Raw genomic sequence first — 113,062 nt, forward strand, 5'->3', positions numbered from 1 at the left:
TCGCGAAGGCGCCGTGTCAGTCAATAAATTTCTGACAGGTATACCGCCTTCGCGAGCAGGCTCGCTCCCACAGGGGATATTGGTGCGTCAGGGCCGACGGATGAATGACCGGATTTTTAGGAAAAGTCCTACAGAGCTATCCCCGACGCTTGCGTAGTCTTGCCCTCCCCAAACCTCACCGGAAGAATGACCATGAGCAACAAAGCGTTGCGCATCCTGATCGCCGACCCGCAGCATTTTCATCGCATGAAAATCGAGCGCCTGTTCAATGCGCTCGGCTACTACCGCGTCGCCCCGGTGCAGACTCTCGGCGAATTGTTGACCTTGGTCGACTATGGCTGCGAGCCGTTCGATGTGCTGGTGATCAATGCCGAACTGGCGGCAGGCTCTCTCGATCTGCTGGGCTTTCTGCTCGATAACCCACAGGTTCGCCATGCTCTGATCTACAACGAACCGTCGGCACCGTTGCAGGCGGCTGCCGGATTTGCTCAGGAAAACGCGCAGATCAGCCCGACGCCATTGCCCAATTCACAGCTCATCGGGCAGGTAATGGCAAGAGCCGAAACTTGCGACGAACCCCAGGCAGCGCCTGACGCCCACGCATCGTTGCGCCATGCCAATGCATAAAAAGACACTCTGCACAACTGTCAGACCTGACAGGTGATTCTCTTGCCCATCCATGTAACAGTGCCGGCGCAGCCACCGACTCCGGGACAGACTGTTGCGGTGTCTTCGATTTTGCAGGAGTCCCAATGAAGTCAGCGCTGATCGTCGATGACCATCCAGTCGTGCGCGCGGCCATTCGGATCGTTCTGCAGGCTCAAGGCTTCACACGGATTCATGAAGCGTCCAATGGCAATGAAGTCGTGCCGTTGATCTGCGCGCATGATCCGCACCTGGTTGTGCTCGATCTGGGGCTGGGATCGATGGACGGTCTGGAAGTGCTGACGCGAATCCAGATCAAGGCGCCAACGGCGCGTTGCCGGGTGCTGGTGTTCAGCATGCATGAGCCCACGCATTACCAGGAGCGCTGTCTGCGCGCCGGCGCACGGGGCTACGTGACCAAGAGCAATCAACTGACTCTGCTGCACGAAGCCATCAAGGCATTGATGTCCGGCCACACTTATTTCTCCGCATTGCCCAATACCAGCGGTCTGTACAACGCCGTGCAACGCACGGAAAAGGAGCTGATCGCGCAGCTGTCCGATCGAGAGTTATGCATTTTCGTGAATCTGGCGCTGGGCAAACCGAACAAGGCCATCGCTTTGGAAATGCACCTGAGTCACAAAACCGTCAGCACCTACAAGACCCGCATGATGGCGAAACTTGGCCTGGGTTCGCTGGTGCTTCTGCGTGAGTTCGCCAAGCGCAATCACTTGATCTGAGTACCCCGACATGATGCAGGGACTGCGGGTTTTATTGCTGTGGCTGGGGCTTGTTGCCTCGGTCGGGGCGAATGACCAGCCGCAGACGCTGGAGGTGCTGGCGCGCCTCGAACCGGGAAGTATCCAGGTGCGCCTCGATGATCGGGAGCGCCAGTGGCTGCGTGAGCATCCAGTCTTGCGCATGGGCATCTCCGGCCCGGATTACCCGCCCTTCGAAATCACCCGCAATCAGCATGAGCTGGAAGGGCTGACGGCGGATTACGCCGATCTGCTGGCGCAACTGCTCGGCATCAGGATCGAAGTGCGGCGTTTCGCCGATCGTCCCGCACTGATGGCCGCACTCAAGCGCGCTGACGTCGAACTCCTGGGCACCTCGAACAGTTTCGAAGCGGCGGATCCGGCCTTTGTTCTGTCGCGGCCGTATGCTGAAGATCAGCCGATGCTGGTCACGCGTCACGACGAGAAACTGCCTGCTGACCTTGCAGGCAAACGCATCGCCATGGTCGAGGATTACCTGCCGCTGACCCATGTTCAGGCGTTCTACCCCGGCGCCCACGTACAGCTTTATGCTTCGGCCATGGATGCACTCGGCGCGGTCGCCTTCGGTGCCGACGATGTGTACCTGGGCGACTTCATCAGCGCCAACTATCTGATCAACACCAATTATCGCAACGACCTGCAATTGGCCGGGCCGTCGGGCCTTGATGCCAATCCGTTCGCCTTTGCGTTGTTGCGCAGCGATGTGGTGCTCAAACGCATCGTCGACAAGGCCTTGCTGGCCGTGCCCATGGAGCGTCGCCATCTGATCGAACAGCGCTGGAGCGTCGGCCTCGCCGAGATGGCCGAACAGTCGCGGGTACAGCTCAGCGCCGCCGAGCAGCAGTGGCTGGATCAGCACCCGGTGGTGCGGGTCGGCGCTGTCGAAGACTTCGCGCCGTTGGCGTTTTTCGATGCTGACGGACGCTTCAACGGCCTGGCAGCGCAGTTGCTGAGCCTGATTGCACAGCGCAGCGGGCTGAATTTCGAGATCGTGCGTGGCACCTCGCTGAACGACCAGTTCGAACAACTTCAGGCCGGCGCACTCGATATTTTGCCCGTGGTGACGCCGAGCACCGAGCGGGAAGCGCAGCTGCAATTCACCCGCGCCTATCTGAACAATCCGTTCGTGCTAGTCAGCGCAGCGAACGGACCACATCCATTGCCGCTCGACGAACTGGCGGGCAAACGCCTGGCGATCTATCGCGGCCACCCGTTGCGCGAATACCTCTTGCAACGGGTTCCCGGCCTGCGTCTGGTCGAAGTCAAAAGCCCCGCCGAAGGCATGGCGCTGATTGCCCGTGGACAGGTCGACGTGACGGTAAGCTCGTTGCTGGTGGCGCGTTTTCTGATTGCCCGCCAATACCGCGACCGCCTGCGTATTACCGGCACCGTAGGCGATCAGCCGGCGCGCATCGCTTTGGCCACGGCGCCGCAGTCGGCGCTGCTGCACTCGATCCTGAACAAGGCGTTGCTGAGCATCGCGCCGCAGCAAATGGATGAACTGGTCGAGCGCTGGAGCCACGATGTGGTGGTGGAGGACAGCTATTGGTCGCGCCATCGCCGCGAGATTCTGCTTGGTTTTGCCGGCGCCGCAGGCTTGCTGCTGCTGGCCCTGATCTGGATCGGCTGGCAGCGTCGGCAGATCCATCAGCGCCAGCAATGGTTGTTGCAACTGCAACAGGCCAAGGACGCAGCGGATGAGGCCAATCGGGCCAAAAGCACTTTCCTGGCGACCATGAGCCACGAGATTCGCACACCGATGAACGCCTTGATCGGCATGCTCGAACTGGCGCTCAAGCGCGCAGAGGAGGGCGTGACTGATCGACTGGCAATTCAGGTGGCGTCGAATGCCGGCCAGCAATTATTGGCGTTGATTGGCGACATTCTCGACATCGCCCGTATCGAGTCGGGGCATTTGTCCCTCTCGCCCGAGCGGGCCAACCTGCGCGAGACGGTGTTATCGGTGTGTCGGGTTTTCGAAGGGCTGGCGCGGCAGAAACGGCTCTTGTGGCGCATCGAACTTGATCCGCGCGCCGACGTGGATGTGCTGATTGATCCGACGCGCTTCAAACAGGTGCTGTCGAACCTGTTGAGCAATGCGATCAAATTCACACAGTCAGGTGACGTCTGCCTGCGACTGCAGATCGTTGCGATATCGCACGAGCAAGTGAGTGTGCAAGTGCTGATCGAAGACAGCGGCATCGGTATAAGTGCTGAAGATCAAAAGCGCCTGTTCAGCCCGTTCGTTCAAGCGAGCAATAGCCTTCAAGCGGCGCGCAGCGGTTCCGGCCTGGGGCTGGTGATCAGCCGTAACCTCTGCGAAATGATGGGCGGCACGCTGGGTCTCGATAGTGATCTCGGGCAAGGCACGCGAGTGGAAATGAATCTGTCCTTGCCGCTGTTGACAGCTGTGACGACCACACTGGCAACGCCCGAGGCGGCAGCCGCTACCTGTGTATTAAGCGTGTTGGTGGTGGACGATCACCCGGTCAACCGCTTGCTGATGTGCTGGCAATTGAGCGAACTGGGGCATCGCACGGTAGATGTGGGCGATGGCGAACAGGGGCTGGACCGCTGGCGAACCCAGGCCTTCGATGTGGTGATTACCGACTGCAACATGCCGCGACGCAATGGCTATGAGCTGGCGCGCACCATTCGCGATGAAGAGGCCGCCAGCAGCCGCAGGCCCTGTCTTATCCTCGGTTTTACGGCCAATGCGCAGGTCGAAGAGCGCCTGCGTTGTCTGGACGCTGGCATGGACGGCTGCCTGTTCAAACCGATTCGCTTGCATGATCTGGCTGAAGCCCTGAAAGGCGCTCATCGTTGCGAGCGCCACGAAGATGAACCGCCAAGTGCCGAGCCCGTCGAGATTGATCTGAGTGCCCTGGAGCAGATGGCCGGTGCCGATCACTCGTTGATCGAGCGTTTGCGCAAGGAAGTCGGTAATAGCTTGCGCGACGATCTGCAGGCTTTGAATCAGACCCACGTCGGCGACCGCAACGGCCTGCGTGAGCTGGCCCATCGCATCAGGGGCGGTGCGCAAATGGTTGGGGCAGCGCGGGTTGTTGCGGCGTGTGCAGATCTGGACACGGCGTGCCGAGACGGTGAAAACGCGTTTATCGAGCGTGCCATCGACAGGTTGCGCGAAGCCATGCACGGCCTCGCACGGTGCCTCTGAACCATTGCAGACTCCTGTGGAAGCGAGCCTGCTCGCGAAATGCGCGCCGCTGACTCAATTGTTCTGCATATGGAACACTCAAGCCGATTTCTACCCTCTAGTCGAATATTCGATATGCCCTTACGCTTAATCCAATGCATTTACCCATTGGAGACCCCATGAAAAACATCATCGGCATTTACACCAGCCCGCGCGGCCATTGGGTCGGCGATGGTTTCCCGGTGCGCACGCTGTTTTCCTACGACCACCTGGGCAAGCACATCAGCCCGTTTCTGCTGCTCGATCACGCCGGTCCCGCCGAATTCACCCCGACCACTGAACAGCGTGGCGTCGGCCAGCACCCGCACCGTGGTTTCGAAACCGTGACCATCGTTTACGACGGCGAAGTGCAACACCGCGATTCCACCGGCAGCGGCGGCACCATCGGCCCGGGCGACGTGCAGTGGATGACCGCAGCGTCCGGCATCCTCCATGAAGAGTTTCATTCGGAGAATTTCGCCAGAACCGGCGGCAAGCTGGAAATGGTCCAGCTGTGGGTCAACCTGCCGGCCAAGGACAAAATGGCCGCGCCGGGTTACCAGACCATTCTCGACCGCGACATTCCGAGCATCGCGCTCAAGGACCACGCCGGCAGACTGCGTCTGATCGCCGGCGAATTCGATGGGCACACCGGACCGTCACGGACTTTCACGCCAATCGACGTGTGGGATCTGCGCCTCAATGCCGGCAAGCTGCTCACCCTTGATCTGCACGAAGGACGTAATACCGCGCTGGTGGTGTTGAAGGGTTCGGTGCAGGTCAACGGCGCGGAATCGGTTGGGGTAGGGCAGTTGGCGCTGTTCGAACGCGACGGTGATCGACTCACCCTCCAGGCCAGCGAAGACGCGGTGGTATTGCTGCTCAGCGGCGAGCCGATCGACGAACCGATCGTTGGCCACGGCCCGTTCGTGATGAACACCGAGCAGGAAATCCACCAGGCCTTTGCCGACTTCCAGTCCGGGCGCTTTGGCCAGATGCACGCCTGACACCGGGCTTTACGGCTAACCGAAACTACCTGTGGGAGCGAGCCTGTTCGCGAATGCTCTGTTTCAGTCCAAGAGGTAGTGACTGACATGACGCCTTCGCGAGGAGGTTGTTCAGCGTCTGATCGTTCCCACGCTCTGCGTGGGAATGCAGCCGGGGACGCTCCGCGTCCCACAGCCTCAAGATCGCAGCCTTCGTCAGCTCCTTCAGGGTTTTGCAGTGTTTGTAAGCCGGTGCTCCTCCACCGAAATCAATTGCTCCTACACTGTGCCAATCTGTGCGATCTTCTCGCGATTGGCATTTGTCGGAGTTGTTTGATGCTGTCTCTGCTGACCGAACACCCGTTGTTTAGCGCGTTGATCCTGATCCTGCTCGATCTTGGCCTGTGGCGGCTGATCAGCTCTCGCGGCAGTGAATGGAAGCTGCTGGTGCGGGTGCTGATTTTCGCCCTGTTCAGCATTGTGCTGTTCAACGAAGGCCTCAACCCGATGGAGCCGGCGCCGTGGGCCGACAACGTGCCGCTGCATCTGGCGGCGACCGGGTTGCAGATCGGTTGGTGGCTGTTTGGTGCGCGGACCCTGACGGTGCTGATCGGCGCGGTGATGATGCAGCGGGTCGGCCATACCGGCCGGCTGTTGCAGGACTTGCTCGGCGCGGTGATTTTCCTCATCGCCATCATTGCGGCGCTGGCGTACGTGCTCGATCTGCCAGTCAAAGGCGTGCTGGCGACGTCCGGCGCGTTGGCGATCATTGTCGGCCTGGCCTTGCAGAGCACCTTGAGCGACGTGTTCTCCGGCATCGTCCTCAATACCACCAAGCCCTATCAACTCGATGACTGGATCTCCATCGACGGCACCGAGGGCCGCGTCACCGACATCGACTGGCGCGCCACGCGTCTGCAAACCAGTCAGGGCAGCATGGCCGTGATTCCCAACTCGCTGGCGGCGAAAGCCAAAATCATCAACTTCAGCCGACCGAGCAATATGTTCGGCGTTTCCGTCAGCGTGCCCGTCAGCCCCCATGCCCGACCCAGTTCGGTAATCGAGGCGTTGGAGCGGGCAATGCAAGGCTGCCGGCAATTGCTCGACATACCGGCGCCGAGCGTGTCGTTGAAGAGTTCTGCCAGCGGCGGCGCGGAATACGAAATCAGCGGGTTTGTCGCCTCGATGGGCGAGAAGCGCGTGGTGCGCAATCAGTTGTTCGATCTCGCGTACCGGCATTTGCAGGCCTCCGGGGTCAACCTGCTGTCGAGCAACGAGACCAGCGCCGCACCGCAGTTGTCGCGGCCACGGGCGCTGCTGGAAAGCTCACCGATCTTCTCGACTCTGCGTGAAGAAGAAAAAGACACCTTCAGCCAGAACATGACTCTGCAAACTTTCCGCGTCGGCGAAACGATTCTCGCGGGCGGGGAGGTCAGCGATCATTTGTTCATCATTGAATCCGGCGTGGTATCGGTGACGCTCAAGCGCCATGGTGCGCCACTGGAATCCGGGCGCATGGGGCCGGGCGAGGTGATCGGCGAGGCCGGGATTCTTTCCGACACCGCGCTGCCGGCGGATTTTTCCGCGAAGACTTTCTGCGCCCTGTATCGCATCGAGAAGTCCTACCTGAAACCGTGCCTGGACGCGCGCCATGACATCCACGATGCCATGCAGGCATTGCTCGATTTCCGTCTGCACAAGGCGCAGTCGCTGACCGAGGAAACGCCTGTGGTCGCGCCGAAAAGAGGCTTTCTGCAATGGCTGCGTAAACGAGTCTGAGCTGTCGCTTTGTGATTCGATGCAACCTGCGCGGCGTTCTCAGGGTCACAATTTGCAATCCCACCGGGCAGGAGTTGCAGACGATGAAAAACCTGCGAATCGCCACCTTCAACGTCAACGGCATGCGCGCGCGGCTGCCGAATCTGCTGGAATGGCTCAAGCGCGAGCAACCGGACATCGTCTGCCTGCAAGAGCTCAAATCAGTGGACAGCGCATTTCCCGCCGCCGAACTGGAGGCCGCCGGTTACGGCGCGATCTGGCAGGGCCAGGCGTCATGGAATGGCGTGGCGATTCTGGCGCGTGATGCGCAGCCGTTGGAGAGTCGACGCGGTTTGCCCGGCGATCCCGATGACACCCACAGCCGTTATATCGAAGCGGCGGTGCACGGTGTGCTGGTCGGTTGCCTGTATCTGCCCAACGGCAACCCGCAGCCGGGGCCGAAATTCGATTACAAACTGGCCTGGTTCGAGCGTCTGATCAATTACGCCAAAGACCTGCAAAGCAGCGATCACCCGGTGGTCCTGGCCGGTGACTTCAATGTCGTGCCCACTGACATGGACATCTACAACACCCGTTCCTGGCTCAAGGACGCCTTGTTGCAACCTGAAAGCCGCGAGTGCTACCAGCGGCTGCTGGACCAGGGCTGGACCGATTCTCTGCGCCACGTGTATCCCGAAGAGCGCCTCTACACCTTCTGGGATTACTTCCGTAACCATTGGCAAACCAATTCCGGCCTGCGCATCGACCACCTGTTGCTCAACCCGGCATTGAGCCCGTATCTGCACGACGCCGGTGTTGACGCCTGGGTGCGCAACGAACCGCACGCCAGCGACCATGCGCCGACATGGATTCGCATCGCTTCGCGGAAAAAGCGCTGAGCGGGCGATTGGCGAAATCAATTGTCGGAAGCCGTGCTTGATCCCGTATACAGGGCAATAACCACGCAGTGTTCTGCGGCCCATGCATAAGGATCGAGCAATGAGTGCGCCACGGCTGACCAATACCAATCTGTACCTGCAACGTCTGGGTTTCGATGCGCCGCCGCCACCGATGCTGGATACGTTGCGCCAGTTGCAGTCGCGCCACACCGCTCAGTTTGTTTTCGAAAATCTGGCGACGATCAGTGCAGAGCCGGTGTTGATCGACTTGGTCTCCATCGAAGACAAGGTGTTGCAGCAGGGGCGGGGCGGCTACTGCTATGAGCTCAATCATTTGTTTTATGCGCTGCTGCTTGAATTGGGCTTCGACGCGCGGGCGATCAGCGGGCGCGTGGTGATGAATCAACCGGAAGGCAGCTGGACGGCGCGAACCCATCGTTTGAGTCTGGTGACCATCGACGGAGTGCGTTACATCACCGATGTCGGCTTCGGCGGCATGGTGCCCACCGCGCCGCTGTTGCTCGACAGCAAAGATGAGCAACCCACCCCGCACGAACCTTACCGCATCGACAAGCAAGCAGATGGCTACCTGCTGCGCGCCAAAGTCGCAGGCGAATGGCGGCCGATGTACCTGTTCGATTTGCAACGCCAGGAAGACATCGATTACACCGTCGGCAACTGGTACGTCTCCACCCATCCCGAGTCACCCTTTTCGCAGCGCCTAATGGTCGCGCGCAGCGGCGCTGGCTGGCGCAAAACCCTGAACAACGGCAGTTTTGCCATTCATTACATGGGTGCGGACAGTGAGCGGCGCGAAGTCGCGGATGTCGACGAGCTGATGGAGTTGCTGCGGCGCGAGTTCGATCTTCAGGTGCCTGATTCACCGCGTGTGCGACAAGCGCTGGCTCGGGTCATCGCGCCAGCCTCCATCTAAGGCTTTACATCAGGCTCCAATACGCGACGGATTTCGCCGATGGCCGCTGAAAGAGCGCGACTGCACCGTCGGTCGCCGTGAACACTTCAGCCTGGTGGGCACTGGCGCGGACGCAGCGGGGATGTGTTGCCGGATTTGTTAGGGCAAGAAGCGCAGGCTAGAAGGTTGGATGGCTACCTAACCATTATGTGACTGACAAGTTGTATACAACTCTATGGACATTTGTCCTGAGTATTGAATACAGTGTGCGCATAACAAAAACCAGGGAACCCCCCACCATGAAAACGCCCCATGTTTCACACCAACGGCCCGAGGACGAAAACCTCGGGGTCGGCGCGAATATGGCTTACGGCCTGCAACATGTTCTGACCATGTACGGCGGTATCGTTGCGGTGCCACTGATCATTGGCCAGGCGGCCGGTCTGTCGCCGGCGGACATTGGTCTGTTGATTGCTGCTTCATTGTTTGCGGGGGGGCTGGCGACGTTGCTGCAAACCCTGGGTCTGCCGTTTTTTGGCTGTCAGCTGCCGCTGGTCCAGGGCGTATCGTTCTCCGGCGTGGCGACCATGGTTGCGATCGTCAGCAGCGGCGGGGAGGGCGGTTTCCAATCGGTGCTGGGTGCGGTGATTGCCGCCTCGTTGATCGGCTTGCTGATCACGCCGGTGTTTTCACGCATCACCAAGTTCTTTCCGCCGCTGGTCACCGGCATTGTGATCACCACCATCGGCCTGACGCTGATGCCGGTGGCCGCACGCTGGGCGATGGGCGGCAACAGCCACGCGCCGGACTTCGGCAGCATGCAGAACATCGGTCTGGCGGCGGTCACGCTGGTGCTGGTGTTGCTGCTGAGCAAGGTTGGCAGCGCGACCATTTCTCGGCTGTCGATTCTGCTGGCCATGGTCATCGGCACGGTGCTGGCGGTGTTCCTTGGCATGGCGGATTTCTCCAGTGTGACCACCGGCCCCATGTTCGGCTTCCCGACACCGTTCCACTTCGGCATGCCGACCTTCCATTTCGCTGCGATCCTGTCGATGTGCATTGTGGTCATGGTGACGCTGGTGGAAACCTCGGCGGACATCCTCGCCGTGGGCGAGATCATTGACACCAAGGTAGATTCCAAACGCTTGGGCAACGGCCTGCGCGCCGACATGCTGTCGAGCATGTTTGCGCCGATCTTCGGATCGTTCACGCAAAGTGCTTTCGCGCAAAACGTCGGTCTGGTGGCGGTGACCGGGATCAAGAGCCGATTCGTGGTGGCCACCGGCGGTCTGTTTCTCGTCGTCCTCGGGCTGCTGCCGTTCATGGGCCGGGTGATTGCTGCCGTGCCGACTTCTGTCCTCGGCGGCGCCGGGATCGTGCTGTTCGGCACCGTGGCGGCGAGTGGCATCCGCACGTTGTCGAAGGTGGACTACCGCAACAACGTCAACCTGATCATCGTTGCCACCTCGATCGGTTTCGGCATGATCCCGATCGCCGCGCCGAACTTCTACGATCATTTCCCGAGCTGGTTCGCGACGATTTTCCATTCGGGCATCAGTTCATCGGCAATCATGGCGATCCTGCTCAACCTGGCGTTCAACCACTTCACGACCGGCAACTCGGATCAACAGTCGGTGTTCGCCGCAGCGGAAGAGCGCACCCTGCGTTATCGCGATCTCGCCGCGCTGCGTGAAGGCGATTACTTCAGCGACGGCAAGCTGCATGACTGCGATGGCAAGGAAGTGCCGGTGATCGAGCCGGATGACCACGACCATGGCCACGGCGCGCCTAAGGTTCAGGTGAAAAGCAGCGAACATGTCTGACCGCTGCGTCTGAAACAGAAAAGGCCGATCTGCCCAAACAGATCGGCCTTTTGGTATTTTTCGTGCGCCCACAAAAAAGCCCCTGAACCTTGCGATTCAGGGGCTTTGCTATTTGGCTCCACAACCTGGACTCGAACCAGGGACCCAGTGATTAACAGTCACTTGCTCTACCAACTGAGCTATTGCGGAATTGGTGCGTATGTTACTGATTCAAAAAGAGAAGTCAAGCATCGCCGGGCAACTTTTGCGATTCGTCGGGACGGACGGCATTTTGTCAGCGATTGGCGGTTACCAGAAAGGCCTCAGAGGTCTACCATGGCAGCCCGGAAGTGGTCACACGCGCTGCCGGCCATTCGCCGCAAAGGTACGCGCCATGATTCAAATCACTCGCAACACCGAGGTGCCTGCATGAGCACTGCACAGATCAGCCTGCCCAAAGGGATCGGCCCGCACGCCGAAAAACTTTTCGATGCAATCACCGGGGCAAGCACCGCCGAAGAATTGAACCGCGCTGGCGGCAAGGCTGAAGGTTTCGTCCTTGGTCTAGAAAGCAGCAAGGCCATCAAGAGCCAGGTCGCCGAATCGCTGTATGTGATTTACGACGATGCCGCCACCCAGCGCTCGGCCGAGCTGGCTTAACTGCCGAAGGTAATCGTGCCGAGCATCAGCTTGGCATAGGCCGCCGTCGCCGCCAGTTGCACCAGCCACAGGGCCAGGCCACCGAGGAATACCCCGGTGGCGACTTGCAGCACCAGGCTCTTTTCACGCTTGGCCGGAGCGCGCGGGATGAAATCATCCAGGTCGTCACGGTCAGCGCGCAGGTTGTCGTTTTTCATGTGGGTTCTCTTCAAAAAATCTCGGGTGTACACAAAACCGGTAGGAGCTGCGGAACGCTGCGATCTTTTGATCTTGATCTTAGAAACAAGATCAAAAGATCGCAGCCTTGTTGCACTCGTCAGCTCCTGCACTTTGAATTGTGTGCAGTCTAGAGGTTGCGAGGCGTTTCCAGAGACAAATAAAAAACGGGAAGCCCAAAAGGCTTCCCGTTTTTCATCACTGGCCGAAATCAGATGACCTGAACGATCGCGTCCGTCACAGCCTTGATGTTGCTCTGGTTCAGCGCGGCCACGCAGATGCGGCCGGTGTCCAGGGCGTAGATGCCGAACTCGTTACGCAGGCGATGCACTTGTTCAGTGGTCAGGCCGGAGTAGGAGAACATGCCGCGCTGACGACCGACGAAGCTGAAATCGCGGCCCGGCGCTTTTTCCGCCAGCAGGGCAACCATCTGCTCGCGCATGCCGCGGATGCGCAGGCGCATCTCGGCCAGCTCGGCTTCCCACTGCGCGCGCAGTTCCGGGCTGTTCAGCACCGCAGCAACGATGCTGGCGCCGTGGGTCGGCGGGTTGGAGTAGTTGGTGCGGATCACGCGCTTGACCTGCGACAGCACGCGCGCGCTTTCTTCTTTTGATTCGCTGATGATCGACAGTGCGCCGACGCGTTCGCCGTATAGCGAGAACGATTTGGAGAACGAGCTCGAGACGAAGAAGGTCAGGCCGGATTCGGCGAACAGGCGCACAGCGGCGGCGTCTTCATCGATCCCGTCGCCAAAGCCTTGGTAAGCCATATCAAGGAACGGCACGTGACCTTTGGCCTTGACCACTTCCAGCACGTTGTTCCAGTCCGCCGGGGTCAGGTCGACGCCGGTCGGGTTGTGGCAGCAAGCATGCAGGACAACGATCGAGCCGTTCGGCAGGGCGTTGAGGTCGTCGAGCATGCCGGCACGGTTCACGTCATGGGTGGCAGCGTCGTAGTAACGGTAGTTCTGCACCGGGAAACCAGCGGTTTCGAACAGCGCGCGGTGGTTTTCCCAGCTCGGGTCGCTGATCGCCACGACGGCGTTCGGCAGCAGTTGCTTGAGGAAGTCGGCACCGATTTTCAGTGCGCCGGTTCCGCCGACGGCCTGAGTGGTGATGACGCGACCGGCGCTGATCAGCGGCGAGTCGTTGCCGAACAGCAGTTTCTGCACGGCCTGGTCGTAGGCAGCGATGCCATCGATCGGCAGGTAACCGCGCGAAGCGTGTTGCGCGACGCGAATCGTCTCGGCTTCGATCACCGCGCGCAGCAGTGGAATTCGCCCCTCTTCGTTGCAGTACACGCCCACGCCCAGGTTGACCTTGGTGGTCCGGGTATCGGCGTTGAATGCTTCGTTGAGGCCCAGGATTGGATCGCGGGGTGCCATTTCGACAGCGGAGAACAGGCTCATTATTACGGCGGCTCTGAATGGAGAGTGGAGGGACGTGTCGCGCTCCAGCCGAATGCACTAGAGCGGTGCACAAACGGGGAGCTAGTATAGAGGCCATCACCGCGCAATGGCGACAGGCGAATCGGCTTTTAGGGTAAGTTTTTCCGATTATTTCTTGACCGTTAGTCGATTGACTTTGTCAGACTCTTTACCGGATGTAGGACGTTTGCCTTGAAAGGTCAGGCAATCGCCACCACATTCAGCACAATCCAGGTTTTTTCTTGCGCGACATCGGTCGTTTGCGGTCGTCCTCGTGGTGCTCCGTCTGACGCGGAACGCCGCGATTCCAGAGGTGTGTATGTCGGAATTCCAGCTAGTCACCCGCTTCGAGCCTGCCGGCGATCAGCCGGAAGCCATTCGCCAGTTGGTTGAGGGCATTGACGCCGGGCTGGCGCACCAGACACTGCTCGGTGTGACCGGTTCGGGCAAGACCTTCAGCATCGCCAACGTCATCTCCCAGGTCCAGCGGCCGACGCTCGTACTGGCGCCGAACAAGACCCTGGCCGCGCAGTTGTACGGAGAGTTCAAGGCGTTCTTTCCGAACAACGCCGTGGAATATTTCGTTTCCTACTACGACTACTACCAGCCCGAAGCGTATGTGCCGTCGTCCGACACGTTCATCGAGAAGGACGCCTCGATCAACGACCACATCGAACAGATGCGCCTGTCCGCAACCAAAGCGTTGCTCGAGCGCAAGGACGCGATCATCGTCACCACGGTGTCGTGCATCTATGGTCTGGGCAGTCCGGAAACCTATCTGAAAATGGTCTTGCACGTTGATCGCGGCGACAAGCTTGATCAGCGTGCGCTGCTGCGGCGCCTGGCCGACCTGCAATACACCCGCAACGACATGGATTTCGCTCGGGCGACGTTCCGAGTCCGCGGTGACGTGATCGATATCTTCCCGGCGGAATCCGACCTCGAAGCGATCCGCATCGAGCTGTTCGATGACGAGGTCGAGAGCATTTCTGCCTTCGACCCACTGACCGGCGAAGTCATCCGCAAGATGCCGCGCTTCACTTTCTACCCGAAAAGTCACTACGTGACGCCTCGGGAAACCCTGCTCGACGCCATCGAAGGCATCAAGGTCGAATTGCAGGAGCGCCTCGAATACCTGCGCAGCAACAACAAACTGGTGGAAGCCCAGCGTCTGGAACAGCGCACCCGTTTCGACCTGGAGATGATCCTCGAACTGGGCTATTGCAACGGCATCGAAAACTACTCGCGCTACCTGTCCGGGCGTCCGGCCGGCGCGGCGCCACCCACCCTTTACGACTATCTGCCGGCCGACGCCTTGCTGGTGATCGACGAATCCCACGTCAGCGTGCCGCAGGTCGGCGCGATGTATAAGGGCGACCGCTCGCGCAAGGAAACCCTCGTTGAGTACGGCTTCCGCTTGCCTTCGGCGCTGGACAACCGGCCCATGCGTTTCGACGAGTGGGAAGGGGTCAGCCCGCAGACCATTTTCGTCTCGGCAACGCCCGGCAACTACGAAGCCGAGCACGCCGGGCGCGTGGTTGAGCAGGTGGTGCGGCCGACTGGCCTGGTCGACCCGCAGGTTGAGGTGCGGCCGGCGCTGACCCAGGTCGATGACTTGCTCTCGGAAATCACCAAGCGTGTGGCGATCGAAGAACGTGTGCTGGTCACCACGCTGACCAAGCGCATGGCCGAAGACCTGACCGATTACCTCGCCGACCACGGCGTGCGCGTGCGCTATCTGCACTCGGACATCGACACCGTCGAGCGCGTCGAGATCATCCGCGATTTGCGCCTCGGCGTGTTCGATGTGCTGGTCGGGATCAACCTGCTGCGTGAAGGCCTCGACATGCCGGAAGTGTCGCTGGTGGCGATTCTCGATGCCGACAAGGAAGGCTTCCTGCGTTCCGAGCGCTCGCTGATCCAGACCATCGGTCGCGCGGCGCGTAACCTCAATGGCCGGGCGATTCTCTACGCTGATCGCATGACCGGTTCGATGGAGCGCGCGATTGGTGAGACCGAGCGCCGTCGCGAGAAGCAGATTGCTTTCAACCTTGAGAACGGCATCACCCCGAAAGGTGTGATCAAGGACGTCGCCGACATCATGGAAGGCGCCACCGTGCCGGGTTCGCGCAGCAAGAAGCGCAAAGGCATGGCCAAGGCCGCCGAAGAGAACGCCAAGTACGAAGCCGAGTTGCGCTCGCCAAGCGAAATCACCAAACGCATCCGCGCGCTGGAAGAGAAGATGTACCAACTGGCGCGGGATCTGGAGTTTGAAGCGGCGGCGCAGATGCGTGACGAGATTGCCAAACTGCGCGAACGATTGCTTACGGTATAAGGGATCGTTCCCACGCAGAGCGTGGGAACGATCATTGGGTATCCCTGTGGGAGCGAGCCTGCTCGCGAATGGCCTTCACACCATCTGAAGGGCTTAGGGCATCTGGCTTAAATACCCTGCCCGCTGGAGCGGGGCGGGTGTCGCCTGTTACCATTCGCCGCTTGATTGTTCTGCTCTTCATTTTTTCGAGACAAGCCATGACCACCGTCCGCACTCGCATCGCGCCATCGCCTACCGGGGACCCCCACGTAGGTACCGCTTACATCGCATTGTTCAACTACTGCTTTGCCAAGCAGCACGGCGGTGAGTTCATCCTGCGCATTGAAGACACCGATCAGTTGCGTTCGACCCGCGAGTCCGAACAGCAGATCTTCGACGCCCTACGCTGGCTCGGTATCGACTGGAGCGAAGGCCCGGATGTCGGCGGCCCGCACGGCCCTTATCGGCAGAGCGAGCGCGGCGATATCTACCAGAAGTACTGCCAGCAACTGGTCGACATGGGCCATGCGTTCCCGTGCTTCTGCACCGCTGAAGAACTCGATCAGATGCGCGCCGAGCAAATGGCTCGCGGCGAAACTCCGCGCTACGACGGCCGCGCACTGCTGCTGTCGAAGGAAGAAGTCGCGGCGCGCCTGGCCGCTGGCGAACCGCACGTGATCCGCATGAAAGTGCCGAGCGAAGGCGTCTGCGTGGTGCCGGACATGCTGCGTGGCGACGTCGAGATCCCGTGGGATCGCATGGACATGCAAGTGCTGATGAAGACCGACGGCCTGCCGACGTACTTCCTCGCCAACGTCGTCGACGATCACCTGATGGGCATCACCCACGTGCTGCGTGGCGAAGAGTGGCTGCCATCGGCACCGAAACTGATTTTGCTGTACGAATACTTCGGCTGGGAACAACCAGAGCTGTGCTACATGCCGCTGCTGCGCAACCCGGACAAGAGCAAGCTGTCCAAGCGCAAGAACCCGACCTCGGTGACGTTCTACGAGCGCATGGGCTTCATGCCGGAAGCGATGCTCAACTACCTCGGGCGCATGGGCTGGTCGATGCCGGACGAGCGCGAGAAGTTCTCGCTGCAGGAAATGGTCGACAACTTCGACCTCAAGCGAGTGTCCCTCGGCGGGCCGATCTTCGACATCGAGAAGCTGTCGTGGCTCAACGGCCAGTGGCTACGCGATCTGCCGGTGGAAGAGTTTGCCGCCCGCGTGCAGAAGTGGGCGTTCAATTCCGAATACATGATGAAGATCGCGCCGCACGTGCAGGGCCGGGTTGAAACGTTCAGCCAGGTTGCACCGCTGGCGGGGTTCTTCTTTGCCGGCGGCGTGAATCCGGATGCCAAGCTGTTCGAGTCGAAAAAGCTCTCCGGCGATCAGGTTCGCCAGTTGATGCAGTTGATCCTGTGGAAACTGGAAAGTCTGCGGCAGTGGGAGAAGGACAGCATCACCGCGACGATTCAGGCGGTGGTCGAATCCCTCGAGCTGAAACTGCGCGATGCGATGCCGCTGATGTTTGCTGCGATCACCGGGCAGGCGAGTTCGGTGTCGGTGCTCGATGCGATGGAAATCCTCGGCCCGGATCTCACCCGTTTCCGCTTGCGCCAGGCGATTGACCTGCTGGGCGGCGTGTCGAAGAAAGAAAACAAGGAGTGGGAAAAGCTCTTGGGCGCGATTGCCTGATTGCTTTTGCTTCTCTGCAGGACTGCCGAAGGCTGCGATCTTTTGATCCTGCCTTCGGCGTTTCTCCCGAATTTACGGGGGAGGGCGGTAAGTGATTGTTATCCCGGCAAAAAATTTTGAAATTTTTCAAAAATAAGTTTGACAGGCTTTCGATACGCCCTTAAGATTCGCCCCGTCCTCAGCGATGAGGGGCTATAGCTCAGCTGGGAGAGCGCTTGCATGGCATGCAAGAGGTCGACGGTTCGATCCCGTCTAGCTCCACCAATTTACACTTCGAGGTCTGGCCACGCCGGCCTTGAAGCGATCAACACTCAGCGTTGATCCGTTGTATAGAAGGGTTTGCGTCCCCTTCGTCTAGTGGCCTAGGACACCGCCCTTTCACGGCGGTAACAGGGGTTCGAGTCCCCTAGGGGACGCCAGTTTTACAGAAGTGATGTTGCAAGAGATCACTCCGCCGCGAGGCGAAAAATCCGGGGCTATAGCTCAGCTGGGAGAGCGCCTGCATGGCATGCAGGAGGTCAGCGGTTCGATCCCGCTTAGCTCCACCAATTTTACAGTTCAAGGTCTGGCCACACCGGCCTTGAATCGATCAGCTCTCAGCACTGATCAGTTGTATAGAAGGGTTTGTGTCCCCTTCGTCTAGTGGCCTAGGACACCGCCCTTTCACGGCGGTAACAGGGGTTCGAGTCCCCTAGGGGACGCCACGATTACCCGCTCTGCGGGATTTTATAAGGGTCATTCAATTATTGAATGGCCCTTTTGTTTGTCCGGCGTTTGGCCAACTCTCCTTTTCCTTACACTGTGCTTCAGACCAGCGGTCATATTCATGACTTGCGGAATATTATTATGCGAATAATATTCTAGTCGTAATATTCGGAGGCAACGATGAACGATAAAAAAGCTCAAACCCGCGAACGCATCCTTAAGGCTGCCAGCGCCGCACTGATTCAGCGCGGCCCGGCTGACCCGAGCGTGGGCGAAGTGATGGGCGCAGCCGGCCTGACCGTCGGCGGCTTCTACGCACACTTCGAAAGCAAGGACGCGATGATGCTCGAAGCGTTCAAGCAACTGCTGGGCCGGCGTCGCGACCTGATTGCCGACATGGACGCCGATCTGACCGGCGAAGAGCGTCGCGCTTTGGTGGCTGCGTTCTACCTGTCACGCAAACACCGGGATTCCAGCGAAGCCGCATGCCCGATTCCGGCCTCGATTGGCGAGCTGGGGCGTTTGCCGGAGTCGTTCCGCATAGCGCTGAACGAGCATTTGGAATTGATGGTCGCGCAGCTGGCGGCCAGCCCTGAAGACACCGACAAGGCTTTGGCCGATGTCGCGTTGATGGTTGGTGGTCTGGCCTTGGCCAGAGCGCTGGGTCCGGGAGAGTTATCCGATCGATTGCTGCGCGCCGCCAAGTCGGCGGTGCGTTGACCTGAAGGCAACAAGCCTGAGGAGAGTGCGATGAACGCGTTGAAGTGGGTTCGTGGCGTTAACGGTACCTTGGGCTGGTTTGCACCGAAACTGGTGGCAAGCAAAATGCGTCTGGCGTTCATGACTCCCCGCGCGCTACCGCTGCGCGATTGGGAGCTGCCGCTGTTGGCCAGCTCCGAACGCATCACGTTGCGCTTCGGCCTGTCGGCGCTGCGCTGGGGCCAAGGCCCTACGGTGCTGCTGATGCATGGTTGGGAAGGGCGGCCAACCCAATTCGCCTCGCTGATCAATGCTCTGGTCGATGCCGGCTATACCGTCGTCGCGCTCGACGGTCCGGCTCACGGTCGCTCCCCTGGGCGAGAAGCCAATGTAGTGCTGTTCGCCCGTGCCATGCTCGAAGCGGCTGCCGAATTGCCGCCGCTGCAAGCGGTTATCGGCCATTCCATGGGCGGCGCCAGCGCGATGCTCGCTGTGCAATTGGGCCTGCGCACGGAAACTCTGGTCAGCATCGCCGCACCGTCGCGGATTCTCGGCGTGCTGCGCGGTTTCGCGCGAATGGTGGGCATGCCGCCGCGCGCGCGTTCGGCGTTTATTCGTCAGGTCGAGCAGGACGTCGGCATGCGCGCCGCAACGCTGGACGTGGCCCACTATCAACTGGATATGCCCGGTTTGATCGTGCATGCCGAGGACGACAACTTCGTCTCGGTCAAAGAATCGCAATTGATTCACGAAGCCTGGTTCGACAGCCGCCTGCTGCGCCTGGAAAGCGGCGGCCATCAACGCGTGCTGGCCGACCCTCGAGTGATTGATGGTGTGTTATCACTGCTTGCCGGTCGCAGCCTTCAGGCGCGCCAATCGGCCTGAGCTCCGTTACACTGCCCCGGTTCAATACTTTGACCGGGAGTGGGGCATGGGCTGGGATCGGGCAACGCCGTTTACCATTGATCTGCAAGTAGGCGCCGAAGACATCGACGGGCTCGGGCACGCCAATAACGCCGTTTACGTGACCTGGCTCGAGCGCTGCGCCTGGCGCCATTCGCAGCGCCTCGGCCTGGACCTGGTCGAATACCGGCGGCTGGATCGGGCGATGGCCGTTGTCCGTCACGAAATCGATTACCTGGCCGCGGCCTACGAAGGCGATGAACTGCAACTGGCGACCTGGATCGTCGACTGGGATCAGCGCCTGAAAATGACCCGGCATTTCCAGCTCAAACGCCCCAGTGACAACGCCACCCTGCTGCGCGCGCAGACCACATTTGTCTGCATCGAGCTGTCGACCGGCAAGCCCAAGCGCATGCCGGCAGAATTTATCGAAGGCTATGGCCCGGCGATCCAGATCGCAGAGGCAATGTAAATCTCACCCTGTGGGAGCGAGCCTGCTCGCGAAAGCGTCAGGTCAGTCACGCATGCATGAGCTGACAGACCGTCTTCGCGAGCAGGCTCGCTCCCACAGAGAGATGTGTTGTCCTGCGGTCTTGCACGATATCCAGTAAACTGCCGCACGTTTTTCTTCAAGTAGTGTTTTCCCATGCAAATTGCTCTGGCGCCCATGGAAGGGTTGGTCGACGACATCCTGCGCGACGTGCTGACCCGCGTTGGCGGCATCGACTGGTGCGTGACCGAATTCATTCGGGTCAATGACCAGTTGCTCACTCCGGCGTACTTTCACAAGTTCGGCCCCGAGCTGCTCAACGGTGCTCGCACCGCGTCCGGTGTGCCGCTGCGCGTGCAATTGCTCGGTTCCGATCCGGTATGCCTGGCGGAAAACGCCGCGCTGGCCTGCGAGCTTGGCTCGGAAGTGATCGACCTCAACTTCGGCTGCCCGGCCAAGACCGTCAACAAATCCCGCGGCGGCGCCGTGCTGCTCAAGGAGCCGGAACTGCTCAACCAGATCGTCGAACATGTCCGTCGCGCCGTACCGGCGCACATCCCGGTCACCGCGAAAATGCGCCTGGGTTTCGACAGTCCTGACGGCTCGCTGGTCTGCGCCACGGCGCTGGCCGAAGGCGGGGCAGAGCACATCGTCGTACATGCGCGGACGAAAATGGACGGCTACAAACCGCCGGCACATTGGGAGTGGATCCCGCGCGTGCAGGACGTGGTCAAGGTGCCGGTGTTCGCCAACGGCGACATCTGGAGCGTCGAAGACTGGCGCCGTTGCCGCGAAATCAGTGGCGTGGAAGACATCATGCTCGGTCGGGGTCTGGTCTCCCGCCCGGATCTCGCTCGGCAGATCGCTGCGGCGCGCGCTGGCGAAGAGGTCGTCGAGATGACCTGGGCCGAGCTGATGCCGCTGATTCAGGACTTCTGGCTGCAGGCCAAAGCGCAGATGACCGCCCGGCAATCGCCCGGTCGCCTCAAGCAATGGCTGGCCATGCTGACACGGAACTACCCGGAAGCCGCCGAGCTTTTCACCGTTCTGCGCCGTGAAACCGAGCCGGATCAAGTCTCGCGTCTGCTCGGATTGCCGCTCGTCGAAGCCGCATAAAAATCTCAAAATAATCTCTTGAAATCAAAACAGTGGTCCCTATCTAAGGGTTACGCGATGCCGAATTCGGGTCGCGGAGACACAAAACCTTGCTGATTTTTTTCAGGAGATTTGAACCATGAGTACTGCATTTTCTCTCGCGCCACTGTTCCGTTCCTCGGTAGGTTTCGACCGTTTCAACGACCTGTTCGAAACCGCCCTGCGCAACGAGCCAGGCAGCAGCTACCCACCTTACAACGTCGAAAAACACGGTGATGACCAATACCGTATCGTCGTTGCGGCCGCCGGTTTCCAGGAAGAAGACCTGGACCTGCAAGTCGAGAAGGGTGTGCTGACCATCAGTGGCGGCAAGCGTGACACTGACGAAAGCGTCACGTTCTTGCATCAAGGCATCGCCCAGCGAGCCTTCAAGCTGTCGTTCCGTCTGGCCGATCACATCGAGATCAAGGACGCTGCGCTGCGCAACGGCCTGCTGAGCATCGACCTGCTCCGTGTGATCCCGGAAGAAGCGAAAGCCAAGCGCATCCCGATCAATGGAGCGCAGCAGCCGGCGTTGCAGCATTGATTCATGTGCTGACACACAATCGCCCGAACCGGCGATAAGCCGCTGAACGAAAGGCCCCGATACGTCGGGGCCTTTTTTGTGCGCGCAGTCAAAGCGATGCAGGGTTTGCCGCTGTCGGCGGGGCTCTTTACAATCTGCGCAGTTTTGCCGGCCCCCATTTCCCTGCGGTCGGCCTGGAGCCTTTTTTCATGGACGAGATTCAACAGCGCTGGCTGTGCGCGTTGTCCGCACCAATGGCCGCGCTCAACACCGGCGCCGGGTATGACGACCCGGCGTTCTGCAACGATCGTTACATCAACCTCAAGGAAAGTTGGGGTATCGATGATCGGCAACAGTTGTTCGACATGCTCGGATGGATGACCGACGACGGCCATGCCAAACACCTCAGCGGGGCCTATCTGGCGTGGCAGCGATGCCTGCCGAGCGAATGGCAGTCGTTGCTCAATGAGCTGAGCCCGCGCGAGCGCGTCCTGCATGAATTTGCCAGCCGTACCTTCGGCAGCTGTGGTCCCGGCGGCATTCTGTCCTGGGATTACGGCCGGATGGGCTTTCTGTTGCGCTGCGCCGTGCGTAATCAATGGATCGATCTGGCCGAGAGCAACTGGTTGCACAGTCGTCTGGCGTTGAGGGCGCAGTTTCATTACGGCAGCTGGATGGCTTATTTCAACGGCTTTCTGGTGGGACGAACTTTTTGGTGCTGCATGAGCAAAAGCGATGATGAACTGGCGGTCGAGATGAGTCGTGAGGGCACCAGCGCTTTCAACACCAGGATTGCCCGAGGCCTTGCGCAAAACATTCCACACTTTCTCGCCGATCTGCCATGGCACATGGATATTGATCCGCCCTCTCGTCCGGCATCGCTTGGGGAGTTCGACTGGTCATGAGTTGCTGGATTCGACTGGGCATTGAACCGACTACTGACGAAACCCTGATTCGCAGCGCCTATCGCGCCCGTTTGCCGGCGCACCATCCGGAAACCGATCCGGAAGGTTTTCAAGCGCTACGCATGGCCTACGAGAGTGCCCTGCGTCTGGCCCGTGAAGAGGAGGAAGAGGCTGAAGACGAGATTGACGCTGCACAAGCCGATGTCGTTCGGGCGCCTCAAGCTTTCCTGGATTTCTGTGCGCTGCTGGATGATCCCGCGCGACGCTTCAACTACGCGGCATGGCAGGCATTTGTCCGGACGCTGGATTCCTTGTCACTGGAGGTTTTCGATGACCTCAACTGGGGCTTGTACCACCGACTGTCCGGCGCCGGTCCGTTGTCCTACCGTTGTGCGAATCTGTTGGCGCAACGCATGGCCTGGGACCAGCAATTGCTCGATCTGGCATTCGACGATGCGCAAGCGGTAGAAAGCTTTTTGCAGCGCATCAAGACGCCCGACCCGTTCGACACGGATCTGATGAGCGCCTGGTCAGAGCCGGCACAGACCGAGTCGCTGTGGTATGCCCGTAGCCTCGATTGCATCTTTACTCAGCGTCCGCTGCACGAGTTCGCCGAGTTCGCCAGTCGGCATACGTGCTTGCCGTTGCCCAACGATGCCGCGTACCTCAAGCGGTTGCTGGTGCAGTTCACCCAAGCGGGGATGGGCGCGCCGACGTTCCTGCAGTGCTGTGCCGAACAGCACGATGCCGCGCCGGATAACGTCGACTGGCTGTACCTGCTGGCGTGTCAGTACAGTCTGTTGGGGCACGACGATCAAGCGTTTCCATGCTGGATTCGGCTCTGGAGCGAACATCGCCATCCCGCGGCAGAGAGTCGCTTGCTGGAGCTGTGTGCCAAGCGTCAGCCGACCTTTCTGCCGTTGCTGATTCAGGCGTTCGATCGTCTGGAGGACTGCGCCGTTTGGCCGGACGAACTGGGTGCTGAGTGCCAAGTGTATGGCAGTCCGTCACAACGGCCCGAGACCTTGACCCGTTGGTTGGGTGTCGGACGGCTCAAGCTTGATGCACTGGCGCAAAGCTTTGTTGATTGGCGCATGACGGGCGACGAGTTGCCATTGCTCGCGCAGTTGATCGGCGAAAACCACGACAGCCGTTTGCTGCGTCTGTACCGGCACGCCTGGGCGCTGCATCGTGGTGATTCGGCCTTGTTGCAGCAGATTGTCGACGAACCGCTGCCGGTGGACGCGCTGGAATGCCTGGTTTTGAGCGGCCTGAAGTATCAGGCCAGGCAACATCTGCATTGGCTGGCCAAGGCGCCTGTTGCGCAGGCCATGAGCGCTTTCACTGACTCGCAAACACTTTCACCGCAATTGCCGCTCGCGTTGTCCGAAGGTGCGCTGCACAAGGTTTGTCGTCTGTGGTTGCAGCGCTTGCGGCCCTATAGCGACACGGCGCTTGCACGCATCGCCGACGCGTTCGAGCTGAGTGCGGTCAAAGACGGCAATGACCTCTCGGAGCTTGATCTCATGCTCCAGTTGAGTCGGCGCGCGACAGGTTTGCCGCCGATCGGGTTGGGAGCGGCCATCTGGGATTGGCACGCTCAAACCGTGTTTTTGCTGGCATTGCTGGAACAACCCGAGCGCTGGTTGCAATTGATTGATGCGCAGTGTCTGGAGCGTTTGCCGTTCAATCCTGCGCATCCTTTGAGCCGACTGCAGCCGCTATTGCGGCGCTTGCTGCGTGAGCAGGGCAATTGCGCCGGTTTGCTCGGCTGGCTGCAGGGTGACGATCCTGTGCACGGTTTGCTGGTGCAACAGTTGTTCAGTGTCGAGCAGGCTCTCGACAGCGCCAGGCTGCCCGCCAATACCCTGCTTTACACCTGCGTCGAAAGTGACCGTGCGGCGTGCGGCGATGATCTGCTGGGCTTGTTGATGTTCTGGGGCGTGCTCTACCACGATCCAGGCCTGAGCGCCGAGCAGCACCGGGCGTTGTTGCAGTCGATTGAAGCGGTCAGTTGCGGGGATGACTGGTTCGAAGGCTTTCGCGACGGTCTGATCAAGGGCGAACCGGTGTGGCCACCGCGCAAGGTGTTGACGGATTTCGGTGTCGACAAACTATTGGCCTATGAGGCGCTGGATGCGCTCAAAAGCTTGATTCGCTACGGCGCTGCCGGTGTGCCGAAAACGCGAGTATTGCGACAACTGCAGCAGGGTAAGGATGACGTGCAGAACAGCGTCGGTTTGCGCTTGGCACTGTGCGCGTTGCTGTCGTGGTCGGAGCGGTTGCTGTTAGCCAACAGTGATGTCCAGCCAGTACCAGCGAAAGCGTTCTGGCGCCCCGGATCACGGCTGGGGCGCAAGGCTTTTATCGCTCAGGTCCTGGGATGCGTAGTGATAACCCCAATAGCCGGGCTGATAACTGGCACGACGATTGGCGGGATGCTCATCTTTTTGCTTGGCGTGCTGCTGTTGTTCGCGGCAGTTGTACGGCGGTTGCACGATATGGGCCGGGGCATACCGACACTGCTGATATTTCTTGGATTGTCGCCGTTTCTGCCATTCCTGCCGCTGGTGTTGTTCGGCTTTCCGGGAGACAAACTGCCTAACCGCTATGGCGTGCCGCCGGACAGTGGGGCAGATATGTTGTCCGGCGGGTTGCAGGCTGCTTTACGGCAACTGAACGGTTAAAGACGCATCTGGTCCAGCGCATCATTCAGCGCTGAGCGGTGGCTGGCGATTTCGCTGGCTTGCTGGCCGGCAAGCACGGTGTTGAAGGTGTCCATCCACTCGGCAATGCGCGCACGCTCGTCGCCCAGAGTTTGCATCCATGCTCGCTCCAGTCGTGCGAGCAGGGTGCGGTTGGGCAGGGCGTCGCGAGGGTGGACTTTGAACGTCGCGAGCCGGGCATGGCTGTCTCTGCGCGCCTGTTCATCCAGTCCGGTCGGGCTGCGGTCGATGCTGTGGCCGTAACGTTCGCCGGTTTCCAGAAGCGTGACGTCGACTTCCAGCAGGCCGTTGATGTCATAACTGAAACGCACATCGAGGCTCTGCAGCTGCTCACTAGGGGTGAACTGGATGTCGAAAGAATCGATGAAAATATTGTCGCGTACCCACGGGCGTTCCCCTTGGTAAACCGCGATACGGATTTCAGTCTGTTGCGCAAACGTCGTCGAGTAACGCTGCACCCGTGACGTTGGAATCACCGTGTTACGTTCGATGATCGGCGAGAACGCGCCACTGACGTCTTCGCCACGATTGGTCGAAATCCCCAGCGTATACGGACAGACATCGGTCAGAATCAATTCCTCGACCGCGCCGTCCCGCGCCTTGCATGCCGCCTGCGTCGCTGCGCCCAGAGCCACGATGGTGTCCGGATCAAGATGCCGATAAGGCAGGCGTCCAAACAACGTGGCGACCATTTGCTGTACCGCCGGCATGCGCGTGGCGCCGCCGACCAGCACCAGGCTGTCGAGGTCACGCGGTTTCAGTCGGGCATCGCGCAGAGCCTGTTCGATTGGTGCGCGCAAGCGGGCCAGCAACGGCTCCCAGATTTTCACCGCAGCGGCCTCATCCAGTTCCCATTCGAATGTCTGCTCGGCATACCGCCAGCTCAAGTGCTGCGCGCCTTCGCCGAGTTTGCATTTCAGCGGTTCGAGCGCATCACCGAGGCTGGCCATGGCTTGTGCATCGATCGTTGAGGGGGTGAGTTGCCAGTGTTTCAGGCAGGCCTGCAACAGGGCGGCGGTGAAGTCTTCGCCGCCAAGAAAGTTGTCACCAGTGGAGGCGTGCACTTCGATCAGCGGCAATGCGTATTCGAGCACGGTGACGTCGAACGTGCCGCCGCCGAGATCGAATATCAGCGTGCGTTCGAACTTCTGTTCGTGCAGGCCGTACGCCATGGCGGCAGCGGTCGGTTCATTGATCAGGCGCGTCACGGACAGCCCGGCCAGTTCGGCGGCGAACAAGGTGCGCTTGCGCTGCTCGTCACTGAAATATGCCGGTACGGAAATGACCGCTTCTGTGACCGCCTGGCCGAGAAAGGCTTCCGCGTCCTGCTTGAGTGAGCCAAGTACCAGCGCCGACAACTCTTCCGGGCTGAACTGGCGAGAGCCGAGCTGGATTTGCCTGTCGCTGCCCATGAAGCGCTTGAACGCGGCGGCAGTGCGTTCCGGGTGCGTGGTCAGGCGGGCGCGGGCGGCTTTGCCGACCAGAATCGTGTCGTCTTCATCAAGGCTGACCACCGACGGTGTCAGCACATCGCCGAGGGCGTTGCGGATCAGTTCGGCGCGGCCTTCACGCCAGACGGCGATCAGGCTGTTGGTGGTGCCAAGGTCGATGCCCAGCAGGGCCGGGCGGGGAAGGGATGCATCCTGCATGGTTGATCTCGAAGCGGCGCAAAAAACGCGACCCTACAGGCTGACGCAAACCGTGGCAATTGTTGCTCTGTTGCCAGTCTGTGCGACCGCCGATTCAGGGCAGCAGTTTTTTCAGATCCTCCAACCCCACCGGCCGGCTGTGCAGATAACCCTGATACAAATGGCATTCCAGGCCCTGCAAAAACGCCAGTTGCGCTGGCGTCTCCACGCCCTCGGCAATGACCTCCAGCTCAAGGCTGCGGGCCATCGCGACAATTGCGCGAATGATCTCCGCGACATTGGAGTCAGTGGTCGCATCGCGGATGAACGACTGGTCGATCTTAAGGGTGTCTACCGGAAGGCGCTTCAAATAAGTCAGCGACGAATAACCGGTGCCGAAGTCGTCCATGGCGAAGCTCACGCCGAGCTTTTTCAGGCGGCGCATTTTGCTGATGGTGTCTTCCAGATTCTGAATGACGATGCCTTCGGTGATTTCCAGTTTCAGCAGCGAGCAGGGCAGGCCGTGGCTGGTCATGCTGTGTTCGATGCGTTCGACGAAATCGTTCTGGCGGAACTGCCGGGGGCTGATGTTCACGCACAGGCTGAAGTTGAGCGGGTCGACCAGTTTCAACGCGATCAGTTGTTTGAAAGCGTTGCAGGCTTCATCGAGGATCCACGTGCCGACTTCGAGAATCAGGCCGCTGTCTTCCAGTACCTTGATGAACTCGGTGGGCGATTGCGCGCCGAGTTCGGGATGGTTCCAGCGCACCAGGGCTTCGGCGCCAATGATGCGGTTGTCGCGGGCATCGACCTGTGGCTGAAAGTGCACGTTGAACTCGCCGCGCGACAGCGCCAGGCGCAGGTCGGTCTCCATGCGCAGGCGCTCGCTGGCCGCTTTCTGCATGGTGTTGTGATACATCTGCGTGGTGTTGCGCCCGGAATCCTTGGCCCGGTACAGGGCGATGTCGGCGCGTTTGAGCAGGTCGGTCGGGGTCGAGCCGTGATCGGGGATCAGCGCGACGCCAATGCTCGGCGTCACTTGCAGGCGCTGGCCATCAAGGAACATCGGCTCCGAAAGCAATTCGCGAATGGTGTCGGCCAGCGCGCGCACTTGCTCGCTGACTTCACTGCGCGAACCTTCGAGGCCGCTGAGCAACACCACAAACTCATCGCCACCGAGGCGCGCCACCGTGTCTTCCATGCGCACGCTGGCTTCGAGCCGCGCGGTGATGATTTTCAGCACGGTGTCGCCGACCGGGTGACCGAGGGAATCGTTGATGTGCTTGAAGTGATCGAGGTCGAGAAACAGCAAGGCGCCGCGCAGATTGTGGCGCTTGAGCAGGGCGATCTGCTGACTCAGGCGATCCATCAGCAGGGCGCGGTTGGGCAGGTTGGTCAGCGGGTCGTGATAGGCCAGGTGACGAATCTGCGCTTCGGCGTTCTTCAACAGGCTGACGTCGCGCGCGGTCAGCAGCAGGCACGCGGTTTCATTGAGCGTGATCGGCTCGACCGAGACTTCCACCGTGAGCAATTCGCCGCGCTTGTTGCGCCCGAGCATTTCCTGATGATGCACGCGGCCCTTGATCTGTAACTCGGCGAGTAAGGTCGAGCGTTGTTTCTCTTCGGCCCAGATCCCCACCTGATAAACGGTTTTGCCCAACACTTCGTCGGCGCGGTAGCCGGTGAGGCGACAGAAGCCATCGTTGACCTCCAGATATCGCCCGGTGTCGCGCTCGGTGATGGTGATGGCGTCGGGACTGGAGTGAAACGCCTTGGCGAATTTTTCTTCGCTGGCCTTCAGCGCTGCTTCCGAGCGTTGTTGCTGGGTGATGTCGCGCAGGGTGGTGACGATGCACGGCTGGTCGCCGACGCTGATCTGCCGGCTGGAAATCACGCAGGTCAGCGACTGGCCGTCCTTGTGCTGGACGAGAATGGCCACGTTGCTCAGGCCTTGTTCGCGAATCACCCGTTCGATGCGTTGCAGACTTTTCGCCGAGGCGTCCCACAGGCCGATTTCCTCGGCGGTGTGGCCAATCACATCGGCGGCGCTCCAGCCAAAGGTCTGGCTGAAGCTGGAATTGATCTCGATGAACTCCCCGGTTTCCTGGCGCGTGACGCAGATCGGATCGGGGCTGACCTGAAACAGCGTGGCGAATTTCTCTTCCGAGGCGACCAGACGCTGTTCGCGCTCGACCTGATCGGTAATGTCCAGCAGCGTGCCGGCCATTCGCAGCGGTGCGCCGTTGTCGTCGCGATAGAGACGCGCGCGGCTTTCCAGATAGCGCGAGCTGCCGTCGGGCAATTGCACCCGATAGGTCAGTTGATAATTGCCGGCGGGGCCTTCGCGCAGGCTGCGGTACGCGTCGCGCATGCTGTCGCGTTCCTCGCCCGGCACGCCTTCGAAAAACTCCTCGAATGATTCGTGGAATGGAATCGGCTCCAGCCCGTGCAATTGCGCAGCGCGCGCCGAGCCGTAAAGCATGCCGCTGGGGATGTGCCAGTCCCAGGTGCCGAGTTGCGCCGAATCCAGCGCCAGGTCGAGGCGCTCCTGGCTGTCCTTCAAGGCCAGTTCGGCGGCTTTGCGTTCAGTGGTGTCGAGGAACGTGCTGAGCAGATAGGGCTGACCTTCGAGCTCGACCTTCTGCGCGCTGAGGATGCCGTCGTGCACCTGGCCATTGCTGGCGCGGAACTGCACTTCCATGCTGATCAGCTCGCCCTTGGCTTTGGTTTTTTTCACCAGTTCGGCGCGTTGCTCGGGGTGCACCCACAAGCCCAGTTCCAGGGTGGTGCGGCCGATTGCGCTTTGCACCGGCCAGCCGAACAGGCTTTCGAAATACTGGTTGGCCTCGCTGATCAGACCGTCATCCTGACGGGTCAGCAGAACCATGTTCGGGCACAGGTGGAATAGTGTAGCGAAACGTTTCTCCGAGCTGCTCAAGGCCTGCTCGCGCTGGCGCTGGTGGGTGATTTCGCGAATCACCCCGATCATTCGGGGCCGGCCGTTCTTGTCTGGCAGCAGGCTGCCGCTGATCTCCAGCCAGTGCAGGCTGCCGTCGGGCCAGCGGATGCGGTGATGCATCGCCTGCTCCAGCGGCGCGCCGGCGATCACCGCGTGGAAGGCGCGCACGGTTTTCGCGCGGTCCTCCGGCGGCAACAGGTCGAGATATTCCAAATCGGCGGGCAACGGCTGCCGTGGATCGAAACCGAACAACGCCTGGGTGCCCCGCGACCAGCTGATCTGCCCACGCTCGATGTCCCAATACCAGGCACCGAGCCGCGCGCCGTTGAGCGCGGCGAGCAATTGCGGCGCGCTTTCCCAGCTCTGCTCGGAATGGCGCGGATCGACGGCCTGGATTCGCGGCATCGGCGGAGTTCGGTCAACAGATTTCGGCATTGTCAGCGGGCCTTGAGCTGAGTGGCGTTAGGCACAGGAGCGGCTCTATAGGAGTAGCACAAGTCAGGCCGGGATCCCTGGCCGATCGATTTGTGCATCCAGCAGGGCCATGAAGGCGCGTGCTGCATTCGATAGCGTCCGTTCGGTGTGCAAGATATAGCCTAGCTGGCGAGTGAGCTGTATGCCCGGCAATGCGATGCTTGCCACTTGTTCGTCGAGCATGGTGCGCGGTAGCACGCTCCAGGCCAGGCCAATGGAGACCATCATCTTGATGGTTTCCAGGTAGTTGGTGCTCATGGCGATGTTCGGCGTCAGGCCCTGGGCTTCGAACAAACGCTGGACGATGTGGTGGGTAAAGGTGTTGCCGCCGGGGAAAACCGCCGGATGGCCGGCGATGTCCGCCAGACTGACGGCACCGTTGTTGATCAGCGAATGCTCCGGGGCGACGACGAAATCCAGCGGGTCGTCCCACACCGGCGTGGCTTTGACCAAGGTATGCGGCTCTGGCGCGAGGGTGATGACCGCCAATTCTGCGCGGCCGTGGAGAATTTCCTCGTAGGCCACTTCCGAATCAAGAAACTGAATATCCAGCGCAACCTGTGGGTAGCGGCGGGTGAACTCCCTTAATAGAGGCGGCAAGCGGTGCAGGCCGATGTGGTGACTGGTGGCCAGCGTCAGGCGACCGCTGACCTCGCCGGTCAGGTTGGTCAGGGCGCGGCGGGTGTCGTCGAGCACGTTGAGAATCTGATAAGCCCGTGGCAGCAGGGCGCGACCGGCCTCGGTCAGGCCGACTTCGCGGCCCAAGCGGTCGAACAGGCGCACCTTCAATTGCTGCTCAAGACCGGCGATGCGCTTGCTGATCGCCGGTTGGGTCAGATGAAGGCGTTCGCCGGCGCCGGAGAAGCTGCCGGTCTCGGCGATGGCAATAAAAGCGTTGAGGTTAGCCAAGTCCATGTCGCATTCCAGTTGGTTATCCAAAGCATAAAAAATATGAATTTGAGTTATTTAATCTAACCCCATAGGATCGGCCTCACAAGCCAAAGGGTTATTGATAAGCCCAGGGCATAGAAACAAGCTGATGAGGAACCGTCTGATGGCCGGCAAAACGCTCTACGACAAGCTCTGGGATTCGCATTTGGTCAAGCAGCGCGACGATGGCTCGGCGCTGATCTACATCGATCGTCACATCATTCACGAAGTGACTTCGCCGCAAGCCTTCGAAGGCCTGCGTCTGGCCGGACGCAAGCCTTGGCGCATCGATGCCAACATTGCGACCCCGGACCACAACGTACCGACCACCCCGGAGCGCAAGGGCGGCATCGAAGCCATTGCCGATCAGGTTTCGCGTTTGCAGGTGCAGACCCTCGACGACAACTGCGATGAATACGGCATCGTCGAATTCAAGATGAACGACGTGCGTCAGGGCATCGTTCACGTGATCAGTCCGGAGCAGGGCGCGACCTTGCCGGGCATGACCGTGGTCTGCGGTGACTCGCACACCTCGACCCACGGCGCATTCGGTGCGTTGGCCCACGGCATCGGCACCTCCGAGGTCGAGCACGTGCTCGCCACACAGTGCCTGGTGGCCAAGAAAATGAAAAACATGCTGGTGCGCGTCGAAGGTCAATTGCCGTTCGGCGTGACCGCCAAGGACATCGTCCTTGCGGTGATCGGCAAGATCGGCACCGCCGGCGGTAACGGCCACGCCATCGAATTTGCCGGCAGCGCGATCCGCGATCTGTCCGTTGAAGGCCGCATGACCATCTGCAACATGTCCATCGAAGCCGGCGCCCGCGTCGGCCTGGTGGCGGCGGATCAGAAGACCATCGACTACGTCAAAGGTCGTCCATTCGCGCCGAAAGGCGAGCAGTGGGACATGGCCGTCGAAGCCTGGAAAGACCTGGTCTCCGACGCCGATGCCAAGTTCGATACCGTGGTCGAGCTCGACGCCGCGCAGATCAAGCCGCAAGTCAGCTGGGGCACTTCGCCTGAGATGGTTTTGGCTGTTGATCAGAACGTGCCGGACCCGGCCAAGGAAATGGATCTGGTCAAGCGCGACTCGATCGTCCGCGCCTTGAAATACATGGGTTTGACCGCCAATCAGGCGATCACCGACATTCAGCTTGATCGCGTATTCATCGGTTCCTGCACCAACTCGCGCATCGAAGACTTGCGCGCCGCTGCGGTAATCGCCAAGGGCCGCAAGGTGGCCTCGACCATCAAGCAGGCGATCGTCGTGCCGGGCTCGGGTCTGGTCAAGGCGCAGGCCGAAGCCGAAGGCCTTGACAAGATTTTCCTCGAGGCCGGTTTCGAATGGCGTGAACCGGGTTGCTCGATGTGCCTGGCGATGAACCCGGACCGTTTGGAGTCCGGCGAGCATTGCGCCTCGACGTCCAACCGTAATTTCGAAGGCCGTCAGGGCGCCGGTGGCCGTACCCACCTGGTCAGCCCGGCGATGGCGGCGGCGGCAGCAGTGAACGGCCGTTTCATCGACGTTCGTGAATTGATCCAAGGAGCACAGTAAAGATGAAGGCATTTACTCAGCACACTGGTCTTGTCGCGCCTCTGGATCGTGCCAACGTCGATACTGATCAGATCATTCCCAAGCAGTTCTTGAAGTCGATCAAGCGCACCGGTTTCGGTCCGAACCTGTTCGACGAGTGGCGTTATCTGGATGTCGGCCAGCCTTATCAGGACAACTCCAGACGCCCGTTGAACAAGGATTTCGTCCTCAACGCCGAGCGGTATCAGGGTGCCAGCGTATTGCTCGCCCGCGAGAACTTCGGCTGCGGCTCGAGCCGTGAACACGCGCCGTGGGCGCTGGAAGAGTACGGTTTCCGCAGCATCATCGCGCCGAGTTACGCCGACATCTTCTTCAACAACAGTTTCAAGAACGGCCTGCTGCCGATCATCCTCAGCGATGCAGAAGTTGATGAACTGTTTAAGCAGGTTGAAGCCGAGCCGGGTTATCAATTGCAGATCGACCTGCAAGCGCAGACCGTGACCCGCCCGGATGGCAAGGTCTACAGCTTCGAAATCGATGCGTTCCGCAAGCACTGCCTGCTCAACGGTCTGGACGATATCGGCCTGACCTTGCAGGACGGCGATGCGATCGCGACGTTCGAGGCCAAGCATCGTGTTAGCCAGCCGTGGTTGTTTCGCGACGCCTGATTCGGGATTGATGTAGTCAGGGCGGGCCTCTTCGCGAGCAGGCTCGCTCCCACAGGGAATGTATTTCAAATAACACTGCTTACAGGATGTGATCCATGACCAGCACCGCCCAGCACACCCAGGTGGTCCAGAAGCAATTCGGCGAACAGGCCGCCGCTTACCTGAGCAGCGCGGTTCACGCCCAAGGCAGCGAGTTCGCGCTGCTCCAGGCTGAACTGGCCGGGCAGGGTGGAGCGCGGGTGCTGGATCTGGGCTGTGGCGCCGGTCACGTCAGTTTCCATGTCGCGCCGCTGGTCAGGGAAGTGGTGGCTTACGACTTGTCGCAGCAAATGCTTGATGTGGTTGCCGGCGCTGCCGTCGATCGCGGCTTGAGCAACATCATTACCGTCAACGGCGCTGCCGAGCGCTTGCCGTTCGTCGATGGCGAGTTCGATTTTGTGTTTAGCCGGTACTCGGCGCATCACTGGAGCGACCTCGGTCTGGCCTTGCGCGAAGTGCGTCGGATGCTGAAGCCGGGCGGGGTGGCGGCGTTCGTTGATGTGTTGTCACCGGGCAGTGCGTTGTTCGACACTTACCTGCAAAGCGTTGAAGTGCTGCGCGACACCAGCCATGTCCGCGACTACTCCGCCGCCGAGTGGCTGCGGCAGGTCAGCGAAGCCGGTCTGCATGTGCGCAGTACTACCCGTCAGCGCCTGCGTCTGGAGTACAGCAGTTGGGTCGAGCGCATGCGCACACCTGACGTGATGCGCGCGGCGATCCGCCAGTTGCAGCAGTCGATGGGCAACGAAGTGCGTGAGTATTTTGAGATAGATACCGACGGCTCGTTCAGTACCGATGTGATCGTACTGATGGCTGAGCGATAAGAATTTTTCCCGGCGCGCCGTTCAGTGGCGCACCGCTTGAAGACACGAGGAAAGCATGAGCAAGCAGATTCTGATTCTCCCGGGTGATGGTATCGGTCCGGAAATCATGGCCGAAGCGGTCAAGGTGCTGGAATTGGCCAATGACAAGTACAGCCTGGGCTTCGAGCTGAGCCACGACGTGATCGGTGGCGCGGCCATCGACAAGCACGGCGTGCCGCTGGCCGACGAAACCCTTGATCGTGCACGGGCTGCCGACGCCGTGCTGCTGGGCGCTGTCGGTGGGCCGAAATGGGACACCATCGAGCGTGACATCCGCCCTGAGCGCGGTCTGCTGAAAATTCGTGCGCAACTGGGCCTGTTCGGCAACCTGCGCCCGGCGATCCTCTATCCGCAACTGGCCGACGCGTCGAGCCTGAAGCCGGAAATCGTTGCCGGTCTGGACATCCTCATCGTCCGTGAGCTGACCGGCGGCATTTACTTCGGCGCGCCGCGTGGCACCCGTACGCTGGACAATGGCGAGCGTCAGTCCTACGACACCCTGCCGTACAGCGAAAGCGAAATTCGCCGCATCGCCCGTGTCGGTTTCGACATGGCCATGGTTCGTGGCAAGAAGCTCTGCTCGGTGGACAAGGCCAACGTCCTGGCATCCAGTCAGTTGTGGCGTGAAGTGGTCGAGCAGGTGGCCAAGGATTACCCGGAAGTCGAACTGAGCCACATGTACGTCGACAACGCCGCCATGCAGTTGGTGCGCGCACCCAAGCAGTTCGACGTGATCGTCACCGACAACATGTTCGGCGACATCCTCTCCGACGAAGCGTCGATGCTCACCGGTTCGATCGGCATGCTGCCGTCGGCCTCGCTGGACTCCAACAACAAGGGCATGTACGAGCCGTGCCACGGTTCGGCGCCGGACATCGCTGGCAAAGGCATTGCCAACCCGCTGGCGACGATCCTGTCGGTGTCGATGATGCTGCGTTACAGCTTCAATCTGCACGACGCTGCCGATGCCATCGAAAAAGCTGTCAGTGTGGTGCTCGATCAGGGCTTGCGCACCGGTGACATCCACTCGGCCGGTTGTACCAAAGTCGGTACGCAGGAAATGGGCGACGCAGTAGTCGCCGCGCTGCGGAATCTGTAATCTCTCGGGCCCGCTGCGAAATTCAATACAAAGCAGCGGCCCACTTTTCAAGAAGGTGTAGTTGCGATGAAACGTGTAGGTCTGATCGGTTGGCGCGGGATGGTCGGTTCCGTGCTCATGCAGCGGATGCTGGAAGAGCAGGATTTCGATCTTATCGAGCCGGTGTTTTTCACCACGTCCAATGTCGGTGGCCAAGGCCCGTCCGTGGGCAAGGACATTGCTCCGCTCAAGGACGCTTACAGCATTGACGAGCTGAAGACCCTCGACGTGATCCTGACCTGCCAGGGCGGCGACTACACCAGCGAAGTGTTCCCCAAGCTGCGTGAAGCCGGCTGGCAGGGCTACTGGATCGACGCGGCGTCGAGCCTGCGCATGAACGATGACGCGGTGATCATTCTCGACCCGGTCAACCGCAAGGTCATCGACCAGCAACTGGACGCGGGCACCAAGAACTACATCGGCGGCAACTGCACCGTCAGCCTGATGCTGATGGGTCTGGGCGGTCTGTTCGAGGCCGGTCTGGTCGAGTGGATGAGCGCCATGACCTATCAGGCGGCTTCCGGTGCCGGCGCGCAGAACATGCGTGAACTGATCAAGCAGATGGGTGCGACCCACGCCGCTGTCGCCGATCAACTGGCCGACCCGGCCAGCGCGATCCTCGACATCGACCGTCGCGTGGCCGAGGCCATGCGCAGCGAAGCCTACCCGACCGAAAACTTCGGCGTACCGCTGGCCGGCAGCCTGATCCCGTGGATCGACAAGGAACTGCCAAACGGTCAGAGCCGCGAGGAGTGGAAGGCCCAAGCCGAGACCAACAAGATCCTCGGTCGCTTCAAGAGTCCGATCCCGGTCGACGGCATCTGCGTGCGCATCGGCGCCATGCGCTGCCACAGCCAGGCGCTGACCATCAAGCTGAACAAAGACGTACCGATCGCCGATATCGAAGGGCTGATCAGCCAGCACAACCCGTGGGTCAAGCTGGTACCGAACAACCGCGAGATCAGCATGCAGGAGCTGAGCCCGACCAAGGTCACCGGCACCCTGAATGTACCGGTCGGTCGTCTGCGCAAGCTGAACATGGGTTCGCAATTCGTCGGCGCCTTCACCGTCGGCGACCAACTGCTGTGGGGCGCGGCCGAACCGCTGCGTCGCATGCTGCGAATCCTGCTGGAGCGTTGATCGCTTGAAGCAATGAAAGAGCCCGTGCCTTGTGAGAGGTGCGGGTTTTTTTATGCGCAATGATCGTTCCCATGCTCCGCGTGGGAATGCATCCCGGGACGCTCTGCGTCCCTTCCAAAGCAGAATGCGGAGCGTCCGTTGAGACATTCCCACGCAGAGCGTCGGAACGATCGGTACGGGCAGAAATTGCCTGTGCGCCACCCACCCGGTAAAGTGCCGCTCCCCCCGTTTTGCCAGAGGTAGTTCCATGACCCAGACTTTCGATATCGCCGTTATCGGCGCCACCGGTACTGTCGGCGAAACCCTCGTACAGATTCTCGAAGAGCGCGACTTTCCGGTCGGCAATTTGCACCTGCTGGCCAGCAGCGAATCGGCCGGCAGCTCGGTGCTGTTCCGCAACAAAAACGTCCGCGTGCGCGAGGTCGACGAGTTCGATTTCAGCAAGGTCAGACTGGTGTTCTTCGCCGCTGGCGCTGCAGTGTCGCTGAGCTACGCCGCTCGCGCCCACGCTGCCGGTTGCTCTCTGATCGATTTATCCGGCGCGCTGCCTGCGGATCAGGCGCCACAAGTGGTGCCCGAGGCCAATGCCGATATTCTCGCCAGTCTGAAAAGCCCGTTCCAGGTCAGCAGCCCAAGCCCGTCGGCCACTACGCTTGCTGTGGTACTGGCGCCGCTGCTCGATCTGCTCGATCTGCAATACGTCAACGTCACCGCCAACCTGGCCGTTTCTGCCCAAGGTCGCGAAGCGGTCACCGAGCTCGCGCGGCAGACCGCCGAGCTGCTCAACATGCGTCCGCTGGAACCGACGTTCTTCGACCGGCAGATGGCGTTCAACCTGCTGGCACAAGTCGGTACGCCTGATGCGCAGGGCCACACGCTGCTGGAAAAACGATTGGTTCGAGAGCTGCGCCAGGTGCTGGCAAAACCTTTATTGAAGATTTCTGCCACTTGCGTTCAAGCCCCGGTGTTTTTTGGCGATAGCTTTAGCGTGACCTTGCAGTCAGGCAGCGCTGTTGACCTGGAAAAAGTCAACGCCGCGCTCGAGGCTGCACCGGGCATCGAGCTGGTCGAGGCCGGCGATTATCCGACCGCGGTCGGCGATGCGGTGGGGCAGGACGTGGTCTATGTCGGCCGCGTGCGCAGTGGTGTCGACGACCTGGCGGAACTAAATCTTTGGCTGACGTCAGATAACGTACGCAAAGGCGCGGCGCTCAATGCCGTGCAACTGGCTGAGTTGTTGATAAAAGACCTGCTGTAAAAGATACTTGGCAACAATTTGTCGACTGATTCTAGGTGAGCGCTATGCTTGCCCGAAGCGCGTCGATGACGAGTCACCCTCCGGGACTTTCCGGGGCAGCACCGAAATGATCGCGCGCGGCGACCCCCGTCGTCGCATGCAATGCCTTACGGCAGCGGTATTCAAAAGCTTCTCGCTGGCCGAGGAACGTTCAAACAAAGGATGAGGCTATGGTTCAAGTTCGCAAACTGGTGTTAGCAATAGCGGCCGCCTCGGCGCTGTCCTCCGGTATGGCGCATGCCCTCGGGCTCGGGGAGCTGACCCTGAAGTCGACCCTGAACCAGCCGTTGGTGGCTGAAATCGAGCTGCTCGACGTCAAGGATCTCACCGCCGCCGAGGTGGTGCCGAGCCTGGCTTCCCCTGAAGACTTCGCCAAGGCTGGCGTCGATCGGCAGGCCTTTCTCAATGACCTGACGTTCACCCCGGTACTCAACGCCAGCGGCAAAAGCGTGTTGCGCGTGACCTCGAGCCAACCGCTGTCGGAACCGATGGTGAAGTTCCTCGTGCAGGTGATGTGGCCCAATGGCCGCCTGCTGCGTGATTACAGCGTGCTGCTCGATCCGTCGAAATTCTCGCCGCAGACCGCTGACGCCGCCGCGCAACCGGCGCCGTCGCAGACCATCACCGCGCCAACCACCGGCGCCACCCATCGCAATCAATACACCACCACGCCGCGCGACACCCTGTGGGAAATCGCCGCGAAGGCGCGCAACGGTGGCTCGGTCCAGCAGACCATGCTGGCGATTCAGGCGCTCAATCCGAATGCCTTTATCGACGGCAACATCAACCGTCTGAAAACCGGTCAGGTGCTGCGTCTGCCGGATCCGGTACAAAGCACGGCGCTGCCGCAGTCGGCGGCCATCGCTGAAGTGGCGGCGCAGAACGAAGCGTGGCGTCAGGGCCGTCGTTACGCGGCCAAGCCTGGCACCGGTCAGCAGCAGTTGGATGCAACCAATCGCGGCCGTGGCAATACCGGTGCAGCGGCCAACACTCAGGACAACCTGAGCCTGGTCTCGGCGGAAAGCGCCAAGCCCGGTGCGAAAGGCCCGGCCGGCGACGCCAAGGCGCTGAGCAACAAACTGGCAATCACCCAGGAAAACCTCGACACGACCCGTCGTGACAACGAGGAACTGAAAAGCCGCATGGCGGATCTGCAGAGCCAGTTGGACAAGCTGCAAAAGCTGATCGAGCTGAAGAACAATCAACTGGCGAAGATGCAGGCCGACGGCGCCACTGCTGCTGTGCCGCCGGTGCCGGCGATCACTGCCGAACTGGCCGCAACACCGCCAGCCACCCCGGCCGACGCCGCAGCGGCTTCCCCGACTCCAGAGTCGGCCATCGCGCCGCCAGCGGAAACCCCGGTTGAGCCAGTCGTCGAGCCGGTGGTCGAAACCACGCCTGCTGCCGCCGATGACGATAAAGCCTTCAATGAACTGCTGACCAATCCGATCCTGCTCGGCCTGATCGGCGGCGGTGCGGTGGTTCTGCTGCTTCTGCTGTTGCTGCTGGCGCGCCGTCGCAAAGCCCAGCAGGAAGCCGAAAAGCACCTGCGCATGGCCCGCGCTCTGGCTGAAGAGCAAGAGTTCTCCGCTGAGCAGGATCTGCCGGAAAGCAGCTTCTCTGGCCTGGAAACCCCGGCAGCCAGCGTCAAACTCAATACGCCAGCTCCGGCACCTGCGCCAACTCCAGCGCCGGTCGTCACTCCGGTGGTGATGGCTGCGCCGATTGCCGCACCTCTGGTGGCCCCGGCCGGCGAGCGCTCTGATGATGTGCTCGACAAAGCGCAATCGCACATCAATGCCGGTCGCCTCAATCAAGCCGCCGCGCTGCTGGAAGAGGGCGTCAGCCTTGAGCCGGAACGCAGCGATCTGCGCCTGAAGCTGATGGAAGTCTACGGCCAGCAGGGCGACCGTGATGCGTTCGTCGCGCAGGAGCGTCAACTGGTGGCTAATGGCGATAACTTCGCCAAGGTCGAAGCACTGAAGAGCCGCTTCCCGGCCATGGCCGTGGTTGCTGCCGGTGGGCTGGCGGCTGCCGCCGTCGCTGCCGAGCTGGACGCGCAGTACGTCAAGGAACTGCTGCAAGACGAGCCGCAAGCGCCCGAGACCGCCGCTGACGACCTCGACACCGCGTTCGATTTGAGCCTGGACGACCTCGACAACATCACCCCGGTCGATCCTGCGCCAGCGGTCGAGCCCGAAGCGCCTGTCGAGCTCGACGCGTTTCCGGCCGAAGACGATCTGAGCTTCGCTTCGGTGCTGCAAGAACAGACCGAGATGAAAGACAATCTCGACGATCTGTCGGACTTCGATCTGGATATGGATCTGGGCGCCGAACCATCGCCGGCCACGTTGGCTGAAGATGACTTCCTGCTGGATCTTGATGACGGTGTGAAAGATCTGCCGCCGGTCGAGACGCCGGTAGTTGCTGACGTGCCGCAGGACGATCTGGAGCTGCCAGCCGATTTCGACCTGTCGCTGGCGGACGAAATGGACAGCAACCCAGCTGCTGAGCCGGATGCCTTCGCGGCCGAGCTGGACGACGTCAATGCCGAGCTGGATCGCCTGTCGCAAAGCATGGCCGAGCCGAGCTTCACCGAAGCGGACGCGGCGATGGGTGACGATCTGGGCGAAGACGATTTCGACTTCCTCGCCGGCACCGACGAAGCGGCGACCAAACTCGATCTGGCCCAGGCCTACATCGACATGGGCGACGCCGACGGTGCCCGTGACATCCTCAACGAAGTGTTGACTGAGGGTGACGAGAAGCAGCGGGGCGAGGCCAAGGAAATGCTTTCCAACCTGGCGTAAGTTCAGCGGTAAACAACAAGCGGCAGCCCGGCGGGGCTGCCGTTTTTGTTGGTGCCGGATTCGGCGGTGTCTGATCGATTGCTTTCGCGAGCAGGCTCGCTCCCACAGGGGGATGCATTGCAAATGTGGCAGCGAGCCTGCTCGCGAAGGCGGCGGTACTGCCGATAGAGAACTCTGGCATCCCCGGCCCACCGCCTTATAATGCCCGCCTTTGCAAAATCAGCAGGCTGTCCCACCTTGGCAAACATAGATAACCCGGTCGCCGAAATGGCGCCCGACGGCTTTTACCGCGTCGCGCTGGGCGTTGAGTACAAAGGCTCGCGCTACAGCGGCTGGCAGCGTCAGTTGACCGGTGTGGCGACGGTGCAGGAAGAGCTTGAAAAAGCTCTGTCGAAAGTCGCCAATTCACCGGTTTCCCTGCAATGCGCCGGGCGTACCGACGCCGGCGTGCATGCCTGCGGCCAAGTGGTGCACTTTGACACCCAGGTTGATCGCTCGCTGAAAGCCTGGGTCATGGGCGCCAACATCAATCTGCCCCATGACATCAGCGTCAGCTGGGCCAGGGTCATGCCGGCGCATTTTCATGCGCGCTTCAAGGCCATCGCCCGGCGTTATCGCTATGTGATCTACAACGATCAGATTCGGCCGGCGCACCTCAATGAAGAAATCACCTGGAATCACCGTCCGCTCGACGCCGAGCGTATGGCCGAGGCCGCGCAGTACCTGATCGGTACTCACGATTTCAGCGCGTTCCGGGCCGGTCAGTGCCAGGCCAAGTCGCCGATCAAGAAGATGCATCACCTGCGCGTGACCCGACACGGCAAGATGATCGTGCTCGACATTCGTGCCAATGCCTTCCTGCATCACATGGTGCGCAATATTGCCGGTGTGCTGATGACCATCGGTGCCGGGGAGCGCCCGGTGGAGTGGATGAAAGAAGTGCTGGAGAGTCGCGAGCGTCGCTCCGGCGGGGTGACGGCGCATCCGTACGGGCTGTATCTGGTGCAGGTCGAGTACCACGACGAATTCCCGTTGCCCGAGCGCTTTATCGGGCCACATTTCCTTACGGGTTTCTCCGAACTTGACGGCTGACGCCCTTGGACGCTTTTGTTACCATCCGGGACGTTTTCGGATTTTGCCTTGAGGTTTTCCTGACATGTCAGCTGTTCGCAGCAAGATCTGCGGCATTACCCGCATCGAAGATGCGCTGGCCGCCGTCGAAGCCGGCGCCGATGCGATTGGTCTGGTGTTTTACGCCAAGAGCCCGCGTGCAGTGAATGTGCAGCAGGCAAGGGCGATCATCAAGGCGTTGCCGCCGTTCGTCACCACCGTGGGGCTGTTCGTCAACGCCAGTCGTTGCGAGCTGGGAGAAATCCTCGATGCGGTGCCGCTTGATCTACTGCAATTCCATGGCGACGAAAGCGCGCAGGAGTGCGAAGGCTGGCATCGTCCGTACATCAAAGCGCTGCGGGTCAAGGCTGGCGATGACATTGCCGCTGCCTGCGATGCCTTTCCCGGCGCTAGTGGCGTACTGCTCGACACGTATGTCGAAGGGGTGCCTGGCGGAACCGGCGAGGCGTTTGACTGGTCACTGATTCCGCAACACCTGAGCAAGCCGCTGATTCTGGCCGGCGGCCTGACGCCGGAGAACGTTGCCGACGCGGTGGCACGGGTCAAGCCTTACGCGGTGGATGTCAGCGGCGGAGTAGAGGCGAGCAAAGGCATCAAGGATCACCACAAGATTCGCGCATTCATCAGCGCGGTGCGCGGCAATACATCGTCGATGTGACGGCTGGCAGTCTGCCGCCGTCCATCAATGCACTTGCACAAAGCAGGCGCGGCTGAGGGTTGCTGAATCGTACGCAGGTCATGTTCCGCGCTGACCGCGACTGTTCATCAACCATCGCCACACACATGAATTTAGCTCAAGGGCATACGCGGGGCTGCGAACCAGAGCGTTCGGGCCGCCGGTACTGGAGAAAGAAAGCATGAGCAACTGGTTAGTAGACAAACTGATCCCTTCGATCATGCGCTCGGAGGTCAAGAAGAGCTCGGTGCCTGAAGGTCTGTGGCACAAATGCCCATCCTGCGAGGCGGTGTTGTACCGTCCGGAACTGGAAAAGACCCTGGACGTTTGCCCCAAGTGCAACCACCACATGCGCATCGGCGCACGTGCGCGCATCGACATCTTCCTCGATCCGGAAGGCCGCAACGAACTGGGTGCTGACCTGGAGCCGGTTGACCGTCTGAAATTCCGCGACGGCAAGAAGTACAAGGACCGCCTGGTCGCTGCGCAGAAGCAGACCGGCGAGAAAGATGCGCTGATCTCGGTCAGCGGTACCCTGCTGGGCATGCCGGTAGTGGTTTCGGCATTCGAATTCAACTTCATGGGCGGTTCCATGGGCGCCATCGTCGGTGAGCGCTTCGTTCGCGCTGCCAACTACGCACTGGAAAACCGCTGCCCGATGATCTGCTTCGCCGCTTCCGGTGGCGCGCGCATGCAGGAAGCGCTGATCTCGCTGATGCAGATGGCCAAGACCTCGGCCGTGCTGGCGCGCCTGCGTGAAGAAGGCATTCCGTTCATCTCCGTACTGACCGACCCGGTCTACGGCGGCGTTTCCGCCAGTCTGGCGATGCTCGGTGACGTCATCGTTGGCGAACCGAAAGCCCTGATCGGCTTCGCCGGTCCGCGGGTAATCGAGCAGACCGTGCGCGAAAAACTGCCGGAAGGCTTCCAGCGCAGCGAATTCCTGCTGGAGCACGGTGCAATCGACATGATCATTCACCGTCAGGAACTGCGTCCGCGTCTGGGTAACCTGCTGGCGCAGATGACTGGCAAGCCGACGCCGAAGTTCGTCGCCGCGCCGATCGAGCCAATCGTGGTGCCGCCGGTGCCTGCCAACGTATGACCCAGCGCACCCTTGGTGAATGGCTCGCCTACCTCGAGCAGTTGCATCCGTCGGCCATCGACATGGGCCTGGAGCGTTCGCAACAGGTAGCGTCCCGCATGGGGCTGGGCCAGCCGGCGCCTCGGGTGATCACGGTCACCGGCACCAACGGCAAGGGTTCGACCTGCGCGTTCGTGGCTTCTTTGCTGCGTGCGCAGGGCCTGAGCGTTGGCGTCTACAATTCTCCGCACCTGTTGCGTTACAACGAGCGGGTGCAGCTCAATGGCGTCGAAGCCACTGACGCCCAGCTGTGCGAAGCCTTTGCTGCGGTCGAGGCGGGCCGCGGCGAGACTTCCCTGACTTACTTCGAAATGGGCACCCTGGCGGCGTTCTGGCTGTTCCAACAGTCCGCGCTTGATGCTGTGGTGCTTGAAGTCGGGTTGGGCGGGCGTCTGGATACCGTCAATGTGGTGGATGCCGACATCGCGCTGGTCACCAGCATTGGCGTCGATCACGCCGATTATCTGGGCAATACCCGCGAATCCGTAGCCTTCGAGAAGGCCGGAATCTTCCGCCAGGGCAAGCCTGCTCTGTGTGGCGACCTGAATCCTCCGCAACCGCTGCTCGACAAGGCACGCGAACTGGCTTGCCCGTTTTTTCTGCGTGGTCGCGATTTCGATCTCGGCATCACTGAGCAGCACTGGCAGTGGCGCGGTACCGACGCGCAGGGCCAAGCGGTCGAATTGCGTGATTTGCCACTGCTTGATCTGCCGATGGAAAACGCCGCGCTGGCGCTGCAAGCCTATCTGCTGACAGGTTTGCCGTGGAATGCCGAACAGATTGTCGCGGCGTTGCAGGCGACGCGCGTGGTCGGGCGCCTTGATCGTCGTTCGTTCGAATGGAACGGCAAGCGCCTGAACCTGTTGCTGGATGTTGGTCACAATCCGCATGCCGCTGAATATCTCGCGCGACGTCTGGCTGCGCGGCCGCCGGTTGGCAAGCGTCTGGCGGTGTTCGGGTTGCTGGCGGACAAGGATCTCGATGGTGTTGTTGGCGAATTGAATGCTAGTGTCGCGCATTGGGCTGTCGCGCCGCTGGATTCGCCGCGTGCGCGTCCCGTAGCTGAGCTTGAGGCAGCGCTGCAGAACCTTGGTGCTTCGGTTACGTCCTATGCCAGCGTTGCGGCCGCTCTGGAAGGGCAGTGCGCTGAGGCAACCAGCGACGACGAGATTCTGTTGTTCGGATCATTTTATTGTGTCGCCGAGGCCCTTGAATGGCTGGCCCGGCGCTCCACGGAGGAAGCGGCAAATGGCTTTGCTGGATAAAGCGTACAAGCAGCGCATGGTTGGCGCGCTGGTGCTGGTGGCGCTGGCGGTGATCTTCCTGCCGATGCTGTTTTCCCGTCAGGATGAGCAGCGTCAGGTGACCGTCGAGGCCCCGGCTGCGCCTCAGCCTTCGGCCATGCCGCAAGTGCAAATGGACCCGGTCGCCGTGCCTGAGCCCCAGGCTTTGCCACAAGAGCCGGTGCCAACGGACGAAGAGGTCGCTGAAGAAGCGGTGCCTGCGGCCCCGGCTGCTTCGGCTGCTCCGGCTGCGCCAGCACCGACCATCCCTGCGCAGATAGCCCGCCCGGCAACGCCGCCACCGGTGGCCAAGCCGATTCCGGCGCCGGCTCAGCCAATCACCTCGGCAACCAGCAAGCCTGACACCACGCAGAGCCGCGTCGATGCCAACGGTCTGTCGGTGAGTTGGTCGGTGCAACTTGCCAGCCTGTCGAGCCGCGCCAGCGCCGAGAGCCTGCAGAAGAACCTGCGCAGCCAGGGTTATAACGCCTACATTCGTTCGGCCGATGGCAAGAATCGGGTGTTCGTCGGTCCGCTGATCGAGCGTGCCGAAGCCGACCGTCTGCGTGATCTGCTGAGCCGTCAACAGAACCTCAAGGGCTTCGTTGTCCGTTTTCAGCCTGAACGTGGCTGAAATCTATCACCTCGATTGAAAAGCACTGACAATCGCAGCTTACCGACAGCCATGCGCTCTGCTAAAATGCGCCGCCTTATCCGTCTGTAGGCTGCACTGTGCCATTTACCTGGGTTGACTGGGCGATCGTTGCAATCATCGCCATCTCCGCATTGATCAGTCTGAGCCGCGGCTTCGTAAAGGAAGCGTTATCGCTGCTGACCTGGATCATCGCAGGAACGGTTGCCTGGATGTTTGGTGGCTCACTGTCCGAGTACCTCGCCGGATACATCGAAACCCCATCGGCTCGCGTGATCGCGGGCTGTGCCATCATGTTTGTCGCCACACTGATCGTGGGCGCAATGATCAATTATCTTATCGGCGAGTTGGTTCGCGTCACCGGGTTGTCCGGGACCGATCGATTCCTCGGCATGGCCTTCGGCGCAGCGCGTGGCGTGTTGCTGGTGGTCGTGGCGGTCGGGCTGTTGAGCCTGGGGCCGGTACAGCAGGACGGGTGGTGGAAAGAATCACAGCTCGTGCCCAAGTTTCTATTGGTCGCCGACTGGTCCAAAAACCTGATACTCGGGTGGAGCAGTCAGTGGCTTGCCAGCGGAATCAGCGTACCCGCTGAGATTCCGTTCAAGGAGCAGCTCTTGCCGACGGCGAAAACGCCTCAGTAAGTGTTGTTCAGTTCAGATCCATTAAGTAGGGGTTGCGTCGCATGTGTGGCATCGTCGGTATCGTCGGTAAGTCGAACGTCAATCAGGCGCTGTATGACGCGCTAACCGTGCTCCAGCACCGCGGCCAGGACGCTGCCGGTATCGTGACCAGCCATGATGGCCGGTTGTTCCTGCGCAAGGATAATGGCCTGGTACGTGACGTGTTCCAGCAGCGTCACATGCAGCGTCTGGTCGGCCACATGGGTATCGGCCACGTCCGTTACCCGACTGCCGGCAGCTCGACGTCGGCCGAAGCCCAGCCGTTCTACGTAAACTCGCCGTACGGCATCACCCTGGCGCACAACGGTAACCTGACCAACGTTGAACAGTTGGCCAAAGAGATCTACGAATCCGATCTGCGTCACGTCAACACCAGTTCCGACTCGGAAGTGCTGCTCAACGTGTTCGCCCACGAGCTGGCCCAGCGCGGCAAGCTGCAGCCGACCGAAGAAGACGTGTTCGCCGCCGTGACCGACGTGCACAACCGCTGCGTGGGTGGTTACGCCGTTGTGGCGATGGTCACCGGTTACGGCATCGTCGGTTTCCGCGACCCGCACGGCATTCGGCCGATCGTGTTTGGCCAGCGTCACACCGACGAAGGCGTCGAGTACATGATCGCCTCGGAAAGCGTTTCCCTGGACGTGCTCGGTTTCACCCTGATCCGCGATCTCGCGCCAGGCGAAGCGGTGTACATCACCGAAGATGGCAAGCTGCACACCCGTCAGTGCGCAACCAACCCGTCCCTGACCCCGTGCATCTTCGAACACGTCTACCTGGCGCGTCCGGATTCGATCATCGACGGCGTGTCGGTGTACAAAGCACGTCTGCGCATGGGCGAGAAACTCGCCGAGAAAATCCTGCGTGAGCGTCCTGAGCACGACATCGACGTGGTCATCCCGATTCCGGACACCAGCCGTACCGCTGCGCTGGAACTGGCCAATCACCTGGGCGTGAAATTCCGCGAAGGCTTCGTCAAGAACCGTTACATCGGTCGCACCTTCATCATGCCGGGCCAGGCTGCGCGCAAGAAGTCGGTACGCCAGAAGCTCAACGCCATCGAGCTGGAATTCCGCGGCAAGAACGTCATGCTGGTCGATGACTCGATCGTGCGCGGCACCACTTGCAAGCAGATCATCCAGATGGCCCGCGAAGCCGGCGCGAAAAACGTCTACTTCTGCTCGGCGGCACCTGCGGTGCGCTTCCCGAACGTGTACGGTATCGACATGCCGAGCGCCCACGAACTGATCGCGCACAACCGTTCGACTCAGGACGTGGCCGACCTGATCGGCGCTGACTGGCTGATCTATCAGGACCTGCCTGACTTGATCGAAGCGGTCGGTGGCGGCAAGATCAAGATCGAACACTTCGATTGCGCAGTGTTCGACGGCAAGTACGTGACCGGTGACGTCGACGAGGCTTACCTGAACAAGATCGAACAGGCGCGCAACGATGCCTCGAAGGTCAAGACCCAGGCAGTCAGTGCGATCATCGATCTGTACAACAACTGAGTTTCCACCGGCCCTGAGGGGCCGGTTTTGTATCTGATATTTATTGTTCGTGAACAAAGGAGAGACAGCATGAGTCAGGAATGGGATGCCGGTCGGCTGGACAGCGACCTCGAAGGCGTAGCGTTCGATACCCTGGCCGTCCGTGCCGGTCAGCACCGCACGCCGGAAGGCGAACACGGTGATCCGATGTTCTTCACTTCCAGCTACGTGTTCCGCACCGCTGCCGATGCGGCGGCGCGCTTTGCCGGTGAAGTGCCGGGTAACGTCTACTCGCGTTATACCAACCCGACCGTGCGCGCATTCGAAGAGCGCATTGCTGCGCTGGAAGGCGCCGAGCAAGCCGTTGCCACGGCCACCGGCATGGCCGCGATCATGGCGGTGGTGATGAGCCTATGCAGTGCTGGCGATCATGTGCTGGTGTCGCGCAGCGTGTTCGGCTCGACCATCAGCCTCTTCGAGAAGTATTTCAAGCGCTTCGGTGTCGAAGTCGATTACGTACCGCTGGCCGATCTGTCGGCCTGGGATGCGGCGATCAAGTCCAACACCAAACTGCTCTTTGTCGAGTCGCCGTCCAACCCGTTGGCCGAGCTGGTGGATATCGCCGCGCTGGCTGAAATCGCTCATGCCAAGGGCGCGCAGCTGGTGGTCGACAACTGCTTCTGCACCCCGGCGTTGCAGCAGCCGCTGAAGCTTGGCGCGGATATTGTCGTGCACTCGGCGACCAAGTTCATCGACGGTCAGGGCCGCTGCATGGGCGGCGTTGTCGCCGGTCGCGGTGAGCAGATGAAAGAAGTGGTGGGTTTCCTGCGGACCGCCGGGCCGACCCTCAGCCCGTTCAACGCGTGGATCTTCCTTAAAGGCCTCGAGACCCTCAACCTGCGCATGAAGGCGCATTGCGCCAACGCTCAGGCGCTGGCCGAATGGCTGGAGCAGCAGGACGGCATCGAGAAAGTCCATTACGCCGGCCTCAAGAGCCATCCGCAGCACGAGTTGGCCCAGCGCCAGCAGAAGGGTTTTGGTGCGGTGGTCAGCTTCGAGGTCAAGGGCGGCAAAGAAGGCGCCTGGCGCTTTATCGATGCCACGCGGTTGATTTCGATCACCGCCAACCTCGGCGACAGCAAAACCACGATCACCCATCCAAGCACCACCTCCCACGGCCGTCTGGCGCCACAGGAGCGTGAAGCGGCAGGCATTCGTGACAGTCTGATCCGCGTTGCGGTCGGTCTGGAAGACGTGGCTGACCTGCAAGCTGATCTGGCGCGCGGTCTGGCGGCATTGTGATCGAGTTGTCCACACCCGCGGCCAACACCCATGGCCGCGTGGCGCTGGTCACCGGGGCTGCGCGCGGTATTGGCCTCGGAATCGCCGCTTGGCTGATCAGCGAAGGCTGGCAGGTGGTGCTGACCGATCTTGATCGGGTGCGTGGTTCGAAAGTGGCGAAGGTGCTGGGCGAGAACGCCTGGTTCATCGCCATGGACGTCGCCGACGAAAATCAGGTCGCGCTGGGCGTGGCCGAGGTATTGGGGCAGTTTGGTCGCCTTGATGCATTGGTCTGCAACGCGGCGGTCGCCGATCCGCACAACATCACCTTGGAAAGCCTCGATCTGGCGTATTGGAATCGGGTGCTGGCGGTGAATCTGAGCGGGCCGATGTTGCTGGCCAAGCACTGTGCGCCTTATCTGCGTGCGCACAACGGTTCGATCGTCAATCTGGCCTCGACCCGCGCGCGACAGTCGGAGGCGGACTCCGAGGCCTACGCTGCGAGCAAGGGCGGGCTGTTGGCGCTGACCCATGCGCTGGCAATCAGCCTTGGACCGGAAATCCGCGTGAACGCAGTCAGTCCGGGCTGGATCGATGCCCGTGATCCCTCGGTGCGTCGCGCCGAACCTTTGGCCGATGCCGATCATGCTCAGCATCCGGCGGGCAGGGTAGGGACTGTCGAGGACGTGGCGGCGATGGTGGCGTGGTTGCTGTCGAGGAATGCCGGATTTGTCACCGGCCAGGAATTTGTCGTCGATGGCGGCATGACCAAGAAGATGATCTACGAGCAGTGAAAGGCAGCTGCAAGCTGCAAGCTAAAGCAAGACGCTGGTGTGCCTGCTTTAGGTGATCCTGCTTTTTCTTGGAGCTTGCAGCTTGCAGCTAAAACCCGTTTTTGAAAAAAACTCCAATCCTGCTATTGACTTAGCTTCGCCACCTGCGTAAATTTCGCGGCCTCGGAGATGCAAACGGGTGATTAGCTCAGCTGGGAGAGCGTCTGCCTTACAAGCAGAATGTCGGCGGTTCGATCCCGTCATCACCCACCACTCCCGAGAAGCTTGCGCAAGCAAGAGAGTAGGCTGAAAGTGCCTGCACCGACGCGCAGCGGTAGTTCAGTCGGTTAGAATACCGGCCTGTCACGCCGGGGGTCGCGGGTTCGAGTCCCGTCCGCTGCGCCATATTTTACGAGTCAGATTCATCTGATTCGCGATTGCCAGGCACCGAAGCCGGCAATCAACACGAGTTACTTGAGCGCAAGCTCAAAGCGATACGCAGCGGTAGTTCAGTCGGTTAGAATACCGGCCTGTCACGCCGGGGGTCGCGGGTTCGAGTCCCGTCCGCTGCGCCATATCTGTTTCAAGGACCACTGAACGCCTTGAAGCGCCGAAACCAGCCATCGGCTGAATCGGATCGATAGCAAAGACCCTGGTCGAAAGACCGGGGTTTTTTGTGTCTGAAATTTGGTTATTCCTCTTCCTCTCTCCTTAAGTCCATGCGAATCCCTGTGGGAGCGAGCCTGCTCGCGAAAGCGTCGGCACATTCAAAATCTGTATTGCCTGGAAAACGCTTTCGCGAGCAGGCTCACTCCCCCATAGGCACGCTCTGTCATCTCGGCGGATCGGATGCGGTGCCACGTCGCATTGATTTTTTTGATTATTTCGTCAGGTTTTTGTAACTGGTTGTTTGCTGTGGGCGCAGAAACCTTTAAAGTTAACCTTTCGGTCAGCTTTGCACTGTCAACACAGCTCTTTGCTTCGCCAGAAAGAGCTTCTGCACGACTCGAGATCCCCAGTAGATAACCACAAGGGCGGACCTATAACCGCCCAGAGGATGATCCATGTCCAACCGTGAAATATCCCGGCGCTCGTTCCTCCAGGGCGGGCTGGTGGCGGGTGTGAGCGTTACGCTTACGCCGCTCAGCAGTCAGGCGCTGGCTGCCTTGATGGAAAACAGCGTCACCGTGCCGTCCGAGAAATGGCTCGGCAATAACGGCAAGGCGCGGCAACGTAACGATGCCTTGTCCAAGGTCTGCGGCAGCAAGGTGTTTGCCCGCGACATCCGCGCCAAGGACATGCCTGGCTGGCCTGAGCAACAAGGCCACGCCATGCTGCTGAAAACCATCAAGGCCGACCGCATCTACGCAGGCTATGACCTGTCGTGGCTCGGCGCTGATCTGCAGCCGGACCGCATCGTTACCGCTGCCGATCTGGACAAGGACGGTATCGTCTTCCCCGAAGAGCACGCGCCTGATCCATTGCTGCCGGAAGGCAAAGTGCCGATGTTCATCGGTCACCCGGTAGCGATTCTGATCTGGAACGACTTCGAGCGTTTCCGTCAGGCCAAGAATCAACTCAAATTCAATGACAAAGCGATTCGTTACGGCGCCAAGGTGCCGTTCTACGAAGGCGACCCCTACGGCAGCTTCCGCTACGTGCGCGTCGGTGGCGCGACCTCGGCGGACGAAGACGAGTTCGCCAGCCTCAAGGATTCGATCCTGTTCCCGATGCTGAAGAACCGCCGTCCAGTCTGGAATGCATCGCCGAACCTGCATGGCAACCTCACCGAGCGCGGCCTGTTCTACGCCGACCGCATGAAGCAGGAAATCGACACGCCGCCAGACAACTGGCTGGTGTTCGATGAGCGCTACAAGACGCCGTCGATCGAACCGGCCGCCCTCGAGCCAGACAACGGCAACGGCTGGTACGACCCGAAAACCAAAACTCTGCATTTCGTCGTGGCGACGCAATGCCCGCTGGAAGTCGCGACCGAGACCGCGAAGATGATCGGGCCGTCGCGTTTCGGCCTGGCCAATCTCAACATGCACCCGGGCTATACCGTCGGCTATGGCTCCAAAGACCACAACATTTTTGTCTACTACGCAGCCCTGGCTGCGCTGTACGGCGCCGGTGTGCCGGTGCGTCTGGCCAACGACCGCTACGAGCAGTTCCAGAGCGGCATCAAGCGTCACCCGTTCGACATCCGCTACCAGTTGGCCGTGGACAAGAATGACTACACCTTCAAGATTTTCCGCGCGGAAATGAGCGTCGACGGCGGCGGTCGGGTCAACTACAGCCCATCGGTGGCGGCGGTTGGCGCCACGGCTGCGCAGTCGATCTATTACATGCCGCAGAACGACCTGCAAGTCACCGCGTATCACTCGCGCGCGGTCGAGGCGGGCTCGATGCGCGGTTACGGCACCCTGCAAAGCATGGCGGCGACCGAAATGATGGTCGACGAGATCGCCAATCGCCTGGGTGTCGACGCCATCGATTTGCGCCGCAGGAATGCCCTGCGTTCCGGCATGAAAAACACCCAGGGCGCAATCCCGGCCGGTGCACTGCGCCTGCATGAAATTCTCGACAAGGCCTCGGTGCACGAAGTCTGGAAAAACCGCGACACGATCAAGCGGCAACGCGAAGCGGCAGACCCGGATAACTGGTACGGCGTCGGTTTCGCTATCTGCCAGAAAGACTTCGGCACCGGCTCCGAAGCGCCGATGGCCAGCATCCAATTCACCGCGGACGGGCGCATCACTCTGCGCCACATCGGCATCGAAATCGGCACCGGCATGTCCACTTCGCAAGCCTTGGTCGTCGCCGATTTCCTCGGCAGCCCGGCGCACGAGGTGAAGACCGGCGAAACCGAGTGGCAGGAAATGCAGCTGATCACCAGCGGCAACCCGTACATCATGAGTCAGGCCGAGCAGGACAATCTGCTGCGCAATCCGCGCTGGGTCGGCAAGTTGGCGTCGGCGTCTTCGGCGACCAACTCCGCCTATTACTTCAGCCACGCGACCCGTGAAGCGGCGCGGGTGCTGTTCAACCACGGTTTGTGGCCGGCGGCGCTGGAGATCTGGCGCCAGGGTCCGTACGGCGGCCAGGCCAACCCTTACGTAGTGCGCCGCGAAGATGCGCATTGGGTCGACGGCAAGCTGACCGCCAACGGCATGCAACCGCTGAGCTTCGAAGAGCTGGCCAAGCGCGCCCATGAACGCGGTCTGGTGACAGGCGCCACGGTGCACGGTTTCAACCGCTGGAGCTGGGCCGAGGCTGAATACAGCATCGACGGCGTGCGCGAGCGTCTGCCGCTCGACGGTCTGGCGGTGAAATATGGCGATGGCGCGCCGCAAGCGAAGAAAGCGCAGATGAACAGCGCCGGCTTCCACCTGCTCGATCGGCAGAACGTCAACTACCCGGTAGTGCAGTTGAACAACGCTGCCGTGACCTATTACAGCCCGGTCGCGACGCTGGTCGAGTTGAAGGTCAATAAAGGCTCGGCGGAAGTCGAGGTGCTCAACCACCATTCGTGGATCGAGTGTGGTCGGGTGCTGGTTGAAGAGTTGGTCAAGGGCCAGCTCGAAGGCGGTATCGCCATGGGTATTGGTCATGCGCTGATGGAAGAGATGCCGCTGTACGAAGGCGGGCCGGGGGAGGGTGACTGGAACTTCAACCGCTATCGTCTGCCGATGGCCCGTCACGTTGCCGTGTGGAAACAGACCGCGGAAATTCTGCCGCCGCTGTCGCCGAGCGATCCGTCCAAGGGCATCGCCGAAGTGGTGATGATCCCGATTGTCGGTGCCATCGGTAACGCCGTGGCGCATGCCATCGGTAAACGTGTTCGTGACTTGCCTATCACCGCTGCGCGCATCAAGGAGGCCCTCAATGGCTAACCGTCCGCTTCAACTGACCCTCAATGGTCAATCCGTCGGCCCGGTGGACATCCCTGATGACCTGCCGATGATCGACTATCTGCACGAATACAAAAACCTCACCGGCTCGCGGCTGGGCTGCGGTCAGGGGATCTGCCACGCCTGCGTGGTGATCGTCGATAACCCCGACGGTACCAGCGAAGAAGTGCGCACCTGCATCACCGGCGCGCACTACTTCGAGGGCAAGAAAGTCCGCACCATCGAAGGCCACGCCACTCGCGACGAGCAGGGCCAGGTCACTGAGCTCAATCCGATCCAGCAGCGCTTTGTCGACGAGTTCGCCTTCCAGTGCAGCTACTGCGCGCCAGGCTTCGTCAACGCTGCCACCGTGCTGGTGGAGAAGCTGCAGCGTCAGCCAACCGTGCACAGCAAGCTGGAACAGGTGATCGAGGACAGCCTCGGCCATCACGTCTGCCGCTGCACCGGGTACGTGCGTTATTACAACGCCACGCGCAACGTGCTGACCGATCTTGGTCTGGTCAAGGAGGGTTGAGCATGAAGCGTTTACTGACCCGCCTGACTTTTGCGGTCGGACTGACTGCGCCGCTTTTGGCGGTCCACGCCGAGGATCAGGTCAAGCGCGGCGAATACCTCGCTCGCGCTGCTGACTGCATGGCTTGTCACACCGCGCCGGGTGGCGCGCCCTATGCCGGCGGCCTGCCGATCGTCTCGCCATTCGGCACGATCTACGGCACCAACATCACCCCGAGCAAAGAGCACGGCATCGGTCTGTACAGTGATGATGAGTTTTTCGCTGCGTTGACCGAAGGCAAGCGGCGCGACGGTGCGAACCTGTATCCGGCGATGCCGTACACCTCGTATCACCTGATGCCGCGCGCCGATTCCGATGCGATTCACGCGTATCTGAAAACCATCGAGCCGATCGAGCGCGCCGCACCGGTGACCAGCCTGAGCTTTCCGTTCAATGTGCGTCTGGGCCTGACCGGCTGGAACATGCTCTACGGCAAAGACGTCAAGCTGGAACCGGCCGAAGGCAAAAGTGAGGTGTGGAAGCGCGGCCAGTACATGGTCGACGTTCTCGGTCACTGCGGCGAATGCCATACGCCACGCGGCCTGCCCGGCGCGATGCAAATGGACAAGCGCATGACCGGCGGCATCCTCAATGGTTATCTGGCGCCGAGCCTGCTGGCCACCGACCTGGCCGCGCGCGGCTGGAATCAGCAGGATCTGAGCACGTTTCTCAAGCACGGCATGAGCGCGCAAGGGACGATGTTCAACGAGATGTTCCCGGTGTTTCACAACAGCACTCAAGGTCTGAGCGATGCTGATCTGGCAGCAATGGCGACATTCCTTCTCGGCGAGCAACCGCCACCAGCCAAAGAGCTCGTCGAAGTACCGCTGGACAAGCTCAGCGCGAGTGCCCAGCGCGGCCGTCAGGAATATCTGAACGTCTGCGCCGGTTGTCACGCGGTTGGCGGTGAAGGCAAACCGCACATTGCAGTGGCCATGCGTGGCAATACGACGTTGCGTCTGGAAGATCCGCGCAATCTGTTGCGAGTGATCGAGGACGGCATCGGCGAACAGAAGTTCTCCGGGTTCGAGCACATGCAGCCGATGCCGGGTTTTGCTGAAAAGCTCAGTCCTGAGCAATTGACTGATCTGCTCAACTACCTGCGTCAGGGTTGGGGCGGGCAGGGCGCTGAACTGGCGGTGAGCGAAGTGCAGAAGCTGCAAGCCGACGCGCCGAGCGTCGAGCACAGGGCCCACTGATATGCAGCATCTCGATCTGCAAGTGGTGCGTCGGGCGCTGGAATGGTCGGTGGCCGGGCAGCGAATCTGGCTGTGCACGGTGCTGACCACTTACGGCTCGGCACCGCGCGCGCCGGGTTCGCTGCTCGCGGTGAACGAAGGCGGGCAGTGGATCGGTTCGCTATCGGGCGGTTGCGTCGAGGAGGATTTCCTTGAGCGCGTCGCCGAAGGTGCGTTTCTCGAAGCGGTAAGCGTCGTGCGTTACGGCGAAGGCGATGATCCGCGCTCGCGGGTCAGTCTGCCTTGCGGCGGCATTCTTGATGTGCTGGTTGAGAAACTTGACGCCGACTGCGCGGTGCAGGCGCACCTGCGTGAACTGGAGTCGGCGCTGCTGGGTCAACGTCGTCTGCTTCGCGAAGTCGATCTGGCCAAAGGTGCGCGCGCTCTGTTTGCTGATCGCGAGCAGGGCGCGCGGATCGAGCGTGAGATCGATCGGGTGCGCATTCGTGTCGGTGCAGCACAGCGCTTGTTGCTCGCTGGCTACTCAAGTGTGGCGCAGGCCTGTGCCGAGTTCGCGGTAGGGCTTGGCTTCGAAGTGATTCTCTGCGATCCGCGTGATGAAGTGCTTGAAGGCGTGGTGCTCAATAGCGTGGAAATCCGTCGACAGTTGCCTTCGGTGTTCATTGCCGACGGTGGTTGTCATCGCGATACGGCGGTAGTGGCGTTGACCCATGATCCGCGCATCGACGATCTGGCGATGATGGAAGCGGTGCGCACCGAGGCGTTTTACATCGGTGTGATGGGATCGCAGCAGACGTCGCAGAAACGCTTCGAGCGCTTACGCCGCATTGGTGGCTTGAGTGAGGCAGAGCTGGCGCGGATTCATGCGCCGATCGGCCTCAACCTTGGCAGCAAGACCCCGGCGGAAATTGCGCTGGCGGTGCTGGCGGATATCCTGCGGATTCGCAGCGGGATCGCTCGGGATCAGCTCTGATCCTAAGCCTTGCTGATCTACTGTGGCGAGGGGATTTATCCCCGTTGGACTGCGCAGCAGTTCCCTCCTGCTCAAGAGGGGGCGCTGCGCACCCCCAACGGGGATAAATCCCTTCGCCACAATGGTGTTTATAGGCCGTACTTATCGCGCAGCCCGTAATACCAAGCACCCAGCGCGGCAAACGGTGTGCGCAGCAATTGCCCGCCGGGGAAGGGATAGTGCGGCAGGTCGGCAAAGGCATCGAAGCGCTCGGCCTGACCGCGCAACGCTTCGGCGAGGACCTTGCCCGCCAGGTGCGTGTAGGTGACACCGTGACCGCTGCAGCCCTGCGAGTAATAGATGTTGTCGCCCAGGCGCCCGACCTGCGGCAAGCGCGAAAGGGTCAACAGGAAGTTGCCGGTCCAGGCGTAATCGATCTTCACATCCTTGAGTTGCGGGAAAGCCTTGAGCATCTTCGGGCGGATGATCGCTTCGATGTTCGCCGGATCGCGAGCGCCGTAAACCACGCCGCCACCGAAGATCAAGCGCTTGTCGGCGGTCAGGCGATAGTAGTCGAGCAGATAGTTGCAGTCCTCCACGCAGTAATCCTGCGGCAAAAGCGCCTTCGCCAGCTCATCGCCCAGCGGCTCGGTGGTGATCACCTGGGTACCGCACGGCATCGATTTGGCCGCCAGTTCCGGTACCAGATTACCGAGGTAGGCGTTGCCGGCGACGATGATGAACCTGGCCCTGACCTTGCCTTGCGGCGTATGCACAACCGGATTGGCGCCGCGCTCGATGCGCACGGCAGGTGATTGCTCATAGATGGTGCCGCCGAGAGACTCGACTGCCGCCGCTTCACCGAGCGCCAGATTCAGCGGATGGATGTGGCCGCCGCTCATATCGAGCATGCCACCGACGTACTGATCGCAACCCACCACTTCACGGATGCGGCGTTGATCCATCAATTCCAGCTGGGTGTGGCCGAAGCGTTCCCACAGGCGCTTTTGCGATTCCAGGTGCCCCATTTGTTTGGCGGAAAGGGCGGCGAATACACCGCCGTCCTTCAGGTCGCACTGGATGTTGTATCTGGCCACGCGCTCGCGAATGATCCGGCCGCCTTCAAAGGCCATTTCGCCGAGCAGTTGCGCCTGCTTGGGGCCGACCGTGCGTTCAATGACGTCGATGTCGCGGCTATAGCTGTTGACGATCTGCCCGCCGTTTCGGCCCGAGGCGCCAAAACCGACTTTCGCCGCTTCCAGCACGGTTACGCGAAAACCGTTCTCCAACAGGAACAGGGCGGACGACAGCCCGGTATACCCGGCGCCGATCACACAGACGTCCGTCTCCACATCATCCTGCAGCACAGGGCGTGGTGGTACGGCATTGGCCGACGCAGCGTAATAAGACTCTGGGTATTGGGTGTTCGCCATCCTGCCGCCTCTGTTTAATATATTTTACGAGTGCGTCGATCCTACCCGAGTTGAAAAACCTCCGCCAGCCACCGGAAACTCTTCGTCGCTGAGGCGAAATTAAATATTTTGCATATTCATAGGGTTAGGTGAAAAAAAGGTGTTGACACCCCTCCGGAATTCCGTAGAATGCCGCCTCACAGCAGGCACGTAGCTCAGTTGGTTAGAGCACCACCTTGACATGGTGGGGGTCGTTGGTTCGAGTCCAATCGCGCCTACCAAACAAAATCCGCTCTGCTGGGCGGTCTGGAAGGGCTCACCGAAAGGTGGGCCCTTTTTTGTGCTTCGGATTTCATGCAGAACGTTCACAAAATATAGGCTCCGTTCACACTGGGCAATGTGAACGACCAAATCAGCCGCTTCTCATGCGCAATCCTTCCTCTATCTCCCTGTCTTTTTCACCACCTATCTTCTCCCGCTTGAGCGAGCGTTTTTCAAACCGTCGTGCATGCACGGACAGTATGTGGCGCTACCCAAATGAAAGACGACCTAATCGATGAGGCGGGATTTGAGCTTGGCTTGCCCTCACATGAAGAGCTGCTGGAGCTCAATGCGACTTGTTGTGCTCGGAGCTTGAGCTGACTCGCCGGAATCTTCGGACCGCACACCAGGAGTTGTCCGGGCTGATATCGATGTGCCGTCAGGCGGGCAAAGAGCTTGGCACGCTCAAGGTTGAGCATGAGCGGTTGCGTTGGACGCTGAGCGATTCATACCGGAGGTAGAGTGACAGGGAGGCGGGGAAAATGGTGTACCAGTACAGCGATCACACACCTTCTAAAAAAAATATTAAACGTACTGGGCCAGTCGGGACGGGGCTTGCTGGACGGTTCCGAATTTTAGATGCATTTACGCACTGGTTTACCCACATGTAGTACGTTGCAATTGTCACACGAAACGCAATATCCTGTATCTCAACGGAGCAAAACCCCTACATATAGGGTTTCCGTTAGCTGCTGACCTAGAATTAGTTACTTAGAAAAGTCTGCGAATGGTCGTGCTCGGTCTGGACAACTTAGATCACAACCATCCGCACCAACTAAAGCTAAACAGTAGCGATTACGTTAGCCCCAGGGGGACTGCATTGAGCCAAACATTGGCGTGATCGTCAACAGCTCTCTGCTGGTCGGCAATCCTTGGGGGTGACAATTCTATCCTTTGCTACAAAGGTAAAATGTCATGCCTAGTAATTCAAAGCAGTCCTCCGCGAAGGTGGCCAAGCTGGCCTCTGAAACCCTCCGCGATCCTCATGCCTCTGCAATCGCCAAAAGTCTCGCTGCCTCCGCGTTGGCCCAAGCCAACACTGGTAAGCAAACGAGTGCTGAGATGGAAGCGAAAGCCGGTCGGGTGCTTCAGAGTGAGAAGTACAGCGAAGAGACAAAGACCCTTGCTGGTTCGGTCGTATCTCAAGCCAACAAAGCGCGGGGGGATTGAGTCATGACCATTTTTGTAACCTTAACGGTGGACTTGAACGGTAACGTAACTCAGTCAGCGAGGGCTAAGTTTTACGAATATCTCAAGGGTCAAAACTATTCAAAGCACAAGCTCACAACCTTGTGGACCGCGTGGTTCCTTCCCGGTAACACGATAGACAGTGCGGTCACTTTCACGAAGGCAACAGTGGCGGCGGCTGCACGTGCTGCCGGCATCTCGAATTATGAGGCTTTGGTCATGCCGGGGGAGCAGGGGCCAACAGAGTGGCGGCAGTAATAGTTTTGAAGGTCGTGGTGTGATGCAAAGCCCCGCCGAAGCGGGGCTTTGTATTGCGGTATCCGCTTTAGCCTAATGTCTGAACGCGGCTTTCTATGGCTGTGGCGTAAAGCCAAACAAAGCGGGATCATTCCTGATCGGGTAGCGGTTCTGGAGACGGCCTCAGCACCTGATATTGCAGCGCTCTATGAGCCATGCCCTAGGTATTAATGGCATTTCGAAATCATTCGTATGCTGCTACTCTTCTGCGGATGCGAGGGAGGCGATGAGTCAACCGACTCCACTCTCTCAGACGTACTCATTGAGGTTCATTTGGCGAGGATTGCTGAATGCAAACAGGTTTCCAGGCTCACGAAGTTCCGGGTTGTACGGTGTCTCAGCGCGCCTATTTCAATGAGTATAAAGGTTTTAATTCAATATATTCATCTATGCGCAACGACTATTCGTGCCTCGAAAGCAAAAGGCCAAGTTTCTGTTATAAGCTCCTGGTGGTTGTAACCAAAGTTATAAGGGGGGGGTTAAATGGAGATTGACAAAAAAATTCACTTTCCCTTTGGTAGAAGCTTTATGCTTCGAGCCGAACTAGGTCAAGGATCGTGCGGCAAAACAGTTCTCCTACATGATGAAGTGATTGATGAGTATTTTGTTTGTAAAAAATACTCCCCCCTACTGGATGAGTGGAAGGAGCTTTTGTTTAAAGGCTTTGTTAGCGAAATAAAGCTACTGTACTCGCTGCACCATATTAACGTTGTCCGTGTATTCAATTACATGCTGTACCCAGATAAATATAGTGGATATATTTTTATGGAGTACGTCGAGGGAATGGATATTGAAGAATATTTGACCCTACACCCTGAAAATATCAATGAAGTATTCTTGCAGGTAATTGATGCCTTCGCTCATCTAGAGTCACGAAATATTCTTCATCGCGATGTCAGACCATCTAATTTGATGGTTACAAACGACGGAGTTGTTAAAGTTATAGATTTCGGATTTGGAAAGAAAGTGCTGGAAGACGTGGATTTCGATAAGAGTATTTCATTAAACTGGTGGTGTGAACTTCCATTAGAATTTGAAAGCAAGCTCTATACGCACGCAACTGAAGTATACTTTGTCGGCAAATTATTTGAAAAGATTGTTTTCGATAACTCTATTTTTTCTTTTAATCATTCGCCTTTAGTTGAAAGAATGACGAAGCGATCACCTCATGAGCGTACTGACTCTTTTGCTGGTGTGAGGGAAGAAGCATTAACTAATACGACAGAGTCCGTAGCTTTTTCGGGCTCAGAAATTTCGACTTATCAGGAGTTCTCACGAAGTCTAGTATCAGCAATTTCGAAAATAGTGTCAGATGCTAAGTATTTTGAAGTTGATGAGTTTTCTGTCCGCTTGGAAAAAACCTATAAAAGTGTAATGCTTGAAAATCAGGTGCCTTCTAATTCACAGGTGATTAAATGCTTTGTAAACGGCGCTTACTATTTTAGCAAAGTTAACCGAATGCCTGTTAATGTCATTAAGGAGTTTCTGCAGCTTCTATCCAGTAGCAATAGGGAGAAAAGAAACATTATTGAGGCTAACATTTATGCAAGGCTGGACGCGGTGGAGAAGTATAAGCCGAAACCAGTGCCAGATTTTAGTTCTTTTGACGAAATACCATTTTGATTTGCTTCGCGATCTATAGATATATTTAGAATGAAGTATTGGTCGACAAATAATCATACATAACCTAAGGGTGGCACGGATGCATTTTCAGTTATTGATATTTGATCTTGACAACACTCTAATTGAAACCAGTGATCTTGAATTGGACTTTCGCGGTTACGCTTTTAAAGGCGTCCAGTCGGCAGAATATATTAACAATCTCCGCGAAAGAGCAACAGCAATTCCCCGGCGGGTCATATACACTCTGCAATTTCTAAACCAGTTGAGATCGAAATATCCGAACCTCAAGCTCGGCGTATTCACGCGAGCTCCAAAGACTTATACGCATACCCTCCTATCGACATTCTATGCGGGATTTCATTGGGACTCTATAATCACAGCTGAAGATGTTGTTCATCCTAAGCCTGCACCTGATGGAATACAGCGTGCAATGGCTTCATTAGGGGTGGTTGATATATCTGCAGTAGTAGTGGTAGGAGACGGTAAAGTAGATATCAACGCTGCCTACGCAGCGGGTGTGTGGGCCGTTGCCGATACAACCACATGGCCGGACCGCCGCGTTCCAGACAACTATTATGTTACCGAACGCTTGCCTGATGCGGTGATCAACAATCCGGATCAGCTAAATAGTTTTCTAGAAAACCCAGTAAGCGGTTGGCCGCTCCTGGAACAGCTAGAGTATTATAAATCCACTCCGCCTATTGGATTGCCGGAGAGGGTAGAGGTGATAAATCACTTCGACAAGTCAGGTGACAACAGGCAATTCATCAAAGTTTCTGTGCTAGGGAGACGGTTTCGAAATGACGATTCCTTATCTGCAAGGCGTAAATGGCATCCAGTTTCACACGAAATCGAAAGCCATAAGAACTCATCAATTTTCCCATTTCACTGGATTGAAAGCTTACGCCGTTTTATTGCTAAAGATATAAATGTTCAGTTTGGCAATCCTGTAATAATAACTGTGATTCCTGCTCGTGCAGGAAGAACACCTCGCCTTGAGAATCTTTTAAACCAACTGGCTCTTTCACATTCAACTATTCCGCTCACTGGAATTTTTGGAGCTGCTAATATAGAATTCATCTCCGACATCTTTGCATATACGGATGGAATGCGCTCCAACCACGGGGAAAATCTCGGAGCAAAAGATCGTTTTATTAATGTCAGGGATCACATGGTCGTGCGACCGGGGTGTTCACCTAATGGAAAACGATATATAGTAATTGATGACGTGGTTACAACAGGTGCCACTTTATTTTATGCATCGCATTACTTGAAGAGTGCTGGTGCAGTTGATGTAACTTTGATTTCTTTGGCAAAGGCGGTTTCGGTTTAATAATGGTAATCTCAGAACAAACGGAAAAAATGCTAGGCTTATCTTTACTTAAAGGTATTGGACCTGCTTCTTTGCATCAGATTGCAACTTTTCCGGATTTTTTGACTGAAGATATCGGCCGAATAGCGAACAAGCTTTCAAAGTTGCAAAAAGCAATTGACGGGCCAGGCGCTTGGGATACCGCGTTAGAACAGGCTCGCTATCAAATAGCCCAAGCTGAAGCTTCAAATTGTCGAATTCTAAGTTTACTTGATTCCGAATATCCGTCATTGCTTCGACTTACTAAAGACGCCCCTTACATAATATATGTAAAAGGTAAGCTTCATCTGAATCCGGAAAAGTCGGTCGCGATCATTGGCACTCGGCAACCGACAGCTCATGGCACATTAATCGCAGAAAGAATTACTAACTTCTTTGCAAAGAATCAATGGAGTGTTGTAAGCGGGCTTGCATTGGGTTGTGACACCATTGCCCATCAAGCTGCTTTAGTTGCGGGAGGTCATACTGTTGCGGTGTTGGCCCATGGGTTACATACAATTTCACCATCTAGTAATAAGCGTCTTGCATCAGAAATCCTTGAATCCGGTGGGGCATTAATAAGTGAGTATGGGTTTGGTAGCGCTGCAATCCCTGCCCACTTTGTTAAACGGGATAGAACGCAAGCCGGACTTGCTCAAGGTGTTATTATGATTCAATCGGATATAAGAGGGGGTAGTCTCCATGCATCTCGCGCAGCCCTACAATATGGCCGTTGGCTTACTGTGCCTTATCCAACTGAAAGAGACAGACAAGCTGAAGAATCAAAAATCCAAGCAAATATGCTATTTGCCTCAAACAAAACGAGTGAGATATCTGATCTGTTGAAGTGTGATATAAAGGACTTGGAAAGACTTCATATAATTACGGGCAAAGAAGATTATCAAAAAATAATTGGACTTGAAAAATACACAGATAAATCCCAAAAAACTGTCGTCAACCTTATTTGATCCCTGTAATCAATCATCCAGCGATGGTCGAGCCCGTCCGATTTGTGCCGAGATGATTCAAGTAGTTAAGTGCAAATACTTTTTTATTGAGTAGTCCTCTGGTCGGCATAGTTACTTGTCGTACACAGGGCGTGATGGGACCTGGTCTGATGGCTTGTCTGCACCAGGTGTCGGTCACTCCGCCACAACTCCTGAAATTCACAGATTTGCAATCTGGGATTCAACGTTCTTGATAGTGATCCAATCCGATGGATGTTTGGATATTGGTCACGAGAATTTAACCGTCCCACCTTTTGCAGAAGGGTAAGTGCTGAAATTTTTGCAAAATCCGTGTGGATGTTGTGCGATGGTCGGTATGCAGTCGAGGGTTACGCAAGATAGCGTAAAGGCCGTTTAACTTGATGTGATTGTGACGCACAGCCTAGCCGTTTATCGTTGCTGGGTGAGCTTATGCGAGTCACGTTTGATTCTGTACACCGTTGCGACACCACAGTCGGCGAGCTTTGCAATCTGCTCAGCAGACATTGTTGGATGATTCGCCAACAACGACTTCACCTGTTCCCACAGCGTGGCATTCCGCCCCTTACCCGATGGTTTCCAATCCGGTTCGGCAAGTTTTTTGTTCTCTAACCCTTGCTTGATTCGTTCCACGCGCTTGTCCTGATCCAGCCGTGCCATGGTCGCCATAAGATCAATCAGCATGTTGTTGATCACATCCATGATTTGCCCAGTGATTCCCTTCGCTTCAACCAGCATGTGACTGGTAGGAAGATCAGCTACCACAAGACGCAACCCCTTGGCCTTGATAGTGGCCTTGAGAGTGTCCCAGTCAGCCGGTGAGAGGCGACTCAGGCGGTCTACCGACTCAACCAATAGCACTTGACCCTTCTCGGCAGTTTCGAGCAGAGCGAGCAATTGGGGGCGGTTGAGCTTGGTTCCGCTGATGTTCTCTGAATACACGCCAACGATGCTCAACCCCTTCTCGCTAGCGAAGAGCTCAAGAGCAACTTTTGCACGATTGGCATCTTGGTCTTTGGTCGAAGCTCGAAGGTAAAGGTGGGCATTCATGGCTTGTATCCTTTGTCATTCGTTTAGATAGATAAATGATAAATCGATCATATAGCTTTCCGCAATAGCTTATTGATAGTCGCCCCCTGACTGCCCTCGCACTACCGGATAGGTCTACTTCTTTGATAGGGATTAGCTACGCAGCTTGAATATCCCGGCAGTGATGGCAGACGCATTGGCATCGAGAGTTTCCAATGCTGTTACAGCGTTCTCATGGGTTTCGCTTGAGCCAGTAGCTCTAGCCCAGAGGGCCACCTCTTCGATTGCCGCTGCTAAAGCATGTTGGTTATGCAGTAAGAGTGTCAGCACGTCAGCTGTGGCGATGTGGGCATCTGTATTGTCTGGCATGTCTTCATCCTTGAGCGTTGAGCAGATGGGCTTCAAGGCTCTTGCTCCAGATGTGGCGGAGGAGCGCAGGCCACGACGATTTGCTTACGTTTTTTCGAAGATTTTCTACTAATTCGGGATGTCAAGGCGAGAGTGTAGTGCGCTTAGCCTAAAGGTGCCTGAAGCCAGGTTTAATCAGGGCTTCAGCTGGTTTGGTGTACCAATGCTTGTACAGAATTCCCTGTTAGCAATCCTGATACCAGCTCTGATATCACTTATGTCTGAGCGCTGTTTTTTTGGAGGGGTAACTTAGTCCGTCCTGATTGATCGGACTCGCTCGCACGCGAGTGTGGAGCGGAGAGCTTCAAAGTCCCTGTAGAAGGTCGGACAGGGATAGACCTAGTCCATCTGCAAGCACCTTGGCAGCTTCAAGGCTGGGATTGGCCGTGCCCGTCTCGATGCGGGACATGTATGTCCGAACGAAGCCGCACCTATCAGCAAATGCTTCTTGGCTGAAGCCTTGCTCGTGGCGTAGATCGCGAACGCGTTTTCCGAAGCTCTTTCGGAGATTTTGGTTTGTATGCATTCACGAATGGTGATGCTTTGTGCTCTAATCGTGAACACACCAATTGATGACACACCAAATGATACATGCGAAGGGACACCGTAGACATGGACTACTCCGAACTCGTCAGGAATGCTCGTGCGGCTGCTAATACTGGAAGCTATGCAGGGGCAAAAAAGAGAATCTTCTCAGGTGCACTGTTGTGCACTCTGTGCCTGCATATCAACCAAGCTCAGAGTTCTCAAGCTGAAGCTGAAGCGGTAGCGGCATTGTGTGACGCAATGCAATACCAAGCTTATAGCGCCATGGAACTTCGTCAGCTTTCCACGCCGAAATACAAACTTAAAGAAATGGTGGATAGCCATGTAGCGAACCTTAATAGCCGACTAACCCAATACAAGCTGATCGACGAAGCTTACACAGTAGAGCTTGCAAGTTCTGAACTTGCTGACCTTGTTGCTCATGAGTTCGCAGAAAATCAGCGAGCAAAGTGCATAAGAGAGCAAAGCATGTAACTTGCTTTGACAGCTGCCTATATGTGTTAACCAATCTAATATTTGTATTTCACTGATTAAACGGAAGGGACTCATGCGACCACTGATAGCCGCTGTTGCCATTGCGATTCTGAATGGCTGTGCATCACCTCCATATGCCGGAGATGCTATCCCTGTACCTGCAAATCGACTGCTTGCCTACCAATCGGAAGACAAGGGGCACGATGCTAGCGTCACCGTTATCAGAGAGGGAGGCGTGAATGGTGCGGGTTGTTTATTTGCTGTTTCTATCGATGGCAAGCTTGTAGCGCGAATTGGTGGAGATGAAAAAGCTCGTTTTTATTTGAAGCCGGGTAGAAGGCTAATCGGCGTTGGGTCTGACCCTCAAGCAATCGGAAGGTGCGGTGGCTCCAGTTCCTTCAAGCGTGAAGTGGCTACATGGGTGCAACCCGGTGAAAGCCAGACATTCAGAGTTGTCTTCCAGCCCCAGTTGGACATCCGTCCCTCATCGTACTGAGTTCACGGATGCGGTGGTTTTCTTCCTGATTTCAACCCAATTACTAAGGTGAAAAATGGAATCAGGGAGAAAGTGAAACGTGTGCCGAAAACGGCTGAAAGCCAGGTGCAATCAATCCTGTAGCGGCATTGGTGTGCAGCTTGTACATAATAGGTGTAGTGGTAACCCTGATATCTCGCCTGATAACTGATTGCAGTTTCAAAATATTATCGCCCACAAAAAAGCCCCTGACGCTGCGTGAGCAGTCAGAAGTCGACGGGCTTGTGCTGGTATTAAGTTGTGCGTAAAAGCTTTCAGGCGTGACTATGGAGTGTTACAGTCATCATCTAATGACGATGGTAAGCCATCAAAAGCATGATTGATGAGAATGCTGTATTCACCGTAACGGTGGGAGCTTCCAGGTCTGGTGTTTGGTTCCACTTCGTTCTCCTTCCCTGAATGTTCTTCAAATATATTACTGTGTGAAAACACACAGAAGGCTGACATCTGATTGACAATCAGGAATGACCTTCAGGGTTTTAAACTCTCGATACAAAGGCATGATCGCAAAGGTGAACCGAAGGTGAACAGCTTTTAGAAGATGGATCAGCGACAGCCCATCGCTCTTGATTCTCTTCCTGAGGTACTCAGAATACATACTTCCTATCGTATACGATAGAATAGTTATTCTTTAAATATAATACTCTTTGTTTTAGAGGTGTTTACACCTCTCTCTTCTCTTAATATCTCTAATATACGTACTGTGCTAGCTAGCACAGAATATAATATCTTTTAACATAATGGTTTGATTTATCTCCAGTCGCTAACGCTCCTGTCGATAAATCGAATTATACGTCTATTCGTAAACATTGTCAAGACGTATTTTCATTTGAGATTTTTTATCATCTGTGGGAGCCCATGTAGAGCCGTCGTTCGCCTTGCTCTCTCTTATCCGAGCGTATTAAATTCCAGTCAGTCCCATGAATCACCACCTATAACCTTCAGGTAAACAACCTGATCCTCATGGTACGAATCGACGAAGTCCACTTCGAACTGTAACTCCTGAAGCACGGTCAGATTCCGTTCAAGGTAGAGTTCCATGCCACCAATGGCGAACCTTGCACACTGACAGATTCGTCGTGCTTGCTGGTCGCTCATTGTGCGTAGACCTTCAAGGCGAATCACGCGTTTCACGATCTCGGTACCGATCTCGTTGAGCAAGCAAGCCCGACGTACATGTGCTGGACTCACGTTCAACTTACCACCACTGATACCGCCAACTGTGTAACAGGCACCCAATATGAAATCATCAAACCAGCCACGACGGTCAGCATGGGCCACTTTGAAATGGTTGGCGTGGTGGTTGTGTTGAACCTTGGGCTTTGGTCCGCGCTTACTGCGTTGCGAATCAAGGTCAACCACTCCACTCGGTAACGTTTCTACTTTGTACTCGGTTACGTCAGGACGTGGTTTAGGGGCAAGTTCATAGCGCATGTGTGTTGCTGAAGTTTTACCAACCTGGGGCAGTTTGTAATCATGGGGTTTCAGGTCTACAGCGTGTGTGGTGTAGTTTCCAAGCACTTCACCGGTAACTAAATCAAAAATCAATCCATCATCAATGATGCGGGTGTGCATGTTTGAAATGCGTTTACGTTCATTTTGTTCCATGGGATTGTTCTCCTTGGTTCATTTCAGTAGGGTTGTGGTAAAACTCGGGCAAGCAAAAGCTCCGTACAATGTTGTTGCACTGCCGGAGCCGTAGCGGTATTGCTTTTCATTGCAGAGTGCTCAAAAGCGATTATGGGAGCTTGTAGAGGGTGTTGCCGTCGGCGTCTGTCACTGGACCACGCGGTTATCCAGGAATGGACAGTGGTGCAAATGCATCGGCCACTTCATTTTCAATCTCACGCAAGAGCTTTGCTTTTTTCTCTTCTTCTTTCTTCTGCTCTTTCGCCTCTGCTGTTTGGAGTAATTGAGCTGTGAGCAAATCTTGATATCGCTTACGTTCAGCTTGTAAGAATCCAACATACTCAGCTTTCACTCGCACTCGAATGTCATCAATATCCTTCTGCTGTTTGTTATCTGGCTTGACCATCCAGCAGGAATGATTCAGTGCTTCGTGTGTAACAGCTTGATTGCGAGCCACTTTATAACCCTCTGCTATTTTCGAAGCTACCGATTCGAGGAAATCATGGGGCAATGGCGATCGTACAGACACCATACACTGAGTAGTACCACGATAAACATTTGCCCAGCTATCAATACGAGCTTCGAATTCAGCATCATCCCACTTAGGTGGAACTCCTTTCACAGTAATCTTTGCATTAGTCATTTTTCGATACTTCCTTTTTCTGTTTAATAAAATTTAGCATATTCTTAATGGTGGTTATTCTGTATTGCTCGTCACGATCTAGTTGAATGGTTGTGATAGCTGCACCACCATCAATATTCTGTGCAATCTGAGTGATTTGTTGTCGTGCCTTTTCCTTTGCATGTCGCTCAAAAGCTCTCGCAATACCACGACTGAAGTAATCCAGACTAGCACTCATAGCAATTCATCCTTGTTATTCAGTTTCTTCCGACCAGTACCTCTTAGGTTGTTTGCAATCGTCGTAAGCATTACTTGGAGCGTGTGTTGCTTATTTGTGTAACCCGTACGATCCATGATGAACTCAAGTTGTGCGACCGCCCTGTCATTCAATTGCACTCTCATTGCTTACATCCTGCAATCGCTTGAGCTTGTAGATAATCACTGATCGACACACCAACAGCTGCGGCATTACCTTTAATGATTTCATAGCTGGTGACATTGAACGTCAACTTAACTGAAATCATTGCTGATTGCTTTGCATACCAAATCCGCCAGCGGCAAGTATTTGAACATGTTCGGGCATGACTCCTTTTATTGGCTAGCGCTGTTCCGCAACTGGAACATTGTTTTGTTTCGGGCATAATAGACCCTCCATTGGATTGGTGGTAATAATAAAGACTTGATGTTTGTTGAGCAGTCTGTTTTCGAGACATTGAAAAAGGTCTAACCGTTAAGTAAGACCTTTGAAATTAGGGGGGTAGGAAATGGCTAAGCTTGGAGAATGGTGCTCAGATAGGCGGTGTCGCCTCTCTCCTTATATGTACCATTCTACACTAGCAAGCGCACTTTTGTCAATGTGTTGAGCAACTTTGTCAAGCGCTTTCTTAAACTATCTTTCAGTGTAAAAGTTGAGTTGATGTCGCTTGGCAGCGAAAGGTGTCCCAATGCTTCGACCATAGCTTTTATCGGGATACGGCTGCCGTAAACACAGAAGGTGACGGCAGACTCTTCGTGACCAGCGATACGCTTGATCAGGGAATCTTGTACTCCAGCATCCGTAGGTCATCGATCATTGTGTGACGGAAACTGTGAATGGGTTTCGTTGGGGTCGTGGCTCAGCATGCTGCATTGGAGTTGACGAATCATTTGGAAGGGGAGAGGCAGCCAACTCCTATCTCATCATGGCTGCCCGCCCTGTTTGATCAGTCGATCAGGTGCAGCACGTCCCTAACATTGAGGTGGGAGTATCGCGCCACGGATCGTGTATCTCTATGCCCTGACACAATCATGATCTGAGCATTGTTGAAGCCTTTCTTTGCAACGTTGGTGATTCTGGTGTGCCTGAGTTGATGTAGCCTGACACTGCTGTCTAAGCCAGCCTTCACACGTGCCAAGCGCACGGCTTGAGTAACGGCGTGCGGTGTAACTGTAAACACTTGACCGTTTGGGTGGCGTGCCACAATGGCACAAAGTTGGGCGAGTTCAAGAATCTCTACCGCACGGTGGGTGAGGGGAACTGACCGTGTACCGTTCTTCCCGTCAATAACATCAGCGATACGGTCCTTGAGGTGGAGGCAGTCTCTTGTCAGCTTCAGAATTTCGGATCGTCTCATGGCAGTCTCGTAAGCCAGTTCAACGATGAGCTTCATGGTGGGTGAGAGCTTCGCCAATAGTCGCTCAAGCTCACTCGCTCGGATCACCTTGTCAGAAGATCGGTCTGGCTTCGGTAGGGCGATATCACCCACAGGGTTGTGAATGTCGATCAGCAATCCGCGTTTAGCGAACCTGTAGAAACGTGACATGAATGCAAGCTGCGTCCTGCACGTCGATGGCTTCACTTTTTTCAGTCGCATGATCTTGAAGTCGTTGATCATCTGAGGCGTGATTTCGTGAATGGGCTGCGTGAAGTGTCTGCCCAGATGCTCCACGATTTTCAGTGCGTGGTCGTAGCTGCCTTTGCCCTTGAGCATGGTTTCGCAGTAGGTCATGCCCAGCGTATATATAGTGTGATGCTTGCGATCCACCGTCACGGCTTCGATCTGTCTCGCCCATAGTTCTGCTTCGGCCTTCGTGCTGAAGGTCTTTGACTGGGGGGATTTATTTTTAACCCGTACCTGAGCGTTCCAGTTGCCGGATGGGAGTAAGCGAAAATTAGCCATTTTTGGACGCCTCATGATGTGAATGGGCGTTCTGAGAAATCCAAGAGCAGCAGGGCTCGGAGCTCGCTCCTAGCAGACCTTGACATGGTGGGGGTCGTTGGTTCGAGTCCAATCGCGCCTACCAAACAAAATCCGCTCTGCTGGGCGGTCTGGAAGGGCTCACCGAAAGGTGAGCCCTTTTTTGTTGTCTGCGATTTGCAAAACTTTTGCAAAACCCCCACCTCAAAACGCCAGCTCAGCGCTTACCTCAACATAGTCGATCGTCTTGTCGCCGTGTCCCTCCTGATAGTGCTTCGTCATCTTCTCGTCCGCGTGGCCCAGCAGCGCCTGAATGTATTCCTGCGGGAAATTCTGCTGCTCATATAGCCATGCGCCTAAAGCGCGGATCTCGTGAAAAGTGGGGCGCTCACCGGCCGAAGACAAAGTGTAAAAAGTTTATGGCTGGGGGGAGGCGGAAGGGCGCGGTTGCTTCTTAAAGTTTGAGGTCCGAATGCACCTGGCAAGCATCCATAATCCGCTACCAACTGCGGCAAACACTAGAGCGAAAATCAATTCGGCCAATCCCTGACCAATCTGTTGGGGCGTTACATATCTGGAGAGCATTTTTACCGAAGAGGTGATGATTGTGTATGCAGTGAAAATCCACAATACGGCTGAAATTGCGTACACCGGAAGCGAAAAGGTTGTTCGTAGCCAAATTGGAGCTTTTTTCATCAGCACTTATTTCCTTGATGACTAAGTCGAGCGCCTCATCGTAGGAGGGCTCAGCTTGCGAATTCTATCATCACGACTTTTACAGAAATGCCATTAGGCCGCCCAAGAGGCGGTTTTTTTATGCCTAGAGGAAAGCACGGGCGCAGCAGCACAGATCGATATCCACGGCGAGAAGGGCGGCAGCAGCAAGCCGAAGTCGCCGACCGAAGCCAGCGACAGCCTGCGCTCGACCAACCTGGCCAAGCTGCTGATCGCCGTGGGCGAGGGAGAGTTCGACAGCGTCCCGACCGATTACGACATCTACCTGGACAACACGCCGATCCGAGATGCCAGCGGCAACTACAACTTCCCGAACGTGAAGTGGGACTGGCGCCCGGGCTCGGTGGATCAGAACTACATCCCGGGCATTCCGTCTGTTGAGAACGAGACGTCGCTGAACATCGAGCTGCGCAGCGATTCGCCGTGGGCACGCTCGATCACCAATACTCAGCTTTCCACCGTGCGCATGCGGTTGGCATGGCCGGCGCTTCAACGCTCCGACGACCAGGGCAACGTCGGCGGTTACCGAATTGAGTACGCAATTGACGTGGCCACCGACGGCGGCGCCTATCAGCAGGTGCTGGTGGACGCCGTCGATGGCAAGACCACCACGCGCTACGAGCGCTCGCGCCGCATCGATTTGCCGGACGCAACAACTGGCTGGCAGATCCGCGTGCGCCGTCTGACGCCGAACCAGAACACCAACAAGATCGCCGACACCATGCTGGTGGCCAGTTACACAGAAGTGATCGACGCCAAGTTGCGCTACCCGAACACTGCGCTGGTCTATATCGAATTCGACGCCGAGCAGTTCACCAACATCCCAGCCGTCACCGTGAAGTGCAAGGCGCGCCGCTGGATGGTGCCAAGCAATTACGACCTGATCGCGCGCACCTACACCGGGACGTGGGATGGCTCGATGAAATCGGCTTGGACCAATAACCCGGCGTGGATCTCCTACGGCATCTGCACCAGCCGGGTCGGCGACGGCTTTCGCAGGTGCAGGGGTATCAGAAAGACCTGGCGGATCAGGTGCGTAAAATCCTCAATGACTACGGAGGCGTGCTGGCGGTGCTGGGCACCACGCCAACAACCGCCGGCGTTCGTGATGAACTAAATCTCACTGATACCGATGGCCTGCCGGAGGGGCTGACGAATAAGTACATGACCGCGGCTGGTGTTAGCGGCACCGCGCTGGCGGGCGTGGATGTCGCAACGCCGGGAGCTGTCGCGACGACCGATTCCATCTTGTCGGCACTGGGAAAGCTGCAAGCCACCAAAGCAGATCTCAGCGGGCCGAATAAAACCGTTGCTATCGATAAAGGGGGAACTGGTGCTAATACGCCCGCTCTCGCTCGGGCGGCATTGGGGCTGACCATTCTTGGCACTGTCAGTCAGTCCGGAGGCGCGCCAACCGGCGCGCTCATGGAGTACGGTAGTAATGCCAACGGGGAACATTGGAAGTTCGCCAACGGTTTTATGGTCTGTATTTCAACGAAGTCAGTAATCGTGGCAATCAGTAGTGCGCTGGGTGGGCTCTACTGGAAAGGCACTGCTGATCGGCCCGCCGACACACTGCCGGCTAACTTTGCGGTTGCCCCCTGGGCTCATCTCATTATTGGCGGAGAATACCCGGGGTTCAGCGAGACAGTAATCATGCCGACTACCGGGACGTTCGGCATCATTCGTCACTTGAGCCCCGTTGCACTTCCGCTCGCCACTTACACTTACACGTTCATAGCAGTAGGGAGGTGGTTTTGATGCGTATTAATCTTTCTCCAATGCGCATGGATGCGACATTGAGCGTTATCCGTAGCGGAAACATCATCGTTGTAAATGGCGAGGAATTGGACTTCAGTCGCGTTGCAGAGGGAGACACCTTGCCTTGTGTCGCGATCAAATCAACATGGTTTGCTGGCGATGTCAGCCGCGTCGACGGGGAGCTTGAGCTTACCCTGATCCTTCCGCGTCCGATCAATTCAGCCCAGACCAGGCATTCCCGTCGCCGCTTGAGTATGTGCGTGACGGCGTGATTCCCTTGCCCATGCCTCTACCAGAGCCAGGAGAACAAGCATGAACATCGACTGGACTCAACTGATTACCAAGGCCATGAAGGACGCCGCCATTCAGGCCGCTGAGCTGGCAGCCGCGAAGACATTGCTCGCCTCACGAAATGCACAGGCGATCGCCCAGATCTCGCGAATTCAAGACCGCATCGATACGATCAATTTCGGCATTGATATCGGCGAAGCCACGGCAGAAGACGAGGTCGAGCAGGCCGCACTGACGCTGAACCTGAAAGCGTGGAAGACCTATAAGTTTGCACTGGGCAAGGTCACTGTGCAGCCGACCTAGTATCAGGCACCGATATGGCCGATCGAGCCGCCCATCCCGGAAAATCATTGCTGCGCCGCTGCTGAGTGAGTCGAATGAGCTCTAAACGGATCGAATGCCGATACACGAAATTAGCGAATTTGGCTGCGTTAATAATCGCAATTCATTAATGAGCTGAAGTTTATGCTGGTCCTGCGGAGCGCCGGCATACTCGCCGACGCCCTTTAGGGGATACGGTTCACGGACTAAGCAGGTACAGGCTCACGAGTGCCGGCTTTGGAAGCTAGATATCTTTTGGACTTCTCAATGCCTCGTTTCCGGAGTGGCGTTTCGATAAGCCGGTAGTTCAGCTCAGCAAAGACTGCGATTAGGATAATAGCGGTTACGCAAAATCTAATGTTGTAATGAGAGTTGAACTCGAATCCTACTCCTTCAATTCGCGACCAGATTTCTCTGGTCAGCCAAAATGACGGGTTGTGAACAAGATATATTGCAAAAGATCGCGCGCCGACATATGCCAAGATACTTCTGATTTTCCCTTCTGGGAATAAGTATCCGCCTTGATATGATCCCAGCCAGACGGTGATCGTGCAGAGCAAAGTAACCATTGTGAAAACGAAGGGAATTACGCCTCCATTAGACGGAGTCACCAAAATCGCGCCTATCAAGGCAATGGCTGTGAAGTATTTTAGCGCACTGGTAGCTAGGAATTTCGGCTCTATCAGGGTGTATGCTTTGCTGTTTTTAAAGATTGCCAAGCAAACTCCAAGAAGGATTCCGTCCATGCGGGTATAAAGGACGTGTAAAAAGCTGGATGTGTTGAAGTACATGAGTCCGGTGCCAAGCAGTACGGCTGCACCAAGCCAAAGTATCCAGCGAAGCTTTAAAAAGAAAAGAAAGGGAAACAGGAAGTAAAACTGTTCTTCCAGGGAGATGCTCCAGTAGATCCCATTGCTACCGCATAGCTTATTTCCTAGAGTACTTGCATAGCAGCTAGCAAAATGAATGTTTGAAACAAACATGGCTACAGATAAGCCGTCGAATATGTTTGCCTTCAAGCTTCCGAATATACCAGTCTGATTAAACGTTACGGACAGAACACTGACGATCATTAACCACAGCATTGCAGATGGAAATATTCTGTAAGCTCGACGGATGTAGAATGAGACCATTTCTTTTACAAAAGTGGATTTGTCCTCAAGCCTGGCTGCCGAGTAGAAGGTTTTGTAAAATGCATTAGCGATCACAAATCCAGAGATGCAAAAAAATATATCTACACCTGCCCACAAGCCATATGACCAGTTCCCAATTTCGGGATACCAAAATAGCAAATTCCCCAAGTGCCCCATGACCGGAAGAAATACTGCGATCGCCCTTAACGCCTCGATCTCGTAGTTTTTTTGGTGTTTCACGATAGACATCTGAGAGTCCCTTCATTTTTTCCGCGCGAGTGTACACGAATCAAATCTGTCTTCGATAAAAAACGAAGCGTGCTCCTCGCCTGATTGGTTTGGTGGCAAACCTTGCGTTGAAATTTCAACCTCCACTGGAGTGCAGTTATGCCCATCACTCAGCAGCAGCTGCTGCAGATCCTCCCTAACGCCCGCACCCAAGCGGGCGTTTTTGTTTCCGCTCTCAACACCGCGATGCAGCATCACCAGATCGTGGGCACGAAGCGCGCCGCCGCATTCATTGCTCAGATCGGCCATGAGTCTGGCCAACTGCGCTATGTCCGTGAGATCTGGGGGCCGACCGCTGCCCAGCGCGGGTAGGAGGGGCGCGAAGACTTGGGCAATACCGTGGCTGGTGATGGCCGGAAATATTGCGGGCGCGGCCTGATTCAGATCACCGGCCGGGCGAACTACGCCAAGTGCGGCGAGGCGCTGGGTCTCGACCTGATCAATCATCCCGAGCTGCTCGAGCTTCCTCAGCGTGCCGCGATTTCGGCGGCGTGGTTCTGGTAGCAGAAGGGGCTGAACGATTTGGCCGATCGAGACGAATTCCACACCATTACCCGGCGGATCAACGGCGGGTTGAACGGCTTGCAGGATCGTCTGGAAATCTGGAAGAAGGCGCGCGAGGTGCTGTCGTGACAGTGCCGTGGCGGTTGATCGGCATGCTGGCGCTGATGCTCGCTAGCTTCGTCAGCGCTTGGGAATTTCAGGACTGGCGCTACGGCGGACAGTTGTCCGAGAAGGCCAGGCTGCACGGCGAGACGCTGAACCAACTTGCCAAGGCCGGCGCCGATGCGCAGAAGGCCGAGCAAGACAAACGCCTGACGCTAGAGCAGAAGCTGTCAGCCAGTGAGAAAACCCACTTCGAGAAAATGACCAATGCGCAAATTGACCAGGCTCGCCTGCGCGATCGTCTTGCCACTGCTGATCTCCGGCTGTCAGTCCTTATTGACGCGGGTTCAGCCGGTGGCTGTCACGTGCCAACAGCCCCCCTGCGCCGGCGGCGTGGATCATGCAACCGTACGAGCCCGACTTGACCCGGCGCATGGCAGGCATGCCAGGATTACGTGCGGTCAGTTTCGCGCTGATGAGGGAAAGGGTCTTTGAACGGGCTGTCTCCGTTGAGGATTCGTATCTGGGTAGCCAGTTCGCTGATGTGCCTGATTTTCGCCATCAGCTCCCAGCTGGTTTTGATCGTGATGTCGTTCGCTCGCCGGTCAGCATCGGCCGCGGCGGTCTTCGCTTCGGTTAATTCGGCCCTGAGAGAATTCCTCTCGAGCGTGAGCGCATCGTTGTCACGCTCCAACCCCTGAACATTTTCCAGAGCGCGCTCGAGCTTGAGAGTGAGCGCTTCGAATTCGTTCTCGTACATCCTGAGCTGGTGCCGGCAGGTTTCGAGCGGAGTCGGGTTGCCGAGCCAATCGTCGGCGTCTTCTATATAGAGGGGGTCCACGGGAACGCCTTACTGAATACTGTTTGCATATACAGTAATCGAGGCTTCTAGGGTGAGCGAGGGTGAGGCGACGAGCTGTAGGATTTTGAATTGATCTTTGTCGGCAGAACGCCAGGGAAGGGCATAGCACTGTAGGAAAATGCAGCGCTAATTTGTTGATTCTTATAGCGGGTAACGTTGATTTTTACTCTGCTGATTTGAGCCTGTTTCCTTTTCGCATCAATAGGTTAGGCGTGTTCCGTAGTCACCTTGACATGGGGGGGGTCGTTGGTTCGAGTCCAATCGCGCCTACCAAACAAAATCCGCTCTGCTGGGCGGTCTAGAAGGGCTCACCGAAAGGTGAGCCCTTTTTTGTTGTCTGCGATTTGCGCAACGCTTGTTCCCGGTCCTTTCCGCTTCGCTCTGATCAGCTCTCCATTCATACTGTTTGCGCAAAATGATCAAGCGCCATTTTGGTGCATTCTTCTTCCATTTCGTTGTTGAAAACACCTGAATATCCAAAGGCTTACAGCTCTTTTTCTCTAACCGGTTATCGAAAAAGCCTTGTTGCATGTTGGGAATTTAAGTAACATCCGTTCCGCGTTCACCACCACGGTTTATGCATTTTTAAATCCCAAGCTTCCATCAGCTGCTTGGGATTTTTTTTGCCTGCGATTTGGCGTTTGGGCGCCTATCCCTCCATCACCTCCAAGCGAGGCGCGGTTTTTTCGTCTACTACTGACTGGCCGATTTTCAACTCTTTATAAGGGAGTGCGTCGATGCTGAGCCAGTGGGTCCTTGCCGCTATTCATCTATTCGCGTTTGTCTTGGCTTTCTGGGCGGCGCTGACGCGCGGCACAGCTTTCCGAAAGCTCGCGGCGGGTACGGGAGAGGTCAAGCGCGTTCTGCTCGCGGATAACCTTTGGGGGCTTTCAGCTTTGACGCTGCTTATCACCGGAGCAATGCGTGCGTTTGGTGGTTACGAGAAAGGCTCTGGCTATTACCTGCATCAGCCGCTGTTTCATCTGAAGATGACGCTGTTCTTGCTGATCCTGCTGATGGAGCTTGCACCGATGATCACGCTGATCAAATGGCGCATCGCATCCTCGCGCGGTGCGGCGCTTGATAGCGGGCGTGCGAAGTTGTACGCGCGAATCAGTCATGTTGAAGCGCTGCTGCTGATCCTGATGATGGTCGCGGCGACAGGCATGGCGCGTGGCGTGATATTCGCTTAGAAGGCAAAATTCGCCGTGCTCTATCGGAAACGTCCGACAGCCAGCTCCAGGAGTGAAAGGTAATATCGGCGCAAGAAAGGAGGGAGGGGCAAGTGAAAGGAGTCAGCATGCTTCAGGCGCCGTGCCCAGCGGGGTGAAATGCGGATGGCTAAACGGCGCGTGAATCTTTAGCCAGTCTTGCGCGACGGCAATAGGACTGGCTACGTGATGCAAAGTGGCTCAGGGCGTTTGCGGCTTGTCCGGAGCGGTCAGGCCGGCCTGGATGCGTTGGTAGATTTCTTCACGGTGCACTGCCACGTTTTTCGGAGCGTTGATACCGATGCGAACCTGTTGGCCGCTGACTCCGAGGATGGTGATCGTGATGTCATCACCAATGTTTATGCTTTCACCGACTTTGCGGGTGAGTATCAGCATGGTCTTCTCCTTGATTGCTTGGTAGGGCACCTGATTCAGACAGTGCAGAGGTCGGTGGTATCTATAGATTAGTGCGAAGTCTCACGGTTTGGGTGCCTCTTTCTGACGCGCAGAAGCGGCATTAATTCCCAGGGCGTAACTATACAGAGGCTGCAATCATCATTCTCGTTGTTTTGTGCCCATTTTGCGGGGCTCGCGAAGTATTTTTGAATGATAAGATCGCCGCTTTACGAATTCCGAGGGAAGCGTTGTGCGCAAATTGGTTTGGCTGGTAGCGGCACTGGCATTGGCAGGCTGCGGTGAAGGCAAGAATGTAGATGCGCCGAAGCCTGAGACGAAGGTCGCGGCAGCGCCGGCGGCCGCCGCGCCACAGTGGGATCTGGAAGTGCGTGGCGAGACTCCTCAGGCCGTCAGTGACCTGAGCGGCTGGTTGATCGAGCACGCTTTCGTTCCGACGGTCGTCAAGGACGGCAGCGGTAAAACACGAATTCTGATCGGTCCGTTCAATTCCCAGGCTGACGCCGAGGCGCGCAAGGTGCAGGTCGATGCAGCGCTGGTAAAAGCCAAGAAACAAAATATCGAATCGGTGGTGATCGAGCATCCGCTAACGCCATAAGCGAAGCGCCTTCAAAACACGCTGAACAGACATTAAAAAGGCCTCGAGCATAACGCTCGAGGCCTTTTTATTTCCGCTGCAATCAGCCGCAGGCTTTCAGATTTACCGAGCCGACAAACTCGTTGCCGCGCCCCATCACGCACGCCACGCTCTGGTTGCGCTGACGTTCCCAATCCTGCACTGGATAGGTCTTGTCCCACGCTTCGTACAACTGCCGATCCTGCTTCGATAGGCGCAGTCCGTATTGTTTGCTCATATAAAAATACGTGCGGGCGATCATGCCGCGAATCGAAGGGCGGGGCATGACCTTCTTGGTCTTGAAGTCGACCTGCGTCAGGCAGGAGCCATATTGGCCGGACTGCACCGGCAACCAGCCGTAGCTGAAGTTGCTGCGGTCACCGTTGACCTCGCCAATGCTCGGCACCAGATTGTGCAAGTCAGCTTCGGCCTTTTGATAAACAGGATCGTAACGCGTGCAATTCTTGCGTCCGCCTTGCTGCCAGCACTGCCGCTGATGGCCGATCTGCCAGGCCGGCACGATGTGCTCCCATTCGATTCTCGATGCACGCTTGGCGTTCTTGCGAGGCACATAGCCGCAAGCCTTCAGGTCGACCTTGTTGCCGGTGTACTTGCAGCCGCAGTAAAACTCCGTGGACTGCGGTGCATAAAGTTTCCACGCGGCTTTCTTGGCTTCGGAAAATGTACGTGGGGCGCCAGCCTGGGCGCCCATGGCGAAAAACAACAACAGCAAAGCAACACAGCGGACACTCATTGAGTCAATCTTCCTTCGGCACAACCCAAAAAATCTGCACGCCACCGTCATCGCGATAAGCGAGGGTAACGTTGTCGTTCTCGTCGATTTCCTCGAGCAAGCGCTCCCAGTCATCCATCGGCTCATCCGGCAGACGGAAAATCAGTGCGGCTTTGGCTTTTTGTGCGGTGGGGGAATTGATGATTTTCTGAACGCGCATACCCATGCGTTCGTAAGCGTCAGAAGCAGCAGGAGAGGTGGCCACGAGGTTATCCTTATTAAGCTGTACGTGCATACAGTATTTAACTGTAGGCGATTTCGCAACTGCTTAAAATTCAAGAAAATCCTCTGACAGCGGGTTTCCGGTTTTGGTGTAGGGCTTGTCGAGATTTTTGTGGGAAAAGTATTGGAAGGGTGTAAGCGGGGCACCACCTGCCAAGCTGGCAGGTGATGCGCAATTGCCCGATCGAGACGTGATCAGGCGATGTTCAATCAGTATTCCCAGAACATCCGTTGCAGCTCTTTACTGTCGTTGGTCTTGGTCAGCGCGACCATCGCCAGGATGCGGGCTTTTTGCGGGTTCAGATCGTGAGCGACAACCCAGTCGTATTTGTCGTCAGGCTGTTCGGCGTTACGCAGGACAAAGCCGCCAGCGTTGACGTGGGACGAGCGAATGATCTGCACGCCATCCTTGCGCAGGGCTTGCAGGGATGGAACCACGCGAGAGGATACCGAACCGTTGCCAGTGCCGGCGTGGATGATGGCTTTGGCGCCGGCTTGCGCCAATGCCTTGTAGGCGGTATCGCTGACGTTGCCGTAGGAATAGGCAATTTCTACGTCAGGCAGGCTCTTGATGTTTTTGATGTCGAATTCCGAATCCATGGTGTGCCGCTTGGCCGGCAGGCGGAACCAGTAGGATTTGCCTTCGACCACCATGCCCAGTGGACCCCAGGCGCTCTTGAATGCTTCGGTCTTGATGTTGATCATTTTGCTGACGTCGCGACCGGACTGGATCTCGTCGTTCATGGTCACCAGCACACCTTTGCCGCGCGCTTCTTTGCTGCTCGCCACGGCGACGGCGTTGTACAGGTTGAGCATGCCGTCTGCCGACATGGCAGTGCCCGGACGCATCGAACCGACGACGATGATCGGCTTGTCGGTTTTCTCGACCAGGTTCAGGAAGTACGCGGTTTCCTCGAGGGTGTCGGTGCCGTGGGTGATAACGATGCCGTCCACGTCCTTGCTGTCAGCCAGTTCGGAAACGCGACGACCCAATTGCAGCAGGTTGTCGTTGGTGATGCTTTCCGAAGCGATCTGCATGACTTGTTCGCCACGCACGTTAGCCAGTTTGCTCAACTCGGGAATGCCGGCTATCAGTTGCTCGATACCGACTTTCGCTGCCTGGTAAGTGGCACTGTTGGCGGCACTGGCGCCAGCGCCGGCGATGGTACCGCCGGTGGCGAGAACAACGACGTTGGCCAGTTTGGTCTGGGTTTCGGCTTCTTTTGCCTGAAGGGCAGCGGGCAGGAGCAGGAGGAGGGCCAATGCGCCCGGAATCAAGGTATTAAAAGCAGATTTCATTATTTTTCTCTCTAGTCGTGAGACGGTGCTGATGCAGGTTCATCTAGATGCGCCCCAAGCCGATCTGAATGCTTGAGGTGCAAGGACGGGAGCAGGATTCATACCATGCGTAATGTGCTGGCGGAAAATGTTTAACCCAATGATTTAAATCAACATTTGTCGGTGGCTGGAGCATCGTTGAGGACCCACCCATCCGGGATTCCGAACGATGGCGGGATTCTTGTTCGGCTCGCCGATAGGCAATCTCTGAAAAGCCAGGCGGGTGACTAATCCTTGCTAAAGAAATGTGCTCCCAGGCCGATGCGTCCTCAAGGAAACCAAATCTTAGGAGTTCACATGTCACTGACGGTCGGTTTTGCCAATCCCGCTGCAGTCACCATCGGCGGTAAAACAGCAGCCACGATCAACACCCTGAACGACGCGACCAATGAGGCATCGGCGCAGGCGCTGGGTACCGAAAAGACTGAGAAGAATCAGGTCAGAACCGGTGGTGGTCCTGTGCAGGAAAACAGTGAAACCGAGGCTGACAGCAATCTCAGCATTACCGTCAAGACACTGCTCAAGCGGATGAAGGAGTTGCAAAAACAACTTCAGGAGCAGCAGCAGCAACTGGCTGCGGCTCAGGCCGCAAGCTATCCGACTCCCGAAGCGAAATCCCAGGCAGTGATGTCGATTCAGGGCCAAATCGCGCAAACCAGCGCCGCACTGGCGGAAGTGGCGGGTGCGTTGGTCAAGGAGATGTCGAAAAGCGCTCCCAGCGGCGGCTTGGTCAATACGACTGCCTGAAGCGCCAAATTGCCAATTCGGCGATTCGGCCTACAACAAAAGACGATTTCTGATTGTTGACAAATGCCGGCGGGATTCTCATAGTTCGGTCTACGCAAACGTTTGCGCGGCTTGGAAGGGTATTATCTCCCGAAGCCGTGACGTAGCTTACGTCAGCGCAAACGTTGCTCACAATAATCATAAGATCGGAGTGAACCCATGAAGCTGCCCTTCGCCGCACGTCTTCTTGCTGTCGCTATGCTGGCTACCACAGCCGCCGCACTACCTGTCTCCTCGGCGTTCGCCGAATCTGCAGAAAAGCCCAAAGTCGCGCTGGTCATGAAATCTTTGGCCAACGAATTCTTCCTGACCATGGAAGACGGCGCCAAGGCCTACCAGAAAGAACACTCCGCCGATTTCGATCTGATCTCCAACGGTATCAAAGACGAAACCGACACCGCTGGCCAGACTCGCATCGTCGAACAGATGATCCTGGCCAAGGTGAATGCACTGGTGATCGCGCCTTCTGACTCCAAGGCCATGGTGCCGGTGATCAAGAAGGCCGTAGACGCCGGTATCACGGTGATCAACATCGACAACCAGCTCGATCCCGCCGTGGTCAAAAGCAAAAACATCAACGTGCCGTTCGTAGGTCCGGACAACCGCAAGGGTGCACGTCTGGTTGGCGAATATCTGGCCAAGCAACTGAAGGCGGGCGACGAGGTCGGCATCATCGAAGGCGTGTCCACCACCACCAACGCGCAGGCGCGCACGGCCGGTTTCAAGGACGCGATGGAAGCCGCGCAGATCAAAGTGGTCTCGCTGCAGTCCGGTGACTGGGAAATCGACAAGGGCAACAAGGTTGCGGCTTCGATCCTCAGTGAATACCCGGATGTCAAAGCGCTGCTGGCCGGTAACGACAGCATGGCAGTCGGTGCCGTTTCCGCAGTCCGTGCCGCTGGCAAGGCAGGGCAGGTAAAAGTCGTCGGTTACGACAACATCAATGCGATCAAGCCAATGCTCAAGGACGGTCGTGTGCTGGCGACGGCTGACCAGTTTGCAGCCAAGCAAGCCGTGTTCGGCATCGAAACCGCACTGAAGATCATCAAAGGCGAGAAAGTCGACAGCGGTGCCAACGGCGTGATCGAAACACCGGTCGAGCTGGTCACCCAGTAAGTCATCTGGCGACACAACGGCGCTCGTCCGTCCGGGCGAGCGCATGGAGATTTCTATGTCAGTTTCCGCCCCGAACGCTGTCCTCTCGGTCAGCGGTATCGGCAAGACCTATGCGCAACCGGTGCTTACCGGCATCGATCTGACGCTGATGCGCGGTGAAGTACTGGCGCTGACCGGCGAAAATGGTGCCGGCAAAAGTACCCTGTCGAAGATCATTGGTGGTCTGGTCACGCCCAGTACCGGCCAGATGCAATTCCAGGGCAAGGACTACCGCCCTGGCAGCCGTACCCAGGCCGAAGAGCTTGGCGTGCGCATGGTCATGCAAGAACTCAATCTGTTGCCGACGCTGTCGGTGGCGGAAAACCTGTTTCTGGATAATCTGCCGAGCAGCGCTGGCTGGATCAGTCGCAAGCAGTTGCGCAAGGCGGCCATCGAAGCCATGGCGCAGGTCGGCCTCGATGCGATCGACCCGGACACACTGGTTGGCGAGTTGGGTATCGGTCATCAACAGATGGTCGAAATCGCGCGCAACCTGATTGGCGATTGCCACGTGCTGATCCTTGATGAGCCGACCGCGATGCTCACGGCGCGCGAAGTCGAAATGCTCTTCGAGCAGATCACCCGATTGCAGGCTCGCGGCGTTTCCATCATCTATATCTCTCATCGTCTCGAAGAACTGGCGCGGGTGGCCCAGCGTATTGCCGTGCTGCGTGACGGCAATCTGGTCTGCGTCGAGCCGATGGCCAACTACAACAGCGAGCAACTGGTCACCTTGATGGTCGGTCGCGAACTGGGTGAACACATCGACATGGGGCCGCGCAAGATCGGCGCTCCGGCGCTGACGGTCAACGGCCTGACGCGTTCGGACAAAGTCCGCGACGTCTCCTTCGAAGTGCGTGCCGGGGAGATTTTCGGCATTTCCGGATTGATCGGGGCAGGGCGCACGGAATTGCTGCGGCTGATATTCGGTGCCGATGCTGCCGACAGCGGCACCATCGCGCTCGGCTCCCCGGCCAAGGTCGTGAGTGTCCGCTCGCCAGTCGATGCCGTACGCAATGGCATCGCGTTGATCACCGAGGATCGCAAGGGCGAAGGGCTGCTGCTCAGTCAGTCAATCAGCGCCAACATCGCCTTGGGCAACATGCCGGAAATCTCCAGTGGTGGTTTCGTCAACAACGGCGACGAAATCTCACTGGCGCAGCGTCAGATCGAAGCCATGCGTATCCGTAGTTCTAGCCCGACGCAGCTGGTCTCGGAACTGTCCGGCGGCAATCAGCAGAAGGTCGTGATCGGCCGCTGGCTGGAGCGCGACTGTTCGGTGCTGCTGTTCGACGAGCCGACTCGCGGGATTGATGTCGGCGCCAAGTTCGACATTTACGGTTTGCTCGGCGAGTTGACCCGCCAGGGCAAGGCATTGGTCGTGGTGTCCAGTGACTTGCGTGAGTTGATGCTGATCTGCGACCGGATCGGCGTGCTCTCGGCGGGACGTCTGATCGACACCTTCGAGCGCGACAGCTGGACCCAGGATGATTTGCTTGCCGCCGCTTTCGCCGGCTACCAGAAACGTGATGCGTTGCTCAATGAAGCGGCGCCTAGGGATCTCCCATGAAAACTGCATCTTCTGCCAGTAAACGTAGTGGCAATTTCTTTGGCCTGGGTACTTATCTGGGCCTGGCCGGTGCCTTGCTGGCGATGATTGCGCTGTTCTCGGTCCTGAGCAGCCATTTCCTCTCGTACAACACCTTCAGCACCCTGGCCAACCAGATTCCCGACCTGATGGTGCTGGCCGTGGGCATGACCTTTGTGCTGATCATCGGCGGCATCGATTTGTCCGTCGGCTCGGTGCTGGCGTTGGCCGCATCGACGGTCAGCGTTGCGATTCTCGGCTGGGGCTGGAGCGTTTTGCCAGCGGCGCTGCTCGGCATGGCGGTGGCGGCTCTGGCCGGCACCATCACTGGCTCGATCACCGTGGCCTGGCGGATTCCGTCGTTCATCGTCTCCCTCGGCGTGCTGGAAATGGCCCGCGGTGTGGCGTATCAGATGACCGGGTCGCGGACTGCGTACATCGGCGATGCGTTCGCCTGGCTGTCGAATCCGATCGCGTTCGGTATTTCACCCTCGTTCATCATCGCTTTGCTGGTGATCTTCATCGCGCAGGCAGTTTTGACCCGCACTGTTTTCGGCCGCTACCTGATCGGCATCGGCACCAACGAAGAGGCGGTTCGGCTGGCCGGGATCAATCCCAAGCCCTACAAGATTCTGGTGTTCAGCCTTATGGGCCTGCTGGCGGGCATTGCCGCTCTGTTTCAGATTTCGCGTCTGGAGGCGGCTGACCCGAACGCAGGTTCGGGCCTGGAACTGCAAGTGATCGCGGCGGTGGTTATCGGCGGTACCAGCCTGATGGGCGGGCGCGGTTCGGTGATCAGCACTTTCTTTGGTGTGTTGATCATTTCCGTGCTCGCGGCCGGTCTCGCGCAGATTGGTGCGACGGAGCCGACCAAGCGCATCATCACCGGTGCGGTAATCGTTATCGCTGTGGTGCTCGACACCTATCGCAGTCAACGCGCCAGTCGCCGGGGCTGAACCATGGCAACGATCAAGGATGTAGCGGCGCTCGCGGGCATTTCCTACACCACCGTGTCGCACGTGGTGAACAACACCCGCCCGGTCAGTCAGGAAGTGCGGCGCAAAGTCGAGGCGGCGATCAAGAGCCTCGACTACGTGCCAAGTGCCGTGGCGCGCTCGCTGAAAGCCAAGACTACGGCGACCATCGGCCTGCTGGTGCCTAACAGCCTCAACCCGTACTTCGCTGAATTGGCGCGCGGAATCGAGGATTACTGCGAGCGCAACGGCTATTGCGTGATCCTCTGTAACTCCGACGACAACCCGGACAAGCAGCGCAGCTATTTGCGTGTGTTGCTGGAAAAGCGCATCGACGGTTTGATCGTCGCCTCCGCCGGCGGTGACAGCGGTCTGGCGCAAGGGCTGGCGGGCGTGAAGACGCCGATGGTCATCGTCGACCGGGGCCTGGAAGGTGTAAATGCCGATCTGGTGCGCATCGACCACGAATACGGCGCTTATCTGGCAACCCGTCATCTGCTCGAGTTGGGGCATCGCGACATCGCCACGATCGGCGGTCCGGCCAGTACCAGCGTGGCGCAAATGCGTCAGGCCGGTTATTGCCGAGCGCTGCAAGAGGCGGGAATCGAGGTGCGCGAAGAGCGCATGCTGGAAAGCGACTTCACCAGCACCGGCGGTTACAACGCCGCTGCCCGGCTGCTTGAAAGCCATCCGCCCAGTGCGATTTTTGCCGGCAACGACATGATTGGTATCGGTGTGCTGCGTGCGGCGGCCGAACGTAACGTGCGAGTGCCGGCCGAGCTGTCGGTGATCGGCTTCGATGACATTCAGATGAGTCGTTATGTCTATCCGGCGCTGACCACGGTCGGCCAGTCGATCCTGCAACTGGGCGAGATGGCCGCCGAAGTGCTGTTGCGCAGAATTGCTGCGCCGGAATCGGGCACTGATCAACGCATCGTGACCCCGAGTATTGTCCTGCGCGAATCGACCGCGCCGCTGTCCGGCGTGTTCACCGAATATCGCTGAAACCGAATTGATGAGTAGTGATGTATGCCAGCAAATGTAGTGGTAATAGGCAGCCTGAACATGGACCTGGTCACCCGGGCGCCACGGCTGCCGCGCGGCGGTGAAACGCTGATCGGTCATTCCTTTGCCACTGTGTCGGGCGGCAAGGGCGCCAATCAGGCAGTTGCCGCTGCTCGTCTGGGCGCGCAGGTGGCGATGATCGGTTGTGTGGGAAATGACGACTACGGTGTGCGATTGCGCGATGCCTTGCTCGCCGAGCACATCGACTGCCAGGCTGTCAGCGTCGTAGAAGATTCCAGTGGCGTGGCGCTGATTGTGGTGGATGACAACAGCCAGAACGCCATTGTGATTGTCGCCGGTGCCAACGGCGCAATGACGGAAGCAGTAATTGACCGTTTTGATGCGGTTTTGCAAGCCGCCGATGTGGTGATCTGTCAGCTCGAGATTCCCGATGCGACGGTCGGGCATGCGCTCAAGCGTGCACGTGAACTGGGCAAGACCGTCATCCTCAATCCGGCGCCGGCGAGCCGTCCTTTGCCGGCAGACTGGTTCGCGGCGATCGACTATCTGATTCCTAACGAGAGCGAAGCCGCCGCGTTGAGCGGGCTCGCTGTCGACTCGTTGCAGTCGGCAGAAACGGCTGCCACTCAATTGATTGCCATGGGCGCCGGTAAAGTCATTGTCACGTTGGGCGCGCAGGGTTCGTTGTTCGCCAATGGCAAGGGCTTCGAACACTTCCCCGCGCCGACCGTGAAGGCGGTCGATACCACGGCCGCAGGCGACACCTTTGTCGGCGGTTTCGCCGCAGCGCTGGCCGATGGCAAATCCGAGGACGAGGCGATCCGCTACGGTCAGATCGCCGCTGCACTGTCGGTTACCCGCGCCGGTGCACAACCGTCGATTCCAACCATGTCCGAAGTACAGGCGTTCAGACCCGCATGAAAAAGACTCCATTACTCAACGTCGCGCTGTCGCGACTGATCGCTTCGCTTGGCCACGGTGACATGGTCGTGATCGGCGACGCCGGTTTGCCCGTGCCGCCGGGTGTCGAGCTGATTGATCTGGCGCTGACCCCTGGCATCCCTGATTTCGTCAGCACGCTGAAAGTCGTACTCAGCGAGATGCAGGTGGAAAGCCATGTGCTGGCCAGAGAGATCTTCGATAAGCAGCCCTCGGCGCTGGCCGATCTGGACGCGATGAACGAAGAGGGCGCGCTGGGCCGTAGGGATCTGCTCACTCACGAGCAGTTCAAGGTACTGAGCCGACAAGCCAGGGCGATCATTCGTACAGGAGAATGTCAGCCGTACTGCAACATCGTTCTGGTCGCCGGAGTTACATTCTGATTTCCGATTTCACCTGCACAAGGAATGCGCTATGCAACGCTATGCTGAAAAACTCCATCAACTGCTTCGGGGTCTGCTGCTTTTGTCCGTGATAACTGCGACCGGCGCTCAGGCGGCGGAAAAGATCGACCTGATCATCGACACCGATCCGGGCGCTGACGACGTGGTCGCCTTGCTCTTTGCCCTCGCTTCGCCGGATGAGTTGAATATCCGAGCCTTGACCACCGTCGCTGGCAACGTGCGCCTGGACAAGACTTCGCGTAACGCGCGGCTGGCTCGCGAATGGGCAGGGCGCGAAGACGTGCCGGTTTACGCTGGCGCACCGAAGCCACTGATGCGCACGCCGATTTACGCCGAGAATATTCATGGCAAGGAAGGCTTGTCGGGCGTGACGGTTCACGAGCCGAAGAAAGGCCTGGCGAAAGGAAATGCGGTCAATTATCTGATCGATACCCTTAAGTCCGCCAAACCCCACAGCATCACCATCGCCATGCTCGGCCCGCAGACCAACCTGGCTCTGGCGTTGATCCATGAACCGGAGATCGTTCAGGGCATCAAGGAAGTGGTGATCATGGGCGGGGCGCATTTCAACGGTGGCAACATCACCCCTGTGGCTGAATTCAACCTGTTCGCTGATCCGCAGGCTGCCGAGGTGGTGCTCAAGAGCGGGGTGAAACTCACCTATCTGCCGCTGGACGTAACCCACAAGATCTTGACCAGTGACGCGCGCCTGAAGCAGATCGCGGCGCTGAACAACAATGCGAGCAAGATCGTCGGCGACATTCTCAACGAATACATCAAGGGCGATATGGAGCACTACGGCATTCCCGGCGGCCCGGTGCATGACGCCACCGTTGTGGCGTATCTGCTCAAGCCTGAGTTGTTTACCGGTCGGGCGGTCAACGTCGTGGTGGATAGCCGTGAAGGACCGACATTCGGCCAGACCATCGTTGACTGGTATGACGGCCTGAAAGCACCGAAGAATGCATTCTGGGTCGAAAATGGCGACGCCCAGGGATTCTTTGATCTGCTGACCGAGCGCCTGAAACGCCTGAAATAAGTCGTCAACCCGCAGGCAGTTTGCCTGCGGGTTTTCACTGCGGCTGTTCGGCCTGGCCGATCGGATAGCGTTCGAATACCTGATTGATAAAATGCTGCGCCGCTTCTATCCCCAGCTCCTTGACCAGTAAATCAATGCCGATCAGCGCCAATTCTTCCGTCGTGCCGGGGCTGTAAGAGCTGTGTCCTTCGGCCCATTTGGCGTTGATGGCGGCGTCGATGCTTACACTGGTCATGGGAGGCTCGAAAGGTCAGGGTGTCTGTTTTTCGAGTTAACCATTTTGCGCGGCGTTTGGCACTGCGACTTAGGCATGAGCGGAGCGCTATGCGACACTTGGTCTCCTCCGGCTTACCAAGGACCCTGTTGTGCAGATCGATCTGAATAGCCCTGACGGCCTCACACTCGATGCAGTGCGCCAATTGCTCGCCTCGGCCAGTGACGACGTACACAACCAATTGCGCGTAACCAAAGACGGCATCGCCTATCTGTCAACCGTGACCGGTGGGCAGGATATCGACGGTCTGCTGTTTCGCCTGGAAACCTGGGCAAAGGGCTCCGGCTATGTGGGGAACGTCGCAGCCAGCGATGAAGTCTGGGTGATGCAGATTTTCAACGCGCTCAAGGACAACTGGCCGAATCCGCCGTATGACTACATCGACGTTTATTGAGGTCGTTAATATTCAGTCACGATTGTTTGATGAGTCGCCGCGCGCAGCTCAGGCACACTCGGCATTTTTCCGCTCGTGGGGCAGGGCATGGCTTGAGCCTTGAAACCAAACGCCGCATTGGCGGTCGCACGATCTCTGCTTAAACATTTGAAAACAAGGAGGCTTCATGCCTTTGAAGTTCGCGACACTGGGTGCACTTATGGCCGCTGCGCTGTTGGCTGGTTGCAGCACAACCTCCAGCGAGTCGGCAAAGGAACCCGTGGCTGCTGAATCGGGAAACAGCCGCTGCGAAGCATCGGCAGCGCAATTCGCCATCGGCAAGAAGGCATCCCCTGAATTGCTGGATCAGGCACGTGCCAAGGCTGGGGCGCAAAATGCGCGCTTTCTCAAGCCAAACGACATGATCACCCTGGAATACCGCTCCGATCGCCTGAACCTGAACACCGACAACAACCTGGTGGTTACCCGCGTCAATTGCGGCTGAACACTTTGTTCAAGACATAAAAAACCCCGTCACTTGGACGGGGTTTTTTTAGTGCGCCGAGAAATTACTCTGGGCGAACCTGTGCAGCTTGCATACCCTTTTGGCCTTTCTCAGCCACGAAAGAGACGGTCTGGCCTTCTTTCAGGCTTTTGAAACCGTCGGATTCGATAGCTTTGAAGTGTACGAACAGGTCGTCACCGCCACCTTGAGGAGTGATGAAGCCGAAGCCTTTTTCATCGTTGAACCATTTAACGGTGCCGGTTTGGCGATTAGACATGGTGTATCTCCAAGAAACATATATTTTCAGTAGTACTGTGCTGCTCAGGCCAACTGGGCACACCCGGGTATCATAGTCGAAATGTTCGCTTTGGGAGCCCCCCGGACGTGCTGTTTGCCAATCAGTCGTGTTTTCTTTACCACCCGTTTCTGCTGAAAGCCCCGGTTTGAAAGGCTTTCAGCGAAACGTAAAGACGATAAAAAAACCTGTAAAACCTGCATAAATCGTCTGAAAAGGCTCATTTCCAGCACTTTTTTCCGCCTTTCAGCCGATATTAATACCCGGTTTTCTTATTTTTTCGGGGCGGTATTTGCCTTGCATTTGGCGATCTGGCCAAGGGCTTTCTGTTGCAATTCAGGAGTCGCCTTGTTGTCCATCAGCGCCTGAATGTCGCTGGCCGGATAGGACTTGATGGCGTCAGCTCCGCAAGCGCAGTGGGACTTCGCCGCAGCAGCACCGATTTGCTGGGTCGCAGCCTGAGTGCACTGGGCCATGTACTTTTCGCGCTCGCCTTTCGGCCAGTCGGCATGGGCGCTCAGTGGCAGCAGCAGGACGACGGGGGCGACGACGGCGAATAAGCTTTTCAGACGCATGCGAGGATGCTCCTTGTGGGTCAATGTCTTGTTATCTGAGGGCGCAAGGGCCGATCAAGTTCAGCACTCTGGCATAAAATCGGACATTTCGCCTTCTGCCAAATCAGGGCGTGAGCGACCGCTCATCTGTGCTAGCATGCCGGGCTCAAGCGTTCTCAGGCTTCGGATGACCTTCAGTCCCGAAGCGGTCGGCGTGCGATTTTTTCCGATTTGAATCCCAGTCACTCTGGTTCGGTTTTCCGGTTGGCCGCAAGGCTCCTGCCGCTGTAAGGCAGGCGTTCGTCATTGAATGGCCTGGATCGGATCTTGTACTGGCTCATCCCAACCCACGTGACCTTTGGTAGGGGTCACCACTAGGAGAGGAGGCGCCATGCCAACTATTACTCTTCCCGACGGCAGTCAACGTTCATTCGATCACCCGGTTTCCGTAGCCGAGGTCGCCGCATCCATTGGTGCAGGTCTGGCCAAGGCCACGCTCGCCGGCAAGGTCAATGGCCAACTGGTCGACGCCAGCGACATCATCAGCAGCGACGCGACCCTGCAAATCATTACGCCAAAGGATGAAGAGGGGCTGGAGATCATTCGCCACTCTTGCGCGCACCTGGTTGGCCACGCGGTCAAACAGCTGTACCCGACCGCGAAGATGGTCATCGGCCCGGTCATCGACGAAGGCTTCTATTACGACATCGCCTACGAGCGTCCATTTACGCCGGAAGACATGGCGGCCATCGAACAGCGCATGCAGCAGCTGATCGAGAAGGATTACGACGTCATCAAGAAAGTCACTCCGCGCGCCGAAGTGATCGAAGTGTTCAAGGCCCGTGGCGAAGACTACAAGCTGCGCCTGGTCGAAGACATGCCGAACGAGCAGGCCATGGGTCTGTACTATCACGAAGAATACGTTGACATGTGCCGCGGTCCGCACGTGCCGAACACGCGTTTCCTGAAATCCTTCAAGCTGACCAAGCTGTCGGGCGCCTACTGGCGTGGCGACGCCAAGAACGAGCAGTTGCAGCGCGTTTACGGCACTGCCTGGGCCGACAAGAAGCAACTGGCGGCATACATCCAGCGCATCGAAGAAGCCGAGAAGCGCGATCACCGCAAGATCGGCAAGCGCCTGGGCCTGTTCCACACTCAGGAAGAGTCGCCGGGCATGGTGTTCTGGCACCCGAATGGCTGGACTTTGTATCAGGTGCTCGAGCAGTACATGCGCAAGATCCAGCGCGACAACGGCTACCTTGAGATCAAGACTCCTCAAGTCGTCGACCGCAGCCTGTGGGAGAAATCCGGGCACTGGGCCAACTACGCCGACAACATGTTCACCACTCAGTCGGAAAACCGCGACTACGCCATCAAGCCGATGAACTGCCCGTGCCATGTGCAGGTGTTCAATCAGGGCCTGAAAAGCTACCGTGAGTTGCCGATGCGTCTGGCCGAGTTCGGTGCCTGCCACCGTAACGAACCGTCGGGTGCGTTGCACGGCATCATGCGTGTGCGAGCGTTCACCCAGGACGACGCGCACATTTTCTGCACCGAAGAGCAGATGCAGGTCGAGTCCGCTGCGTTCATCAAACTGACCATGGACGTCTATCGCGATTTCGGCTTTACCGAAGTCGAGATGAAGCTGTCCACTCGTCCGGAAAAACGTGTCGGCTCCGATGAGCTGTGGGATCGCGCTGAAGCAGCATTGGCTGCAGCCCTTGATTCTGCTGGCCTGCCGTACGATCTGCAGCCGGGCGAGGGTGCTTTCTACGGGCCGAAGATCGAGTTCTCGCTGAAAGATTGTCTCGGTCGAGTCTGGCAGTGTGGTACCTTGCAGCTCGATTTTAACCTGCCTGTCCGTTTGGGCGCTGAATACGTCTCCGAAGACAACAGCCGCAAACACCCAGTGATGTTGCACCGCGCGATCCTCGGTTCGTTCGAGCGTTTCGTCGGGATTCTGATCGAGCACTACGAAGGTGCCTTCCCTGCGTGGCTCGCGCCAACCCAGGCGGTGATCATGAATATCACTGATAAACAGGCAGATTTTGTTGCAGAGGTTGAAAAAACTCTCAACGAAAGCGGATTTCGTGCCAAGTCCGACTTGAGAAATGAAAAGATCGGCTTTAAAATCCGCGAGCATACTTTGCTCAAGGTTCCCTATCTTTTGGTTATCGGAGATAAGGAAGTCGAGATGCAGACTGTCGCTGTGCGTACTCGTGAAGGTGCTGACCTGGGCTCGATGCCCGTCGCCCAGTTCGCTGAGTTTCTCGCGCAAGCGGTTTCCCGGCGTGGTCGCCCAGATTCGGAGTAATTATTATTAAGCGTGAAATGAGACAAGATAAACGAGCTGCACCGAAAGCCCCGATCAACGAGAATATCTCGGCACGCGAGGTTCGGTTAATTGGCGCTGATGGCGAGCAGATTGGCATCGTCTCGATTGATGAAGCGCTTCGTATCGCTGAAGAAGCAAAGCTTGATCTGGTGGAAATCTCCGCAGATGCAGTCCCGCCTGTTTGCCGGGTGATGGACTACGGCAAATCGATCTTCGAGAAGAAGAAGCAGATTGCTGCGGCGAAGAAAAACCAGAAGCAGATTCAGGTTAAAGAAATCAAGTTTCGTCCAGGGACGGAGGAAGGGGATTACCAGGTAAAACTGCGCAACCTGGTACGTTTCCTGAGTGACGGGGACAGGGCCAAGGTATCCTTGCGATTCCGCGGCCGTGAGATGGCCCACCAGGAGCTGGGGATGGAACTCCTCAAGCGGGTTGAACAAGACCTGCTCGAGTACGGTTCGGTCGAACAGCATCCTAAGATGGAAGGACGCCAGCTGATCATGGTCATCGCCCCGAAAAAGAAGAAGTAATCAACAGGGCACGGCAGGCCTTCTGATTATGTTTATCAACTGAATGCGGAGTATCCGAACATGCCAAAAATGAAAACCAAAAGTGGTGCTGCCAAGCGGTTTCTGAAAACTGCTAACGGCATCAAGCACAAGCACGCTTTCAAGAGCCACATCCTGACTAAAATGTCGACCAAGCGTAAGCGTCAACTGCGCGGTAGCAGCTTGCTGCATCCGTCTGACGTGGCAAAAGTCGAGCGCATGCTGCGCCTTCGTTAATTTAGTCAAGAATAGAGGAAGTAACTCATGGCTCGTGTAAAGCGTGGCGTCATTGCCCGTAAGCGTCACAAAAAAATTCTGAAACTTGCTAAAGGCTACTACGGCGCACGCTCCCGCGTATTCCGTGTTGCCAAGCAAGCGGTAATCAAGGCAGGCCAATACGCCTACCGTGACCGTCGTCAGAAAAAACGTCAGTTCCGCGCTCTGTGGATCGCTCGTATCAACGCTGGTGCTCGTGTTAACGGTCTGTCCTACAGCCGTTTCATCGCTGGCCTGAAAAAAGCGTCCATCGAGATCGACCGCAAGGTTCTGGCTGATCTGGCAGTGAACGAAAAAGCGGCGTTTGCTGCGATTGTCGAGAAAGCTAAAGCCACCTTGGCTTAAGTACCCCCGACAGTCACCCGGCCTCACCTCTGTGGGGCCAGGTGTTAAACGTCATAAATAGGGGAAGAGCCTTCAAGCTCTTCCCCTATTTTGTATCTGGAGTCTGTACATGGAAAACCTGGATGCGCTGGTCTCTCAAGCACTAGAGGCTGTGCAAAGCGCTGAAGATATCAATGCCCTGGAACAAATCCGGGTTCAATACCTTGGCAAGAAGGGCGAATTGACTCAGGTGATGAAGACCCTGGGTAATCTGCCGGCCGAAGAGCGTCCGCAAGTCGGTGCGCTGATCAACGTTGCCAAGGAACGTGTTACAGGCGTTCTCAATGCGCGCATGGCATTGTTTGAAGAAGCCGAGCTGGCTGCCAAACTGTCTGCCGAATCCATCGACGTGACGTTGCCGGGCCGTGGCCAGACCTCTGGCGGTCTGCATCCGGTCACCCGGACTCTGGAGCGCGTTGAGCAGTTCTTCACCCGCATTGGCTACGGCATTGCCGAAGGCCCAGAGGTCGAAGACGACTACCACAACTTTGAAGCGCTCAACATCCCAGGCCATCACCCGGCCCGGTCGATGCATGACACCTTTTATTTCAATGCCAACATGTTGCTGCGCACCCATACCTCGCCGGTACAGGTCCGCACCATGGAGTCCAAGCAGCCGCCGATCCGCATCGTCTGCCCGGGCCGTGTGTATCGCAGCGACTCCGATATCACCCACTCGCCGATGTTCCACCAGGTCGAAGGCCTGCTGGTTGATCGCGATATCAATTTTGCCGATCTCAAAGGCACCATCGAAGAATTCCTGCGGGTGTTCTTCGAGAAAGAACTGGCCGTGCGTTTCCGTCCTTCGTACTTCCCGTTCACCGAGCCATCCGCTGAAGTCGATATGGAATGCGTGATGTGCAGTGGCAAAGGCTGCCGCGTCTGCAAGCAGACCGGCTGGCTGGAAGTGATGGGCTGCGGCATGGTTCACCCGAACGTGCTGCGCATGTCCGGCATCGACCCGGAAGAGTTCTCCGGCTTTGCCTTCGGCATGGGCGTCGAGCGTCTGGCCATGCTCCGTTACGGCGTGAACGACTTGCGTCTGTTCTTCGACAACGACTTGCGGTTCCTCGCGCAATTTCGCTAGTCGTAACGAATTCTTAGGAGAGCAGGATGAAATTCAGTGAACAATGGCTGCGTGGCTGGGTCAGCCCGCAGGTAGATCGCGACGAGCTGGTTGCCCGTCTGTCGATGGCCGGTCTTGAGGTCGATAGCGTTACTCCGGCCGCCGGCGTATTCAGTGGTGTGGTGGTGGGTGAGGTGCTGAGCACCGAGCAGCATCCGGACGCCGACAAGTTGCGCGTATGCCAGGTCAGCAATGGCGCGGAAACCTTCCAGGTCGTGTGCGGAGCGCCAAACGTGCGCCCGGGCCTGAAGATTCCATTCGCCATGATCGGTGCCGAACTGCCGGGCGACTTCAAGATCAAGAAAGCCAAGCTGCGTGGCGTCGAGTCGAACGGCATGCTGTGCTCGCAAGCCGAATTGCAGGTTGGTGAGGGCAACGACGGTCTGATGGAGCTGCCGGCCGATGCGCCGGTGGGCGAAGATTTCCGTGTGTATCTGGATCTGGAAGACGCCAGCATCGAGGTTGACCTGACCCCGAACCGTGGTGACTGCCTGTCCCTGGCCGGTCTGGCTCGTGAAGTCGGCGCGCTGTACGCCGTGCCGGTAACCCGTCCTGTGGTGGCTGCGGTTGCAGCGGTACACGACGAAGTCCGTTCGGTCGAGGTGCTGGCCCCAGCTGCCTGCCCACGTTACTTGGGTCGGGTCATCCGTAACGTCGACCTGTCCAAGCCAACTCCGCTGTGGATGGTTGAACGTCTGCGTCGCGCTGACGTGCGCAGCATCGACGCTGCCGTCGACATCACCAACTACGTGATGCTCGAGCTCGGCCAGCCACTGCACGCTTTCGATCTCGCCGAAATCAATGGCGGCATTCGTGTGCGCATGGCTGAAGAGGGTGAGAAGCTGGTTCTGCTTGATGGTCAGGAAGTCAGCCTGCGTAGCGATACGCTGGTCATCGCTGACCACACTCGTGCACTGGCGATCGCCGGTGTCATGGGTGGCGAGCACAGCGGTGTTTCCGCGACCACCCGTGATGTGTTCCTCGAATCTGCGTTCTTCGATCAGATTGCGGTTGCCGGCAAGGCACGTTCTTACGGCTTGCATACCGACGCTTCGCATCGCTACGAGCGTGGTGTTGACTGGCAGCTGGCACGTGAAGCCATGGAGCGCGCCACTGGCCTGCTGCTGGAAATCACTGGCGGCGAAGCGGGTCCGATCATCGAGACCGTCAGCGAGCAACATCTGCCATCGATTGCACCGATCACTCTGCGCGCTCAGCGCATCGCGCAGATGCTTGGCATGGAGATGGATTCGGCACAGGTCGAGCGTCTGCTCAGTGCCTTGGGCCTGAACATCACCGCTGAGGGCGAAGGGCAATGGCACGTTGAAGTTCCAAGCCACCGCTTTGATATCAGTCTGGAAGTCGACCTGATCGAAGAGCTGGCTCGCCTGTACGGTTACAACCGTCTGCCGGTTCGCTACCCGCAAGCGCGTCTGGCGCCACAAGCCAAGGCCGAAGCGCGTAGTGATCTGCCTGAGTTGCGTCGTCTGCTGGTTGCTCGTGGTTATCAGGAAGCGATCACTTACAGCTTCATCGATCCGCGTCAGTTCGAACTGTTCAATCCAGGCGTCGAGCCGCTGTTGCTGGCCAACCCTATCTCCAATGACATGGCGGCCATGCGTTCGTCGCTGTGGCCTGGCCTGGTCAAGGCGTTGCAGCACAACCTCAACCGTCAGCAGGATCGCGTGCGTCTGTTCGAGAGCGGCCTGCGCTTCGTCGGTCAGCTTGAGGGCTTGAAGCAAGAGCCTATGCTGTCCGGGGTTGTTTGCGGGAGTCGCTTGCCGGAAGGCTGGGCGCAGGGTCGGGATACCGTCGACTTCTTCGACGTAAAGGCTGACGTGGAAGCGGTACTGGGTTTCGCTGGTGCCCTGGATTCGTTCACCTTTGCTCCGGGTAAGCACCCGGCGCTGCATCCGGGTCAGACCTCGCGCATCGAGCGTGAAGGTCGCGAGGTAGGCTATATCGGTGCAATTCACCCTGAGCTGTCAAAGGCGCTGGGGCTGGATCGTCCGGTGTTCGTCTTCGAGCTGGTTCTGGCGGAAGTGGCGCTCGGTAAAATGCCGAAATTCCACGAGTTGTCGCGCTTTCCTGAAGTGCGTCGTGACCTTGCACTGATCGCGCACAAAGACGTCGCGGCCTCGGCTGTGCTGGACGTAATCCGTGAAAATGCAGGCGAATGGCTCACAGAGCTCAGGCTGTTTGACGTGTATCAAGGTAAAGGTATTGATCCTGATAGAAAAAGCCTTGCAGTTGGCTTGACCTGGCAGCATCCATCGCGCACTCTTAATGACGATGAGGTGAATTCGACGACGCAAAATATCCTCACCTCGCTCGAACAAAGGTTGAACGCCACGTTAAGGAAGTGACGTATGGGGGCTTTGACGAAAGCTGAGATGGCGGAACGTCTGTATGAAGAGCTGGGCCTGAACAAGCGGGAAGCCAAGGAATTGGTAGAACTGTTTTTCGAGGAAATCAGGCACGCTCTTGAAGACAATGAGCAGGTCAAATTGTCCGGTTTCGGCAATTTCGACCTTCGGGACAAACGCCAGCGGCCTGGCCGCAACCCGAAAACGGGGGAAGAAATCCCGATCACGGCTCGCCGTGTGGTCACCTTTCGTCCAGGGCAGAAGTTGAAGGCCCGAGTTGAGGCTTATGCTGGAACCAAGTCATAACGACGAACTACCCGTCATCCCGGGCAAACGCTACTTCACCATTGGTGAAGTCAGCGAGCTGTGTGCCGTAAAGCCACACGTGCTGCGCTACTGGGAGCAGGAGTTTCCTCAGCTCAACCCCGTCAAACGCCGCGGGAATCGCCGGTATTATCAGCGCCAGGACGTGCTGATGATCCGGCAGATCCGCGCGCTCCTTTACGATCAGGGTTTCACCATCGGCGGCGCACGTCTGCGTCTGTCCGGCGACGAAGCCAAAGACGATACCACCCAGTACAAACAGATGATTCGTCAGATGATTGCCGAATTGGAAGATGTCCTGGTGGTGCTCAAGAAATAAAAAGCGGCGTTTGAATACTTCCAGTTTTCAAACGCTTGCGATATATTCTTGAGCGCTCTTCGAGGTGAAGAGCGAGATGCAACATCAGTCGGGGCGTAGCGCAGTCCGGTAGCGCACTAGCATGGGGTGCTAGGGGTCGAGTGTTCGAATCACTCCGTCCCGACCATATTTTTCAATGACTTAGGCCAATGTTCACAGCATTGGCCTTTTTCATGTGTTTGAGATGCGCGGGGCTGCTCGATCACGCCTGCGACTCGCACTACCAAGTGTTTGGGTTGGTCAGAATGTCCGCTCGTCGAGCAAATAGCACTCTCTGTGCGCCGATCTCCTCTCACTTATTAAGCGCAGCCCCTGCGCCACTGATGGGAGAGAATGATGATCGACGACAACAATGGCCCTGAAGCGTCATATCCGGGACCAAGTGAGCAAAACCCTGACACTGGCGAGGGCCATGATTCCGGCTTGGAGCAAGCTGATTCTGAGCCAAAGCAGGGTACCGACGAACGACCAGAGGACTGGAATCCGCCACCCGGCAATCCTGGTTCAGATCAAGATGCCCAGACCGGTCGCGATAACGGCGGCGCAAAATAGGCGCATCGAATTATTTCGTGTACGAGACCCGGCCATCGCGCCGGGTTTTTTATTGCCACCGAATCCTCTCCCAACGTAGCCGAGATTTATGTGGGGACGGTTATCTGGGTTTTAAGGGCGAAGCCGAGCGGCGCCGGCACCTGAATGATCGATCCAGGCGCCGGCAACAAGCGTGTTTACTCGACTATGCAGATCCAGCGGTGGTTGTATCGGTACGGCGCGCGAGTGAAATGAACATCTGAAACCATCTTCATGCCGCGCTCTTGAAGCGCTTCGGTCAGTTGTACGAGTGTCTCTGCCTGGATAGTCATTGCTGTCACCTCGTCAGATTTACTGCGTTCATAATTCTTGACCGAGAGATCAGGCGGCTAATTCATTTTTTCTACAGTAGTCATTAGCGCCGCATAAGCAGGAATACAGCGTTACTTCGCGCCAACTACCTCACCCCATTCAAGCCCGAACCGCCCCAGATACTTCCTCAAGCGATCGGCATCATTGGGTTGCGCCTTGGCCTGCCGGGAAACCCCGAATAACTGTCGGCCGGCATCCGACAGGCTGTCCGCCTTCTGGCACACCTCAATGACAGCCTTCAACTGCAAGCGATCGAACAAGTCCATGCTCTCGCCATCTCCTGGCAACTCAGTCGATAGCGCAGAGGGATGCGCCAAGCCCCACGCATATCGCAATCGTTCGATCTCATCATCGACCTGCGCTTCATCGATGCGCCCGCTGTCGGCCAAAGTCGCCATCCGCGTAATCGATGCGGACAGCTCGCGAAAGTTGCCCAGCCAGGCTGCTGCAGGTGAGCTGGCGAAGGCCAGGTAGCGTCGGCGTGCTTCCAGATTGAAGCGCACCCGCTCACCCTGTTCGCGAGCATGGCGTTCCAGTTCGAAGTCGATGTTCGGCTCGATGTCTTCGCGGCGCCCGGCGAGGCCTGGCAGGTCGAACGTCCATAGATTGATCCGAGCGTACAGGTCCTCGCGAAACGCGCCTTCGGCGACCCGGCTGCGCAGGTCGCGGTGGGTGCCAGCAATGATCAAAAAATCACTCTCGACTTCCTTGTCCGAGCCCAGCGGGAAGAAGCGTTTCTCTTCGATTGCTTTCAACAGCATCGCTTGTTCGTCTGCGCCGAGCTCACCGATTTCATCGAGAAACAACATGCCACCATCGGCGGCGCGCAGCAGGCCATCGCGAGCGTTTTGCGCGCCGGTGAAGGCGCCTTTGACGTGGCCGAACAAGGCCGACATCGCGCCGTCGCCACGCAAAGTGGCGCAGTTGACTTCGACAAAGCGTCCCTGCATCTGATGGCGATTGCGTTTAAGTTCGTAGATGCGCCGCGCCAGGAAGGATTTGCCGGCGCCGGTCGGGCCGATCAGCAGCATGGGGGCTTTGGAGCGCAGCGCAACGCGCTCGATCTGCTCAATGGAGCGGTTGAAGGCCGGGTTGCGCGTGGCGATGCCGGACTTGAGAAATTCCAGGCCTTCGAGACGTTTGCTGGCGAAGCGTGAAGCAATCCGATCATAGCGCGACAGATCGAGATCGATCAGCGCATGAGTGCCGCAGGCGGGTTCGTTATCGTTTTTGCGCTTGGCGGGGGAGGTCTGGATCAGCCGGGCCGGCAGGTAACGCGCCTCGGTGAGCAGGAACCAGCAGATCTGTGCGACGTGGGTGCCGGTGGTGATGTGGACGAGGTAATCCTCGTGCTCGGTGTCAAAATTGTACGCAGTGGTGAAGTCGTGCAGGGCGCCGTACACCTCCTCGAAATCCCAAGGGTTGCGCAGCGACATTGGATGCAGGCGCACTTCGGTGCTTGGAGAAATCTGCTGGATGTCCGCTCGGACGCGCTCGGCGAGGCTGACGTCGCGCGCGTCGAGGCCGTGAATCAATTCAAGCCGATGGATAGGGAGACCTGTTTGTTGGCACAGACCTACGCTTGGTCGCCAATAATTCCAGCGGCTGGCACCTTTGCCGACACGATCCAGGGTGGCTCCGATAAATCCGATGGCGACCGTGTGTTTGCTGGGCATGCTTATCTCATAAGATAAATGACGATATGCAATGATAATTTTGCTGGGCTGATTTGTCTTCCATAGATTACCGAGACTCGTCGCATCAGAGAATAAAGGGTAATAAAATCAAAAACATAGCAGAAACAACCATGGCCGCATCCAAAGCTGGCACAGCGGCTGCAATGCTGATGGAAACGAACATGGACACTAAGATATGAAAGACCAAACCTACCAGCTTCTCGAAGTCGCCAACGGCAAACCCATCAAACTCTGGACCGAAGGTGTCCCGGTTGAAAACGAAGCCCGCGCACAGTTGATGAACACGGCAAAAATGCCGTTCATCTTCAAGCATCTGGCGGTGATGCCCGATGTGCACTTGGGCAAGGGCTCGACAATTGGCAGTGTGATTCCAACGGTCGGCGCGATCATTCCCGCAGCGGTGGGCGTCGACATCGGTTGCGGCATGATCGCTGCGCGTACGTCGTTGACGGCTGCAGATCTGCCAGACAACCTGCATGGATTGCGTACTGCAATCGAACAAGCGGTGCCCCACGGCCGCAGTTCGAATCGTTCGCGGCGAGACAAAGGCGCCTGGGACGAGGTTCCGCAGCAAGCCGATCAGGCCTGGGCGGGGTTGCAGCCGCGCTTCAAATTGATCACCGACAAGTATCCGAAACTGGCCAATACCAACAACCGGGCGCACTTGGGGACGCTCGGCAGTGGCAATCACTTCGTCGAAGTGTGCCTGGATGAAGCCAACCGGGTGTGGTTCATGTTGCACAGTGGTTCGCGTGGCGTCGGCAACGCTATCGGCAACCTGTTCATCCAGATGGCCCAAGCCGATATGCGCCAGCACATTGCCAACCTGCCGGACCGTGACCTGGCCTATTTCGAAGAGGGCAGTCAGCATTTTGATGATTACGTGGAGGCGGTTGGCTGGGCGCAGGACTTCGCCAGACAGAACCGTGAACTGATGATGCGCGCAGTGATTCAGGCCACGCGGCAGATCATCCACAAGCCTTTCGAGGTCGCGCTCGAAGCGGTCAATTGCCATCACAACTACGTGCAGAAGGAACGGCATTACGGTGAAGACGTGCTGATTACCCGCAAAGGCGCCGTGTCAGCGAAGAAGGGCGAGCTGGGGATTATTCCAGGCTCGATGGGCGCCAAGAGCTTCATCGTTCGCGGTCTGGGCAATGAAGAGTCATTCAGTTCCTGCAGCCATGGCGCTGGGCGCACCATGAGCCGCACGAAGGCCAAGAATACCTTCACCGTCGCCGATCAGATTCGCGCCACGGCCCACGTGGAATGCCGCAAGGACGAAGCGGTGATTGACGAAATTCCGATGGCCTACAAGGACATCGACAAAGTCATGCACGCCCAGCGTGAGCTGGTGGAAGTGCTGCACACCCTGCGTCAGGTGGTGTGCGTCAAAGGTTAAGCAATCGGTACTGGCGCGAACGCCTTTGGGCCGCGTCGTCCGGCACGGCAGCGTTTCATCGCGGCTGAGCCTGAGCGAGAAGTACCGACACTATTGAAAACTCAGGAAGATTCACGACGGCTAAATGGTACCTCCGAGACACCGTCGGGCTGAACGCGTAAGGGATTGGCAATGAAAGACATAATTGAACTGGACGGCGCCATTGGTGGTGGCCAGGTGTTGCGCAGTGCGCTGAGCCTGTCGATGGTGACAGGCCGGGCGTTTCGTATTAAACAGATCCGCGCCAGACGCAGCCGTCCAGGACTGCTGCGTCAACATCTGACAGCCGTGATGGCGGCGGCCGAGGTTTGTGGTGCAGAGATATCTGGTGCGCATCTGGGGTCGCGAGCCCTGAGCTTCGAACCGGGCGAGATTAGCGGAGGCAACTTTCAGTTCGCTATTGGCACGGCGGGCAGTTGCACGCTGGTGCTACAGACGCTGTTGCCAGCCTTGTTGCAGGCGCCGCAGGCCAGTCGAGTGACAATCTCCGGTGGCACCCACAATCCGCTGGCACCGCCGACGGATTTCCTCTCGCGCAGTTGGCTACCGCTGCTGCGGCGCATGGGCGGCAATGTCGAGCTGGAGTTGCTGCGTCATGGTTTCGTACCGGCTGGCGGTGGCGAGATTGCCGTGACGGTGCAGCCGTCGCGCCTGACGCGACTGGATGTGTGTGAGCGCGGCGAGGCGATTTCACGGCAGGCTCTGGCGCTGACTGCCGGACTTGCGCCTACCGTCGCTCAGCGAGAACTGAGCCAAGTGGCCAAGCGGTTGAACTGGCCAGCGGACGCGCTGCACCAAGTGACGCTTGATCCGGCACGCGGCCCGGGCAATGTGTTATTGCTTGAGTACGTTTTCGAGCACGTCACTGAAGTGTTCAGCGCATTTGGCCAAGTGTCGTTACGCGCTGAGAAAGTAGCGGATGCCGCGATCAATCAGGCTGCTGACTGGCTGCGCAGTGATGCTGCGGTCGCTGAGCACTTGGCCGATCAGTTGCTGTTGCCGATGGCGCTGGCCGGCGGTGGATCGTTCACCACGCCGCGCATGACTGATCATTTGCGCAGCAACATTGAAGTCATCCAGCTGTTTTTGCCCGTCCGTATCGATTGCCAGGAGGGGGGCGGTGATCGCTTGCGGATAGTAGTTTCACAAACTCATTAGTAGCGACCTGCGATCCCGAAGGCAGTCGCAAAACTTCACTGAGAGCGCCACTAGCCTTCAGCCATTAGCACATCCGACCTAATTGCCCCTGTTCCGGCTCGACCTTAAAGTCCTGTCGCTTGGCAGCTGACTGTCAAATTTTTCCGGTACAAAATCAAAAAGGTCGATCTGCAATGAACTCATCAAGGACTATTCCGGTTCTCGCTTTATTCGCAACAATGGTCCTCGCGGTCACTGGATGCCAGACCGTAAAGCCGGGGGAGAGTGATCTCAAGAATCGAGCACAGACCACCATCGGCAAACCCGTGATCAAGGTTTCCAACATCCGCAGTGACTTCAATACAACGTTCTACACCGCTCAAACCGAGAATGGCGAATATACCTGCGAACTACCGAGCGGTCCGATGGTAGCTCTGGGTTCCATGGGCATGGGACTTGGCGCTCAGTGCACCAAACAATGACGAACCAGTCTCTTCGCCGCTAAAAAAAAGGCCAATGTCGATGACATTGGCCTTTTCTCTTTAACGAATACTCGGCGCAGATCAGTTGGTTTTCGAGTTCAACTTGCGCAATTCTTCATAGGTCGCCGATTGCACGAACCAGAAGCCGGAGACGATGCACCAGCCCAGGGTGCCGCCTACGAACATACCGAGACCCGAGAGAAAGCTCTGGCTCATCATGAAGAGGGAAACGATCAGGATGACCGCCAATGCGATGTAGAGAACGATGTTGTTGACGCCGATGACGAAATCTTTCATTTGCATTCCTTGGATGTATTTTCCTCTGGCCGCCCTCTATGGCGGCCAGTGCGCGCATCATATTGATATCACCCGGTGTTGCGCTAGTTTCGGTGTCGGATTTTCGTTACTAAAAGCGAATCCACTCTTACTGAGCGGGTTTTTTATCCAGGTCTTCGGAATCGCTCGACGTCGCGGCATCCTTTTCTGTCTCATGCGGCTCTGATCCCGCGTTGGCGCCTGAGGACTCTTCGCCTTTCTTGTTCGCCTTCTCGTCATGGTCGCGAGAGCTTTCTGCATGATTGACGCCGGGCAAGGCCGTGGCAGGGGTTGCTGCGCCCGCCGTGGATTCGGCTGCCGAAGCGTGAATCGGGCCGATCAGGCACAGGCTGAAAAACGACAAGGCGAAAACTTTCTTGTTCATCACGTGGGCCTTCTGCGCGGTGGGATGTACAGCGTTGGATAGGCCTGTCTGGCGAAGGTGCGCGGTACTGGACGAGCGGCGAATTTCACCCTGATGAAAAAAATCCCGACAGCAGGCAAATTGCTGGCCCCCAGAGACATTTCGCCCCGGCAAAATCGCCTTTTTTCAAAAGGTTAGGTTGGCTATATGCGGACGATTGTCATCACCGTTGCGATGCTTTCCCTGGCTTTGATCGCCTCGGGAGTGCAGGCAAAAGAGTTAAGCAAAGGCCATCGCTTTGCCTGCACTTGGGGCTCGGATATCGCTGCCGGGGCGCAGCGATCGAAATTGTCAGGAGTTTCACTGTATGGCGCGCGCAAGCAATTGCAGGTTCGCCGGTTCCAGCAGCCTTGGATGCGCATGACAGCGATGGGGATTACCGAGCAGACCTACAATAGCAGTTCCAAGCTCAAACCGGCAGCTGTCAAGCAGACCTATTATGAGCAATGCGTACGGCATGAGTTGGCTCGGCGCTGATGCCCCTTTATCCAGCACTGGTAACACAGCTTAGGAATCGCCAGAACCCTTGGCGACTGCCGGCCCGGCCACCCGCGGCAACGGCTTGCTCTGCATCAACGCATCCAGAGCCTTGCGATACCCCTGACCGCCAAGCGCCATGCTGTTGTTGTGCGTTGCTCCGGGCACCAGCAACAGGCGCTTGGGCTGCTCAGCGGCATTGAACAGCTGCTCGCTGAAGCGCGGCGGCACGAAGGCATCAGCCAGGCCATGCACCACCAAAAGCGGCATATGAATATTGGCGATCTTGTCGATGGAGTCGAATTTCTGCGAGAGCAACCAGCGCACCGGGAGCGAGGTGTTGGCCACGGCGGCGGCTACGTCGGCGAGAGAAGTGAAGGTCGATTCAATGACCAGACCGCGAACCGGCAGAGGTGTGTGGTTGCGCGCCGCGTTCTGTCCCAGTTCGGCCGCCAGATCAATCGCCACCGCGCCACCGAGAGAGTGGCCATAGATCAGGCGCTTGTTCGGGTCCGGTTGCAGCAGTTGGAAGCGCTCCCAGGCCACGCGGGCATCTTCATAAACGCTGCTTTCGGATGGTAAATCACCCTTACTTTGGCCGAACCCTCGATAATCGATGGCCAGCACCGAATAGCCCGCCGCGCGTAGTTGCTCTATGCGGAACAACTGTCCGGTGAGGTTCCAGCGCACGCCATGCAAGTAAAGGATTGCCGGGGCATTGGCACGTTCAGCCGGCCACCACCAGGCATGGATGTTCTGCCCGGCTTTGAAACTCTTCGGTTGCAGATCGAGTTCCTGAACGCTGCCGGGCAGTCCGCGATACCAGCCGGCAGTGCCCGGCTCAATGCGAAAAAGCAGTTTGCGCTCGGTGTGTTCCAGCACCGCACAACTCGTCGGCACGCCGATGATCAGCGCGGCCATCATGGCGAACGCCAGGCGGCGGCGTCGCAGACGAGTCAGCAAGGACAGGAACATTAATCGTTTCACCACGGCGCAGACAAAGAACGCTTTTTACCAGATGCCTCGGTCTGCGCGTGATTATTTTAGACCACCGTGCATGTGCAACGATTACAAGATGCTGCAATCGCTCACGCCACTTGCAGGACGATCTTGCCGATATGATCGCCGCCCTCCATGCGGGCATGGGCCTGAGCCGCGTCAGCCAGCGGGTAAACCTTGTCGATGATCGGCAGGCAGCGCCCGGCGCTGAGGGCAGGCCAAACGTGCTCTTGCAGTTGATCGGCGATGGCGGCTTTCTCCGCAGCGGTACGCGCGCGCAGCAGCGAACCGGTGACCACCGCGCGTTTGCCGAGGATCGCCAGCAGATCGATGTCGTTGGCGCGGGCGCCGCCGAGGAAACCGAGCATCACCAGTCGGCCGTCCATCGCCAGTGCGCTGATGTTACCGTTCAGATACGAGCCACCCATGATGTCGAGAATCACGTTCACGCCTTGATCTGCGGTCTTCTCGGCAATGACCTTGGCAAAATCTTCTTCCCGATAGTTGATCGGCTGCCCGCCAAGTTTGCTGATTGCGGCGCATTTTTCAGGACTGCCGGCGGTGGCGAACGCCTCAATACCGAATTCACGGCAGAGCATCAGCGCTGTGGTACCGATACCGCTGGTGCCACCGTGAATCAGCACGCGCTGGCTGGCCTTGGCACCGCCGAGGCCGAACAGGTTGGCCCAGACGGTGAAAAACGTTTCCGGAATCGCGGCGGCCTGGACCCAATCGACTCCATCCGGCACAGGCAAAGTCTGGCCGGCTGGTACCGCGCAATACTCCGCGTAGCCGCCGCCATTGGTCAGTGCGCACACGCGATCGCCCACAGCGAACCGCGTAACTCCGGGACCCAGTGCAACCACTTCGCCAGCCACTTCCAGGCCGGGAATCGGGTCCATCCCGGGTTTCATCGGATATTTGCCGGCGCGCTGCAAGGCATCCGGACGATTGATGCCGGCAGCGTGAACGCGGATAAGCACTTGGCCTTCGGCAACGGTCGGCAGAGGCACGCGCCTGGCTTGCAATACTTCAGGGCCGCCGGGTTCGGTGATTTCAATACGGGTCATTTCGTTGGGCAGTGACATTGTCGATTCCTGTGAAAAAGGTCGTGTAGATGGGAACGCTGGCAGCGCGCAATGATTCCCTTCAGTTCGCCGCGCAACGGGGTTCAGTTGTAGAGGGTAGCCAGCGCATGGCTTGTTCCAGCAGTAGAGCGACGACGATCGCGCCAGCGGCGATCACAAACAGCAGCGTGTGCTGGCCGCCCGAGGCATTGAACAATGCCGAATAGGCAAACCCGGCCAGCGCCTGAAAGGTTGCGAATGACACAGTGGCGCGGCTCCAGGCGATCTGCTGACGGTGATGCGACGGCACCAGTTCATGCACCCGGGCCAAGGCCAGCGGCACGATGCCCGGCGGGAACGAGCCGAGAATCACCGCCAGTAAAGCCAGTGCCAGAAATGAATGGGAGACGGCCAGCAAACCGAGGGCGATGGCTTGCACTACCAACACCAGTCGAATACCAGTGCGGGCGCCGAGCTGGTCGGCCAGGAAGCCGTAAGTCACCGGCCCGACAATCGCCCCCAGGCCATACATGACCCAGACCATTGCGCCGATATGCGCCCCGGCACCCAATCCACGCGCTACGTAATCCACCAGAAACACCATTGCAGGCACCAGCCCGGCGGCCATGAACGCGTATTGAGCGAATAAAAGGTAAACGCCCGACGGTGTTGGCTCATCAGCCGACGTTGCGTGCGCAGCCACGGCATGCGTGGTATCCGCAGGCCAGCCGAACCAGCTCACCGCGGTCAGCAACAACGCCAGCGCGCCCAGCCCCAGCCATGTTGCCTGCAAGCCAAGAGTCAGCAGTGGCGGCACGATGGTGCCGGAGCCGGCAATCCCCAGGCCGATGCCAAGGAAGATTGCGCCACTGGCCAAGCCTCTGCGAGCAGCCGGAACGTGAGGCAGCACGGTTGCCGCCACCAGCACCATGATCGCGCCACCAGCAATCCCGGAGAGCAAACGCCAGCCGAAGAACCAGCTCACCGACAGCGGATAAGCACAGGCAAAGAATGCCGCCGTGACCGCCAGCATCATCAGGCGCAAGGCGTTGCGGTTGCCTGTTCGGTGAGCCATGGACCGACCGAGCAGGGCGCCGATCAAGTAGCCGACCAGATTGGCCGCGCCGAGGTAGACGACATCATTGGCCGAAAACCACTGCGCCTGAATCAGCGAAGGGATCAGCGGCGTGTAGGCGAAACGCGCCAGGCCAATGCTGACCAGACTGGCGCAAAGTCCGGCGAAGATCGGCAGCCAGATGCCGGTAGAGTTTGCAGTACGCATGATCGCGATCTCACAAGAGGTGTATGGCGCTCAGCTTATCGGCTATCGTTGCTGCGCATACGCAGCGATTAAGCGGCACAATGATGCAAAAATGCTTCAAAGAGGATCCGTATGAATTGGGATGATGCGCGAGTGTTTCTGGCGGTCTGTCGCGAGTCGACATTGCGCGGGGCTGCGCGTGTTCTGGGCGTCGATCAGGCCACGGTCGGACGGCGCATTACTGCGCTGGAGAAGGCATTGAGCGCGACGCTGTTCCTGCGAACCTCCGACGGTTATGCGCTGACCGCCGTTGGTGAAGCGGCGCGTAAAAGTGTGGAAAAAATGGAGCATTCGGCGCTGGAACTGGAGCGACACATCCACGGGCTGGATGACCGTCTTACCGGTAATGTACGGGTCAGCACCACCGACTCGATGGCCATTGACTTCATCATTCCGGCGATGGCGCGCCTGCATGATCAACATCCAGATGTGCAGATCCAGCTGGATGCGTCGACGCAAATCCTCAGTCTGGCCAAGCGCGAGGCCGATATCGCGGTGCGCAATACCCGGCCGGATAACCCTGATCTCATCGCTCGACGGATCGCCCGTTGGCCTGTAGGACTTTTCGCAGCACAGGCCTATGTCGATCGCCATGGAGAACCGCAGCCCGGCAGCGCTTTCGAGGGCCATGATCTGGTGGTCTATCAGCCGTACTTACAGAGCAAAAAAGACCTTACGCTGGTCTCTGAACCGTTGACCCGCGGACGCATCGTCACCACGCTCAGCTCCAGCCTTCTAGTGCGTCGATCCCTTGCCGCCGGCCTCGGGGTAGGGGAGATTCCTGTGTACATGGGCGAACGCGACGGCCTGGTCAGACTCTGGCCGGAGCGGACCCGGCCGCTGCCGTATGAAGTGTGGCTGGTCACCCATGCCGACCTGCGTCACACCGCGCGGGTACGGGCGGTCATCGAGCAGATCGTTGAGGCCTTTGCGCTGGAAAACGAATAAGTGGTTCAGGGTTTTGCCCGAGGCTACAACTGCTGACGAAACAGCCTACGTCCGAGACAGAATGGGCCGGCTTGTTGTAGTCCGTGATGAGTTCTATTGTCACTACAGCTCGATGCAGACCTCAGTGACGCATCGAAACGGAGAGCCAGGGAAGGCCGCGTAGCCGCAGGAAGGTGTCGAATTGAAAATCAGGGAAGTGAATCAATATGCAGTCACGGACAGATCGGACGCGGGGCGGGACAGGCAAATCATGAGCAGCATAAGTCGCGAAGAATTCGATGCCAGGATAGAAACCATCGAGACGAGGATGGATGGCCGCGTGGCAGAAATGCGCGCCGACATTCGCGGGTTCCTGGCTGCTCAGGCAGAGCGGGACAAGGTCTATCTTGAACGGGACAAGGCCCTACAGGAACGGGACAAGCGTTATGACCTGATGTGGATGGGCGTGCAGAAAATTGCCGACGAATCGCGGGAAGCGATCAGACAGGCATCGACGGTCAAGGCCAATTACTGGGCTGCCACCACTGTGCATTTCCTCGGCGTGGCTTCCTTGCTTGTTGGCGCACATTTCGCCAATCAGGCGGCGGTGTTGACCACCATACAGACCACGCTGGCAGCGATTCAGATTGGCAAAGAGGTATCGTCACCCAAACCGGTCGTACAGCCCTCAACTGTGCCGCCGCAATAAAAAACGGCCTTCATTGGAAGGCCGTTCTGCATCGCGCCAGATCATGGCATTTCCGGCAACTCCTGAGGGCGCAAGTCGAACACCAGCACTTCGGCATCGACCCCGTTGCTCAAAGTGAGCAGCTGTTCTTCACGAACCCGCACGCCATCGCCTTCCTGCAAGGCTTGGCCATTGAGTTCGACACTGCCACGCGCAACGTGCACGTAGGCGTAACGATTGGCCGGCAATTTCAGCGTGGCACTTTCCTTGCCGTCGAATAACCCGGCGTAGACCCGCGCATCCTGACGGACTTTCAGAGAACCGTTGCTACCGTCCGGCGAGATGATCAGTTGCAGGCGACCACGTTTTTTCTGCGCGCTGAAGTGTTCCTGTTGATAGCGCGGCTTGGCGCCACTGACATCCGGCACGATCCAGATTTGCAGAAAGTGCACGGGCTTGGTGGCCGAGTGGTTGAACTCGCTGTGCGCCACCCCGCTGCCGGCACTCATCAATTGCACGTCGCCGGGACGGATCACCGAGCCAGTACCGAGGGTGTCCTTGTGTTCCAGCGCGCCTTCGAGCACATAGGAAAAGATCTCCATGTCGCGGTGCGGGTGCTGGCCAAAACCTTTGCCGGCGGCGACCCGGTCATCGTTGATCACCAGCAGATCGGAGAAACCCTGTTCACGCGGGTTGCGGTAGCTGGCGAAAGAAAAGGTGTGAGACGACTTCAACCAGCCGTGATTGGCGAGGCCGCGATCGGAGGCTTTGCGAAGAGTCAGCATGATGAAATCTCCTGGCTGGACGTGAATTCGTCCGAGTGAGGAGAAGGTTACTGGTTACCCTGGGAGGCAATAAGTAGATGGAAATTGAAAGACTGTCCGGCTCAGGTTGACAGTTTTGCGTTATGGTTCACGTATCCGATTACGCTCGTCAGGACTCAGTTGGCCATAATGCCCCGGCTGTAACGTGCGTCTTGACCCTTGAATATGTGTGATGCCTCCCATGAAAACCGTGGCAATGGTGCTGTTCCCCGACTTTCTGATGCTCGACATGGCCGGGCCGCTGGAAGTGTTTTCAGTCGCCAACCGTTATCTGAAACCTGATTTGCACTATCAACTGACGACACTAGGGACGGAGCGCGGCTTGCTCAAGGCTTCCAATGGTGTACAGGTTCAGGCTGATCTGCACATCGACGAGGCGGCCGACCGCTATGACCTGTTATTGGTGCCCGGCGGCCCCGGCGCCTATAACCAGAGATTTCCCGAGCTATTTGGCTGGTTGAAAAAAGCCGTGCCGCGCGCGGAGCGTTACGGTTCGATTTGCACTGGCGCATTCATCCTCGGCCATGCCTGCCTCCTTGATGGTTATCGCGTCACCACGCACTGGAACTACACCGAGCGCCTGATCAAGGCTTTCCCGAAAACCACGGTGACCACCGACCAGATCTACGTTGAGGATCGCAATCTCATCACTTCGGGCGGCGTGACCGCTGGCATCGATCTGGCACTGGCGGTGGTGGCCAGGGATCACGGCAAGAAAATCGCCCAGGACGTCGCCAAGGTTTTGTTGGTGGTGATGAAGCGTCAGGGTGGGCAAGCCCAGTTCAGCCCATTGATGGCGGCCGTCTCACCGCAACAAACGCCCATCACCCGCGCGCAGAATTACGTACTTGAACACTTGGATGAGCCCTTCACAGTCGAGCGCATGGCCGGATTGGCCAATATGAGCGCACGGCACTTTGCTCGCCTGTTCGCCCGTGACGTCAACATGACTCCCATG

At 57.8% G+C, this 113,062-nt stretch carries 106 protein-coding genes, 11 tRNA genes and 5 pseudogenes (1 of these 122 cut by a window edge); 89 read left to right on the plus strand and 33 right to left on the minus strand.

The window, feature by feature from the left end; all coding sequences use genetic code 11:
- Positions 1–192 precede the first annotated feature (192 nt).
- The 8 genes from OK411_RS10515 (at position 193) to OK411_RS10550 (ending at position 10,999) form a co-directional block, all read left to right on the plus strand.
- Complete coding sequence (locus tag OK411_RS10515; protein ID WP_160769547.1) at positions 193–627, plus strand: chemotaxis protein CheY; 435 nt, start codon at positions 193–195, stop codon at positions 625–627.
- A gap of 125 nt (positions 628–752) precedes the next feature.
- Positions 753–1,385: a response regulator transcription factor gene (locus OK411_RS10520; protein WP_024012369.1), complete on the plus strand. Its 633-nt coding sequence runs from the start codon at positions 753–755 to the stop codon at positions 1,383–1,385.
- Positions 1,386–1,398: 13 nt separating this feature from the next.
- Complete coding sequence (locus OK411_RS10525; protein WP_413694508.1) at positions 1,399–4,602, plus strand: transporter substrate-binding domain-containing protein; 3,204 nt, start codon at positions 1,399–1,401, stop codon at positions 4,600–4,602.
- Between the two features lie 158 nt (positions 4,603–4,760).
- Entirely contained in the window at positions 4,761–5,627 is an 867-nt protein-coding gene (locus OK411_RS10530) for a pirin family protein (protein ID WP_024012371.1), read from the plus strand.
- Between the two features lie 315 nt (positions 5,628–5,942).
- Positions 5,943–7,385 (plus strand): mechanosensitive ion channel family protein, encoded by a 1,443-nt coding sequence (locus OK411_RS10535; protein WP_264364846.1) that lies wholly within the window; start codon positions 5,943–5,945, stop codon positions 7,383–7,385.
- An 83-nt stretch (positions 7,386–7,468) separates the two neighbouring features.
- On the plus strand, positions 7,469–8,263 hold the full coding sequence (gene xth, locus OK411_RS10540) for an exodeoxyribonuclease III (RefSeq protein WP_122700508.1): 795 nt from the start codon (positions 7,469–7,471) through the stop codon (positions 8,261–8,263).
- 100 nt (positions 8,264–8,363) lie between these two features.
- On the plus strand, positions 8,364–9,197 hold the full coding sequence (locus tag OK411_RS10545; protein ID WP_264364847.1) for an arylamine N-acetyltransferase family protein: 834 nt from the start codon (positions 8,364–8,366) through the stop codon (positions 9,195–9,197).
- A 278-nt stretch (positions 9,198–9,475) separates the two neighbouring features.
- On the plus strand, positions 9,476–10,999 hold the full coding sequence (locus OK411_RS10550) for a nucleobase:cation symporter-2 family protein (protein ID WP_024012376.1): 1,524 nt from the start codon (positions 9,476–9,478) through the stop codon (positions 10,997–10,999).
- A 113-nt stretch (positions 11,000–11,112) separates the two neighbouring features.
- On the opposite strand, the gene OK411_RS10555 is transcribed toward OK411_RS10550, so the two are convergent.
- Positions 11,113–11,188, minus strand: a tRNA-Asn gene (locus tag OK411_RS10555).
- A 219-nt stretch (positions 11,189–11,407) separates the two neighbouring features.
- Between OK411_RS10555 and OK411_RS10560 the strand changes: the two genes are divergently transcribed.
- Positions 11,408–11,638 carry a hypothetical protein gene (locus OK411_RS10560; RefSeq protein WP_024012377.1) on the plus strand — a complete coding sequence of 77 codons (231 nt, stop codon included), beginning with the start codon at positions 11,408–11,410 and terminating at the stop codon, positions 11,636–11,638.
- On the opposite strand, the gene OK411_RS10565 is transcribed toward OK411_RS10560, so the two are convergent.
- Positions 11,635–11,835: a hypothetical protein gene (locus OK411_RS10565; RefSeq protein ID WP_016773917.1), complete on the minus strand. Its 201-nt coding sequence runs from the start codon at positions 11,833–11,835 to the stop codon at positions 11,635–11,637. The genes OK411_RS10560 and OK411_RS10565 overlap by 4 nt on opposite strands.
- Before the next feature lie 230 nt (positions 11,836–12,065).
- On the minus strand, positions 12,066–13,262 hold the full coding sequence (locus OK411_RS10570; RefSeq protein WP_264364848.1) for an amino acid aminotransferase: 1,197 nt from the start codon (positions 13,260–13,262) through the stop codon (positions 12,066–12,068).
- Positions 13,263–13,599: 337 nt separating this feature from the next.
- Here OK411_RS10570 and uvrB point away from each other — a divergent pair, with 337 nt between their 5' ends.
- From uvrB to OK411_RS10635, 13 genes are all read left to right on the plus strand, one after another.
- On the plus strand, positions 13,600–15,615 hold the full coding sequence (gene uvrB, locus OK411_RS10575) for an excinuclease ABC subunit UvrB (protein WP_024012378.1): 2,016 nt from the start codon (positions 13,600–13,602) through the stop codon (positions 15,613–15,615).
- A 197-nt stretch (positions 15,616–15,812) separates the two neighbouring features.
- Complete coding sequence (gltX, locus tag OK411_RS10580; RefSeq protein WP_016773920.1) at positions 15,813–17,294, plus strand: glutamate--tRNA ligase; 1,482 nt, start codon at positions 15,813–15,815, stop codon at positions 17,292–17,294.
- Positions 17,295–17,482: 188 nt separating this feature from the next.
- Positions 17,483–17,558: transfer RNA gene (locus tag OK411_RS10585), tRNA-Ala, on the plus strand.
- 79 nt (positions 17,559–17,637) lie between these two features.
- Positions 17,638–17,713, plus strand: a tRNA-Glu gene (locus OK411_RS10590).
- Positions 17,714–17,766: 53 nt separating this feature from the next.
- A tRNA-Ala gene (locus tag OK411_RS10595) sits at positions 17,767–17,842 on the plus strand.
- 80 nt (positions 17,843–17,922) lie between these two features.
- Positions 17,923–17,998, plus strand: a tRNA-Glu gene (locus tag OK411_RS10600).
- A gap of 181 nt (positions 17,999–18,179) precedes the next feature.
- On the plus strand, positions 18,180–18,719 hold the full coding sequence (locus OK411_RS10605) for a TetR/AcrR family transcriptional regulator (protein WP_016773921.1): 540 nt from the start codon (positions 18,180–18,182) through the stop codon (positions 18,717–18,719).
- Between the two features lie 30 nt (positions 18,720–18,749).
- Positions 18,750–19,583, plus strand: coding sequence for an alpha/beta fold hydrolase (locus OK411_RS10610; RefSeq protein WP_016773922.1), 834 nt, complete (start codon positions 18,750–18,752; stop codon positions 19,581–19,583).
- Between the two features lie 46 nt (positions 19,584–19,629).
- Positions 19,630–20,073, plus strand: a complete 444-nt coding sequence (locus OK411_RS10615; RefSeq protein WP_016773923.1) for an acyl-CoA thioesterase — start codon at positions 19,630–19,632, stop codon at positions 20,071–20,073.
- A gap of 174 nt (positions 20,074–20,247) precedes the next feature.
- Positions 20,248–21,207, plus strand: coding sequence for a tRNA dihydrouridine synthase (locus OK411_RS10620; protein WP_016773924.1), 960 nt, complete (start codon positions 20,248–20,250; stop codon positions 21,205–21,207).
- A 118-nt stretch (positions 21,208–21,325) separates the two neighbouring features.
- Positions 21,326–21,772 (plus strand): Hsp20 family protein, encoded by a 447-nt coding sequence (locus OK411_RS10625; protein WP_016773925.1) that lies wholly within the window; start codon positions 21,326–21,328, stop codon positions 21,770–21,772.
- 188 nt (positions 21,773–21,960) lie between these two features.
- Positions 21,961–22,656, plus strand: coding sequence for a DUF1266 domain-containing protein (locus OK411_RS10630; protein WP_024012380.1), 696 nt, complete (start codon positions 21,961–21,963; stop codon positions 22,654–22,656).
- Positions 22,653–25,343, plus strand: a complete 2,691-nt coding sequence (locus OK411_RS10635; RefSeq protein WP_024012381.1) for a DUF805 domain-containing protein — start codon at positions 22,653–22,655, stop codon at positions 25,341–25,343. Before OK411_RS10630 ends, OK411_RS10635 begins: the two co-directional genes overlap by 4 nt.
- On the opposite strand, the gene OK411_RS10640 is transcribed toward OK411_RS10635, so the two are convergent.
- The 3 genes from OK411_RS10640 to OK411_RS10650 form a co-directional block, all read right to left on the minus strand.
- Positions 25,340–27,031 (minus strand): Hsp70 family protein, encoded by a 1,692-nt coding sequence (locus OK411_RS10640; RefSeq protein WP_264364849.1) that lies wholly within the window; start codon positions 27,029–27,031, stop codon positions 25,340–25,342. The two genes, OK411_RS10635 and OK411_RS10640, sit on opposite strands and share 4 nt — an antisense overlap.
- Positions 27,032–27,125: 94 nt before the next feature.
- Positions 27,126–30,404 (minus strand): PAS domain S-box protein, encoded by a 3,279-nt coding sequence (locus tag OK411_RS10645; protein WP_122506455.1) that lies wholly within the window; start codon positions 30,402–30,404, stop codon positions 27,126–27,128.
- Between the two features lie 63 nt (positions 30,405–30,467).
- Positions 30,468–31,358 (minus strand): LysR family transcriptional regulator, encoded by an 891-nt coding sequence (locus tag OK411_RS10650; protein ID WP_024012384.1) that lies wholly within the window; start codon positions 31,356–31,358, stop codon positions 30,468–30,470.
- A 139-nt stretch (positions 31,359–31,497) separates the two neighbouring features.
- On the opposite strand from OK411_RS10650, the gene leuC reads away from it, so the two are divergent.
- The 23 genes from leuC (at position 31,498) to OK411_RS10765 (ending at position 56,605) form a co-directional block, all read left to right on the plus strand.
- On the plus strand, positions 31,498–32,928 hold the full coding sequence (gene leuC, locus OK411_RS10655) for a 3-isopropylmalate dehydratase large subunit (protein ID WP_041478531.1): 1,431 nt from the start codon (positions 31,498–31,500) through the stop codon (positions 32,926–32,928).
- A 2-nt stretch (positions 32,929–32,930) separates the two neighbouring features.
- Positions 32,931–33,575, plus strand: a complete 645-nt coding sequence (gene leuD / locus OK411_RS10660; RefSeq protein WP_136493963.1) for a 3-isopropylmalate dehydratase small subunit — start codon at positions 32,931–32,933, stop codon at positions 33,573–33,575.
- A gap of 95 nt (positions 33,576–33,670) precedes the next feature.
- Positions 33,671–34,438: a class I SAM-dependent methyltransferase gene (locus tag OK411_RS10665; RefSeq protein ID WP_136493964.1), complete on the plus strand. Its 768-nt coding sequence runs from the start codon at positions 33,671–33,673 to the stop codon at positions 34,436–34,438.
- 55 nt (positions 34,439–34,493) lie between these two features.
- The gene (leuB, locus tag OK411_RS10670; RefSeq protein WP_016773933.1) at positions 34,494–35,576 is read left to right on the plus strand and encodes a 3-isopropylmalate dehydrogenase; all 1,083 of its coding nucleotides are present in this window, start codon (positions 34,494–34,496) and stop codon (positions 35,574–35,576) included.
- 66 nt (positions 35,577–35,642) lie between these two features.
- Entirely contained in the window at positions 35,643–36,755 is a 1,113-nt protein-coding gene (gene asd, locus OK411_RS10675; RefSeq protein ID WP_071171651.1) for an aspartate-semialdehyde dehydrogenase, read from the plus strand.
- A gap of 247 nt (positions 36,756–37,002) precedes the next feature.
- Positions 37,003–38,013, plus strand: coding sequence for an aspartate-semialdehyde dehydrogenase (locus OK411_RS10680; RefSeq protein ID WP_264364850.1), 1,011 nt, complete (start codon positions 37,003–37,005; stop codon positions 38,011–38,013).
- 209 nt (positions 38,014–38,222) lie between these two features.
- Positions 38,223–40,862 (plus strand): FimV/HubP family polar landmark protein, encoded by a 2,640-nt coding sequence (locus tag OK411_RS10685; protein WP_264364851.1) that lies wholly within the window; start codon positions 38,223–38,225, stop codon positions 40,860–40,862.
- A gap of 267 nt (positions 40,863–41,129) precedes the next feature.
- A complete protein-coding gene (truA, locus tag OK411_RS10690) occupies positions 41,130–41,954 on the plus strand; it encodes a tRNA pseudouridine(38-40) synthase TruA (protein ID WP_016773937.1) in 825 nt (274 codons plus the stop codon).
- Positions 41,955–42,018: 64 nt separating this feature from the next.
- Positions 42,019–42,651 (plus strand): phosphoribosylanthranilate isomerase, encoded by a 633-nt coding sequence (locus OK411_RS10695; protein WP_264364852.1) that lies wholly within the window; start codon positions 42,019–42,021, stop codon positions 42,649–42,651.
- A 199-nt stretch (positions 42,652–42,850) separates the two neighbouring features.
- A complete protein-coding gene (accD, locus tag OK411_RS10700) occupies positions 42,851–43,771 on the plus strand; it encodes an acetyl-CoA carboxylase, carboxyltransferase subunit beta (protein WP_016773939.1) in 921 nt (306 codons plus the stop codon).
- On the plus strand, positions 43,768–45,075 hold the full coding sequence (gene folC / locus OK411_RS10705) for a bifunctional tetrahydrofolate synthase/dihydrofolate synthase (protein ID WP_264364853.1): 1,308 nt from the start codon (positions 43,768–43,770) through the stop codon (positions 45,073–45,075). Before accD ends, folC begins: the two co-directional genes overlap by 4 nt.
- Positions 45,059–45,727, plus strand: a complete 669-nt coding sequence (locus OK411_RS10710; RefSeq protein ID WP_264364854.1) for an SPOR domain-containing protein — start codon at positions 45,059–45,061, stop codon at positions 45,725–45,727. The genes folC and OK411_RS10710 overlap by 17 nt, the downstream gene beginning before the upstream one ends.
- Before the next feature lie 98 nt (positions 45,728–45,825).
- Complete coding sequence (locus tag OK411_RS10715; RefSeq protein WP_264364855.1) at positions 45,826–46,386, plus strand: CvpA family protein; 561 nt, start codon at positions 45,826–45,828, stop codon at positions 46,384–46,386.
- Positions 46,387–46,427: 41 nt separating this feature from the next.
- Positions 46,428–47,933 (plus strand): amidophosphoribosyltransferase, encoded by a 1,506-nt coding sequence (gene purF / locus OK411_RS10720; protein WP_016773943.1) that lies wholly within the window; start codon positions 46,428–46,430, stop codon positions 47,931–47,933.
- Between the two features lie 69 nt (positions 47,934–48,002).
- Positions 48,003–49,214 carry an O-succinylhomoserine sulfhydrylase gene (locus OK411_RS10725; RefSeq protein WP_016773944.1) on the plus strand — a complete coding sequence of 404 codons (1,212 nt, stop codon included), beginning with the start codon at positions 48,003–48,005 and terminating at the stop codon, positions 49,212–49,214.
- Positions 49,211–49,987, plus strand: a complete 777-nt coding sequence (locus tag OK411_RS10730) for an SDR family oxidoreductase (protein WP_071171659.1) — start codon at positions 49,211–49,213, stop codon at positions 49,985–49,987. The genes OK411_RS10725 and OK411_RS10730 overlap by 4 nt, the downstream gene beginning before the upstream one ends.
- A 176-nt stretch (positions 49,988–50,163) precedes the next feature.
- Positions 50,164–50,239 (plus strand) — tRNA-Val (locus OK411_RS10735).
- Between the two features lie 55 nt (positions 50,240–50,294).
- Positions 50,295–50,371: transfer RNA gene (locus OK411_RS10740), tRNA-Asp, on the plus strand.
- A 93-nt stretch (positions 50,372–50,464) separates the two neighbouring features.
- A tRNA-Asp gene (locus tag OK411_RS10745) sits at positions 50,465–50,541 on the plus strand.
- A gap of 489 nt (positions 50,542–51,030) precedes the next feature.
- Positions 51,031–53,862: a xanthine dehydrogenase family protein molybdopterin-binding subunit gene (locus OK411_RS10750; protein WP_217879704.1), complete on the plus strand. Its 2,832-nt coding sequence runs from the start codon at positions 51,031–51,033 to the stop codon at positions 53,860–53,862.
- Positions 53,855–54,394 (plus strand): (2Fe-2S)-binding protein, encoded by a 540-nt coding sequence (locus OK411_RS10755; RefSeq protein ID WP_123443186.1) that lies wholly within the window; start codon positions 53,855–53,857, stop codon positions 54,392–54,394. Before OK411_RS10750 ends, OK411_RS10755 begins: the two co-directional genes overlap by 8 nt.
- A 2-nt stretch (positions 54,395–54,396) precedes the next feature.
- Positions 54,397–55,632 (plus strand): c-type cytochrome, encoded by a 1,236-nt coding sequence (locus OK411_RS10760; RefSeq protein ID WP_217879705.1) that lies wholly within the window; start codon positions 54,397–54,399, stop codon positions 55,630–55,632.
- A 1-nt stretch (position 55,633) separates the two neighbouring features.
- Positions 55,634–56,605, plus strand: coding sequence for an XdhC family protein (locus OK411_RS10765; RefSeq protein WP_217879706.1), 972 nt, complete (start codon positions 55,634–55,636; stop codon positions 56,603–56,605).
- Positions 56,606–56,733: 128 nt separating this feature from the next.
- Here the strand turns inward: OK411_RS10765 and OK411_RS10770 are convergent, their stop codons facing one another.
- Positions 56,734–58,017, minus strand: coding sequence for an NAD(P)/FAD-dependent oxidoreductase (locus tag OK411_RS10770; protein WP_041478544.1), 1,284 nt, complete (start codon positions 58,015–58,017; stop codon positions 56,734–56,736).
- Positions 58,018–58,200: 183 nt separating this feature from the next.
- Between OK411_RS10770 and OK411_RS10775 the strand changes: the two genes are divergently transcribed.
- The 6 genes from OK411_RS10775 (at position 58,201) to OK411_RS10800 (ending at position 63,744) form a co-directional block, all read left to right on the plus strand.
- Positions 58,201–58,277: transfer RNA gene (locus OK411_RS10775), tRNA-Val, on the plus strand.
- Positions 58,278–59,232: 955 nt separating this feature from the next.
- Positions 59,233–59,487 carry a hypothetical protein gene (locus OK411_RS10780; protein ID WP_264364856.1) on the plus strand — a complete coding sequence of 85 codons (255 nt, stop codon included), beginning with the start codon at positions 59,233–59,235 and terminating at the stop codon, positions 59,485–59,487.
- A 3-nt stretch (positions 59,488–59,490) separates the two neighbouring features.
- The gene (locus tag OK411_RS10785; RefSeq protein WP_076383924.1) at positions 59,491–59,763 is read left to right on the plus strand and encodes a hypothetical protein; all 273 of its coding nucleotides are present in this window, start codon (positions 59,491–59,493) and stop codon (positions 59,761–59,763) included.
- Positions 59,764–60,285: 522 nt separating this feature from the next.
- The gene (locus OK411_RS10790) at positions 60,286–61,425 is read left to right on the plus strand and encodes a protein kinase family protein (protein ID WP_264364857.1); all 1,140 of its coding nucleotides are present in this window, start codon (positions 60,286–60,288) and stop codon (positions 61,423–61,425) included.
- Between the two features lie 79 nt (positions 61,426–61,504).
- Positions 61,505–62,758 carry an HAD hydrolase-like protein gene (locus OK411_RS10795; RefSeq protein ID WP_264364858.1) on the plus strand — a complete coding sequence of 418 codons (1,254 nt, stop codon included), beginning with the start codon at positions 61,505–61,507 and terminating at the stop codon, positions 62,756–62,758.
- Positions 62,759–62,760: 2 nt separating this feature from the next.
- Complete coding sequence (locus OK411_RS10800) at positions 62,761–63,744, plus strand: DNA-processing protein DprA (protein ID WP_264364859.1); 984 nt, start codon at positions 62,761–62,763, stop codon at positions 63,742–63,744.
- Positions 63,745–64,173: 429 nt separating this feature from the next.
- On the opposite strand, the gene OK411_RS10805 is transcribed toward OK411_RS10800, so the two are convergent.
- The 3 genes from OK411_RS10805 to OK411_RS10815 all read right to left on the minus strand — a co-directional run bounded on the left by OK411_RS10805 (position 64,174) and on the right by OK411_RS10815 (position 65,725).
- The gene (locus OK411_RS10805; RefSeq protein WP_264364860.1) at positions 64,174–64,812 is read right to left on the minus strand and encodes a recombinase family protein; all 639 of its coding nucleotides are present in this window, start codon (positions 64,810–64,812) and stop codon (positions 64,174–64,176) included.
- A gap of 132 nt (positions 64,813–64,944) precedes the next feature.
- Positions 64,945–65,160, minus strand: coding sequence for a hypothetical protein (locus OK411_RS10810; RefSeq protein ID WP_122707669.1), 216 nt, complete (start codon positions 65,158–65,160; stop codon positions 64,945–64,947).
- Between the two features lie 343 nt (positions 65,161–65,503).
- On the minus strand, positions 65,504–65,725 hold the full coding sequence (locus OK411_RS10815) for a helix-turn-helix domain-containing protein (RefSeq protein ID WP_133338783.1): 222 nt from the start codon (positions 65,723–65,725) through the stop codon (positions 65,504–65,506).
- Between the two features lie 86 nt (positions 65,726–65,811).
- Between OK411_RS10815 and OK411_RS10820 the strand changes: the two genes are divergently transcribed.
- Together OK411_RS10820 and OK411_RS10825 are read left to right on the plus strand one after the other, a co-directional pair.
- Entirely contained in the window at positions 65,812–66,219 is a 408-nt protein-coding gene (locus OK411_RS10820) for a hypothetical protein (protein ID WP_264364861.1), read from the plus strand.
- A gap of 73 nt (positions 66,220–66,292) precedes the next feature.
- Positions 66,293–66,715 (plus strand): hypothetical protein, encoded by a 423-nt coding sequence (locus tag OK411_RS10825; protein ID WP_264364862.1) that lies wholly within the window; start codon positions 66,293–66,295, stop codon positions 66,713–66,715.
- A gap of 951 nt (positions 66,716–67,666) precedes the next feature.
- Here OK411_RS10825 and OK411_RS10830 read toward each other — a convergent pair.
- The 7 genes and pseudogenes from OK411_RS10830 to OK411_RS10860 all read right to left on the minus strand — a co-directional run bounded on the left by OK411_RS10830 (position 67,667) and on the right by OK411_RS10860 (position 71,587).
- Positions 67,667–68,362 (minus strand): hypothetical protein, encoded by a 696-nt coding sequence (locus OK411_RS10830; protein WP_264364863.1) that lies wholly within the window; start codon positions 68,360–68,362, stop codon positions 67,667–67,669.
- A gap of 184 nt (positions 68,363–68,546) precedes the next feature.
- Positions 68,547–69,026, minus strand: coding sequence for a hypothetical protein (locus OK411_RS10835; RefSeq protein ID WP_264364864.1), 480 nt, complete (start codon positions 69,024–69,026; stop codon positions 68,547–68,549).
- Positions 69,019–69,243 (minus strand): hypothetical protein, encoded by a 225-nt coding sequence (locus OK411_RS10840; protein WP_264364865.1) that lies wholly within the window; start codon positions 69,241–69,243, stop codon positions 69,019–69,021. The genes OK411_RS10835 and OK411_RS10840 overlap by 8 nt, the downstream gene beginning before the upstream one ends.
- A gap of 160 nt (positions 69,244–69,403) precedes the next feature.
- Complete coding sequence (locus tag OK411_RS10845) at positions 69,404–69,646, minus strand: hypothetical protein (RefSeq protein WP_264364866.1); 243 nt, start codon at positions 69,644–69,646, stop codon at positions 69,404–69,406.
- Between the two features lie 289 nt (positions 69,647–69,935).
- Positions 69,936–70,117, minus strand: a pseudogene (locus OK411_RS10850) (integrase); the annotation flags it as partial.
- 90 nt (positions 70,118–70,207) lie between these two features.
- Positions 70,208–71,164, minus strand: coding sequence for a tyrosine-type recombinase/integrase (locus OK411_RS10855; RefSeq protein WP_264364867.1), 957 nt, complete (start codon positions 71,162–71,164; stop codon positions 70,208–70,210).
- A 222-nt stretch (positions 71,165–71,386) separates the two neighbouring features.
- The gene (locus OK411_RS10860) at positions 71,387–71,587 is read right to left on the minus strand and encodes a tyrosine-type recombinase/integrase (protein ID WP_136493969.1); all 201 of its coding nucleotides are present in this window, start codon (positions 71,585–71,587) and stop codon (positions 71,387–71,389) included.
- A 445-nt stretch (positions 71,588–72,032) separates the two neighbouring features.
- On the opposite strand from OK411_RS10860, the pseudogene OK411_RS10865 reads away from it, so the two are divergent.
- From OK411_RS10865 to OK411_RS10880, 4 genes and pseudogenes are all read left to right on the plus strand, one after another.
- Positions 72,033–72,914, plus strand: a pseudogene (locus OK411_RS10865) (host specificity protein); the annotation flags it as partial.
- Positions 72,915–72,949: 35 nt separating this feature from the next.
- Positions 72,950–73,678 (plus strand): hypothetical protein, encoded by a 729-nt coding sequence (locus tag OK411_RS10870; RefSeq protein ID WP_136493970.1) that lies wholly within the window; start codon positions 72,950–72,952, stop codon positions 73,676–73,678.
- Positions 73,678–73,950, plus strand: a complete 273-nt coding sequence (locus OK411_RS10875; protein ID WP_257221800.1) for a hypothetical protein — start codon at positions 73,678–73,680, stop codon at positions 73,948–73,950. Before OK411_RS10870 ends, OK411_RS10875 begins: the two co-directional genes overlap by 1 nt.
- Positions 73,951–73,990: 40 nt before the next feature.
- A pseudogene (locus OK411_RS10880) lies at positions 73,991–74,357 on the plus strand (phage tail protein).
- 139 nt (positions 74,358–74,496) lie between these two features.
- On the opposite strand, the gene OK411_RS10885 reads toward OK411_RS10880, so the two are convergent.
- A complete protein-coding gene (locus OK411_RS10885) occupies positions 74,497–75,672 on the minus strand; it encodes an acyltransferase family protein (protein WP_136493971.1) in 1,176 nt (391 codons plus the stop codon).
- Positions 75,673–75,810: 138 nt separating this feature from the next.
- Between OK411_RS10885 and OK411_RS10890 the strand changes: the two are divergent.
- Both OK411_RS10890 and OK411_RS10895 read left to right on the plus strand, forming a co-directional pair.
- Positions 75,811–76,344: pseudogene (locus OK411_RS10890) on the plus strand (glycoside hydrolase family 19 protein).
- A pseudogene (locus OK411_RS10895) lies at positions 76,341–76,812 on the plus strand (lysis protein). The pseudogenes OK411_RS10890 and OK411_RS10895 overlap by 4 nt, the downstream one beginning before the upstream one ends.
- On the opposite strand, the gene OK411_RS10900 reads toward OK411_RS10895, so the two are convergent.
- Positions 76,769–77,158 (minus strand): hypothetical protein, encoded by a 390-nt coding sequence (locus OK411_RS10900; protein WP_177421670.1) that lies wholly within the window; start codon positions 77,156–77,158, stop codon positions 76,769–76,771. The pseudogene OK411_RS10895 and the gene OK411_RS10900 overlap by 44 nt on opposite strands.
- Before the next feature lie 229 nt (positions 77,159–77,387).
- Between OK411_RS10900 and OK411_RS10905 the strand changes: the two genes are divergently transcribed.
- Together OK411_RS10905 and OK411_RS10910 are read left to right on the plus strand one after the other, a co-directional pair.
- Positions 77,388–77,452 (plus strand) — tRNA-OTHER (locus tag OK411_RS10905).
- A 464-nt stretch (positions 77,453–77,916) separates the two neighbouring features.
- Positions 77,917–78,372, plus strand: a complete 456-nt coding sequence (locus OK411_RS10910; RefSeq protein ID WP_136493972.1) for a DUF2214 family protein — start codon at positions 77,917–77,919, stop codon at positions 78,370–78,372.
- Between the two features lie 219 nt (positions 78,373–78,591).
- Here the strand turns inward: OK411_RS10910 and csrA are convergent, their stop codons facing one another.
- A complete protein-coding gene (csrA, locus tag OK411_RS10915; RefSeq protein ID WP_003179932.1) occupies positions 78,592–78,786 on the minus strand; it encodes a carbon storage regulator CsrA in 195 nt (64 codons plus the stop codon).
- A 250-nt stretch (positions 78,787–79,036) separates the two neighbouring features.
- Between csrA and OK411_RS10920 the strand changes: the two genes are divergently transcribed.
- The gene (locus tag OK411_RS10920) at positions 79,037–79,402 is read left to right on the plus strand and encodes an SPOR domain-containing protein (RefSeq protein ID WP_024012401.1); all 366 of its coding nucleotides are present in this window, start codon (positions 79,037–79,039) and stop codon (positions 79,400–79,402) included.
- Between the two features lie 82 nt (positions 79,403–79,484).
- On the opposite strand, the gene OK411_RS10925 is transcribed toward OK411_RS10920, so the two are convergent.
- The 3 genes from OK411_RS10925 to OK411_RS10935 form a co-directional block, all read right to left on the minus strand.
- Complete coding sequence (locus OK411_RS10925) at positions 79,485–80,174, minus strand: endonuclease (RefSeq protein ID WP_136493973.1); 690 nt, start codon at positions 80,172–80,174, stop codon at positions 79,485–79,487.
- Between the two features lie 4 nt (positions 80,175–80,178).
- Entirely contained in the window at positions 80,179–80,448 is a 270-nt protein-coding gene (locus OK411_RS10930) for a DUF1654 domain-containing protein (RefSeq protein ID WP_136493974.1), read from the minus strand.
- A gap of 197 nt (positions 80,449–80,645) precedes the next feature.
- A complete protein-coding gene (locus OK411_RS10935; protein WP_125915872.1) occupies positions 80,646–81,734 on the minus strand; it encodes an asparaginase in 1,089 nt (362 codons plus the stop codon).
- Between the two features lie 336 nt (positions 81,735–82,070).
- Here OK411_RS10935 and OK411_RS10940 point away from each other — a divergent pair, with 336 nt between their 5' ends.
- The 8 genes from OK411_RS10940 to OK411_RS10975 all read left to right on the plus strand — a co-directional run bounded on the left by OK411_RS10940 (position 82,071) and on the right by OK411_RS10975 (position 89,684).
- On the plus strand, positions 82,071–82,520 hold the full coding sequence (locus tag OK411_RS10940; RefSeq protein WP_016774037.1) for a hypothetical protein: 450 nt from the start codon (positions 82,071–82,073) through the stop codon (positions 82,518–82,520).
- Between the two features lie 198 nt (positions 82,521–82,718).
- Positions 82,719–83,675 (plus strand): sugar ABC transporter substrate-binding protein, encoded by a 957-nt coding sequence (locus OK411_RS10945; RefSeq protein WP_071171729.1) that lies wholly within the window; start codon positions 82,719–82,721, stop codon positions 83,673–83,675.
- Positions 83,676–83,730: 55 nt separating this feature from the next.
- The gene (locus OK411_RS10950) at positions 83,731–85,284 is read left to right on the plus strand and encodes a sugar ABC transporter ATP-binding protein (RefSeq protein WP_122751120.1); all 1,554 of its coding nucleotides are present in this window, start codon (positions 83,731–83,733) and stop codon (positions 85,282–85,284) included.
- On the plus strand, positions 85,281–86,258 hold the full coding sequence (locus tag OK411_RS10955; protein ID WP_016774040.1) for an ABC transporter permease: 978 nt from the start codon (positions 85,281–85,283) through the stop codon (positions 86,256–86,258). The genes OK411_RS10950 and OK411_RS10955 overlap by 4 nt, the downstream gene beginning before the upstream one ends.
- A 3-nt stretch (positions 86,259–86,261) precedes the next feature.
- Positions 86,262–87,281, plus strand: coding sequence for a LacI family DNA-binding transcriptional regulator (locus OK411_RS10960; RefSeq protein ID WP_110598886.1), 1,020 nt, complete (start codon positions 86,262–86,264; stop codon positions 87,279–87,281).
- 24 nt (positions 87,282–87,305) lie between these two features.
- Positions 87,306–88,223 carry a ribokinase gene (gene rbsK, locus OK411_RS10965; protein ID WP_110598888.1) on the plus strand — a complete coding sequence of 306 codons (918 nt, stop codon included), beginning with the start codon at positions 87,306–87,308 and terminating at the stop codon, positions 88,221–88,223.
- Positions 88,220–88,624, plus strand: a complete 405-nt coding sequence (gene rbsD / locus OK411_RS10970) for a D-ribose pyranase (protein ID WP_024012406.1) — start codon at positions 88,220–88,222, stop codon at positions 88,622–88,624. Before rbsK ends, rbsD begins: the two co-directional genes overlap by 4 nt.
- 31 nt (positions 88,625–88,655) lie before the next feature.
- Positions 88,656–89,684: a nucleoside hydrolase gene (locus OK411_RS10975; RefSeq protein WP_217879712.1), complete on the plus strand. Its 1,029-nt coding sequence runs from the start codon at positions 88,656–88,658 to the stop codon at positions 89,682–89,684.
- Positions 89,685–89,718: 34 nt separating this feature from the next.
- On the opposite strand, the gene OK411_RS10980 is transcribed toward OK411_RS10975, so the two are convergent.
- The gene (locus OK411_RS10980) at positions 89,719–89,919 is read right to left on the minus strand and encodes a hypothetical protein (protein ID WP_016774045.1); all 201 of its coding nucleotides are present in this window, start codon (positions 89,917–89,919) and stop codon (positions 89,719–89,721) included.
- A gap of 130 nt (positions 89,920–90,049) precedes the next feature.
- On the opposite strand from OK411_RS10980, the gene OK411_RS10985 reads away from it, so the two are divergent.
- Positions 90,050–90,352, plus strand: coding sequence for a hypothetical protein (locus tag OK411_RS10985; RefSeq protein WP_016774046.1), 303 nt, complete (start codon positions 90,050–90,052; stop codon positions 90,350–90,352).
- Positions 90,353–90,518: 166 nt separating this feature from the next.
- Positions 90,519–90,836 carry an I78 family peptidase inhibitor gene (locus OK411_RS10990; protein WP_016774047.1) on the plus strand — a complete coding sequence of 106 codons (318 nt, stop codon included), beginning with the start codon at positions 90,519–90,521 and terminating at the stop codon, positions 90,834–90,836.
- A gap of 64 nt (positions 90,837–90,900) precedes the next feature.
- Here OK411_RS10990 and OK411_RS10995 read toward each other — a convergent pair whose 3' ends face one another.
- Complete coding sequence (locus tag OK411_RS10995; protein ID WP_003179963.1) at positions 90,901–91,113, minus strand: cold-shock protein; 213 nt, start codon at positions 91,111–91,113, stop codon at positions 90,901–90,903.
- Positions 91,114–91,403: 290 nt separating this feature from the next.
- Positions 91,404–91,706 carry a hypothetical protein gene (locus OK411_RS11000; RefSeq protein ID WP_016774048.1) on the minus strand — a complete coding sequence of 101 codons (303 nt, stop codon included), beginning with the start codon at positions 91,704–91,706 and terminating at the stop codon, positions 91,404–91,406.
- Between the two features lie 370 nt (positions 91,707–92,076).
- Here OK411_RS11000 and thrS point away from each other — a divergent pair, with 370 nt between their 5' ends.
- The 10 genes from thrS (at position 92,077) to OK411_RS11050 (ending at position 99,954) form a co-directional block, all read left to right on the plus strand.
- Positions 92,077–93,999: a threonine--tRNA ligase gene (thrS, locus tag OK411_RS11005; RefSeq protein WP_136493977.1), complete on the plus strand. Its 1,923-nt coding sequence runs from the start codon at positions 92,077–92,079 to the stop codon at positions 93,997–93,999.
- Complete coding sequence (infC, locus tag OK411_RS11010) at positions 93,999–94,550, plus strand: translation initiation factor IF-3 (RefSeq protein ID WP_169432615.1); 552 nt, start codon at positions 93,999–94,001, stop codon at positions 94,548–94,550. Before thrS ends, infC begins: the two co-directional genes overlap by 1 nt.
- Positions 94,551–94,610: 60 nt before the next feature.
- Entirely contained in the window at positions 94,611–94,805 is a 195-nt protein-coding gene (rpmI, locus tag OK411_RS11015) for a 50S ribosomal protein L35 (RefSeq protein WP_002553160.1), read from the plus strand.
- Between the two features lie 27 nt (positions 94,806–94,832).
- A complete protein-coding gene (rplT, locus tag OK411_RS11020) occupies positions 94,833–95,189 on the plus strand; it encodes a 50S ribosomal protein L20 (protein ID WP_002553161.1) in 357 nt (118 codons plus the stop codon).
- Between the two features lie 109 nt (positions 95,190–95,298).
- Positions 95,299–96,315 carry a phenylalanine--tRNA ligase subunit alpha gene (gene pheS, locus OK411_RS11025; RefSeq protein WP_003226365.1) on the plus strand — a complete coding sequence of 339 codons (1,017 nt, stop codon included), beginning with the start codon at positions 95,299–95,301 and terminating at the stop codon, positions 96,313–96,315.
- A gap of 26 nt (positions 96,316–96,341) precedes the next feature.
- Complete coding sequence (gene pheT / locus OK411_RS11030; protein ID WP_136493978.1) at positions 96,342–98,720, plus strand: phenylalanine--tRNA ligase subunit beta; 2,379 nt, start codon at positions 96,342–96,344, stop codon at positions 98,718–98,720.
- 3 nt (positions 98,721–98,723) lie between these two features.
- The gene (gene ihfA / locus OK411_RS11035) at positions 98,724–99,026 is read left to right on the plus strand and encodes an integration host factor subunit alpha (protein WP_002553164.1); all 303 of its coding nucleotides are present in this window, start codon (positions 98,724–98,726) and stop codon (positions 99,024–99,026) included.
- A complete protein-coding gene (locus tag OK411_RS11040) occupies positions 99,007–99,363 on the plus strand; it encodes a MerR family transcriptional regulator (RefSeq protein WP_003179985.1) in 357 nt (118 codons plus the stop codon). The genes ihfA and OK411_RS11040 overlap by 20 nt, the downstream gene beginning before the upstream one ends.
- Positions 99,364–99,452: 89 nt before the next feature.
- A tRNA-Pro gene (locus OK411_RS11045) sits at positions 99,453–99,529 on the plus strand.
- Between the two features lie 209 nt (positions 99,530–99,738).
- Positions 99,739–99,954 (plus strand): hypothetical protein, encoded by a 216-nt coding sequence (locus OK411_RS11050; RefSeq protein ID WP_136493979.1) that lies wholly within the window; start codon positions 99,739–99,741, stop codon positions 99,952–99,954.
- Between the two features lie 422 nt (positions 99,955–100,376).
- On the opposite strand, the gene rtcR is transcribed toward OK411_RS11050, so the two are convergent.
- Entirely contained in the window at positions 100,377–101,981 is a 1,605-nt protein-coding gene (rtcR, locus tag OK411_RS11055) for an RNA repair transcriptional activator RtcR (RefSeq protein WP_136493980.1), read from the minus strand.
- 196 nt (positions 101,982–102,177) lie between these two features.
- Between rtcR and OK411_RS11060 the strand changes: the two genes are divergently transcribed.
- The 3 genes from OK411_RS11060 (at position 102,178) to OK411_RS11070 (ending at position 105,062) form a co-directional block, all read left to right on the plus strand.
- Positions 102,178–103,404, plus strand: coding sequence for an RtcB family protein (locus tag OK411_RS11060; RefSeq protein ID WP_130929166.1), 1,227 nt, complete (start codon positions 102,178–102,180; stop codon positions 103,402–103,404).
- A 171-nt stretch (positions 103,405–103,575) separates the two neighbouring features.
- Positions 103,576–104,601 (plus strand): RNA 3'-terminal phosphate cyclase, encoded by a 1,026-nt coding sequence (gene rtcA, locus OK411_RS11065; RefSeq protein ID WP_136493981.1) that lies wholly within the window; start codon positions 103,576–103,578, stop codon positions 104,599–104,601.
- 173 nt (positions 104,602–104,774) lie between these two features.
- Positions 104,775–105,062, plus strand: a complete 288-nt coding sequence (locus OK411_RS11070; RefSeq protein ID WP_038861489.1) for a hypothetical protein — start codon at positions 104,775–104,777, stop codon at positions 105,060–105,062.
- An 81-nt stretch (positions 105,063–105,143) separates the two neighbouring features.
- Here OK411_RS11070 and OK411_RS11075 read toward each other — a convergent pair whose 3' ends face one another.
- Positions 105,144–105,359, minus strand: a complete 216-nt coding sequence (locus OK411_RS11075; RefSeq protein ID WP_016774063.1) for a hypothetical protein — start codon at positions 105,357–105,359, stop codon at positions 105,144–105,146.
- 127 nt (positions 105,360–105,486) lie between these two features.
- Positions 105,487–105,762, minus strand: coding sequence for a hypothetical protein (locus OK411_RS11080; protein ID WP_264364896.1), 276 nt, complete (start codon positions 105,760–105,762; stop codon positions 105,487–105,489).
- A gap of 186 nt (positions 105,763–105,948) precedes the next feature.
- Between OK411_RS11080 and OK411_RS11085 the strand changes: the two genes are divergently transcribed.
- Positions 105,949–106,278: a hypothetical protein gene (locus OK411_RS11085; protein WP_024012417.1), complete on the plus strand. Its 330-nt coding sequence runs from the start codon at positions 105,949–105,951 to the stop codon at positions 106,276–106,278.
- Between the two features lie 30 nt (positions 106,279–106,308).
- Here OK411_RS11085 and OK411_RS11090 read toward each other — a convergent pair whose 3' ends face one another.
- From OK411_RS11090 to OK411_RS11100, 3 genes are all read right to left on the minus strand, one after another.
- Positions 106,309–107,253 (minus strand): alpha/beta hydrolase, encoded by a 945-nt coding sequence (locus OK411_RS11090; RefSeq protein WP_071171745.1) that lies wholly within the window; start codon positions 107,251–107,253, stop codon positions 106,309–106,311.
- A gap of 113 nt (positions 107,254–107,366) precedes the next feature.
- Positions 107,367–108,365: an NAD(P)H-quinone oxidoreductase gene (locus OK411_RS11095; protein WP_264364868.1), complete on the minus strand. Its 999-nt coding sequence runs from the start codon at positions 108,363–108,365 to the stop codon at positions 107,367–107,369.
- 61 nt (positions 108,366–108,426) lie between these two features.
- A complete protein-coding gene (locus OK411_RS11100; RefSeq protein WP_217879714.1) occupies positions 108,427–109,626 on the minus strand; it encodes a YbfB/YjiJ family MFS transporter in 1,200 nt (399 codons plus the stop codon).
- A 111-nt stretch (positions 109,627–109,737) separates the two neighbouring features.
- Here OK411_RS11100 and OK411_RS11105 point away from each other — a divergent pair, with 111 nt between their 5' ends.
- Together OK411_RS11105 and OK411_RS11110 are read left to right on the plus strand one after the other, a co-directional pair.
- Positions 109,738–110,613, plus strand: a complete 876-nt coding sequence (locus OK411_RS11105) for a LysR family transcriptional regulator (protein WP_217879715.1) — start codon at positions 109,738–109,740, stop codon at positions 110,611–110,613.
- 181 nt (positions 110,614–110,794) lie between these two features.
- Entirely contained in the window at positions 110,795–111,301 is a 507-nt protein-coding gene (locus OK411_RS11110; RefSeq protein ID WP_024012422.1) for a hypothetical protein, read from the plus strand.
- Positions 111,302–111,342: 41 nt separating this feature from the next.
- Here the strand turns inward: OK411_RS11110 and OK411_RS11115 are convergent, their stop codons facing one another.
- Positions 111,343–112,065, minus strand: coding sequence for a pirin family protein (locus tag OK411_RS11115; protein WP_264364869.1), 723 nt, complete (start codon positions 112,063–112,065; stop codon positions 111,343–111,345).
- Positions 112,066–112,285: 220 nt separating this feature from the next.
- On the opposite strand from OK411_RS11115, the gene OK411_RS11120 reads away from it, so the two are divergent.
- A protein-coding gene (locus OK411_RS11120) for a GlxA family transcriptional regulator (RefSeq protein WP_264364897.1) crosses the window boundary here: on the plus strand, positions 112,286–113,062 show its 5' portion. 174 nt of this gene lie beyond the right edge of the window; 777 of the gene's 951 nt are visible here — the first part of the coding sequence; its start codon is at positions 112,286–112,288; the stop codon falls past the right edge of the window.

Source organism: Pseudomonas sp. RG1, assembly GCF_025910115.1.
GTDB lineage: Bacteria > Pseudomonadota > Gammaproteobacteria > Pseudomonadales > Pseudomonadaceae > Aquipseudomonas > Aquipseudomonas atacamensis.

What these genes read in the sequence shown, in the direction of transcription:
- OK411_RS10750 (WP_217879704.1), top strand. Translation starts at nt 51,031, where the DNA reads ATGTCCAACCGTGAAATATCCCGGCGCTCGTTCCTCCAGGGCGGGCTG.
- OK411_RS11075 (WP_016774063.1), bottom strand. Translation starts at nt 105,359, where the DNA reads ATGAAAGATTTCGTCATCGGCGTCAACAACATCGTTCTCTACATCGCA.
- OK411_RS10520 (WP_024012369.1), top strand. Translation starts at nt 753, where the DNA reads ATGAAGTCAGCGCTGATCGTCGATGACCATCCAGTCGTGCGCGCGGCC.
- OK411_RS10755 (WP_123443186.1), top strand. Translation starts at nt 53,855, where the DNA reads ATGGCTAACCGTCCGCTTCAACTGACCCTCAATGGTCAATCCGTCGGC.
- OK411_RS11105 (WP_217879715.1), top strand. Translation starts at nt 109,738, where the DNA reads ATGAATTGGGATGATGCGCGAGTGTTTCTGGCGGTCTGTCGCGAGTCG.
- OK411_RS10785 (WP_076383924.1), top strand. Translation starts at nt 59,491, where the DNA reads ATGACCATTTTTGTAACCTTAACGGTGGACTTGAACGGTAACGTAACT.
- OK411_RS10565 (WP_016773917.1), bottom strand. Translation starts at nt 11,835, where the DNA reads ATGAAAAACGACAACCTGCGCGCTGACCGTGACGACCTGGATGATTTC.
- OK411_RS10545 (WP_264364847.1), top strand. Translation starts at nt 8,364, where the DNA reads ATGAGTGCGCCACGGCTGACCAATACCAATCTGTACCTGCAACGTCTG.
- OK411_RS11085 (WP_024012417.1), top strand. Translation starts at nt 105,949, where the DNA reads ATGCGGACGATTGTCATCACCGTTGCGATGCTTTCCCTGGCTTTGATC.
- OK411_RS10995 (WP_003179963.1), bottom strand. Translation starts at nt 91,113, where the DNA reads ATGTCTAATCGCCAAACCGGCACCGTTAAATGGTTCAACGATGAAAAA.
- rplT (WP_002553161.1), top strand. Translation starts at nt 94,833, where the DNA reads ATGGCTCGTGTAAAGCGTGGCGTCATTGCCCGTAAGCGTCACAAAAAA.
- OK411_RS10535 (WP_264364846.1), top strand. Translation starts at nt 5,943, where the DNA reads ATGCTGTCTCTGCTGACCGAACACCCGTTGTTTAGCGCGTTGATCCTG.
- OK411_RS10940 (WP_016774037.1), top strand. Translation starts at nt 82,071, where the DNA reads ATGTCACTGACGGTCGGTTTTGCCAATCCCGCTGCAGTCACCATCGGC.
- xth (WP_122700508.1), top strand. Translation starts at nt 7,469, where the DNA reads ATGAAAAACCTGCGAATCGCCACCTTCAACGTCAACGGCATGCGCGCG.
- OK411_RS10830 (WP_264364863.1), bottom strand. Translation starts at nt 68,362, where the DNA reads ATGGAACAAAATGAACGTAAACGCATTTCAAACATGCACACCCGCATC.
- OK411_RS10855 (WP_264364867.1), bottom strand. Translation starts at nt 71,164, where the DNA reads ATGGCTAATTTTCGCTTACTCCCATCCGGCAACTGGAACGCTCAGGTA.
- OK411_RS10665 (WP_136493964.1), top strand. Translation starts at nt 33,671, where the DNA reads ATGACCAGCACCGCCCAGCACACCCAGGTGGTCCAGAAGCAATTCGGC.
- OK411_RS11115 (WP_264364869.1), bottom strand. Translation starts at nt 112,065, where the DNA reads ATGCTGACTCTTCGCAAAGCCTCCGATCGCGGCCTCGCCAATCACGGC.
- OK411_RS10805 (WP_264364860.1), bottom strand. Translation starts at nt 64,812, where the DNA reads ATGAATGCCCACCTTTACCTTCGAGCTTCGACCAAAGACCAAGATGCC.
- OK411_RS10780 (WP_264364856.1), top strand. Translation starts at nt 59,233, where the DNA reads ATGCCTAGTAATTCAAAGCAGTCCTCCGCGAAGGTGGCCAAGCTGGCC.
- folC (WP_264364853.1), top strand. Translation starts at nt 43,768, where the DNA reads ATGACCCAGCGCACCCTTGGTGAATGGCTCGCCTACCTCGAGCAGTTG.
- OK411_RS10570 (WP_264364848.1), bottom strand. Translation starts at nt 13,262, where the DNA reads ATGAGCCTGTTCTCCGCTGTCGAAATGGCACCCCGCGATCCAATCCTG.
- OK411_RS10875 (WP_257221800.1), top strand. Translation starts at nt 73,678, where the DNA reads ATGCGTATTAATCTTTCTCCAATGCGCATGGATGCGACATTGAGCGTT.
- asd (WP_071171651.1), top strand. Translation starts at nt 35,643, where the DNA reads ATGAAACGTGTAGGTCTGATCGGTTGGCGCGGGATGGTCGGTTCCGTG.
- thrS (WP_136493977.1), top strand. Translation starts at nt 92,077, where the DNA reads ATGCCAACTATTACTCTTCCCGACGGCAGTCAACGTTCATTCGATCAC.
- accD (WP_016773939.1), top strand. Translation starts at nt 42,851, where the DNA reads ATGAGCAACTGGTTAGTAGACAAACTGATCCCTTCGATCATGCGCTCG.
- OK411_RS10820 (WP_264364861.1), top strand. Translation starts at nt 65,812, where the DNA reads ATGGACTACTCCGAACTCGTCAGGAATGCTCGTGCGGCTGCTAATACT.
- OK411_RS10530 (WP_024012371.1), top strand. Translation starts at nt 4,761, where the DNA reads ATGAAAAACATCATCGGCATTTACACCAGCCCGCGCGGCCATTGGGTC.
- leuC (WP_041478531.1), top strand. Translation starts at nt 31,498, where the DNA reads ATGGCCGGCAAAACGCTCTACGACAAGCTCTGGGATTCGCATTTGGTC.
- OK411_RS10910 (WP_136493972.1), top strand. Translation starts at nt 77,917, where the DNA reads ATGCTGAGCCAGTGGGTCCTTGCCGCTATTCATCTATTCGCGTTTGTC.
- OK411_RS10630 (WP_024012380.1), top strand. Translation starts at nt 21,961, where the DNA reads ATGGACGAGATTCAACAGCGCTGGCTGTGCGCGTTGTCCGCACCAATG.
- OK411_RS10695 (WP_264364852.1), top strand. Translation starts at nt 42,019, where the DNA reads ATGTCAGCTGTTCGCAGCAAGATCTGCGGCATTACCCGCATCGAAGAT.
- rbsK (WP_110598888.1), top strand. Translation starts at nt 87,306, where the DNA reads ATGCCAGCAAATGTAGTGGTAATAGGCAGCCTGAACATGGACCTGGTC.
- OK411_RS10710 (WP_264364854.1), top strand. Translation starts at nt 45,059, where the DNA reads ATGGCTTTGCTGGATAAAGCGTACAAGCAGCGCATGGTTGGCGCGCTG.
- OK411_RS10790 (WP_264364857.1), top strand. Translation starts at nt 60,286, where the DNA reads ATGGAGATTGACAAAAAAATTCACTTTCCCTTTGGTAGAAGCTTTATG.
- OK411_RS11040 (WP_003179985.1), top strand. Translation starts at nt 99,007, where the DNA reads ATGCTGGAACCAAGTCATAACGACGAACTACCCGTCATCCCGGGCAAA.
- OK411_RS11070 (WP_038861489.1), top strand. Translation starts at nt 104,775, where the DNA reads ATGAACTCATCAAGGACTATTCCGGTTCTCGCTTTATTCGCAACAATG.
- pheS (WP_003226365.1), top strand. Translation starts at nt 95,299, where the DNA reads ATGGAAAACCTGGATGCGCTGGTCTCTCAAGCACTAGAGGCTGTGCAA.
- pheT (WP_136493978.1), top strand. Translation starts at nt 96,342, where the DNA reads ATGAAATTCAGTGAACAATGGCTGCGTGGCTGGGTCAGCCCGCAGGTA.
- OK411_RS10990 (WP_016774047.1), top strand. Translation starts at nt 90,519, where the DNA reads ATGCCTTTGAAGTTCGCGACACTGGGTGCACTTATGGCCGCTGCGCTG.
- ihfA (WP_002553164.1), top strand. Translation starts at nt 98,724, where the DNA reads ATGGGGGCTTTGACGAAAGCTGAGATGGCGGAACGTCTGTATGAAGAG.
- OK411_RS11095 (WP_264364868.1), bottom strand. Translation starts at nt 108,365, where the DNA reads ATGTCACTGCCCAACGAAATGACCCGTATTGAAATCACCGAACCCGGC.
- OK411_RS10515 (WP_160769547.1), top strand. Translation starts at nt 193, where the DNA reads ATGAGCAACAAAGCGTTGCGCATCCTGATCGCCGACCCGCAGCATTTT.
- OK411_RS10635 (WP_024012381.1), top strand. Translation starts at nt 22,653, where the DNA reads ATGAGTTGCTGGATTCGACTGGGCATTGAACCGACTACTGACGAAACC.
- rbsD (WP_024012406.1), top strand. Translation starts at nt 88,220, where the DNA reads ATGAAAAAGACTCCATTACTCAACGTCGCGCTGTCGCGACTGATCGCT.
- OK411_RS10885 (WP_136493971.1), bottom strand. Translation starts at nt 75,672, where the DNA reads ATGTCTATCGTGAAACACCAAAAAAACTACGAGATCGAGGCGTTAAGG.
- uvrB (WP_024012378.1), top strand. Translation starts at nt 13,600, where the DNA reads ATGTCGGAATTCCAGCTAGTCACCCGCTTCGAGCCTGCCGGCGATCAG.
- OK411_RS10945 (WP_071171729.1), top strand. Translation starts at nt 82,719, where the DNA reads ATGAAGCTGCCCTTCGCCGCACGTCTTCTTGCTGTCGCTATGCTGGCT.
- rtcA (WP_136493981.1), top strand. Translation starts at nt 103,576, where the DNA reads ATGAAAGACATAATTGAACTGGACGGCGCCATTGGTGGTGGCCAGGTG.
- OK411_RS11060 (WP_130929166.1), top strand. Translation starts at nt 102,178, where the DNA reads ATGAAAGACCAAACCTACCAGCTTCTCGAAGTCGCCAACGGCAAACCC.
- OK411_RS10835 (WP_264364864.1), bottom strand. Translation starts at nt 69,026, where the DNA reads ATGACTAATGCAAAGATTACTGTGAAAGGAGTTCCACCTAAGTGGGAT.
- csrA (WP_003179932.1), bottom strand. Translation starts at nt 78,786, where the DNA reads ATGCTGATACTCACCCGCAAAGTCGGTGAAAGCATAAACATTGGTGAT.
- OK411_RS10770 (WP_041478544.1), bottom strand. Translation starts at nt 58,017, where the DNA reads ATGGCGAACACCCAATACCCAGAGTCTTATTACGCTGCGTCGGCCAAT.
- gltX (WP_016773920.1), top strand. Translation starts at nt 15,813, where the DNA reads ATGACCACCGTCCGCACTCGCATCGCGCCATCGCCTACCGGGGACCCC.
- OK411_RS10620 (WP_016773924.1), top strand. Translation starts at nt 20,248, where the DNA reads ATGCAAATTGCTCTGGCGCCCATGGAAGGGTTGGTCGACGACATCCTG.
- OK411_RS10525 (WP_413694508.1), top strand. Translation starts at nt 1,399, where the DNA reads ATGCAGGGACTGCGGGTTTTATTGCTGTGGCTGGGGCTTGTTGCCTCG.
- OK411_RS11080 (WP_264364896.1), bottom strand. Translation starts at nt 105,762, where the DNA reads ATGAACAAGAAAGTTTTCGCCTTGTCGTTTTTCAGCCTGTGCCTGATC.
- OK411_RS11000 (WP_016774048.1), bottom strand. Translation starts at nt 91,706, where the DNA reads ATGCGTCTGAAAAGCTTATTCGCCGTCGTCGCCCCCGTCGTCCTGCTG.
- OK411_RS10610 (WP_016773922.1), top strand. Translation starts at nt 18,750, where the DNA reads ATGAACGCGTTGAAGTGGGTTCGTGGCGTTAACGGTACCTTGGGCTGG.
- OK411_RS10685 (WP_264364851.1), top strand. Translation starts at nt 38,223, where the DNA reads ATGGTTCAAGTTCGCAAACTGGTGTTAGCAATAGCGGCCGCCTCGGCG.
- OK411_RS11050 (WP_136493979.1), top strand. Translation starts at nt 99,739, where the DNA reads ATGATCGACGACAACAATGGCCCTGAAGCGTCATATCCGGGACCAAGT.
- OK411_RS10930 (WP_136493974.1), bottom strand. Translation starts at nt 80,448, where the DNA reads ATGCACGTACAGCTTAATAAGGATAACCTCGTGGCCACCTCTCCTGCT.
- OK411_RS10950 (WP_122751120.1), top strand. Translation starts at nt 83,731, where the DNA reads ATGTCAGTTTCCGCCCCGAACGCTGTCCTCTCGGTCAGCGGTATCGGC.
- OK411_RS10560 (WP_024012377.1), top strand. Translation starts at nt 11,408, where the DNA reads ATGAGCACTGCACAGATCAGCCTGCCCAAAGGGATCGGCCCGCACGCC.
- OK411_RS10680 (WP_264364850.1), top strand. Translation starts at nt 37,003, where the DNA reads ATGACCCAGACTTTCGATATCGCCGTTATCGGCGCCACCGGTACTGTC.
- leuD (WP_136493963.1), top strand. Translation starts at nt 32,931, where the DNA reads ATGAAGGCATTTACTCAGCACACTGGTCTTGTCGCGCCTCTGGATCGT.
- OK411_RS10725 (WP_016773944.1), top strand. Translation starts at nt 48,003, where the DNA reads ATGAGTCAGGAATGGGATGCCGGTCGGCTGGACAGCGACCTCGAAGGC.
- OK411_RS10800 (WP_264364859.1), top strand. Translation starts at nt 62,761, where the DNA reads ATGGTAATCTCAGAACAAACGGAAAAAATGCTAGGCTTATCTTTACTT.
- OK411_RS10765 (WP_217879706.1), top strand. Translation starts at nt 55,634, where the DNA reads ATGCAGCATCTCGATCTGCAAGTGGTGCGTCGGGCGCTGGAATGGTCG.
- OK411_RS10840 (WP_264364865.1), bottom strand. Translation starts at nt 69,243, where the DNA reads ATGAGTGCTAGTCTGGATTACTTCAGTCGTGGTATTGCGAGAGCTTTT.
- OK411_RS10980 (WP_016774045.1), bottom strand. Translation starts at nt 89,919, where the DNA reads ATGACCAGTGTAAGCATCGACGCCGCCATCAACGCCAAATGGGCCGAA.
- OK411_RS10810 (WP_122707669.1), bottom strand. Translation starts at nt 65,160, where the DNA reads ATGCCAGACAATACAGATGCCCACATCGCCACAGCTGACGTGCTGACA.
- OK411_RS11100 (WP_217879714.1), bottom strand. Translation starts at nt 109,626, where the DNA reads ATGCGTACTGCAAACTCTACCGGCATCTGGCTGCCGATCTTCGCCGGA.
- OK411_RS10935 (WP_125915872.1), bottom strand. Translation starts at nt 81,734, where the DNA reads ATGAAATCTGCTTTTAATACCTTGATTCCGGGCGCATTGGCCCTCCTC.
- truA (WP_016773937.1), top strand. Translation starts at nt 41,130, where the DNA reads ATGGCGCCCGACGGCTTTTACCGCGTCGCGCTGGGCGTTGAGTACAAA.
- OK411_RS10650 (WP_024012384.1), bottom strand. Translation starts at nt 31,358, where the DNA reads ATGGACTTGGCTAACCTCAACGCTTTTATTGCCATCGCCGAGACCGGC.
- OK411_RS10845 (WP_264364866.1), bottom strand. Translation starts at nt 69,646, where the DNA reads ATGCCCGAAACAAAACAATGTTCCAGTTGCGGAACAGCGCTAGCCAAT.
- OK411_RS10605 (WP_016773921.1), top strand. Translation starts at nt 18,180, where the DNA reads ATGAACGATAAAAAAGCTCAAACCCGCGAACGCATCCTTAAGGCTGCC.
- purF (WP_016773943.1), top strand. Translation starts at nt 46,428, where the DNA reads ATGTGTGGCATCGTCGGTATCGTCGGTAAGTCGAACGTCAATCAGGCG.
- OK411_RS10815 (WP_133338783.1), bottom strand. Translation starts at nt 65,725, where the DNA reads ATGCATACAAACCAAAATCTCCGAAAGAGCTTCGGAAAACGCGTTCGC.
- OK411_RS10640 (WP_264364849.1), bottom strand. Translation starts at nt 27,031, where the DNA reads ATGCAGGATGCATCCCTTCCCCGCCCGGCCCTGCTGGGCATCGACCTT.
- OK411_RS10645 (WP_122506455.1), bottom strand. Translation starts at nt 30,404, where the DNA reads ATGCCGAAATCTGTTGACCGAACTCCGCCGATGCCGCGAATCCAGGCC.
- OK411_RS10960 (WP_110598886.1), top strand. Translation starts at nt 86,262, where the DNA reads ATGGCAACGATCAAGGATGTAGCGGCGCTCGCGGGCATTTCCTACACC.
- OK411_RS10550 (WP_024012376.1), top strand. Translation starts at nt 9,476, where the DNA reads ATGAAAACGCCCCATGTTTCACACCAACGGCCCGAGGACGAAAACCTC.
- OK411_RS10795 (WP_264364858.1), top strand. Translation starts at nt 61,505, where the DNA reads ATGCATTTTCAGTTATTGATATTTGATCTTGACAACACTCTAATTGAA.
- OK411_RS10625 (WP_016773925.1), top strand. Translation starts at nt 21,326, where the DNA reads ATGAGTACTGCATTTTCTCTCGCGCCACTGTTCCGTTCCTCGGTAGGT.
- OK411_RS10760 (WP_217879705.1), top strand. Translation starts at nt 54,397, where the DNA reads ATGAAGCGTTTACTGACCCGCCTGACTTTTGCGGTCGGACTGACTGCG.
- OK411_RS10615 (WP_016773923.1), top strand. Translation starts at nt 19,630, where the DNA reads ATGGGCTGGGATCGGGCAACGCCGTTTACCATTGATCTGCAAGTAGGC.
- OK411_RS11090 (WP_071171745.1), bottom strand. Translation starts at nt 107,253, where the DNA reads ATGTTCCTGTCCTTGCTGACTCGTCTGCGACGCCGCCGCCTGGCGTTC.
- OK411_RS10925 (WP_136493973.1), bottom strand. Translation starts at nt 80,174, where the DNA reads ATGAGTGTCCGCTGTGTTGCTTTGCTGTTGTTGTTTTTCGCCATGGGC.
- OK411_RS10975 (WP_217879712.1), top strand. Translation starts at nt 88,656, where the DNA reads ATGCAACGCTATGCTGAAAAACTCCATCAACTGCTTCGGGGTCTGCTG.
- rtcR (WP_136493980.1), bottom strand. Translation starts at nt 101,981, where the DNA reads ATGCCCAGCAAACACACGGTCGCCATCGGATTTATCGGAGCCACCCTG.
- leuB (WP_016773933.1), top strand. Translation starts at nt 34,494, where the DNA reads ATGAGCAAGCAGATTCTGATTCTCCCGGGTGATGGTATCGGTCCGGAA.
- OK411_RS10825 (WP_264364862.1), top strand. Translation starts at nt 66,293, where the DNA reads ATGCGACCACTGATAGCCGCTGTTGCCATTGCGATTCTGAATGGCTGT.
- rpmI (WP_002553160.1), top strand. Translation starts at nt 94,611, where the DNA reads ATGCCAAAAATGAAAACCAAAAGTGGTGCTGCCAAGCGGTTTCTGAAA.
- OK411_RS10955 (WP_016774040.1), top strand. Translation starts at nt 85,281, where the DNA reads ATGAAAACTGCATCTTCTGCCAGTAAACGTAGTGGCAATTTCTTTGGC.